We start from the raw sequence: 115,343 nt of genomic DNA, 5'->3' as shown, positions 1-115,343 counted from the left end.
CTACGGCATCGCCGTAAGCAGACGAGCAAATACATGAATTTACCCGTCTAAGTGAATTAGCAAATGTTATTTGAAGAAAGATTTAAGCCAAAAGTTCTTTGATAGAATGCCTGCTCGATGCTTTGCCTGGAAGTTGGTTAGCTTTAAAATATAGGTTTCACCGAAATCAGCATGTTCTGCAATGTTTGCATACTGGTGATTCGCAGAAACATCCGATTGGACCTCTTTCCACATATGATCCATTGCGTTTAACTCAGGGCATTGCTTCGGTAACCATATCAATTTGATATTCAGTTCTTCGGCTAAGGTTTGGCTTTTGGGTCTGATCGTTAAGGTAAAGGACAGCACCAACTACGCCACCGTGTAAGCACACGAGCAGCAGCATGTTGCCCGGGGATCATAAATTCTAAATCCATAGTCCTGCTGGTTGCCCTCACCCTTGACCTCGTTGTCGTTTTCCTTTCCATTGAACCCATAACGATATGAACCTGAGACAGTTGATGGCCGGGGCATTTTCATTCCGAAGGAATGGTTGTCAACTTCCTTGGAAGCCTTGTCCAGCTTGATCTTTCAAAGAGCGCTGCATTTTTCTTTTCTACTCAAATTGGCTGTTTTCCGTTATTTTTCCAAGCCTTTTTCGCTTGCTTTAGGACCTAAATAAATTTATGGCTAAGTAAGCATTCGACGATCCACGTCTTGCCCTGAGCCTCGTTTCGGAATAGTTTTGCCCTAAATGATTCCCATGCAAACGACCCACCAGGCAACCATGTATGCTCTTCTGGACCAGAAACAGCCCGACTAAAGTGTCCGCGAGTTTTGCAAAGCCAATGGCATTAAAGAGGCCTCTTACTACTACTGGCTGAAAAAACGCAAGGAGCCAACTCCTCAACCGGAGCAATCCTTCATCCCCATTGAGGTGTCCGGATCTGCAAACACCTTACTGGCTTCGGTGCAGTTGCCGGGCGGAGCGTTGATCTCCATCTATCATCCCGAGGCCTCTACCTATGTTTCAGCCCTACTCTGACCACTATGCTTGCCCTTCACGATAACCGCAGGTATTTTCTCTACCAGCCGCCGGCTGATGGACATAGTATCACCCATCAAGCCGCCTGGCAACATGCTGCTGCTCGTGTGCTTACAAGAATCAAGAATCAAAGGGTTGGGGATGGCTTTTCTGAAATGTACTCCCGCAGTTCATGCAATTTGAGTTTTTTATTTAGTTTTTCTCAACTCCTTAGGCTTGGTGATGGACCCAACCGCATACATAGTGGCGTACTTACTTACGCGCGCATTCTTTCTATTGATACGCTGCCTGGGAGATGAAGGAGTTTTGGTTAATGGAGAGTCGGCAGCCTCCATCTCCTTCAGCGTTTCAAACAGGGCGTTGCATAGCGCCGTGAGTTTCGTCTTATAATAATTGAGTTCTTTAGCCATGATCAATATTTTTAAAGGATAAATTTGTTTCATGGGGACCTGGGGCAGGACAGCTAGTTGGAAAAATTGGTTCTTTTCCGGGGTAAGGTTCGAGAAATTATCTCGGCCTTTTCTTCCAGGATGTATTCGCTGATGGAACTTGTTTTTCTTCCGTATGTTACCTGAAGTCTGAAATGACCTGGGCAGGGTAATCAAAAAACTATATTGCCGGTTTAGAAAAAATGACGGATTTTCTGGAACCAAATGGTTCTTCTAATGAATGAACCAAAATTACATTGTAAAGATAGTGTGCGTTTTTCTTACAAAAATCATTTTGTGTTAACTTTTTTTACATAATCCCGTACCTTGTTGTAATATTTTTTCCCCAATGGCTAAGGTGTTATCTGATATTGATACGTTACTGGAGAGTATTAAAGTTCTAACCGGCCTTACCCAGGAACAAATAGCCCAAAGGATAGGCTATACCCGCCCTTACATGAGCCAGGCAAAGAAGTCCGGGAGCGAAAAGCTGTTCAATTTGCTTCGCCGTGAATTTGCCAAAGAGCTGGAGCATCATATTCAAATCCCGGAAGCACCGTACTCGGTAAAAAGAGGAAACCAACTCAATATACCTGGTCCCGGTGGCCAGGGAATCCTTTATGTTCCCATTGCTGCACAGGCAACCTATTCCAGGGCCTTTTCCGATCCCGGATACCTGGATCAATTGGAACGGGTGCACTGGCCGGGATTTCCCTACCAGGGGGAACATTACCGGATTTTCGAGGTTTCCGACACCGATATGGATCCAACCTTCAGGGAGGGGGCGTTCCTTGTTACGGAATACGTAGCGCCCGCATTCTGGGAAGGGATAGCGGATTTTTATGTCTATGTGCTTGTTACCGATGATCAGGTCCTTTTAAAACGCGTGTACAAAAAAAGCCCGGAAGAGTGGGTGCTGATAAGTGATAACGCGGAATTCCATCCGCAGACTGTCTTTCCGGCAAACCATCTGAAAGAGCTGTGGCTGGTGAAAAGAAAAATGGAGTGGGAAGTTGTTCTTCCGAAAAAGTTTGACATAAGTGTATGACCAGTAAAGGGGAATATGCTTTGACCCTCCCCGGGTTAAAGCCTGACCAGCGGCCGACCGGAAATCCAGCTCCCCAGGGCCAAAGAGCAGTCAAGGCAGAAAGTAGAACCCTGAACCGGGTTATGGGACCTGAGTTGGAGGGCTTTTTATATGCTCCTTCTAAATTGTTGCCGTTTCCACTGCTTTCGAATTATTAAGACCCTGGTGTGCGTCGGGCCTCCCTTCTGCTAAAATGAAGGGGACTTTTGGACAATCTGCTCCCGGTAAATATCCTTGACCTTTTTTGCGTACCGCTCTGTCATGAGCGTGGAACTGTGGCCGTACAATTCCCGGAGTGCCTCCAGATCAATGCCGGCAAGGATCTTGTCGTTTGCGCCCGTATGTTTCAGGGCGTACTGGTGTTTGTCAATGCCCAGTTTATCCATGACGATCCGCTTCCACAGCCTGGTGACCGTATCCCGTTTGATTTGCGTGGGAGAGGGCAGGAAATAGTCTGTCCGCATGGTGCCGCTGATCCCGGTTTTGTAACCGGTCCCCCTCATGGGCTTGCCGTACCTGGGCTGGGAGCCGGCACCCCGGTTTCCGCTCCCTGAAGTGAACGGGGAGCCGAAAACATAATAGTCCGACGGGTATAGCTCCAGTTTCAATTCGCGCAGGAATAATTGCAAATGGTTGTTTATGGGGACCTTCCGGATGGTTTTGGTCTTTGAGTTTTCCGCCTCAAGGTCCGGCAGGATGGTGATTAGGCCCTCCTCCAGGTTCACCGACCGGATCTTGAGGGCCAGCACTTCTTTGGGGCGGATCCCCGTGTGGTAGATCACCATCAGGTAGACGAAGAACCGGTAATGGTGGATGAACAAGAAATCGCGGAGTATTTCCTTTTCTTCCTCGGTCAGGGGCACGTACTTCTCGGTTTCGGTAACCGGAAGGGGTTTGATACGATGGGCCGGGTTGAACCGGGTGGCTTCGAAGTCGTCCAGGTGGGAGAGGACCCCGGAGAGGTAGCCCCGGTGTTTGTTATAGGCTTTGTTCGACCACTTCCGTTCTTTTTTGATCTGCTCCAGCATCATCCGGATATGGGGGCGTTCGATTTCCACGACAGGCCGCTCCGAAAGGCCCAGGGTGGTGGCGGCTTCCTGTACGAACTTGACCGTGCAGCCGTAATCCTGCCGGGTCTTTCCGGAGACAGAAGCATGCTTCAAGGCAAAGTCCAGGGCTTGGTTGAAGGGCATCTGGCGGAATTCCTCTTCCGGGCTGGGCTTTTGCACCTGCTCAAAGGGATGCCAGCCGGACTGCAGCTGCTGTTGCCAAAACTTTTTGAGGGCATTGCCTTCCCGGAGCCGTGATTGTTTATCCTTATAAAAGTTGATGCCGCCGCGGAATTGCTTGCGTTTGATTTCCCCGGTGTCGAGGTTGGTAATGGAAAAGTGGATGAACCAGTTTTTTTCGAGGTTGAAATGGTAGTGGCAGAGGGCCACTTCGGAGTAGGAGATTTGAGGGTTCATAGCGCGGGCGTGTTTGAGTTTGTGTTTGAGGTACCACGCCGACGCTATGCAACTCCTTGAAAATCAATGATCTTTTTAAAAGATGCGGAGAGAGAGGGATTCGAACCCCCGGACCTGTTACAGTCAACGGTTTTCAAGACCGCCGCATTCGACCGCTCTGCCATCTCTCCGCGGCAAATATAGGGGCAACATTTGACTCAGCAAATTTTTTAAAGAAAAGTAGGTTCCTTTTTTAAAAATTTTCCCCTCCGACATTCCGGCCAGTTCCACAGTTAACCAACTGCTACAGCCCGTATACCTGCAACACCACCCGGAAATACTATTTCGGTTTATTCTTTTCCCTAAAAACTAAAAATTGATCCGTCAATAATTTTAAACCACCAGGTGCAGTCTTTTGCTGTTTCATCATCCTAAATAAACCATCCTTCCGTATTTCCTTCCTGTATATTTAGGGGAGAAATCAACCGGACAACAGCCTATGTGGGAACTTATCTTGGACAACATCGCCCGGGCCGGAGTGCCTCTGAGCGAAGCGGAAAGCGGGGTGCTGCAGTCGCTGTTCACCCACAAAAAATACCGCAGGAACCAGTACCTCCTGCAGCAGGGCGAGGTGGCGCGCTACGAGACCTTTGTGCTGAAAGGGCTCACCCGCACCTACGAACTGGACGACAAGGGACAAGAGCACGTACTTTTTTTCGGTCCCGAGGACTGGTGGGTGGGCGACCTGTACAGCTTTTTATCAGGCGCGCCTGCCACCTGCAACATCGACTGCCTGGAGGATACCGAGGTGCTGCAGATCTCCAAAGGAAGCCTGGACCGCCTGTATGCCGAAGTGCCGCAGATGAACCTGTATTTCCGCCTGAAGCTGCAAAACGCCTTTATCGCCCTTAGCCGGCGCATCTCTTCCAGCCTGAGCAAGCCGGCGGTGCAACGCTACCAGGAGTTCCTGGAGCAATATCCCCGGCTCGAACAGCGAATCCCCAACCACCAGATCGCTTCCTTCCTGGGCATCACGCCCCAAAGCCTCAGCCGGCTGCGCAGCCGCCACTAAAAACCGTTAACATAGGTGAATGGATTTTCTTATCAAAGGTGATTGGAAAAGGGCTTTTCGGAAGTGCATTTTTGCAATAGAAACCGGCACGCATCCAAAAGGAACGTGCCTTTGTTCACCGCTAAAATCGTTTAACATGAAACAGATTCTTTTTTCAACCTCCAGGAGCTGGTCGCCTGTGATTATACGTGTTTTATTGGGCCTGGTGCTGGGCGCACACGGGGCGCAAAAGCTCTTTGGCCTGTTCGGCGGCTATGGCTTTGAAGGCACCATGAATTTTTTTACCGGCACGGTAGGACTTCCCCCGATCGTGGGGCTTATGGTCATCGTCATCGAATTCTTCGGTTCCCTGTCCCTGTTAGCGGGGCTGGCAACACGCCTGTGGAGCGCTTCGATGGTGTTCCTGTTTTTAGGCATCGTATTCACCTCGCACCTCCAGAACGGCTTTTTCATGAACTGGTTCGGCAACCAGAAAGGAGAAGGCTACGAGTTCTTTATCCTGGCCATCGGCATGGCGGCATCGCTGGTGCTTTCCGGGGCCGGTGCATTTTCGGCGGACCGGCTCCTCTTTTCTGTCCGCGAACGCAAACCGGATCGGCCCTTCGGCGCCCGTACCGCCACGGCCTGAGGTGAAGAGGTGGAGTGAAAAAAGGTTCACGACCGCAGGGCCGCCTTGCAACGGGCGGCCCTAATACGTTGCCAGGTGGGTATCACGCTTTGCAAATTGCTTAAGCCGAACAGAATCCTAAACGAGCATTTCGATAATACCCATAAATAGTCCACGCCTGCTTTATGCTCTGGAAGGTATTTTTGATGGAGGTGCATTACCACCCGCTTGCAGCTAATAACAATACGGTATTTTCCGCGTTGTTTTGATAACTTTTGAAATAGTGGAAATTTTAGAATTTAAAGAAATAATTAGCTTGCAGAAAAAACCAGAGCAACAGCCTGACAGGAACCACAGGTCATATCTGTTGCCCTGAATACGGACAAAAAATTTTCATTTCCTCCATTCGTTTATTTAACAACTGTTTCTTTTTTCTTTTCAGGTTCACTGCGATCGTAGGAGAATTGGATGCCTGCCGTGCCGCCCGTTTCAATAAACAATTGCATAAATCCCTGAACTGTTTGAAATCTCGCCCAATCACGCTGCAACTCGCAAAAGAGCTGGGCCACACTGGTAAGTTTTGCTCCGGCTCGTTCCATCCGCCTAAGGGCGGCATCATGAGCTGCTAATGATGTCCCGCCAACAGCATCCACTACCGGGTAAACCTCATAGCCTTCTTTCAGCGCATCCAGTGTTGGAAAAGAAAGACAGGCTTCTGTCCATAGTGCCGTCATAATGAGCTTTTTTCTTTCAGTGGCTTTTACCGCTTCTAAAAACTCCTTATCCTCCCAGGCATTAATAGTTGTACGATCATAAGAAGCAACGCCTGCCAGTTCTTTCCTGAGTTGGGGAATGGTTTCAACGTTTAATCCTGTTGTTACATTCACAGTGGAAAGCACAATGGGTAAACCATACAGTTTTGCCATCTTGGCTACACCAACAATGTTGTTGACCATTAATTGCCTGTCCATTGAGGCAATGGAATTTACCTGTACCGGCTGGTAGTCAATAATAATTAATACCGCATTTTCAGGTGTCAGCAAGTGATCTTGTTTCTGATCACGGATGGGTAAGCTCGCCATAATTCCTCCTTTTGCATTAAATTATTAAAAAGTGAAAGGGTGACTATTGATGAGGGCTGTATGCTTTCACGAAGTATGATTTTTTGGAAACAAACAGGCAACCACGTGTGGTAAATCGACACCTGGGCTTGCAGGTTCGTTTACGAAAATTACTAAAAATAGGGAAATGACTTCCCGGAGCTGGAGCATGAGCTGAAGAGGTAGGGCTGGTCAGAACCCATAAGCGTGTGGCTGGAAATGACTGCCGCAGGGATTAAACCCTTCGCGGAAGAAAAAGGAAATAGGAAAGCCCCGGGGATCAGGGGCCCGGTTCAGCGCTGCCTGGATCAAGCGGTACACCGGTTCCACTACCACCTCGACCGACAGGGCAACCGCCCTGGGGGTCGACCCTTCCTCGTCCGGGCACCCCTAAAGGCAGGCACGTACAGCACCGGCTTTGACGCTTCCACCCTGAAGAATGGGGTTTTTGGTTACCGGCTTACCCTTCGGATATTAAAGACAGCAAGTATATATTGTTGGTACAAAAGGAGGACAAAGGATGGGCAAGCCACCAAAATAATTTAGCAGAAAAAATGATGAACAAGCACTACATTGGTCGTTTTGTACTGGCCACGGAAAAAGACATTCAGGCTCATCCCCAATATGCGGATGTGAATGTTTACCGCTATGTGGTTAAAATGAACTTTGGTTCTGGAGGTACCTATGTTCGAACTTATAGCGGCCCTGCAGATGCAGGCCATGGCCCGTCGTGGGTAACCTATTCAGACCAGGTAATTTATGACAGAAAAGAAAACAAAACGCTACCCGCTACCGGATTGGTAGGACACAACTTTGCCCAAGGTATGATGTACTTCGCAAAAGCTGCTCGTAAGATTTAATGTGGTTTTGTATTGGTTGCTGTGTATTTAGGTGACCAGTTCACTGATGGCAATGCTGCCAATGGGGACGTTATCCGGATACAGGCGGATCTCCTCCTTTCAAGGGGGCCGAAATCCGATATCCGAAATTGCCTTAACTGAATGACCCGGCAAAAAACGGCATTACTCCCTAATCACCGGCAGGGCGCCCAGCAGCCGCTGTTTGGCCAGGTCGTACAGCGCCAGCCAGAAGGTTCCCCGTCAGCACGATCTCTTTGCCCAGGACGCCGCAGAACTTTTCCTCGAACACCTTGCGGCCGGCGGCATTGTACAGCGAAACCCCATAGGTCTTGGCCGTATTCAGCCCTTAGATGGTCAGCCGGTCCCGCACCGGAACGGGGTAGGCAAGGATTTCCTGTCCCGGGTAATCCGGGTCGCTCAGCCCGTCGCCGGGCGACTTGCTGACCCTGATGCTGTCCAGGGCGAAGGGAGCAGTGGCACAGCCGGCGCCGGTGCGCATCCATCCGCTTAAAGGCTACGTTGTCACTCTGGTTCAAGCTCTTTTCCCCGATCACCGCTTTCCGGTCCGTTTCACTGTTGTTATGGTTCAGAACAGGGGAGCGGGCACTGTCCTGGCTGATCTCAGCCCCTTCCAGGACGACGCTGGTCCAGCCGGTCAATTGCTGCTGCACGGGCTTTACGGGACTGGGAATTTTTTTGCGGTCGGCTTCAAAGTTGCCGTTCTTTACAAAATTGTTGCCGGCGGCTACCTTGGAACTTTCCAGGGGTCTTTCCCCGCAGCCGGAGGGGCAAATGCCCTTTTAGCATATTACCCCTAATTTTGGGAATGGATATTTTTGGGTGCCCCTTTTTCGCAGGTTTTATTTTCATCAAAAAGTGAGCAGTTGCCAATGAGCTTTATTCCCACAGAGAACCACGAGGGAGGCATATCCCCCGGTGATTTTCGATTTGACAATGCCGCCTTTAAAGCATTTTTTCAAAAACACTACCGCCCTCTTTGCCTTTACTGCAGGTTAAAGTACAGCTTTGACATCTATATGGCGGAGGATATCGTCACCACCGGCTTTGTCCGGCTGTGGGAAACGCGCCAAACCCTCGCCGCCGAAATATCCCCGAAAGCTTACCTGTATAAAATCGTCGATAACCTGAGCCTGAATACGCTGCGGCACGAAAAGGTACGGCAACAGCATGCCGATTACCTGCTGAAAACCTCCCCCGGGGAAACGGCTCCGGACAGTTTTGAAAGCATCGATTTAAAACAGCTGCGCTCCGCCATTGATGCGGCCCTGTCCGAACTGCCGGAGCAAATGCGCCGGGTATTTCAACTCCGAAGGGACGAGGGCCTGAAATATGCCGAAATCGCCAGCCGGCTCAATATTTCCGTAAAAACCGTGGATACCCAACTGCGACGAGCCCTGGCCAAATTAAAGGAACACCTCTCCGAATACCTCGGTTTCTATTTTATTGTACTGATCCCCAACTGGTTGTAAAAAAGTTAAAAAATATTTTTTTTCCGTGTACGGAAAAATCCTCCCTTACGTGTATCAATAATAAGCGCATGGAAAACAACCCTCAATATGACGAGCTTCTGGTCCGGTACCTCTTCAAGGAGGCGACCGGGGAGGAGCAGGTACGTGTAGAAAACTGGCTCCATGCAAGTGAGGAGAACCGGCGGTACTTCGAACGCCTGGAAAAGGCCTGGCAACTGGCGCAGGCCCGGAAAGACCTGGATTATTTATTGACCGGGGTGGACCTGGAAGACCGGTGGAATCGTTTTGAACAACGGGTAGCCGCGAAAGAGGAAACCCCGGCCATTCCCCTGCCGGAACACCAGCCGATGGCAGCGGAAAACCCCGAAGAAGAAAAGCCCCGGAAATCAGGAGTTTACCGGGTACTGGTTGCCGCAGCCATTGCCGCTTCGGTACTGCTGGTCATTGGTTTGGGCTGGACCTTCTTTGCCGGCAGGAAACCGGAAGCCCCCATTGCCCGGGATGCGGGAAAAAGGATCGATAGTGTTGCCTACGTTACCCGGCACGAGGTGAATACGGAAGGAAGGGATAAAAGGATCCGGTTAGCGGACGGCTCCCTGGTGGTCCTGGGCGCCAGAAGTGAAATCACCTACCGGGAACCTTTCGGCAACCAGCGGGAACTACTACTTGCGGGCAAAGCCTTTTTCCAGGTAGCGAAGGATAGGGCAAGGCCGTTTACCGTCCGAAGCGGGGAGATCGCCACTACGGCATTGGGCACGGAGTTTACCGTATCGGCCTATAAAGGATCCGGCCGGGTGGTGGTGCGCTTATTTGAAGGAAAAGTGGTGGTCAGGGCGGCCCATAAGGCAAACAAACGGATGCCGCAGGATGTTTACCTGTCTCCGGGCCAGGAGTTTGTATATGGCGGTCCAACTGCCCGGGTGCATGCCTTCAGGGTAAACAGCAATGCCGCGCACCGGCAGCTCATGACAGAAGAACCCTCTGAAAGCCCTTCGCTCCCGCAGCAAACGAAGGGAACCTGGTTCCAGTTCAACAACCGGCCGGTAAACGAAATACTGGACCAGCTGGCGGAAATTTACAAGGTCAAAATTATTTATCATCCAAAAGAGGTGCAGGATCTCTACTTTATCGGCAAATACAATAGTTCGGACTCGGTGGAAATGATCCTGAACCGGATAGGCTTCCTTAATAACCTAACGATCACCAGAAACGATTCCGCTTTCGTTATCAGCAGGCAATAATCAGCAACCATAAATCTTTGCATCCCCAACTGGCGGATGACTACCCCGCCACGGGCGGGTAGAAGGACTTTTATTGTTCATTAAAAACAGCAAGCCATATGAGTTTTAAGCCTCTCCGTTTTCGGCCGGTCATCCTGGCCCCTTTCTTCCTGTTCCCGCTGCTGCAGCCCCACACTGCCACCGCGCAGGAGGCCGGCAGCATCGTCAAAGGGTTCGTGCACAGCGATAACAATCGCCCCCTCAGCGGCGTATCGGTCATTATCCGCAACAGCAAAACCAATTTCACCACGGGAACCACTACCGACAGCACCGGTGTCTTCACCTTTTCACGGGTGCCGGCCGGCGGTGCTTACAGCTTTTCCTTTTCCATGGTGGACTACGAACCGCAAACCATGTCGGGTTATACCATCAAAGGGGCAACCACCCTGTCCCTGGACGTAGAACTGAAGGCTGTGACCCGGTCCATGAACGAGGTGGTGGTCATCGGTTACGGAACCACTTCCCGGAAGAACCTGACGACCTCGGTGGCCAAGGTGGACCCCAAAACCGTTCCCCAGGCGGCTAATAATTCAGTTGCACAATTATTATTTGGAAGAGCAGCCGGTATGACCGCCGCTCAAAACAGTGCGGAACCGGGCGGTGCGATCAGTGTATCCATTCGCGGCCGCGGCAACCCCCTGGTGGTGGTGGATGGCGTCATCCTGCCTTTTTCAGGGCTGGAGCCGGGCAGCGGCAACCGCTCGATGGATGCCAACGTAAGCCGGGGCGGCTTTGCCGGCATTAACCCGAACGACATCGAATCCATTGAATTCCTCAAAGATGCCAGCGCTTCCATTTATGGGGTAAATGCCGCCAATGGGGTGATGCTGATCACGACAAAGAAAGGAAAAGGCGGCCGGGCTAATGTAAGTTATGAAGGCAGCCGTTCCCTGGTAAAGAACAGGGAGTATTTTGAACCCCTGACGGCAAGCGGGTACATGACGTACTACAACCAGCTGACGCTGGACAAATTCCTCCTCGATAAAAAAATGGCGCCCTTTGGCCCGAACCCGGCAGACCTGACGGAGTACAACAATGGTACGTCAAAGCCGTATACGCAGGAGCAAATTAAAAATGCGGGCAGGGGTACGGACTGGTTAAGCTATGTATTAAAAGACGGAAGCATCGATAATCACAATGTGAGCATCAGTGGTTCTTCCGATAAGGTCAACTATTACTTTTCCGGCGGCTTTTTCGACCAGAAGGGCACCATTGAAAATTCCGGCCTGAGAAGGTATACGGGCCGTATGAACCTGACGTTCAACCTGACCAAGTTCCTGTCGCTGAATGCGAACGTCAACGCGGGCAGAAATAATTATTTGAATTCGCAGTCCGGCGGACAAGGGGGCGGAGCAGGACAACAGGGCTTCGGCGCCTTGCAGGCTGCCCTGGCTTATCCGGCAACACTTCCCGTTTATGATCCCGCCACCGGCAAGTACAGCCAGTTTCGCATGACCGGCAACCCGCTCTCCCTGTTAAACATCAGGGATAAAACCACCAACAGCAGCTTGTTTACCAGCTTCGCTGCGGACTTTAAGATCATCCCCAACATGCTCAGCGCACGTTTGCTTTATGGAAATAATACGGAAACCGCGGATCGTGACTTTTTCATTCCTTCCAGCACCTTCTTCGACCAGTTAAACCGGTCGAGAGGATCCGTTACCAATTCTAAAAGACAGAACCAAACGATAGAAGCTACGGTTAACTTCAAGAAGAAGTTCGGAGAGGTTGTTTCTATAGATGCGGTAGCCGGTACGGGCCAATATCCGAATGATTACTATTCCTTTAGCGCCTCCGGCGCCGATATGCTGGATGCTATCGGTACCGATGCCCTGGGTTCTTCTTCTTTAAGCTCCCAAACCGTTTTTTCCCAACGGTCGGCGGATAAATTAAGGTCGTACTTTTCCAGGGCCTCCTTCGATTTCCTGGACCGGTATATCCTTTCCTTATCCGTACGGCACGACGGCTACAGCCAGTTCTTCCCCCAAAACAAGTATGCGTCCTTCCCGGCCGCATCCCTGGCATGGAAAGTTACCAACGAGCGCTTCCTGCAAAAACTGAAGTTTCTGAATTTTTTGAAGGTCAGGGCAAGTGTCGGCGTAACAGGAAACGCCAGCGGCTTTGCATACGGGAGCTTTAGTCCCGAGTACAGTATTGTCACGTTCAATAATGGCGGCACCGCTTATACCCCCTATTATTTAACGGCATTGGACAACCCCAACCTCCGGTGGCCTAAGACCATTAACAAAAACATTGGTCTTGATTTTGGTTTGCTGAATGACCGTATCAACGGCTCGTTTGATTTGTTCCGCGATGATCTCACACGTTTTGTCGTCTATCAAACAACTTCTCAGCTGTCGCTGATACCTACCGCCCCGATCAATACAGGGCACCAGGTCCGGAAGGGTTGGGAACTGAACCTGAATACCAACAACGTCAAGTCGGGCAACTTTCAATGGACCAGCCTGATCAACCTTACACACAACAATTTGCGTTGGAAGGATAGGTATGCCAACACCAACCTCAATAGCTGGCAAAGCGAAACAGACCTGGTAAGTTCTTATTATGTTTTTAAAACGGATGGCATTTTAAAGGCGGGACAAACCGCTCCGGCCTGGCAGCCCGCTGCCGGCAACGTTCCCGGTTTCCCCACGTTTGCGGACCGGAATGGCGATAAGAAACTGGATACCAATGATGTTGTCCGGATCGATCCTGCAGTGAAACTGGCTATTGGCTTTGGAAACACCTTCCGCTATAAGCATTTCGATCTGGCGGTCCTGTTTTATGGCCAGTTTGGCGGCCTGGGAACGAACCCGAATGCATTATGGAGCAGCCCGGTGGACTTCCTGGCAGGTTTGCAAAGCGGTATCAAACAGTTAAGTGAGGTTTGGACTACCTCCAACCCGAATGGGACACGCCCGGGAGTGGCCTATAATGAAGGGGCTTTAGGACTGCGTACGGGAACCGATATCGGTTTATTGAAAACAGATTTTGTCCGCTGCCGCAACATTACGCTTGGTTACAATATCAGCTCGGGTACTTTTACCAAATACGTGCGTAACCTTCGTGTATATGCCGATGCGCAAAACCCATTCCTTTTTACAAAATATCCCATTTCCGACCCTGAATTAACGGCGCCGACCGTAAAGGGCGGGCCTGCTCCTTATCCCATGGCACGTGTGTTTTCATTGGGTGTTAGAACTAATTTTTAATTTCTAAATAACGAAGGCATTACTATATGAAAAAGTTGAACTACTTAATGATGCTGCTTGCGGCCGGAATGGTGGCCGGCAGCTGTAAAAAAGGTCTGGAAGCAACTTCCTATGGACAGTTGTCTCCCCTGAATTTTCCGGGTTCGGAGGGGGAATACGAATTATATGCCCTGGAAGCCTACAAACCCTTTGGTTCCAAATGGGGATATGCCGATCCTTCGGGCGCCTACCAGTATTTATTCCACGGGGTGGAGTACAGCAACATCCAGTTAAATGATGCTACTTCCGACCTGTTCGCTCCCTTCCCGGAATGGGGAGGATTTTGGGATCTGCTGAGCAAGGGCGACTTTCTTTACCTGAAAAACCAGGACAGAAGCGCTCATTTTGAAAAAGTGCGATTTGTCACCCGCCTGACCAAAATGATCGACGACCTGGAAAAGGCAACTATCAGTGAAGGGAAGAAAAAGCAATTGGTGGGAGAGGTGCGCATGGCCCGGGGCTGGCTCATGTACTACCTGCTTACCTTGTATGGACCCGTTCCCGTAATCCTGGATCCTGCAAAAATTGGGACATCGGAAGAAGATAACCTGGCGCGCCCGGAAAGAACCGTTTTTGTAAATGCCATTACGGGGGATTTACGCTATGCCGCCGATAACCTGGTAAAAACGCCTGCTGAATATGGAAGGTTTAATAAAGGGCTGGCCCTGGCAGTCTTAATGCGGACCTACCTGTTCGAGAAAGAATATGCAAAGGCGGAGCAGGCAGGCAGAGAAATAGTAACGCTGGGGTACAGCCTGAATGGCAGTTACAAAGACCTCTTCAGGGAAGCCACGGAGAAGAATAATGAGACCATCTGGGCCGTTTCGGTGGATCCTGCGGCCGATGGGACCGAACCAAAGCCCAACTTCAATGCCTGGGCCTTCTATACCTTTCCCAACGATTATGCAGCAGGAACGCTAACCGGTGCTGAAAGAAAGGGCGGATGGGCATGGCCGGGCGCTCTGCTGGCCACCTGGAAGTTCTACGACAGCTTTGATCCCTCCGATAAAAGAAGGGAGTTGCTGCTGGCCACTTACCCGGCAACCTGGGGCGGAACCTACACCCGTGCCAATATGAGGGGGCCGGTAGTCAATAAGTATCCCGACGATGCTCCCCAGGCCTTCCAGGGCAATGACCTGCCCCAGGTGCGTTATGCCGACGTGTTGCTGATGTTGGCCGAGGCGATCAATGGCCAAAATGGCCCGACCGATGAAGCCAAAGGCTTTGTGAACGAGGTAAGAAAACGTGCCGGTTTAGGTGATCTTTCTGCCGCTAACACGGCGAACAAGCAAGCCTTTGCCGATGCTCTTCTCCGGGAAAGAGGATGGGAATTGTATTTCGAAGGATTTAGAAGAGTGGACCTGATGCGTTTTGGCAAGTGGAACGAGTACCTGCAGGCGGCCGGTAAAACACCCAACCCTGCCCGTGCCCATGGCTACCTGCCCCTTCCGCAATATGCCCTGAATGCGGCGAAGGGAAGCTTGTCCCAGACCCCGGGATACGAATAATGTCTCCCCGGCTCCGTCTGCTTCCTAAGAGAACGGACGGAGCCTGGTTCCCGCACACAAACCTGTTCACCCAAGCCTAATAAAAGCAGATACATGTTTCGGATAATCTTCATCAGTTTTTTATTCCTTACTTTTTCCGCCGGCGCCCAGGTAAAGGCTCCGTCCAGGCGGGTGTACCTCGATAAGAACGGGGTGATCCGGTGGAAGGACAACCGGCAGGAGGTGGCCTTGTTTGGCGCCAATTATTGCCTGCCCTCCGCCTCTGATTACAGGGCTGCCGGTTACGTGACCCATGACCGGAAGCAACTGGTTGACCAGGATATGGCGCATTTTGCCCGGATGGGCTGGGACGGCCTGCGCCTGTGCCTTTGGGGCGATTTTGAAAATACGGATGGGGAGGGCAACCTTCGGAACAATGATCACCTGGACCTGATGGACTATTTAATGGCCAAAGCGAAACAACGGGGTATTTATTTCCTGCTGAGCCCTATTGTCACCTACAGCTCGCTCTGGCCGGATGCCATGGGCGATACGGCCAGCATCGACGGTATTTCCAAAAAGTACAAAAAGTCGGAACTGGGCACGAACCCAAAGGCCATTGCCGCCCAGCAAAATTACCTCGGGCAGTTATTGAACCATGTCAATCCCTACACCCAAACCGCGTGGAAGGATGAACCGGCGATCCTGTTCATCGAGTTGATCAATGAGCCCTGGCACCACAGCAAGGACGTGCAGGGCTCCATCCGCTATATCAATGCCCTGGTGGAGGCCGTCCGAAGCACCGGTTGCCAAAAGATCCTGTTCCATAATGTCAGCCAGGATTTTGACATGGCCGCTGCCATGCAGCAATCCAAAGTCCAGGGCGCTACCTTTGCCTGGTACCCCTCCGGCTTAAATGCCGGCAGGACACTGCCGGGCAATTACCTGCCGGTGGTGGATGATTATTCCCTTATGGGGAAGCCGGAACTTTCCAAAATGGCAAAGATCGTCTATGAGTTTGACCATCCCGACCAGCTGACGGGCTATATGTTTCCGGCCATGGTACGCACCTTTCGTTCGGTCGGCGCCCAGTTCGCCACTATGTTTTCCTACGATATGCTGGCAACAGCACCCTACAACCTGGGCTGGCAGACCCATTTCTTCAATATGGTGTATACGCCCGTCAAAGCGGTCAGCGGGATCATTGCCGCGGAGGTGATGAAGCAGCTTCCGCGCGGGAAGCATTACGGAACCTATCCCGCCAACACGACTTTTGGTCCCTTCCGCATCAGCTATGAGGAGAACCTGAGCGAGATGGTCACCGCCGATAAGTTCCTGTATGCAAACAGCACCAAAACGGCCCCGCCAAACAGGGCGGCGCTGAAGAAAATCATAGGCTATGGGTCTTCCCCGGTGGTGGCCTACCAGGGGAAAGGCCTCTACTTCCTGGACAAAGTAAAGGAGGGCACCTGGCGCCTGGAAGTGTACCCGGACGCGGTACTGGTGGATGATCCCTTTAAAATGCCCAGCCCCGGCAAGGTGGTTTCCCGGGCCATCAGCCGCAACTGGCCCATGGAGGTCCTCCTGCCTGACCTGGGAAGCGCATTTTCCGTTGTGCCCTTGAATGCGGGGAATACCTATGCCACCGGGGCCCGGGAAGGGAAGTTCAGTATTCAGCCTGGCGTCTATATCCTATCGGCAGATCCGCACTTTCAAAAGGAAGCGTTGCCCCGGCAACTCGGTTACCTGGGTATCGATGAATTTATCGCGCCCAAGGACCAGGCGCTGCCCCTGCAGGTAGTGGTGCATCCCCAGCAGGAGTATCCATTGGGAAAACCCCTGCTGGTCCAGGCGGAAGTGTATGGCCCGAAAGATCCTGAGTCCGTTACTTTATTTGTGAAGCAGGCAGGGCCACGTTTTGTTTCGGTACCCATGAAACAGGACGGGGGATATACCTATACGGCCGCATTGCCGGCCGAAAAGGTCCGGGAAGGATGGCTAGAATACTGCATCGTTGTGAAGGGGGAGGGGCAAACCTTCAATTTCCCTTCCGGCATTCAAAAAAGTCCGTACGACTGGGATTATTACGGAAGTGAAAACTGGAAGGCCAGGGTGGTCGGGCCCATCATTCCCTTACGTTTACTCCATCCGGCCGAAGATGAAAAAGGGCTTGCCGTAACAAGAATGGATCATGACTTCCGGTTTAACGTTTTCAAACTACTCCCGGCCTCTCATACCGGTGAAGCGGCCTTTCGGCTGGAAATGCCTTGGAATGACCCCTCCGTCGAGGATTATACGGTGTCCGTTCCGGTAAAGGATAAAATTTCCGGGCGAAAGGAAGACTTGTCTGCCGCCCAGTCGCTGGTGCTGGAGGTAAAGGGTGTCAGCCGGAAGCACGAAGCCTATATTACGCTGGTGGAAAGCGATGGAACGAGCTGGAGCCGGAAAATAAGCCTGGATCCGGACTGGAAGGCCCTGCAGGTTCCGCTCCGTGAATTGCAGCGCTCCAGGGGCGCCATGCTGCCCCTGGGGTATCCCGGCAGGTTTCGATACTGGTTTGAACCGGCCGCCAACCGGGGCGGCCCGGGCGACAGGGTCAGAATGGAAGCGGTGGAGTGGCTGCAGCTTTCCCTCCGGCCAACTGCCGGGAAAAGTCCGGCAGCCGGTTCCAACTCCTGGATAGAGATCACTGCTGCAACCGTAATGTTTCATAAATAAGCCGATCCAACTGAACGATCAAACCAGTAATCATTTTAATACACGCTGCCATGAACCTCAGTATATTCTATAAACATCCATTGTTTGCCCTCGGGGTACTGCTTTCCGGCCTGAATGCCCACGGTCAATCGGCAAATGAGCGGCACGTTTTTGACATCAACGCGGATGTCCCGGAAAAAAAGATATATTCCGGCCATTTAAAGCTGGGCGGAAGCAACCCGAAAGGGGAGAAGATCGCCGTGAATAACTATTACATCTCGATCAACAATAAACCTGTTATTCCTGTAACGGGTGAATTTCATTACGCCAGGTATCCGCACCAGTATTGGGAGGAGTCCCTCCGGAAAATGAAGGCCGGAGGCATTACGGTTGTTCCCACTTATATTTTCTGGAACCTGCATGAGGAGGAGGAAGGAACGTTCGTGTGGACCGGCGACAAGGATCTGCGGAAGTTTATTGAACTGTGCAAAAAAAATAACCTGTATGCCCTGGTGCGCATCGGCCCCTTTGCCCATGGTGAAATCCGCAATGGGGGGCTGCCCGACTGGTTGCTGGGCAAGCCGCTGAATGTTCGCATGAATGATCCTTATGCGCTTCCATTCCTGGTGTCCCCCGGAGGCGGCTTTTGAAGCCGCGGACCGGGCGGGCTGGCCGGCATGCCGGTGAATGATTACCAGAACGTTTCCGATCCCCGGATCCAGCAGTGGGAGGTTGCCGCTACACAAGGCAGCCTCTTTTCTTTTAGTACCCTTGCCTTTTAAGTATATGTCCTGTTCAAATTTTGATCCTGCTGCTTAACTTGTTGTAAATCAAGTGTAAATATTTGTTGGGGGCGAATATTTTATACTATTTGCTCATTAATTGATGGTCTTTTAAGTTTCAAAGGAAGAAGTTTGCAACACAGCCCGGGGGGAATAAACCTTTAAAAATGTGTTCGCTATTAATTATGAAGCATGAATAAACTGATTTTTCTTTCCGTTCTTTTATGCGGTTTCCTGGCGGTATCCGCACAGAAACCCATCCCTGTAAAACCCCGCATTTTGATCAGCACGGATATTGGCGGCACGGATCCCGACGACAATCAATCCATGATACACTTATTAATGTATAACGAATTGTTTGACATAGAAGGGCTGGTTTCATCGCCGTCTTTTGGAGAGGGAAATAAAGAGGAAATACTCCGTGCAATAGACCTTTATGAAAAAGACCTGCCCCAACTGAAAGAACATAAGCAGGGATTTGCAACCCCTGAATATTTACGTTCGGTGGTCAAACAGGGACGACGGGGCGGTGCGCCGTTCAAGGGCTATTCCACGGCAACGGAAGGCTCGGACTGGATGATTCAATGTGCCCGGAAAAAAAGCGACAGGCCTCTGTGGATATTGATCTGGGGGGGACTGGACGACCTGGCACAGGCATTACATGATCAGCCTGGAATTCAAAAGAACATTAAAGTGTTTTGGATTGGCGGACCCAATAAAAAGTGGAGTGCAAACAGCTACGCCTACATCGCCGAAAACTTCCCGAACCTTTGGTTTATAGAATCCAATGCGTCCTACTATGGATTTTTCTCCAATAACGTTCCCGATAGCCTCAATAATAAAAATTATTACAGGAACTATATTAACGAAGCCGGCTATTTAGGGAAGGATTTTAAAAATAACCGGTATAAGGGCAATGTCAAAATGGGCGACACGCCGTCCCTGCTCTATATGATGGATGGCGATCCCGACAATCCTATGCGGGAAAATTGGGGCGGCAGTTATGTAAAGTTCCAGCAAAGTCCGAGACGGGTATTCAGCCGCAATGCCACCACCAGCGATACGGCAACCGTATTTTCGATTATGGAATTTAAGTTTAAAGGCCCTGACGTCAGGATCCCCCGGGATTCGGCCTGCCTTACCATGTCGGTGAAGTCGGAAATCGGAGAACAGAAATGGGATGGCTTTTATCTGGGAAACGGTAATTATGTGGTCAGATACTGCCCCAAACGTACGGAGACGTTGACCTACAAGGTAACTTCCGGCATAAAAGGGTTCCAGGAGCAAAGCGGCGCTTTTGTAGTAGATAATATCTGGCCGGGGAAACACCGTAAAACCAACTATAAATTAGGTTCCAACTGGTACACGGACCGGCAAAACCCCGAGCTGTACGATGATATCTGGCAAGGAGGTAAAACGGTGCTGAAATGGCGGAACGATGTGCTGCTGGACTGGGCCAAACGCTGGAACTGGCTTCGGTAACGAAATCGGGCCCCAACAAGCGTATGCGGCAGGGCTCCTGTTTTATTTTGGGTCCCTCTCCCCAAAAAACAGGTCCTCCGGGCATTTTGGGTTCCGCGAAATAAATTGTTCTGTAATCTGTTACAGAAAAAGCTTTAAATCTTAACTTTAACCCCTTAAAGGCAGGAATGGTTTCATAAGCCCTTGGTAATGAACGCTCCTCCTGAATGCTATGCTTTAAACCGATTGCTTATATGAGAATTTTTGACCAACTCTTTGCCAAACCCCGAACTGCGTTTCCTTACAACCTCTTAACAAACAGGCCTCCAGGGCGTCTTTAATACTCCTCCAACAAATGCGGAAGATGCGATGATTCGGCTAAAACCGGGTAGTCCCGCCTCGGGCAATCCGGCAACAGCCTTGCGCACTCATTTCGGGTAACCTCCGGGAGGGGGGCCGCTGCATGATCTGACGTGCGGTGATACCCATACCTGCCAGCCGGCAACGATTGCGTAAATAAATCCACCCTCCACCAGCATGCCCTGCTTAAAAAATGTGTAGTATCACAATCGATTGCAGTAATTGTTAAATTTTAGAATTTTCAATTTAAAGTAAAGCCATATGATGAAAATGCTATGGACAACCTCAATTGTCCTTTTCAGTCTGCATGCCTCAGCGCAGACAAAAAAAATATCCGGTAAAGTCCTGGATGATGACAAGGCCCCGCTTGCTGGCGTAACCGTTGCTGTGGCAAATGCAAGTTTGAAGGTGCGGACCGATTCAGCAGGTAAGTTTTCCATCAATGTTGCTGACGGAAACAATGTAAAGCTTATTTTCTCCTACTCCGGTTATACCTCGCAAACCATCCAGGCGACGGAAGGAATGGTGGTTCCCCTGGTAAAAAATTTTGTTTCGGGTGAAGACGTTGTGGTGATCGGGTATGGGTCGGCCAAGGCCATAAAGGACCTTACCGGCTCCGTATCCTCCGTTTCGGGACAGACCCTGGCACGTGTTCCCGTTTCTTCGGTAGCGGAGGCTTTGCAGGGTAAAGCCGCCGGTGTACAGGTAACCATGGCGGATGGCGCACCGGGTGCGGAAGTGAACATTCGTATCCGTGGCGGTACCTCCGTAACACAAAGCAACGCTCCGCTTTTTATCGTGGACGGGTTTCCCGTGGATAATATCAATGATATACCTCCCACAGATATCCTGAATATCGACATCCTCAAGGATGCTTCCCTGACCGCCATTTACGGCGCCCGCGGCGGCAACGGGGTGGTGGTGGTCACTACCAAGCGTGCCCAGGGCGGCAAGTTGAACGTTAATTTCAACCATAACACGCAATTCAGGACCCTTGCCCGCAAAATACAGCTGATGACCCCCTATGAATTCGTAAAGGTTCAATATGAATCCGTAGTGGGCAGTAATTCCGACCGCCAGAAATTCCGCGGCAACTTCGGGAACCCGGCCGATTTCGATTTATATAAACGATTCGAGGGAAATGATTGGCAGAATGAGATCCTGGGCGGCACGCCTATGAGCCAGATGTACAATCTTACCCTGAACGGCGGGACACAGACCTTGAAGTTCAATACCAGTATCACCCACAACGAAGATAAAGGCGTACTTATCGGATCGGGGGTTTCGCGGACAAACGTGAATACAAAATTGAGCGCGGATCTCTCCAAGAAAGTGAAGATACTGATCAATCCCCGCTTTACCTATCGCCAGGACAGGGGCGCAGGTGCCGATGCCGTGGGCAGCGGCGGTATCATCAATGTGCTGCGTTACCGGCCTACCAATGGTCTTCGCGAATTTTCACATATTCCTGTGGAGGACATCAATCCGGACGATGAACGCTATTTTGAATATACCAATCCGAAGGGCGACATCAATCAAAACTACCTGAGGGGGAACCGCTACGAATTTACCAACCAGGCTTCCATTGACTGGACGATTATGCCCGGAGTCACCTTCCGTTCATTGGGTACCCAGTACATGGGATTCAACTATACCGACCGCTTTTGGGGTGATTTGACGCAAACAGCGGTCGCCAATAACCGCCTGCCTGTTGCCGAGCTTTCCACCCAGCGCCGGAACCGGTATGGATGGACCAACACCCTGGAATACAAGGGAGCAATAGACAAGCATAACTATTCTTTCCTGGCAGGACAGGAGCTGAACAGCAGCGTACAGTTCACCACCACCAACAGTTCCCGTTATTTTCCCAAAGCGGTAGAGCCGAAAAGGGCGATCCGGAACCTGGGCCTGGGCACTCCCTGGAGAGCTACCTCCTCCATCAGTTCTCCGGAAAGGTTGTCCTCGTACTTCGCACAGGCAAACTATAATTTCGAGCGCAAGTATTTGCTTTCCCTTACCTACCGGGCCGACGGCTCTACAAAGTTTGCACCTGAAAAGCGCTGGGGGCACTTCCCGGCCATTTCAGGCGGCTGGGTGCTGACGAACGAAGATTTCATGGCGGGTCAAAAGATGTTTTCGCAGCTTAAATTACGGGCCGCGCTGGGTAAATCCGGCAATAACCGCATTACGGACGATATGTGGCGCTACCAGTATGAAATCAATACTTCGGGCGGACCCGGCTGGGGAGAAGCCAGTGAAACCGGCTTCGAGTATTATGTAAACACAGGCGGCACGACACTTCCGAATCCTGATATTAAATGGGAAACCACGCTCACCCGTAACCTGGCTTTCGATATCGGTATGTTCAAAGATCGCCTGACCATAACCCCTGAAATCTACCAGAATACCACCACCGACCTGCTGTACATCAGCAATATTCCCACTACCACGGGATACCAGCAACAGATGCAGAACATCGGGCAGGTAACCAACCGGGGCTTCGACCTTACGGTAAATGCCCAGATTATCAAAAAGCAGAACGCTTTCTTTAATACCACGTTTACCCTCGGCATCAACAAAACACGTATCGACAAGCTGAATGGTACCGAGACGGAGCTTTGGATGACCTCTCCCCGCTGGAAGTCTTCCGAAAGTGACTACATGCTCCGGGTGGGCGGCCAGTTGGGACTTATCTATGGATATGTATATGACGGCATTTACCGGTTCGATGAATTTGACCTGCAGGGCCTCAACTGGGTGGCAAAACCCGGAACGGTAAATAATAACGCCCTTTTCGGTACGCAGCCGGGCCGGCCTAAATTCAAAAACTTTGTGGATGATAAGGACGAAAACAATGTGGTAAATGACCTGGACAAAGTAGTTATAGGCAATACCAACCCGAAATTCAGCGGCGGATTCAACCTGGCCGGCGGCTGGGGTAATTTCGATATGTCGGCCAACCTGTTTTTCATGTATGGATTTGACGTCAACAACGCCACCCGTTATACCCTGTCTTCCTTCATCAGCAATGCCAACAACTACTTCAATGTGCTTCCCGAATTCAATGCCAGTAACCGTTGGCGCTATGCGGATGATGCCACCGGCGACCGGATGCTGAGCGATGCCCGTTATACGGCGCTGTACCAGGAGGTCAATGCCAATGCGACGATCTTCAACCCGGTTGATATCGGCAAGAACGTAACCCACTCGTACTTTATCGAAGATGGATCCTTCCTGCGTTTGCAGGACCTTACCCTGGGCTACAGGCTGCCGAAAACAACGACCGACCGCATGAAAATCAGCAGCCTGCGGGTGTTCGCCAGTGGTTACAACCTGTTCTTATTGACGAAATACACGGGATATGATCCGGAAGTAGATGTGCAAACCGGACTGACCCCCGGCGTGGACTATAACCGCTATCCGCGCAGCCGGAATTTCGTGGCAGGTTTTAATATCACTTTCTAATCTCACTATTTACTCATTACAGTACAAATTATATTTAAGATGAGAAAAAGTTTTATTATTCTCAGCACCCTATTAATATCCTTTTCTTCCTGTAAAAAGGGCTTCCTGGACGTTAGCTCCGATTCGAAATACGAATCCGATTATGTCTTCGGAAACAAAGATGAGATCAACCGCGTGTTGACTTCCGTATATGCCTCTATGATGAGCAACGATACGTATGGCAATGCCTATTTCAGCACCTTTGCCTTAAACAATGATGTCGAGTTCACCGCCTTCTCCGCGGAATTAACGAACGTAAACGGGGAAGATTTCCGGGCTTTTGACGGCGCACCCCATGCTCCTTCCATCCTGCGGTTCTGGAACAAGCAATATGAAGGCATTGAGCGCGCCAATATTTTCATCAAGGGCATCCAGAACAGCCCTGTTTTTAATAAGGATGACAAGGATCTTACGCAGCAGCTGGGTGAAGCCAGAGTGTTAAGGGCTATGTTTTACCATGACCTGGTGGTCATGTTTGGCGACGTCCCCTTTAACACCAAACCGGCTATGGACCTGGGATCGAATTTTGTGATCCCCGTTACCAACCGCAACGAGATCCTCCGTTTCCTGATTGACGATCTGAAAGAGGCGGCGGCCGGTATGAAATATGCCAATGAGATGCCCTACGGCGTAGAGCGGGCCTCCAAGGAATTTTGCTTTGGCATGATCGCCCGCATGGCCCTGACCAGGGGTGGATACGCTTTGTACCCGGAAGGTGGCGGCAAAGGCACCATGAAACGGATGCCGGACTACAAGGAATATTACACCATTGCCATGCAGTATGCCGATTCGGCTATTTCCTCCGGAAAGCATAACCTCGGTAAATCCTATAGAAATGTATTCATCGATGAGACCAACAACGTGGTCAGCAACAATGATGATCCCATTTTCGAGATCCCGTTCCTGAGGAATTCGAGCGGCAACGTCGGTTACGTTACCGGCGGGGCCGTCAGCGGCACCGATGGGACCACCAACCACGTTTGGGGTACTATCAACGGCGGCATGCGGCTGAATGCTTTTTACCATTATACCTTCGACCGCAGTGATATCCGGAAGGACTATACCGTTGGTTTCTGGAACTATAGCGCCGATGGCCAGCCGCAGGTGCTGGTGGACTACAGCCTGTACAATAATAAATGGTCGAAACTATGGGCCGATCCCGGAAAGGCTTTAGGAAATCAAAGTACCGGAAGCACGGGTATCAACCTGCCCTACATGCGTTATGCCGATATCCTGCTGATGTATGCGGAGGCCGTGAACGAGGTGGAAGATGGTGTAGGCGGGGCCCATGGCGCCAAGGCGATCGAGGCGTTCAGGCAGGTACGCAGAAGAGCGTTTGCAACTGCAGACCATCCGCAAAAAGTGGAAAGCTATATCAACACGGTAAAAGCCTCCAGGGAATCGTTTTTTAACGCCATAGTGGAGGAGCGTAAGTGGGAATTTGGCGGTGAAAACATTCGCTGGAAAGACCTGGTGCGGTGGAATCTTTATTCTAAAGTAGCGTACAATGCGTTTAAGGAATACCTGATTGTAGCTTCCATAGCCGGGAGCGACTACATGGACGGGTCCGACAAATACCAGAATCTTCCTGTTAACAAGTATTACAAACGTGTTCCCAATCCGGGCAATAAAGACATTTATCCGAACAACACGCTGCCCATCATTCAATTTTACAATCCATGGGAATCCGCGGTGCATCCGGGTACCGGATGGGAGATGGCCACTTTATACAACTGGTACAACGTAGATCTTTCCATTCCCAATAACCAGATCCTTTATTCCTGGCGTGGTTTTGTCAAAGGCGGGCCCGCCGCCAACTGGGAAGGAATGGATCCGAATAACCTGCCCCCGGTGCGTTATATACTGCCGTTCCCCAACCAGGCTATTTTAATGAGCAACGGCGCCTATAAGAACCAATATGGCTACAATTAATAGTGTATTAAAACATTGAAACATGAAAACTAGAATTTTAATACTGAACATACTTTTGGCGGGCGTTCTGGCGATGGGCCTCAATGCCTGTAAAAAAAACCTCATAGAAGAGCCCAACGACGAAGAACAAAACCGGATGTTTATGGCGATGTTCCGTCAGCAGGCTAATACCGGCATCTCCGGCGATCCGAAGGCCAGCCGGGTAATCAATACCAATGATATGTACCTGGTATGGAACGGCATCGATGGTGCCGCCGGCTATCACCTCAAAATGAAGGTGCAATCCGGTTCCTGGGATAACCCGGCGGATATTCTCTGGGACACTATTGTAGGGCCCGAGGTGCTGAAAATTGTAAAGCCGGACCTGCAGTATTCCACCAAGCATAACTTTGCCATTCAAACCCTGTCGCCCAAGGGTGAGGGCTACCATTCCAAATGGTATGGAGTGGGCGATTCTGGTCATAACGATGAACGCGCGGAATGGGAAACGGGAGAGCGCAGGGGCGTTCCCGATGTGGTGTCTGTCTCCAATGTAACGGAAACCAGCATGCGGGTGTGGTTTGACCTGACCGTATATAATAAGGATACCACCGTTTTGAACCCCGGCTTTCAATATGCGAATGACCGGTTTATCATCGATCAGATCCTGGTCCAGCCGGCTTCCGTGAACCGGGATCTGCCTTCGCAAACGATCAAGCTGACCGAAGCCGACCTGGCCAACGGATACGTAGACGTTACCGGTTTAAGCTCCAATGCCTTATATGTGGTGAACGGGCTGAACAATAAGGTTGCGCGCTATTGGGACCGGTTGTACAATACCAGCATGGTGCGTATGAGGGGCCAGGTAGGCGCCCCGATCCTGGTCAAGCATTCCGTGGACACCGCTTCCTGGGCGAAGCAATATGATGCGTCCCGCCTGGATACGATCCTGAATAATTTCCTGTTTGATAATACCAAGGCCGAAGGAACGGTATTCCTGCTGGAATCGGGCAAAAAATACTATTTAGCCTCCGGGGTGGTTTTAGCAAAAGGGTTGACCTTAAAATCCAGCATTCCGGGTCAAAAGGCCATCGTTTATATGGGACTTGGCTATAATGCCACCAATACAGGTAGCAATGCCAATAACTTCCAGCTCGGACGCCCGGCTATGGCCGGCGAAATCGGCAGTATAACCGTGGGTGATGTGATCTTCGACGATATCAGCTTCGAAGTGCCGCTTGCAGTGAACTTCTTCAATCAATCCGTAACGGGTAAGGCCATTAACGGTAACTATTTTATCAACCAGCACTCTGCTTCCATGCCGTTCACCTGCTCCAAGTTGGAGGCACGCAACTGTAATTTCCAGGGTATGGTACGGAGCTGGTTCCGGACGCAGGGTACCAACCGACAGGTAATTGAAAATATCATTGTCGATAACTGCCTTTTTCATGATGACGGGATGTATGACGTCAATGGCCGCGGCTATCCGTTCATCACGGGAGACGCCAAGTCGGAAAGAACGAACATCTTCAATAACGTGGTTATTAAGAATAACTCCTTCATCGGGATCAGCTGGGACCAGCTTTTGCGTGAAAATGCGAATTTAGCCTGGGCGCCCAGTGTGGTTTGGCGCGTAACTATTGAGAACAATACCTTCCTGAATGCGTTTTCCGTATCCAACGGCCGCTTCCTCATCCAGCACCAGAATCCCCCGGCCAACAGCAAATACACGATCAAGAAGAACCTCTTTATCTCTGTGAAAGCGGCCGGTGACGAAAGGCAATTCTTTCAAAGCGGGATGGATTTCAGGACCTATCGTCCGGGTTTGAGTTTCGACATAGCCGATAACTATGCCACCTCGGCGAAATCGGCCAACAATGCCGTTACCTACTATTCGTCCGCGGAGATCTTTAACAACCAGCCGTTCAGCCATAACAGCAGGGGCGCCGGGTTTAACGGCGGAACCTTGAATGTCGGTGGCTTGGAAGCCACAAAAGTAATCACCGGTCCCACACCCATTGCCCCGGAAAACCTGATGGTCGACCCCTATCCGAAAGGCAAAAAAATAGGTGCCAACTGGGATGTGAACGCGCATCTGTACAACGTGAACGGCCTGCGCTTCAAGAATACCCCGGAAGTGCTCAACCATCCCATTTATACCAAGGGTATTGGCGATCCCCGCTGGAGGTAATGCTCATGCGATAAGGAACGAAGGCCTTGATAATCATTTTGATTATCAAGGCCTTTTTATTTCAGGCGTGGTTCCCTGGAAAGGTTAGACCCGCTGGCTGCGTTTATAGCGCAATACCACGGGCGACAGCATTTGAAGGGCCACCGACAAGATGATCAGCGAAAGTCCGGCATAGAAGGAGGTATGCAGCACCTGGCTTTCGTTTAGGAACAGGATGGCCAGGATGATGCTGTACACCGGCTCCAGGTTCATGCACAGATTGACCGTAAAGGCGGAAAGCTTTTTCAACGCCTCGGCGATCAGCGCATTCATGCCCACGGTACACACCAGGGCCAGCACCAACAGGTAACCCGCATCCGCAGCGGTGGGTATAAAGCGCGCACCGGGAAACAGGTTTAGGTAAAAGGGCAGGAAGATGCCGATGCCCACGGTTGCTCCCAGCATCTGGAAATAATTCAACATGCCGGTATCATATTGCTTCACCAGCACCTCATTCGTCAGGAAATAAAACGAGGCAAAAAGCGAAGAAACGATGCCCAGCAGAATGCCCAGTCGGAAGGACGTGTCAAAATGAAAGATGAGCCCGACACCCGCCACTGTAACCAGGCTGAGGAGCAATTCAAAAAAGGACAGCTTTTTCCGTCCCAGCATCGGGCCCAGGATGGCGGTAAAGAAGGCGGTCAGGCAATAGCAGACCACCCCCACACTGACGTTGGCGTACTTGATGCTGCCGTAAAAAAAGATCCAGTGCAAAGCGGGAAGTAGACCGGAGCAGGCCAGGCGCAAGCGCTCCCTTCCGGTATATTGCAGCAACCGGCCGGTTGTTTTTAGTCCCGCCCACAACAGCAAAAAGGAAAGACAAACACGGAACCAAACCAGGACCACTTCATTCAGGGAAATCAATTTGCCGAAAATTCCGGTCAGCCCGGCTAATAAAACAGATAGATGCAGGAGAAGAAATGACTTTTTCATCTCGGAAATTCAAGTTTTTAAGAAAAGGAAACAGGGGAGAAGCATCAATAAGGGCGTGCCGGTACAAACCATATACACCCATCAACGGGACGTATACGGCATCTATGTGGCCGGGCCGCTCTGCTTAGACAGCAGCGGGAGGGGGGAGTGGGTTATTGATTCCGGGGATGATCATGGGGCGCAAAAATAGACCTTTCAGGCCGGATTTTACGGCTCCGCTTTTGTTAACCTTTTTGTAAGGGCCGGTATATCGGGTACATCCCGGGATCCTGCGGGGAATGCAGGGGCGCGGGTTATAAATGTTTTTTGAGGTAGCTAAGGAATACCGGCCAGTCGGAAGGGATGGTGCCGTGGCCGCCGGCATGCAAATAATAGCCCAGGGTATTGAATAGGGTGGTGGCGCCGGCCGGGGGCATTTCGGTGGTGCCCGGGCCCTTTTTTCCAAACAGCCGGTAGACCGGTTCGGCTGCCGCCGCGGCCAGCAGCTCTCCCTTCGGGTCCGACCAGTAGTCGGTATCGCCGGTCTGCAGCAGCAGGGGGCGGGGCGCCATCAGGGCCACCAGCATATGGGCGTCTACCGGCGCCAGTTGGGGATGGGAAGCATATTGGTGCCGGTTGGGCGCAAACTGGTAATAGTAGCGCGAGGTGTCCGTCATGTGGTTGATGCTCTCGCCGTAATTGCGCCGGCTGAGGGCGGCGCCTCCTTCGCCCGAGCAGCTGGCGATCACCAGCTTGAACCGGGGGTCGTGCGCTCCCGCCCACAGCACGGTCTTTCCCAGCCGCGACGTGCCCTGGAGGGCTACGCGCCCCGCATCCACCTGCCGGTCGGTCTCCAGGTAATCCATGGCGCGGCTCAGGCCCCAGGCCCAGGCGGAAATAGCCCCCCATTCATCGGGTCCCGGCCGCTCCTGTCCCGGCTTCAGGTAATGGCCCCGGATGCCGTAACGATACCCGTCCTTAAAGTCGGGTTCGATATCGCCGTAATACACCATGGCCACGCCGATGCCGTTCGCCAGAAAGGTGTCCACGTTCATCTTCCCAAAGGACCGGGAGGCGGCCGCCGGGATTTTCTTGCCCTCCCGCGTCCACACCTCGCCGGCCTTCACGCCGGGGTCCTCCACGGAAGTGCTGTTGGCGGAAAAATTAAGGAGCAGCAGGACCGGGGAAGGCTTTTTTGCCGTTGCCGGCAGGTACAGCAGCAGGTCCATCTTATGCTGCGTCGTGTCCTGGGTAAAATACACCGTCACCTGCTTGCGGAGGGCTTTTCCCCCGAAAGCCGGGGTGCCGGTATCGAATACGCGAAAGCGCAGGTCCGCGGGCCGGGGCGGCATTTTGCCGAACTGCTGCTCTTCAAACAGTTTTACCAGCTCCGGCCGGCGCACCGTGTTCCAGGTCCGGGCATCGGTTACCTTTTTTCCACCAGGCAACAGGAGCGGGTCCGGAAGGGTATAGGTCTCTACCAGGGCTTCGTCGTAGTTGACGGGAAAACCGGCTACGGTATCCGCGCCTTTTTTCTGCGCCCGGGCAGTAAAGGGGGTAAGGGCCTGGAGGAGCGAGAGCGCAAAGGCAAGTAAGGGCAAGGAAACGTTTGTCATAGCTGTAGGGACTAAAATACAAATATCCGCGAAAAGGCCCTGCCGTTTCCCGCAGGCTTTTTAAACCGAATTTACTAGCCTCCCGTTGCCGCCCCTTACGCTCAACAAAAGTCCCCTGTGGAAACAGGAGACCGATGAATGACTAATAGAACAGATTTGTAAACCTACTGGTTGAATCTGAAGGAATTTTGAATGGGACATCGTTCCGGGCACCACCTGCCGGGCTTTCCCGCCCAAATCCGGCGGGCGGTTGCTTCCTGCTCCGAGGGGCGCCATCACCAGAATGTTAAAACTCAATGTTTAAACAGTAAATTGTTTGGCCAAATGCCGGATCGTCTTATTTTTGTGGTCTCATAAGCAGTTAGTTTTGGTTGCGACCCCTGTTTCTACAGGGGTTTATCTTTTTTAGGCCCTTACCCGGTAACAACTGCACCTGGTTGCGGATATACTCCCAGGAGTGCCGCCCCTGAAAGGGGCCGCCTTCTGTTCCCCTTGAACACCTCCCTTTTACCTGCACTTATGGAACCTGCATCCATTGGTTCACCTGTAAATCATTGGTTATGAAAAAAGGTATACGCCTCTTTCCGCACCCGCTGCTGGTGCTTTTTTGGCTGCTTCCCGCCCTGGGCTACGGCCAGTTGAGCCGCAGCTGGGTAAAGCGGTACAGCACGACCAGCAACCTTTCCGTCGACCGGCCCAGGGCCCTGGCGGTGGATGCCTCCGGGAATGTGTTCCTTACGGGGGAAAGCGAAAAGGACTATTTCACCCTGAAGTACGGGCCGGACGGCAGCGTCAAATGGACGCGGTATTACGACGGTCCCTTCCGCGACGAGGACCGGGCCGAAGCCATTGCCGTGGATGGTTCGGGCAACGTGTACGTAACCGGCAAGGCGGCTTATGGCAATGACAATGACGCCCTGGCCACTATCAAATACGACAAGGACGGCGCCCAGAAATGGGTGGCGGTCTATAACGGTCCCGGCGACGATGACGGCACCGAACGGGCCAATGCGCTGGCCGTGGACCGGGCGGGCAACGTGTACGTGGCCGGGAAAACCCATGACCGCGACGACCGGGCCGTGCTGACGGTGATCCGGTACAACACCAGCGGCGTACAGCAATGGGTGGACGCCTCCCTTTCCGGCGAGGCGGAGGACATCGCCCTGGACGCCACGGGCAACGTAATTGTGACCGGGCGCTGCTATACGGATGCGGGCAATGCCTTTGTCACCACCCAGTACAGCGCGGCGGGAACCGTGCTCTGGCGAAAGACCTATAGCGGTCCCGTGGAGGGCGGCGGCGGCGCGGAGGCCCTGGCCGTGGACGGTTCGGGCAACGTGTACGTGACGGGCGCCAGCTTTAACGGCAATACCGGGGAGGGGGGCACCTCTTACGATTATGCCACGATCAAATACAGTGCTTCCGGCCATCAGCTCTGGGCGGCGCGGTACAACAATGCCGACAATGGCTGGGACAACCCCACCGACCTGGCCGTGGACGGCGCGGGCAACGTATGGGTGACGGGGAGCGCTACCGTGAAGTATACGGGCAACGGGCAGCAGGCGTGGGTAGCGGCGGAGGGCGGTACCCGCCTCCTGGTGGACGGGGCCGGGAACGCCTTGCTCATCGACCAGCGGCCGGAGGATTTCCGGACCGTAAAATACAGCCCGGCCGGGGTGCAGCTGTGGGCCAAAACGTTTAACGGGGGCGGGGTGGACCACGCCTGCGCCCTGGCACTGGACCCCTGGGGCAACCTGCTGGTGACCGGCGAAAGCCAGGGCTCGCTGGAGGATTACCTCACCATCAAGTACGACAAAAACGGTACGGCCCAATGGACCAAACGGTATGCCGCCGTCACCGCCCGGGTGGCCGATATCCCTTCCGCCCAGGTGACGGACGGGGCCGGCAACGTGTATGTCACCGGCCAGGCGGCCCATGATTACAGCACCATAAAGTTCAACAGGGACGGCAGCCGGGCCTGGGTAAAGAACTACAACGGCCCGGGGAACGGCGACGACCGGGCAACGGCCGTGGCCGTGGACGGCCAGGGTAATGTATATGTGACCGGGGAAAGCCCGGGCAGCGGCACCGGCGATGACTTTGCCACGGTCAAGTACGACAAAAGCGGGGCGGTCAAGTGGACCCGGCGCTACAACGGGCCCGCCAGCGACGGGGACCAGGCCCAGGCCCTGGCGGTGGACGGCCAGGGCAACGTGTACGTTACCGGTCGCAGCTACGGCGGGGTGGTGGCTTCTTACGACCTGGTGACCATTAAATACAACCGCGACGGGGTGCAGCAATGGCTGGCCCTGTACAACAACGGGGGCACGCCCTATGGCTTCGATGTCCCCACCGCCCTGGCCGTGGACGGGGCGGGCAATGTGTTCGTTACCGGCCACAGCACCTCCGGTACCGACGGTTCGGCCATCATCACCCTCAAGTACAGTGCGTCCGGCAGGCAGCTATGGGCCGGGCGTTATCAACAGGCGGCCGGCATTTCTGCGGAGCCCGAGGCCCTGGTGCTGGACCGGGAAGGAAATGCCTGCGTGGCCGGCCAATCCGGGAACCAGTACCTTACGCTGAAATACAGCCCGGGCGGACAGCTGCTGTGGGCGGCCGATGGTCCCCGGGGTGCCGCCCATGCCCTGGCGGTGGACGACCGCGGCCAGGTGCACGTGACCGGGACCGATACGGAAACGGAAAATTACCATACCGTCCAATACAACAAGGACGGCGTGCTGCAATGGGCGGCCCAGTACAACGGCCCCGGCGACGGGCCCGATAATGCCTATGCCCTGGCCCTGGACGCGGGGGGCAACGTTTACGTGACCGGCCAAAGCTGGACGGCCGCGGGGGACCGGGGCAACCTGGACTTCGCTACCGTCAAATACAACGCCGCCGGGGTAGCCCAGTGGACCGACCGGCTGAACGGCACGGGCAATGATTATGATGCCGGGCTGGCCGTAGCGGTGGACGGGACCGGGGCGGTGCTGGTAACCGGCAAGAGCTGGGGCAACGGCACGGAAGCGGATTACCTCACCGTCAAATATACGCCCGCCGCTGCCTCCCTTACCGGCCGTGCAACGGTCCCTGCCGAAAGGAGCACGGCAGGAGCGGCCCGCCTGACCGTGACGCCGGCGCCCAACCCGGCTACGACAACCGTGCGCCTCCGCTGCGAGCTGCCTGCCGGCGGACAGCTTTCCATCCGCCTGTACGATATCCAGGGCCGGGAGGTGGGGATAGCGATTCGGGAAACGGTAACCGGGGGCGCCTGGAGCCGGGAGCTGGAGGTTTCCCGGCTGGAAAAAGGGATGTATTCCTACAAAGTGGTCCTGGATGGGGGCCACAGGGCCTGGCAATTTAGCGGCTGGCTAACGGTAATCCGGTAGGCGGCGTCCGGTGATGGGGGCTATACAGGAAAAAGACGACAAACAACTGGTGTGGTTTGCCGTCTTGGCTATGGAGACACATTGGAACAGGCGGAAGGCACAGGGTTTTGGCCGCATTGTTTTGGAATGTTTGCGGCGGTGGCGCCGGTGGCATTCTTTACAAACATTATCCGGGTCAAGGACCGGAAGGGAAACAAAGGGATATAAAAATTTTTGAAGTTGATATTCGCTACAGCATAAAAAAACGCCTGTAAGCCGGGAGCTTACAGGCGTTTTTTGGTAAAAGAATTTCCTAGGCCATCTGCGGTTGCTTGGCCGTGGGGACGGCCGTTTTGCCGGCCGTATGGCCTTTGACGGCATAAAACAGGATATACAGGTAGGAGGGCAGCATGCACAGCAGGAAGGACAGGTGGTTGGAAAAAATGCCCTTGTCCTTCAGGGTCGTGTACAGCAGGGGCAGCAGGGCGCCGCCGGCGATGCCCATGATCAGCAGGGCGGAACCGGTCTTGGTAAATCGGCCCAGGCCGCTGATGGCCAGCGGGAAAATGGCGGGCCACATCAGGGCATTGGCCAATCCCAGCAGGGCAATAAAGGTGATGGCGGTATACCCCTCGCTCAGGAACACTCCCAGGCTGAACAGCACGCCCAGCACGGCGGAAATGGCCAGCGCCGTTTGCTGCGACAGGTAGCGGGGAATGGTGAAAATGCCCCCCACATAGCCCGCCAGCATGGCTACCAGCGTAAAGGAGGTAAAGTACCGCGTTTCCTCGAGCGGCATGCCCAGTTCCCTGCCATATGCCCCGATGGCGTCGCCCGCCATTACTTCCACACCCACGTACAAAAACAGGCAGAGCACGCCCAGCACCAGGTGGGGGAACTGGAGGATGCTGGTTTTGCCGGCGCCGGAAGCCTTGGCGGTTTCTTCTTTTTCCATTTCTATTTCCGGCAGGGAGGAGCGCTTGATCATCAGGGCCAGCAGCACCAACACCACCGCCATCACCATATAAGGCGGGATCACCCGGGTGGCCAGTTGCTGCAGCAGCGCTTCCCTGGCCTCCGGGCCGGCAGCCGCTGCCAGCTGCTCCTGTAGCGTGCTGGCGCCTTTCAGCACCAGCGCCCCCAGCACGATCGGGCTGATAATGCCCGCGATCTTATTGCAGATGCCCATGATGCTGATGCGGCGGGCGGCGCTTTCAATCGGTCCCAGGATGCTGATGTAGGGATTGCTGGCCGTTTGCAGCAGCGCCAGGCCGGTGCCCTGGACGAACAGGCCGGTCAGGAACAGGCCGAAGCTGCGGGCATTGGCGGCCGGGATAAAGATCAGCGAGCCGATGGCCATGACCACCAGCCCCAGGGCCATGCCGTTCTTAAAACCGGTTTTTTTCAAAATAACTGAAGAGGGCAGCGCCAGGAAAAAATAGGCCATGTAAAAGGCGAAGGTTACGAAAAACGCCTGGATGTCGTTCTCCAGCTGGCAGGCCAGTTTGAGAAAAGGGATCAGCGTTCCGTTCAGCCAGGTGACAAAACCAAACACGAAAAAGAGTATGCCGATAATGACAATCGAATAAAGTTGGTTTTTGGGGGATGCGTTCATATCAGGGGACTTGTTTCACCACAAGGTAATGATTGCTTTTGTTTTGCGGCACTTAATGCCGGGCTTAATAAAAAGGGCCCGGAAGGGCGTTCCGGACTACCGCCGTTTGCCTTATATTGCGCACACTATGGTAAAGCTCGACGACAACCTGTTGAAGAAATATGCCCAGGTAATGGTGCAATATGCATTGAATAACGGAAAGGGAATGAACAAAGGCGATACGGTTTTCCTGGTAGGGCAGGAGTGCGCCAAAGACCTGTTCGTGGCGATTGCCCGGGAGGTTTATGCCGCCGGGGGCAACCTGATCTCCCACTACCAGCCGGATAATGTGCGGGACACCAGCCTGCCCCGCTACCTGCTGGAAAACGGCTCCGACGAGCAGATCCGCTTTTTTGCCCAGCCCTACTGGAAAGGAATCGTGGAGGCCACCGATCACATCCTGTTCATTATTTCGGAGCCGGACGTGCATTACCTCGAAGGGCTGCCCGCCTCGAAGATCAGCCTGATGAACAGCGCCCGGGCGCCCTATATGAAGATGCGGGAGCGCAAGGAGCAGGAAGGTAAGCTGTCGTGGTCGCTTTGCCTGTACGGCACGCCCTCGATGGCGGCAGAAGCCGGCCTGAGCCTGGAGGAGTACTGGGAACAGATTATTGAAGCCTGCTACCTGCGGGAAGACGACCCGGTAGCGAAATGGCGGTCGGTGCAGCAGGAGATCGAAGCCATCAAGGATAAGCTGGATGCCCTCGAAATAGAAACCCTGCACTTAAAAGGTGCGGACGTGGACCTGCAGGTGCGGATCGGCGCCCACCGCAAGTGGCTGAGCGGGGGCGGCAAGAACATTCCCTCCTTCGAGATCTTCACTTCGCCGGACTGGAGGGGCACCAACGGCACCATCCGGTTCAACCAGCCCCTGTATTATTCCGGCAAACGCATTGCCGGTGTTTCCCTGACGTTTGCGGACGGCCTGGTGGTTGCCTCCTCGGCTACGGAGAACGAAGAGGCGCTGAAGGAAATGATCGCCCAGGAAAATGCCGACAAGGTGGGGGAGTTTTCGCTGACGGACCGGCGCCATTCGCGGATCACGAAATTCATGGCCACGACCCTGTTCGATGAAAATATGGGCGGCGCCCACGGCAACACCCACATCGCCCTGGGAAATGCCTACAAGGATACGTTCACCGGCGACATGGCCCTGGTAAAGGACGAAGAGTGGGCCGAGATGGGCTACAACAGCTGCCCAAGGGTGCATACCGATATCATCAGCACCAGCAACCGCACCGTTACGGCCCGCCTGCGCAATGGCGGGGAAAAGGTTATTTACCGCGACGGTCAGTTTCTGCTGGACTAGTGCGCCAAAAGCTTTGGCGGAAGAAAGGAAAAATTTTTTCTTTCTTCCGCTGAAAAAGTTTGGAATATTCCCGGAAAAAATCCTTTTATTTGCACCCCTTTCGGAGAGATGCCAGAGCGGTCGAATGGGACGGTCTCGAAAACCGTTGTACGGGCAACTGTACCGAGGGTTCGAATCCCTCTCTCTCCGCCCAGATTGATGCAACGATAAAAGCCGGTAAAATGTATGTTTTACCGGCTTTTTTCGTTTTTTGTGCTTTCGACAATAAAAGGAAAACTATGGCCTCCTACGTACTTCATTTCCCCCAGATCGACCGTACAAAAATTTTGGAAGTGGGCGGAAAGGGCGCCCATTTGGGCGAACTGTCCCGGATAGAGGGCGTACGGGTGCCGGAAGGTTTTTGCGTGACGACCGAAGCATACAAAAAAGTAACGGGACAGAACCTCGAGCTGAAGGACTTGCTGGAGGAATTAAAACATTTGCAGCCCGGTGAACGGGAAAAGATCGGCGCCCTGAGTGCCCGCATCCGCAAAGAAATTGCAAACACCCCCATTCCGCGGGAAATCGAAGTCGCCATTGCAGGAGCGCATGAACTGCTGGGTGCGGATGAAGCCTATGCCGTTCGGTCCAGCGCTACGGCGGAAGACCTGCCGGGCGCCTCCTTTGCAGGCCAGCAGGATACTTATCTGAACGTTACCGGTAAAAAAGAAATCCTGCAGCATATCAGCCAATGCTGGGCCTCTCTCTTTACGGACCGGGCGGTCATTTACCGCCAGCAGAACGGGTTTGATCACAGCCAGATAGCCCTGTCCGTAATCATTCAACGGATGGTTTTCCCGAAAACTTCCGGGATCCTGTTTACGGCGGACCCGGTTACGGGTAACCGAAAAATAATTTCTATCGATGCCGGTTTCGGACTGGGGGAGGCCCTGGTTTCGGGGCGGGTGAATGCCGATCATTTCAAGGTGCGGAACGGCCAGGTGGTGGAAAAGAAAATCGCCGCCAAGAAGCTGGCCATCTATGCGGTAAAAGAAGGCGGTACCAGGGAACAGGCCCTGCCGCCCGAAGGGCAACAGTTGCCGGCGCTGACGGACGAACAGGCCGTGGAGCTGGAACAACTGGGCAGAACCATCGAGGCGCATTTCGGTGGCCCCCAGGACATTGAATGGTGCCTTGCGGGGGATAACTATTTCATTCTTCAAAGCCGGCCCATCACGACCCTGTTCCCGGTTCCGGAAGTCCCTGATCAGCAAAATCACGTGTACCTGTCGGTGGGCCACCAGCAGATGATGACCGACGCCATCAAGCCCCTGGGCATTTCCTTTTTCCAAAAAATCACGCTCCGGCCCATGGCTACCGCCGGCGGAAGGTTGTTTGTCGATATCACCCAACAACTGGCTTCCCCTGCCGGCAGAAAAACGATCCTGGAGCTGATGGCCCAGCACGAGCCGCTCATGAAGGATGCCCTGCTGACCCTGACGGAGCGGGAAGATTTTATCCCGTCATTGCCCGATGCACCGGATGAACTGGCCCACCTGAAAATCCATAAAGGGCCGGAAGCTTCCGCCGCCCCCGGGTATGATCCCTCCCCCGTGGAAGCGCTGATCAGCAGCAGCCGGGAATCCATAGCGGCCTTACGCCGGCAGATCGGCTCGAAATCAGGACCGGAGCTGTTTGATTTTATCCAGGAGGACGTAGGGGAATTAAAAAAGCTCCTATTTGACCCGAACAGCCTGGGATTGATCATGGCGGCTATTCATGCTTCCACCTGGATCAATGAAAAAATAGAAGAGTGGCTGGGGGAGGCGCACGTTGCCGATACGCTGTCCCAATCGGTGCCCCACAACATTACCTCGCAAATGGGCCTCGACCTGCTCCAGGTAGCCGATGTGCTGCGTCCGTACGGGGCCGTCATCCGGTTCCTGGAACAGGTTAAAGATGAAAATTTTCTGGAGGAACTGGATCGGCTGGAGGGCGGTAAGAGCGCCCGGGAGGCGATCCAGGCCTACCTGGACCAATACGGCATGCGCGGTGTCGGGGAGATCGATATTTCCCGAACCCGCTGGAGCGAAAAGCCCTCGACCCTGGTCCCGCTGATCCTCAGCAACATCAAAAACTTCGAGCCGGGGGCCGGCCAACGCAAATTCGAACAGGGGCGGCAGGAAGCCCTGGCGAAAGAACAGGAGCTGCTGCACCGGTTGCGGCAGTTGCCGGACGGGCAACAAAAGGCCGCGGAGGCACAGCAAAAGATCCGCCTGATCCGGGAATTCATCGGTTACAGGGAATATCCCAAGTACGCCCTGATGAACCGCTACTTCGAATACAAAAAGGCCCTTTGGAAAGAAGCCGAACGGCTGGTGCAGGCAGGTGTTCTCCAGGAGAAAGAGGAGCTATTCTATTTGAGTTTTGAAGAACTCCACGAGGCCGTACGCACCGGTACACTGGAGCCGCAGATCATCCGCCAACGGAAAGACGACTATAAACTCTTTGAAAAGCTGACGCCGCCCCGGGTACTCACCTCGGATGGCGAGATCATTACAGGTGCCTACAAACGGGAAAACCTCCCGGCGGCGGCGCTTCCGGGGCTGCCGGTTTCTGCCGGCACCATTGAGGGACGGGCCCGTGTGCTCCTGCACATGGAGGACGCCCACCTGGAAGCCGGCGATATACTGGTAACCGCTTTTACCGACCCCAGCTGGACGCCTTTGTTTGTCTCCATCAAAGGCCTGGTTACCGAAGTGGGCGGACTGATGACGCACGGCGCCGTGATCGCCCGGGAATACGGCCTGCCGGCCGTTGTCGGCGTGGAGGGGGCCACAAAGCTCATCAAAGACGGCCAGCGTATCCGGGTGAATGGAACCGAGGGATATGTAGAAATACTTTAAGGAAAAACACCCTCCCGCTTTACGGAAAACCCCGGTGGACGCTCTATCCGCCGGGGTTTGCTGTTGAGGGACGTGCCACTTTCGGCCCTTCTTTTGCTCTCCTTATTTCCGGAGCATACGGCCCGGCCCGCCAGTAGCAATGACGGTTGAACCGGGTAGATACCTTCACGAGCCGCTCCTTCCTGATCCCCGCTGAATCCCTTTCCTGCTCCATGACGACGGCCTTGTTTTCTTCACGCTAAAACGCATGACCATGACGAAATCTATACGCTTGTACCTGCTACCTGCTGACCTTACGTTGCGGTGGGCACCCTGATTCCCGCCGGCCGGGTGACCCTATTGGCCCGGCACTCCCTTTATCCTTTCAAGAACCTGCTCCGCTGCATACCCGCCGGCGTTCGTTGGCGCCTGGAAACCCCTTGTTCCTTTTCTTAAACTGTATGCGATGAAGCTTGGTATGCCCCAAAGGCTGTGCTGGTTACTGGCAGGTTTTGTTTGTCTTTTCCCCGCCCTGAGCCGGGCGCAGCTCCGGCAGGAGTGGGAGCGACGCTACAATGCCACGGTCGACTTTTCCCAGGACGGCGCCAACGCCCTGGCCCTGGACGCCGCTGGTAACGTGCTGGTCACCGGCGGCATGGGCGGCAGCGAAAGCGGGATGGACGTGGTGGTCCTAAAGCGCAGCCGGGAAGGCAGGCTGCTGTGGCGAAAACGATACAACGGGCCCGCTAACGGCAACGACCAGGGTACTTCCATCACCACCGACACCCGCGGCAACGTGTACGTGGCCGGTATCAGCGACGGCGGTGCCAACGCCGATATCCTTACCCTTAAATATTCCCCTGGAGGAACGCTCCTTTGGGCCGCCCGCTACAACGGCCCGGCCAACCACCACGACTATGCCTATGCCATCGGCCTCGATGCCCCGGGCAATGTGTACGTGGCCGGCGAAAGCCGTCCCGATAACTTTACTTCCGATTTTGCCACCCTGAAGTACGATGCCGGCGGCGCCCTGCTTTGGGCGGCCCTGTACGACGGACCGGGAGCCGACGTGGACCGGGCCAACGCCCTGGCCGTGGATGCCCGGGGTAATGTGTACGTCACCGGCATCAGCGAGGGCGTTTCCAGCGCCTCCGATTACGCCACCCTCAAATACAGCCCGGAAGGGGGGCTGCTATGGAGGGCCCGCTACAACGGCACCGCCAACAGTTTTGACCATGCCAACGCCCTGGCGGTGGATGGGGCGGGCAACGTCTACGTTACCGGGTACAGCCGCGGGGCAGGCACCTTCGCCGACTTTGCCACCGTAAAATACGGCCCGGCCGGAACCGAACACTGGGTGGCCCGCTTCAATGGCCCGGAAAGCGACTTCGACGAGGCCACGGCCCTGGCCCTGGACGCCGGGGGAGCGGTGTACGTAACGGGGCTGAGCCGCGACCATAATAACATAGCCGAATACGTGACCCTGAAATACCTCCCGGACGGGCGTCCGGCCTGGACGGCCCGCTACAATAGCGCCGCCCGGGGCTTTCGCTTCAACATCCCCTCGGCCCTGGCACTGGACGCCTGGGGAAATGTATCCGTGACCGGGGTCAGCGGGGTAGACCAAGACTTGTTTTCCGGCGATTATGCCACCGTTCAATACAATTCCTCGGGCGTGCTGCAGTGGGAGGCCCGCTACAACGGCACCGCCAACTGGTGGGATGCGCCCTATGCCCTGGCCGTGGACGGCAAGGGCAATGTGCTGGTTTCCGGGGAAAGCTGGGGCAGTGATACCGGCCCGGACCTCCTCACCCTGAAATACAACGCCCGGGGCGGCGAAGAATGGGCCAAACGGGAAGGCGGCAGCGGCAACGGCGAGGAAAAAGCCGTGGCCCTGGCGCTGGACCCCTGGGGCAACCTGCTGGTGGCCGGCGCCGGCTGCCGCCAGCAGGACGTGGACGGCCAGCCGGTGTACGACATGCTGTTGGTGAAATACCGGCCCGACGGCAGCCGCAGCTGGGAACGCCGCTACGACGGGCCGGCCGGCGGCGCCGACGAGGCCACGGCCCTGGCCACCGATGCCGGCGGCAACGTGTATGTGGCCGGCACCAGCCTGGGACAGGGCAGCGCTACGGACTATGCCCTCGTAAAGTACGGGGCCGACGGTACCCGCAGATGGGTGGCGCGCTACAACGGCGGGGCAAACGGCTTCGATGGCGCCACCGCCCTGGCTGCCGCACCCGGGGGCGGCGTGGTGGTCACCGGCTACAGCTGCACCGCCGGCAGCGATTATGATTATGTCACCATCCAGTACGACCGCAACGGGAAACAACGGTGGCTGGCCCGCTACGGCGGCCCGGGCGGCAGCTACGACGAAGCCGCCGCCGTCGCCGTGGACGGCCGCGGCAACGTGTACGTGACCGGCACCAGCTATGGCGGCTCCGACTACGACTTTGCCACCGTCAAATACAACAGCGAGGGCGTGCTGCAATGGGTGGCCCGCTTCGATGGCGGCGCCCGCTTCGATGCCGCCGCCGCCCTGGTACTGGACGCCGCGGGCAATGTATACGTCACGGGCACCACCTTCGACAGCGACCATACCGGCGACTACGCCACGGTCAAATACGATACCGGCGGCCGCCAGCTGTGGGCCGTGCGCTACAACGGCCCGGGCAACGGGCAGGACGAGGCCACGGCCCTGGCCGTCGATGGCGCCGGGAATGTCTACGTTACGGGCTCGAGCTGGGCCCCGGAAACTTTTGACGACTACGCCACCCTCAAATACGACGCCGCCGGCCGGCTGGTGTGGGCGGCCCGCTACAACGGTTGGGGCAACGAATGGGACGGCGCCCGCGCCCTGGCCGTGGACGGGCAGGGGCGGGTGTATGTCACGGGCCGCAGCCATAACGGGCGGGATGCCGACTTTGCCACCGTGCTCTACGATGCCGGGGGCACCGAGCTCTGGAGGGGCCGTGCCGACGGCGCCGGCCATGGTCACGACGATGCCCATAGCCTGGCACTCGACGCGAAGGGCCAGGTGTACATCACCGGCGAAAGCATCGGCAAGGGCTGCGGCAGCGACTTCCTGACAATAAAATACCGCCCCGCCTTACGGGGCAGCTCCTGTCCGTACTGGTAACCTGGAAACGAAAGAACCCATTTTATTACCTAAAAAGTCAGCTAATGAAAAAAACGCAACTCCTGAACCTGAAGTGGATGATGGCTGTCCTGGTGCTGGCGCCCGCCTGGGTGTTCGGTCAGGTCCACGCCGAATGGGCGAAGCGGCTCAACGCGACCACCCGGCTGTCCGCGGACCGCGCCAACGCCCTGGTGCTGGACGGGGAGGGCAACGTGTACGTGACCGGGGGCAGCGGTGGCCATTACGGCACCGTGAAATACACGAAGTCCGGTTTGAAAAGATGGCAAAGCCAGTACAGCGGGCGGGGAAACTCTACCGAGGAAGCTACCGCCCTGGCGGTAGACCGACTGGGCAACGTGTATGTGACGGGCTGGAGCGCCACGGTCAAGTACGACAGGAACGGCGCCCAGCTGTGGACCGCTACCGACGGCCCCTTTGCGGAAGCCATCGCGGTGGACGCCTCGGGCAACGTGTACGTGGCCGGCACCGACGCTACCGTCAAGTACGACGGGCAGGGGGTGAAGATCTGGGAAGCGAAATTCAACGGCACGGCCGCCGCCATCGCCCTCGACCGGGCGGGCAACGTGTACGTGACCGGCCGCACGCTGGCCAATGGTCCCGGCGCCAATACCGAGGATATAGCCACCCTAAAGTACGATGCCACGGGGGTGCTGGTGTGGTCGGCCATCCATAACGGCTCCGTCTTCGAAGGCGCCACGGCCCTGGCGCTCGACACCTCCGGCAACGTATACGTCACCGGCAGCGGGGGCAACAAGAGCGCCGAAGAAAATTTTACCACCCTGAAATACACGGCCAAAGGCCAGCGCTCCTGGGTGGCGGTGGCCAAGGCGCCGGGTAAAGGCCAGGCCAACGGCCTGGCCCTGGACGCTGCGGGCAATGTGTATGTAACCGGGGGCATGGGCGGGTCCTTCGTTACCCTGAAGTACGACGGCAAAGGAGTGCAGCAATGGTCGCGTTCCTATGCCGGCGGCGTGGCGGCCGATATCGCGGTGGACGCTGCGGCCAATGTGTACATTACGGGGGAGAACGGCGGCGATTACGCCACCCTGAAATACAACAGCGCCGGCCTGCAGCTGTGGGTGAAGAAATACAACGGCACCGCCGGCCAGGCCGACCGGCCCTACTGCCTGGCGGTGGGCCGCGACGGCAGTGTGTACGTTACCGGGGAAAGCGTGGAGACCGGCACGTTATCCGACTTTACCACCATCAAGTACAGCAAGGACGGATCGGAAAAATGGGTGCGGAAAAATAATGGTATCCGCAACGGCGACGACCGGGCCTACGACCTGGCCCTCGACGCCAAAGGGGCCGTGCTGGTGGCCGGCCAGGCCCTGGGAAGCGGTGGCAGCCTGGATCTGGCCACCATCAAGCTGGCTCCCGACGGCAGCGTGGCCTGGAGCGGCCTGTACAACGGTTCGGCCAACGGCGACGACCAGGCCGTGGCCGTGGCCGCCGATGCCCAGGGCAATGTATACGTGACCGGCCAGAGCGACGGCCTGGAAACGGCTGGCGACTTCGTTACCTTGAAATATGATACCAGGGGATCGGTGAAATGGGTAAAGCGCTACAACGGCAGCGGCAATGACATTGACCGGCCGGCCGACCTGGCCGTGGATGCCCTGGGCAATGTTTATGTTACGGGCACCGCCACGGGCGATTCGTCGCTGGGCGATTTTGCTACCGTGAAATACGACAAGACCGGCGCCCAGCTGTGGGTAGCCGTTTACGACAACGGCGGCTACGACGAGGCTGCGGCCCTGGCGGTGGACGCCGCGGGCAACGTGTACGTCACCGGCTCCAGCCCCGGCACCGGCACCAGCAGGGACTTTGCGACCCTGAAATATTCAAAGGACGGGGTGCGGCAGTGGGTGGCCCGCTACAACGGCCCCGCCGGCAGCGACGACCGGGCGGTGGGCCTGGCCCTGGACGCGGGCGGTAACGTACTGGTGACGGGACTGAGCCGGGGCATTTCCTCCGGCTTCGATTACGCCACCGTCAAATACAGCCCCGCGGGCACCCGGATATGGGAAGCCCGCTACAATGGCCCTGCCTGGGGCTGGGACCAGCCGGTGGCCGTGGCGGCCGACGGGGCGGGCAACGTGTATGTGGCCGGCTACAGCAGCAACGGCGGCACGGCCGTAACGGGCTGGGACCTGGTGACCCTCAAGTACAGTGCCGCCGGCGCCGAACTCTGGGAGAAGCGCTACAACAGCCCGGCCAACCGCGAGGAAAAGGCCCGCTCCCTGGCCGTGGACGCTGCCGGCAACGTGTATGTGACCGGCTTCTGCTACACCAACTACACCTCCCGCCTCGACTACATCACCCTCCAATATACCCCGCAGGGCGACCAGGCCTGGGTACACACCTACAACGGGGCGGGCAGCGCCGACGACGAGGCCCATGCCCTGGTGCTGGATCAGAACGGCAGCCTGTATGTAACCGGCCAGAGCGTGGGGCAGGGCACCGATTACGACATGGTGACGATCAAATATTCGCCAACGCCCGAAGCGCCGGTGACCGCCCTGCCGCCAGCGGAAGAAAGCGAAGGGCGCGCCGCCTTGCTTCCGGAGGACCTCCGCCTGGCGCTTTACCCCAACCCGGTGGCGACTAGCGCCCGGGTCCGCTACGAGCTGCCGGCCGCCGGCCGGCTGTCCATCCGGCTGTACGACCTGCTGGGCAGGGAAGTGCGCCTGCTGCACGATGCCGCGGCGCCGGCCGGTGCGGGCCAGGCGGTCGTGGATGCCTCGGGGCTGCAGAAAGGGGTTTATTACTATCGCGTACGGCTGCAAAACGGGCAGCAGGTATGGCAGCAAACAGGTAAGCTGACGGTGACCCGGTAAGCCGGGAGCGGAAGCCCCGATGGAGCGGGTGCTCCAGGGACCCCTGTGCGGGTACCCCGGAGCACCCGCTTGCCGTTGGCAACAACCGGGCCAGCCGTTTTTGTTGCAGCCCCACAGCAACCGGGCCTGGTATGGTTTTTTAATGCCGATGGTGGTGGGAGAGAGGAGCGTCCTCCGGCTGCGGTTTCCGCACGGAGAATCCCAATAAAATGAGGGTAAAATGTAGGTTCCGCTAGGTAAAATCCCGAACCTCCGGTCGGCGTACGGCCCCCCTCTTTTCCCGCGTATTTTTCCTAACCGAAAGCCCTTCCGGACTTGCCATATGGCATTATTTTTTTATTGATGAAGTTGAACCATTCAACGCTTAACCCGGCCTTCCTGGAAACACTCCCTGGCTAATTTTGCTCCCGCATCGCCTTCGAAAACAACGCATACCCTTTGCTGAAAGACTACCCGGTCTTCCTGACCCATATGATTGTCATATACGTTTAAAACAGGTTACACTCATGCATGGGGAATAGTCTTCCGTCCTGCAGCCGTATGGTAATTCCAGAAACCCGACCCGGCCTGATGGTCCTCCGCACCGGCATTACCCTACTGGCGTATTGATCCTTTTGCCCGCCGGCTTTCTGTTTTTCAGAAAAACGGCTGTGCTGTACCGTTATAGGGCAGCCCGGATCTTCCCTGCCCGGTGACGAACGGCCCACTGGAAATTCGATTGGCCTATCCAACTTATACAAAAACCAATGAAAAAAACCTTTACCCTGGTTTTCCTGTGCCTGTTCTTTCTTCCCGCCTTTGCGTCTCATATAGTCGGAGGAGAAATGACCTATACCTATACGGGGCCTGGAGCAGGGACCGCCCTCCGCTACCGGATCACCCTGCGCCTCTACCGCGACGAGCGCTGCACCGACTGCGCGCCCATGCCGGGCAGTGTGTTTATCGGCATTTTCAACAACGATACCCGCCTGCAGGTGCCGGCCAACGCCCTCACGCTTTACCACGACGTGCCGAAGGCCACCGAAAGCCTGCTGCCCATTACCGGCTACCCGGCCTGCATTGCCAACCCCCCGCAGGTGAAATTCCAAGAGGCGACCTATACCTTTTTCGTGGACCTGCCCGAGAACCAGGAAGGCTATACCGCGGCTTACCAGACCTGCTGCCGCATTGCCCCGCTGGCCAACGTGGTCAACGTGATCGGCCAGGGCGGCGGCACCGGTTCTACCTACGCCTGCCAGGTGCCGGGTAAAAAAATGCTGAACACCGGCTACAACAGCAGCCCGCAGTTTGCCACCGGCCTGTCCATCCTCTGCAAGGGCCGGCCCTTTACCCTCGACTTCAGTGCCCAGGATCCCGACGCCACCGATTCGCTGGTATATTATTTCTGCGACGCCTACGACCGCGGCATTGCCCGCGGTGCCAACAACCAAAACCCCGGTCCGCCTTCCGGCAGCACGCCGCCTCAATACGAAACGGTGCGCTACCACAATGGCTTTACCGGCACCTCGCCTCTGGGGGCCGGGGTGACCATCGATGAGGCTACCGGGATCATTTCCGGTATCGCCCCCGCCAACGGCCGCTACGTCATCTGCGTGGGCATCAACGAATACCGCCACGGTAAGCTGATCGGCTACCACCGCAAGGACTTTATCGTCACCATCGACGACTGCGATTTTGCCGGCGCCCGCCTGCCCGAAGCCCTGGTCCACTGCGACGGCAGGGAGGTGACGCTCCAGAACCAGCACCTGTCGGCCCAGAACCGCACCTACTACTGGGATGCGGGCCCGGCGGGCACCAGCCAGCAGCCCGTGCCGACCTTTAGGTTCCCCGATACCGGCACCTATACCGTGAAGCTGGTGGTGAACCGGGGCGAGGACTGTCGGGACAGTACCACCACCCAGGTAAAGCTGTATCCCGGATTTACGGCCCAGTTCGAGGTGGCCGCCGCCTGCGCCGGCCAGCCCACCCTTTTTACCGATGCCTCCAAGACCGCTTTCGGCGAGATCAATTACTGGTCGTGGGATTTCGGCGAAGGCAATTCCCCGGCCATGGGCGGCGGCAGGAAAAATGCGGTCCATACCTATAACGCCCAGGGAACCTACAAGGCGCGCCTGGTGGCCGGCACCTCCAAGGGATGCCGCGATACCGTCTACCGCGAAGTGGCCGTTGCCGGAAAGCCCCCCCTGCGGGTGCAGTTCACCGATACCCTGATCGCCAAAGGGGAAAGCGTGCAGCTCACCGCCTACGGCATCGGCCTGTTCCGCTGGACCCCGCAGACCTACCTGGAAAACGGCCATACCGCCACCCCGGTGGTCAGCCCGCAACAGACCACCACTTACCTGGTGCAGCTCAACGACAAGGGCTGCCTCAACACCGCAACGGTACTGGTGAAGGTCATAACCGGCGCGCGGATCGACGTGCCGAATGCCTTCACGCCCAACAAGGACGGCCGGAACGACCTGTTCCGCCCCATAACGGAAGGCTTAGCCCAGCTCGAATACTTCCGGGTCTTCAACCGCTGGGGACAGCTGGTGTACCAGACCACCACCCTTGGCGACGGCTGGAACGGCTCCTTCAAGGGCAGGGAGCAACCCAACGATACCTACGTCTGGTCCGTTAAAGCCACAGACCTCAACGGGAAGCAGCATTTTCAGAAAGGAACGGTCGTGCTCATAAGATAAGTTTACGGGTTTACGAGTTGAGTTCCTGAGAAGTTCCTGAGTTCCTGAGTTAGGCGTTTCTACCGGCTTCTTCTTTTCAGCGCTGCGACAACCCAGGAACTCAGGAACTTCTCAGGAACTTAACCCGTAAACTCGTAAACTTGCAAACTCGTAAACTCCTAACATGTTTCAACGGTTGCTGCCACTCGCCCTGGGGAGCCTTTTGCTCGGTTCCCTCCATGCCCAGCCCACTTCCAGGAAGGCGGGCCGCCAGATCCTTCTGACCAATAATTCCGCTATAGCCCTGCACCAGAAGCCCGTTTCGCTCAAAAGGGCCCAGCTGGGCGCCTTGCCCGCCGGCAAGCTGTATCCGCTGGTGCTGACGGTAAAGGGCGATACGCTGGCCAGCCAGCTGGACGATCGCAACGGCGACGGCCGCTGGGACGAGCTGTTCTTCGTGGCTTCCCTTCCGGCAAAAAGCAGCCTGGCCTGTTCGCTGAAATGGACGGCCCGGCCGCCACAGTATGTGGCCCAAACCAGCGTCCGCTTCGGCATGCGCCGCAGCGATACCCAGAGACTGAAACCCGCTACGCGGGAAACGGTCTTTCCCCGCGACATGCCCAAAACCATGGGCTTCCAGCGCTACCAGACCGATGGTCCCTCCTGGGAGAACGACAAGGTCGGATTTCGCCATTACCTCGATGGCCGCAATTCAAAGGATGTTTTCGGAAAGCGGATTTCGGCCATTTCACCGGAAAACGTGGGCATCAATGCCGCCGGCGCCGTGGAGGACAACTACCACGTGATGGAACCCTGGGGCCGTGACATCCTGGCCGTGGGCAATTCCATCGGTATCGGCGGGGTGGCCCTGGGCAAGGGCGACAGCCTTTATCGCCTGGGCGTGATCATGAACGATACGCTGAACAACGTGGAACGGACCGACTTCCGCATCGTGACGGAAGGACCGGTACGCTCGATGCTCCAATTCGACTACCACAACTGGAAGCCGGCAGGCCGGCCCTACCAGGTGAAGGAAACCGTCAGCATCTGGCCCGGCATGTACGCCTATCAGAATACCGTGAGCGTGTCGGGGACGACAGGAGCGGAAGAGCTGCTGATCGGCCTGGTCAACATCAACGCCGTCCACCAGCCCCAAGTCGTTCCGCTGAACAAGGACTGGGTGGCGCTGGTATCGCACGAGAAGCATTCCTACAACAAGGAGTGGTGGCTGGGACTGGCCCTGATCCTGCCTGCCGACCTTTATAAGGGCTATAAGGATGCGCCCAAACAGGGTCAGCTGTCCCATACCTTTTTGGCGCGGCTAAAGATCACCGGCCGGCCGGTGACTTACTATGCCATTGCGGGCTGGGAGCTGAGCGATGAAGGCTTTAAAGATCCCGCCTATTTTAAAAAATACGTAGAAGACCTGGGGCGGCAGATTGCTGCGCCCCTGAAGGTTTCGGTACGTTAGTACCCGTTATGAACCCTTTTGAAACCATGAAAATGACGCGTAACAAACTCTTTTTGACCGCCTGTGCGGCCCTGCTGCTGCAGGTATTGCCGGCGCAGGCGCAGATCGGCCGGCGGTTCCCCTCGGAACGCAAAGTGGTGAAGGACCCCGTGACCGGGACGATGCTGACCTTTTTGACCAGCACACCCACCGGCGACGCCAAGATCTACCAGACCCATAACCAATGGACCTCCGACGGCCAGTGGCTGATCTTCCGTTCCGGCCGGGTGCCGGGCGAAGCCCTGGCGGTCAACGAAAAAACGGGCGAGCTGGTGCAGGTGACCGAAGGCGGCTACACCGGCATGCTCAACGTGGCCCGCAATTCCATGAAGTTGTATTTCATGCGTGATACGGGCAGCCGGCGGATGCGCGGCAACCTGGATTCCACCCGCCGGCAACGCGACACTGCCGCCCGCCGGATGGCGCCTGCCCAACCGCTGCAGATCGTGGAGGTGGACCTGGCCCGCGTACTGGCCGACAGCAAAAGCGGCAAGATGAAGCCGGCCTCCGCCTACCAGCGCGTTTGCGGTACTACTTCACCCGAGCTGGGTGCCGGCGGCGACATGGCCCTGGACGGCGATGAGCAGTGGGCCTACTTTCGTGTGGGCCGCGAGGAAGCGGCCCGCCACCTGCCTGCCGGCACGAAGCTCGAAAGCAATTTCGGTCCCCGCAACATGGGCGCCGGCCCCTCGGGCATCGCCGGCATGAACATAAAAACCGGTGAAATTAAATACGTGGTTTCGGTCCCCTTCCAGATCGGCCATATCCAGACCAACCCCTGGGTGCCCGGCGAGATCGTATTCTGCTGGGAAACCGGCGGCAAGTCGCCCCAGCGTACCTGGACGGTCCGCTCCGACGGCTCGGGCCTGCGGCCGCTCTACCCCGAATCGGAATACGAATGGGTGACCCATGAAGCCGTCATTACGAAAGATGAAGTGGCCTTTGCGCTGATGGGGCACCGGAAGATCCCGGGCACCGGCGGTACAGCCGCCCCCGGTACGGGCGTACAGGGCGCCAATCCCGGCCAGGAAGCCGCCTGGGGTCCTTCGGGCACCCGCGAAAAGCCCACCGGCCTGGGGATCGTGAACCTCCGCACCCGCGAAGTGACCATTGCCGGCCAGACGCCTTCCGGCAGCGGCCTGTGGCACGTGAGCGGTTCCCCCGACGGGCGCTGGGCGGTGGGCGATGACTTCTCCCGCAGCATCTACCTCATCGACCGTCATACCCGCGAAATGATCCTGCTGTCCACCGGCCATAAGGAAACGGCGGGTGACCATCCCCATCCGACCATGAGCCCCGACGGCACCCGCATCCAGATCCAGTCGGCCATGCTGTCGGCCGACAACAAATCCATGAACATCTGCATCATCCCGGTGCCGGAATCCTGGCTGCAGCGTCGCTATGACCCTAAGTAAGAGGAGATTGTAAAAAGAAAAAGGGAGAGCGGCCCGGAATCAGCGGCCTTTCTCCCTTTTTCTTTGTTGTGGGAAGGGCGGGGCGTTTCTGTTCAAATCCTATAACCTCAACAGTATCAGCCGCTTAAAAAAAGATTAAATCAGGCCCTTGAAGGGCTGCCGGTGGCTGTTACTGCTGACTGAAGTATTAAATTTGAGCTAAGGTTTCTTTACAGGCTTTTCTTTCTTTTTCTTCCGGACGATCGACAAAGGCAATTGCCTGCATCCATTTGGTTTTACAGCCTCCTTTTAGGTAGCAACAACAGACACGGACAACCGGTATGATTCCGGCGCCCTCCGTATGCCCCTTCCCCCGCACCCTTCTTAACCTGTATCCCCTCCTCCTGTACCCTCCTGACAAGATCGAAATATCCATTAAAAACCATCAGAGTATGAAAAGATCCCTGTTCTTTTTTCTCTGCTCCTTGTTGCTGTCCTCCATGCTCTCCGCCCAGGTAACCCTTGTTCCTTACAAGGATTTCTGGAAGTACCTGGACAACGGTTCGGACCAGGGTACCGGCTGGCGCCAGCCGGCTTACAGCGAGGACGGCTGGAAAACCGGCCCCGGGAAATTCGGCTACGGCATGGACGGCCTGGCCACCACCCTGGGATATGGCTCCAATAAAGACCGCCGCTACACCACCTATTACTTCCGCAAAACCATCACGATCGCCAATCCCGAACTGTACAGCAGTTTTACCGCGGCCCTCAGCTTCGACGACGGCATCGTGTTGTACGTGAACGGCAACGAAGTTTTTCGCAACAACATGCCGGCGGGCACCGTCGCCTACACCACTTTCGCATCCTCCTCCGCCAGCCTCTCCAAAACGGCGGTTCTCCCTGTCGGCGCCTTTATCGCCGGCACCAATGTGCTGGCCGTGGAAGTGCACCAGAATTCCCTGACTTCCTCGGATGTGGGTTTCGACCTGCGGCTGCAGGCGACCCCCGACGCCACGGCGCCCAAGGTGCTCAGTTCCAACCGCCTACTGCCCGCCGCCACCAGGACCAATGGAACGGCGGTGACCTTTCGCGTCACTTATGCCGAAAAGGTGAAGGGCGTGGATGCGGCCGACTTTACCGTTACCGCTACCAGCGGTACGCCGGGCGGGGCGGTAACGGCCGTAACGCCTGCCGGCACCGACGGCGCCACCTATGACGTCACCGTCAGCAACGTCACCGGTACAGGTACGTTCCGCCTCGACCACAAAGCCTCGGGAACCGGCATCACCGATATGGTGGGCAATGTCCTCAGCACGGGTTTCACGGCGGGGCAAACCTATACCATCGACCGTGCGGCCCCTTCAGTGGTCAGCATCAACCGGCTAACGCCTTCCTCCGCCACCACCAATGCGGGCCAGCTGGTGTACCGGGCCACTTTTTCCGAAGCGGTCACCAATGTTACCGCCGGCGCTTTCACCGTCCTGACGGGGAACGGTACCCTGACCGGTAACCTGGCGGGTGTGGCCGCTTCCGGCACGGCGGGCACCGCTTTCGACCTTTATATTACCCCCGTTGTGGGCAACGGGCAATTGCGGCTGGACCTGATCACCGGCAGCGGCATTACCGATATCGCCGGCAATGCCCTGGCAGCGGGCTATACAGCCGGCCAGGTTTATACCGTCGACCAGCAGGTGCCTTACGTTTCGGGCATCAGCCGCCTGTCACCCCTGGCCGAAGTGACCAATGGTTCCAGCGTCACCTACCGGGTGGTCTTTTCCGAAAAAGTGTCGTCGGTGGGCGTATCCGACTTCAGCGTGGTGGCTGTTTCCGGGAATGTGAAGGGTACCATCGCCTCCGGCGATGTGGATGCCGTGGGCACAGGGGGCACCGAGTACGATGTGAAAGTGTCTTCCATCACGGGCAGCGGCCAGCTGCGCATCGACCTGAAAGCTACCGGCACGGGAATAACCGATGCGGCCAAAAACGCCTGCGGCGGCTATACCGCCGGGCCGGCCTTTACCATCGACAAAACCCCGCCCCAAATGCTCTCCATTGTGCGCCTGGACCCTGCCTCTTCCCTCACGAATGCCGCCTCCGTCCTATACCGGGCCACCTTCAGCGAGCCGGTCAGCGGCGTGGATGCCGCCGACTTCCTCCTGACCACCGTCAGCGGCACCGCCAAAGGCGTGCTGGCCCCGGATGCCGTTACGGCTGCCGGCGGGGCCGTCTATGAGCTGCGGGTCAGCAGCCTCAGCGGCAACGGCGACCTGCGCCTTGATTTAAAAAGCAGCGGCACCGGCATCACGGACGTGGTGGCCTACCCCCTGGCGGCGGGCTTTACCGGCGGCCAGACCTACCGGCTCGACCGGGTGGCGCCGGTGATCCAAAGCATTCTCCGGCAGGCGCCGCTCCAGGAAACCACGCCGGCCGCTACGGTCACCTGGCGGGTGGTCTTTTCCGAGGGCGTCACCGGCCTGGACCTTTCCGATTTCCAACTGGCGGTGCTGAGCGGCACCCCCAGCGGTGAACTGGCCACCCTTGCCGGCACCGACAGCGCCGGCACTACCTGGGAGGTCGCCGCTACCGGCCTTACCACCCATGCCACCCTGCGGCTCGAACCCGCTCCGGGGGCCCTGTTCACCGACGGGGCCGGCAATCCTTACAGCGGGGGCTTTACCGGCGGGGAAACCTACCGGGTGGACCCGCCGCCCATGATCCTGTCCATCAACCGCCAACTGCCCCTGGAAGAAGCCACCACCGGCTATGCCGTTACCTGGCGCCTGACCTTTTCGGAGCCGGTGACCGGCCTGGATACGGCCGACCTGCAGCTGGTGCTGCTGGGCGGCCAGCCGGGAGGGGTGCTGTTGCCCGGCGGTATCGTGCCTGTGAACGGGGGCGCCGCTTATGACGTCACCGTCAGCGGCATCAGCCGGGCCGCCCAGCTGCGGCTGGATCTGAAAAGCAGCGGCACCGGCATCGCCGATGCCGGCGGTTATCCCCTGGCCGGCGGGTTCAGTGCCGGGCAAAGCTTTTCGGTGGCCCCGCTGCTGAAAGCGCTGCGGATTAGCCGGCTATCGCCCCTGTCGGGCCCAACCGGCGCCGAGGAAGCCACCTTCCGCGTCCTTTTCCCGGAAAAGGTCCGGGGCGTAGACGCGACCGACTTTTATACCACCACCCTCAGCGGTGATGTCCGGGGCACCCTGTCCGTGCTGGGCAACGACCCCCTGGCCTCCCGGCCCCTGCCGGTGGTAACGGCCGCCGGCACCGACAGCACCACCTTCGACGTGACCGTGCGGGCCATTGCCGGCAACGGCCTGTTGCGCCTCGACCTGAAAGATACCGGCACGGGCATCCGCGACGTGGACGGCCAGGAGCTGTCGGGCGGCTTTACCGCCGGCGATACCCTCGCCTTCCAGCAAAACAGCGTGCAGCGCTTTGCTTCCGTGACCGACCTGGCGCCCATACCCGTGACCGCCAATACCGGCGACAAGCCCCAGTCCAAAGCCTGGTTTTACGAGGGCAAATGGTGGTGCGTGCTGGCCACTTCCGGCGGCACGAAAATCTTCCGCCTCGACGGCACCGCCTGGACCGAGGTACTGATGCTGTCCACCGCCCAGGACACCCATGCCGATTGCCGGGTGGCGGGCAACCTGACCCATATCCTCCTGTTCCGGCGCAACTCCGCCTTTTCCTACCTGTATTCGGTGGAATACGATGCCGTGCTTGGCCGCTACAAGCTCTGGACCCAGCGGACCACCCGGGTGAACCTGCCCTTTGACCTGGGCGCCGAATCGGCGACCCTGGCCCTCGACGGTACGGGCCGCATGTGGGTCGCTTCGGCTTCCTACACCGACGTGAACGTACGCTGGAGCGACGCCCCTTACACCACATGGAGCGATACGATCCGCATCGCCGAAGGCATTACCGACGACGACATCTGCGCCCTCACGCCGATGCCGGGCCGGGTAGGGGTGCTCTGGTCCAACCAGCTCAGCCAGCGCTTCGGCTTTAAAACCCATGCCGACGGGGCCGATCCCCGCCTTTGGTCGGAGGACGAAGCCCCCGGCTCGGCGGCGGCCCAAAGCCGGGGTAACGGCTATTCCGACGACCACCTCAACATTGTGCTGGCGAGCGACGGCGCCCTTTACTGTGCCGTAAAAACTTCCTACGACTCCCCCGGCTACCCGAAACTATCCCTGCTGGTGCGCGCTCCCGGCGGCGGCTGGGGCTTTTACCCGGTTTCCTCCATCGAGGGCACCCGGGGCATCGCCGTGCTGAACGAAAGCGCCGGCCGGCTAAAAATTGTTTACGGTTCCAAAGAGGAGGGAGGCGACATTATTTACCGGGAGACCGCCCTGCCCAACATCGCCTTTGGCCCGCCCCGCACCCTCATCAGCGGCCGGTTCCTCTTCAACGAGGCATCCAGCACCCACCAGCCCACCCGCGGCGAAGTGGTGATCCTGGCCACCAACCAGAGCACCAGCCCGCGGCTGGCCGTCAGCGTGCTGGCGATCGACAGCGCGGGCCTGGCACCGCTACCGGCAGCCCCGCCTGTCGTTTCCGGCCTGGTGTACCGGCCGGAGGCGGAAGGGGCGAAAACCCTGGAGGCTGCGCTGTCGGTTTTTCCAAACCCGGCTTCCGGCCCTTCCGCCCTGCGCTTTCAGCTGGACCGGCCGGCCGATTACCGCCTGTTGCTGTTCAACAGCCAGGGGACGCTGGTGGCGGAGCTGAAAAAGGGCCATGCCCCGGCCGGCGGGCTGCAGACGGTTCCTTTTGATGCCGGCATCCTGCCCGGCGGGCTGTACCTGCTGCGGTTGCAGACGGCCATAGGCAGCAAAACCCTGCCCTTCATCGTAGAAAAATAGGTTGGCAAATTCAGAGAAAACAAGGCGCCGGTTCCCCGGTGCCTTCTTCTTTTTCCGGGCTGTGGGCAATGCCTTTTGGCAAAGGATTCAGCTCTTTTGGCCTTTATATAAAAAAAAGAGACATTTCAGTCTCGAAAACAAAAAAAAGAACCAATTTTCCGCCCGTAATCAACAAGCATATGAATAATTTTTCTTTACAAGGCAAGGTGATCGTAGTGACCGGCGGCACCGGTATCCTGGGCGAAGCGTTCGTGAATGGCATCGTGGAAGCCGGCGGGGCCGTGGGCATTTTAGGACGGAAGCGGGACGTGGCCGAACAGCGGGCGGCAGCCGTGCGGCAGAAAGGCGGCAGGGCCGTGGCGCTGGTGGCCGATGTGATGGATGAAGAGCAGTTGAAGGCGGCCCGCGAAGCGGTGCTGGCCGAATTCGGACGGATCGATGGCCTGGTCAATGGTGCCGGCGGCAACATGCCCGAAGGCATCCTCAACCCGGATGCGGATGTATTTAACCTGAACCTGGCCGGTATGAAGCGGGTGATGGACCTGAACCTCTGGGGCACCATCGTTCCAACCCAGGTGTTTGGTGAAGCTATGGCAAAGGGCGGCGGCGGCAGCATCGTCAATATTTCGTCCATGAGCTCGCAGCTCGTGGTCACCAAGGTGCTGGGCTACAGCATGGGCAAGGCGGCCGTGGATTGCTACAATAAATGGTTTGCCGTGGAAACGGCCCGCCGGCACGGCGACAAGATCCGGATGAATGCCATTGCTCCCGGCTTTTTCCTGACCGAGCAAAACCGCACCCTGCTCACCAACGAGGACGGCAGCTATACCGACCGGGGCAACAGCGTGATCCGGCAGACGCCCTTCAATCGCTTTGGCCAGCCCGATGAGCTGATCGGCGCCCTGGTGTGGCTGCTGAGCGATGCCTCCCGGTTTGTAACCGGCGCCAACATCAACGTAGACGGCGGCTTTTCGGTTTTCAGCGGCGTTTAGCGCGCTTCGCTTTGGGAAAATATTTTTTCGGACGGGTTGCTGGGAACGGCAACCCGTTTTTTATTTTGCACCGGCCTGGTGGCAGTAAATTTCAATCTTCTGGAAAATAACCGGAAATAAAAGTAACTTAGATACATCCCCGAATCCTGGATGACGCTCTTTCCTCCCCTAGCTAAGCTGCCCCACCCCTTAGAAACAGCCCGTTTCCATCATTTTCCAACACCTAAATGCCCCATCCATGCAACCCAAAACAATGCTCAGCATGCTGCTGCTGTCCGCCTCCTGTTGGCTGAACGCCCAAAATGTAGACATCCCTGCCGTATTTACCGCCGCAGAAAAGCAATCCAACCTGATGGCGAATGAAGTGGCCAAAAAACGAAGCAGCAAACCCGAGCTCGTTTCGCCGCGCACGCTGAAGGACGGCAGCCTCGTATGCGTGGCTTCGAAAGACTGGACCAGCGGCTTCTTCCCCGGCCAGCTCTGGTTCCTGTACGAGCACACCGGCAGCAGCTCCTGGAAAGACCTGGCGCGTACCTACACCGCCCGCATCGAAAAAGAAAAGCTCAACGGCACCACCCACGACATGGGCTTTAAGATCAACAACAGCTTCGGCAACGGCTACCGCCTCACGCAGGACCCCAGGTACCGCGACATCATCATCCAGGCCGCCAAAACCCTGTCCACCCGCTTTAACCCGGTGGTCGGCGCCATCAAATCCTGGGACGACAAGGAACGATGGGACTACCCCGTTATCATCGACAACATGATGAACCTCGAACTCCTCTTTCATGCCACGGAGCTGACGGGCGATTCCTCTTTTTACCGGATCGCCGTCACCCACGCCAACACCACGCTGAAGCACCATTTCCGGGCCGACAACAGCTCCTTCCATGTAGTGGACTTTGATGTGTCTACCGGCCAGGTAACCCAAAAGACCACCCACCAGGGCGCCTTCGACGGGTCGGCCTGGTCGCGCGGGCAGGCCTGGGGCTTGTACGGCTTTACGATGTGCTACCGCTTTACCCGCAACAGCGTTTACCTGCGCCAGGCCGAAAAGATTGCCACCTTTATCCTGACCCATCCCAACCTGCCCGGCGACGGCATTCCTTACTGGGACTTCAACGCCCCCAAAATTCCCAATGAGCCCCGCGACGTTTCGGCCGCTGCCATTACCACTTCGGCCCTGTACGAGCTGAGCCTGTACAGCCAGGGCGTCTACGACTTCCGGTCGGCCGCCCACAGGCTCCTGGAAAACCTGACCAAGTCGTACCGCTCGGCGGCGGGCAAAAACAAGGGATTCCTGCTGCTGCACGGCACCGGCAACAAGCCCTCCGGCAGCGAAGTGGACGTGCCCCTGATCTATGCCGATTATTATTTTATCGAGTCCCTGATGCGGGCGAAAAAATTAAAGCAGAACCAACCCTTCTTCTACGTGCCGGTCTAGGCGATTTCGGATGTCGGATTTCGGATTTCGGATCCCCTTCATTGAAGAAAGACTCCTTCTGCTATCAAGGATTCCGAAATCCGAAATCCGACATCCGAAATACCAATGGGTGTAAAATCGCAAAAGAAGGGGGGAAATTCGTAGGCGGCAGATGGCCTGGGGGAATTCCTGTATCTTGATACAGGTTTTCTTATTAGGTTTGCAGGCTTGACCCATCGGGTATAAAACCTTGCTTGTAACTTCCATATGCGCATAATTTTCCCAATTCTTGGCTGCCTGCTGCTGTTGCTGCATTCCCCCATCCTGTACGCCTTTGACGGTCCCATTACCCGGCAACTGGGCATCGAACAGGGTTTGTCGAACAACTCCGTCCGGTGCATCTACCAGGACCATAACGGTTTTATGTGGTTCGGCACCTACGACGGCCTGAACCGCTACGACGGCTACCAGTTCCAGGTGTTTCGCAATAAACTGAACGACACCACTTCGCTGCCCCATAATTATATTTATTCCATCCACGAAGATGCCCGGCACAACCTATGGGTGGGCACCGGCCGCGGCCTGGGCATTTACAACAACCTTACGGCCCGCTTCCTGCCGGCCTGGTACCTGCGGGCGGATAACCACCAAAAGGCCAGGATCACCGTCAATGTCTCCAATATCGCTTCCGACGCGGCGGGCAATGTATATATCGGCACCAACGGCTACGGGCTGATGGTGCGCCCCAAAGGAAAGGAAGTGGCGGAGCAACTGCTCATCAACAAAGGCGGGACGATCACCTTCGACTACAACGTCCAGGCCATCCGGGTGGACCGACACCAGCGCATCTGGCTGTTTATCGCCCGGGTAGGGCTGTGCCGGTACGACCCCGCCCGCAAACAGATCCGGGTGGTCAATAACCGCCTGCAGGGCGCCCAATGCATGGCCGACGATGGCGAAAGCCTCTGGATCGGCACCAACAGCGGCCTGTTCCAATATTCTATCCCCGCCGACTCGCTGGTGCGTTCGTATAAGGAAGGGCCCGGCGAGCTGTCCTCGGCCAACGTGGCCAGTCTGTGCCCCGACCGCCAGGGCCAGTTATGGATCGGCACCGAAGCCGGCGGCATCAATGTCCTCGACCCCCGGACCGGCAGATTTTCCTACCTGCTGCCCGGCGAAACCAGCAACTCCCTTTCCAGCGAATCGGTTTTTTCGATCGTCGAAGACAAGGAAGGCCGGAAGTGGATGGGCACCCTGAAGGGCGGCATCAACATTATCGATGCCCAAAAGCCGCCCTTCCGCACCATCAGCCACGACCCCCTCAACACTAACAGCCTCATCAACAATTTCGTTTCTTCCTTTTACGAGGACGCCCAGGGCAACCTCTACATCGGTACCGACGGCGGCGGAATGAGCATCTGGAACCGAAAGGAAAACACGTTTTCCAACTTCCGCCACCAGGGGGGCAATCCCGCCTCCCTCAGCCACAACATGGTGGACTGCATCCGGCAGGACTACCTGGGCAACATCTGGATCGCTACCTATGGCGGCGGCATCAACCGGTTCCAACCGTCCTCCCGTTCTTTTCGTAACTACCGCTGCGTGGACGGGGCCACGGGCGAGGAGAACAAAAACGTTTGGCTGGTGTACGAAGACCGCGACAAAGTGCTGTGGGCCACTACCTTTATCCAGGGCCGGCTGTACCGCTTCAACCGCGAGGCGGACCGGTTTGAAACCTTCGACGCGGAGCTGAACGACCTCATTGCCCTGACCGAAGACCGCAGCGGCCAGCTCTGGGGCGGCAACTCCTATCAGCTGATTCTCATTGACAAACAAACCAAAAAGCACCGGTACTTTTCGACGGAAAAGCCCGTCCGGGCACTGCACGAGGACCGGAAGGGCAACTTCTGGGTAGGCACCGAAGGCGGGGGACTGCTCCTCTTCGACCGCCGCCAGGGAAAGATCGTGCGCCGGTTTTCCGCAGACGACGGTCTGTGCAACAACTCGGTGCTGAACATCCTCGAAGACGGGCGGGGCCACCTGTGGCTCAGCACCTTCAACGGCCTGTCCGAGTTCGACCCGGTGGCCAGGACGTTTAAAAATTATTACCAGTACGACGGCCTGCAGAGCAACCAGTTCCTCTACAACGCGGCCCTGCGCCTGCGTTCCGGTGAGCTGGCCTTTGGCGGCATCCGGGGCTTCAACCTGTTTTTTCCCGAACGGGTCCAGGCCCGCAGCAACCAGCCGCCGGTGCTGCTGACCGGCCTGCGCATCAACAACCAGCCGGTAACCACCGGTACCCCCTACATCACGGCTACCGAGGGCGACCGCATCGAGGCGGTCCGTATCCCGTTCAGCCAGGCCGTGCTGTCGTTTGATGTGGCCGCCCTGGAATATTCTGCCCCCGGCCGGATAAGGTATGCCTACTTCCTGGAAGGCTGGGACAAAGGCTGGAACTATTCGGGCAGCCTGCGCACCGCCAACTACACCCACCTGCGCGAAGGCGCTTACGTGCTGCACGTGAAGGCCACCACGGCCGCCGGCAGCTGGAACCCCCGCGAACTGCGCCTGAAAATTACCGTGTTGCCGCCCTGGTACCGCAGCTGGTGGGCTTATACGTTGTACCTGTTGCTGGTGGCGGGCGCCATCAGCCTGTACCAGCGCTACCGTATCCGGCAGGCCCGCCTGCGCTACGAAGTGCGCATTGCCCGCCTCAACGCCGAGAACGAGCGCACCGAGAAGGAAAAGAGCCTGGCCGAGCTGGAGCTGGAAAAAGCCGAACGGGAACGGGGCGCCGCGGAACTGGCCCGCGAAAAAGCCGAAAAGGAAAAGGAACGGGCCGAGCGCGAAAAGGCCCAGGCCGAATACGAAAAGACCCAGGCCCAGTACCAGGCGGAAAAAGCCGAACGCGAAACCGAAAAGGTGATCAACGAACGCGAAAAAGAGATCAACGAAAAGCGGCTGTCGTTCTTTACCCACATCTCCCACGAGTTCCGCACGCCATTGACCCTGATCATTAACCCGGTCAAGGACCTGCTGCAGAAAGGAGAGGGCAGGGCCCAGGGCGACCAGGCCGGTCTGAATACCGTTTACCGCAATGCCCGCCGCCTGATCAGCCTGGTGGACCAGTTGCTGCTGTTTCGCAAGGCGGAAGCCGGCGCCGACAAGCTGAAGATCACCCGCCTGAATTTTTCCGCCCTCTGCCGCGAGGTCTACCTGGCCTTTGCCCAGCAGGCAAGGGTGCTGGAGATCGACTACCGCTTTGACGGCCCCGAAGAGCCCCTGGAGCTGTACGGCGACCGCGAGAAACTGGAGATCGTCCTGTACAACCTGTTGTCCAACGCCCTGAAATACACCCCAAAGGGCGGCAGCGTTGCGCTGTCTGTTTTCCCGGCAGAAGAAACAGTGGAGGTGCGGGTGGCCGATACCGGCTACGGCATTCCCAAAGCAGTGGGCGACAAGCTGTTCGAGCGTTTTTACCAGGTCCGCGAACAGGGTATCCCCACGAAATCCGGTTTCGGCATCGGCCTGTACCTGGCCCGGCATTTCGTGGAAAGTCACAAGGGCAACCTTACCTACGACAGCGAGCCGGGCAGGGGCACGGCCTTTTCCATCCGCCTGCTGAAAGGCACGGACCATTTTGCCGGCGAACCCATTTTCGAAGAAGCCGCCGAGGAGCCCGCACTGGTGAAGGAGCTATTGGAAGACCGGTCATTGGTGAAAAAAGAAAAAGCGCCCCGCGAAGGCAAGACCGAACTGGAGTCGCTGGTGAACGAGAACCAGTCGCTGCTGGTAGTGGACGACGACGACCAGATCCGCCAGTACATCATCCAGATCTTCGGTCCGGCCTTTACTATCTATGAAGCCAGCAATGCCGAAGAGGGGCTGAAGCTGGCCGGCCAGTACGTACCCGACATCATCATCAGCGACGTGAACATGCAGGGCATGAGCGGCATTGACCTGTGCCGGTCCATCAAGGAAGACGCCTCCCTGAGCCATATCCCCGTGATCCTGCTCACCGGCAGCTCGTCGGCCGAAACACGGCTGGAGGGCGTGGAAGGCGGGGCCGACGACTACATCACCAAGCCATTTGAGCGCGAGCTGCTGGTAGCCCGGGTGGCCAACATCCTGAAAAGCCGCACCACCCTTCAAAAGTATTTCTTCAATGAAGTGACGCTGCAGAAGAACCCGCTGAAGATCTCCGCCGAATACAAGGAGTTCCTCGACGCCTGTATCGCCATCGTGGAAGAGCACCTCGACGACCCCAACTTCAGCATCAAGATGCTGGCTACCGAGATCGGGATGAGCCACTCCAACCTGTACAAGAAGGTCAAATCCATATCGGGCCAGTCAGTGAATGCGTTTATCCGCTTTATCCGCCTGCGCAAGGCGGCCGGACTGCTGATCAATACCAACAGCAACGTCAATGAAACGGCGGCCCAGGTAGGCTTCAACGATACGAAGTACTTCAGGGAACAGTTCTCTAAACTCTTCGGCATGAACCCTTCGGAATACATCAAAAAGTACCGGAAGCTCTTTGGTAAATCCTTCAACCTGAACGAGGAGGGCTACCGGGCAGACAGTTGATTTCGGATTTTGGATTTCGGATCCCCTTGATAGCAGAAGGAGTCTTTCAGTAATCAAGAGGATCCGAAATCCGACATCCGACATCCGAAATTCCTGATCTCTCCTTCTTTTTTACCATTCTTTCCCCGGTGGGAGGAAGGACAGACAAGTAATATTGTCGTTCCTAACACCCCTGGACCATGAAAAGAATTTTATCCCTGATAATGCTGCTGGCGCTGGTGCCCGCAGCCTGCCTGGCCAGTACGAACCGGGCTGCCCAAAAACCGTTGACCGACTCGCTTCGTTCCCGGAAGGCCTTTGTACCCGGCGCCCTCTGGTACGATACCCGCGGAGAGGTGATCAACGCCCATGGCGGCGGCCTGCTGTACGACGGCAAACGGTATTACTGGTACGGCGAAAAGCGGGGGCGCTCCGCCTCGGAAGGCGTGAACGTGTACTCCTCCAAAGACCTGTACAACTGGACCTTTGAGGGCCTGGCCCTGGCGCCGGCCACCGACACGGCCAGCGATATTGCCCGGGGCTGCCTGATGGAACGGCCCAAGGTGATCTACAACAAAAAGACCCGTAAATACGTGCTCTGGTTCCACCTGGAGCTGCGGGGCAAAGGTTACAGCGCCGCCCGGGCGGCCGTGGCGGTCAGTGACAGGCCCACGGGCCCGTTTACCTTTGTGCGCAGCTTCCGCCCCAACGGCAATATGTCGCGCGATATGACCCTGTTCGTGGACGATGACGGTTCGGCTTATCACCTCTATTCCTCCAACGAGAACTACGACCTGCGGATCTGTAAGCTCACGGACGACTACCAGGCGCCCACCAGCCAGGACGTTATGCTGTTCAGCAAACACCGCGAAGCTCCGGCCCTGATGAAGCACCGGGGCACCTACTACCTGGTCACCAGCGGCTGCACCGGCTGGGATCCCAACGCGGCCAGCCTGCATACCGCCACCTCGCCCTGGGGACCCTGGACCCTGAAGGGCGACCCCATGAAAGGCCCCGGCGCCGGGCTGACCTTCGGGGGACAGTCCACCCATATCCAGCCCGTCATGGGCAAAAAAGACGCCTTCCTGTTTATGGCCGACAAATGGAATCCCCGCGACCTGAGGGACAGCCGGTACCTCTGGCTGCCCGTACAGTTCCGCGACGGCCTCCCCCAAATCGAATGGCAGGACCAATGGGACCTGGGTTTCTTTGGCGGGAAAAAATAGGGGGCCGGCAACCGGCAGCGGGTGCGGATGTATGCAGTTTTCCTTGCATACTATTTGCGGCAGTTTCATTCTTATGAGTACACCATCCCTTAAGCCCTGCATCCTGTTGCTGCTCTTATGCTGCTTTGTGGGGACCATCAACGCCCAGCGGAATATTTTAAGCGGTTACCTCGTGGACAGTTTAACGCAGTTACCCATTACCGGGGGCACCCTACACAATGCGCAGACCGGTCAGAAGGTGCGTACCGGCCTGGACGGTTATTTCCGCCTGGGGGTAAAACCCGATGACCTGATCTATGCCCTGGCGCCGAACTATCATTTCGATACGCTGCACTATTCCGTCCTGTTCCAGGATACGGTAAAGATTCACCTGGCGCCATCCGAAAAAATGCTGGAAGGCGTCACCGTGTCGGCTTATCGGCAATACCAGATGGACAGCCTGCAGCGGCGCGCCGCCTTTGAAGAGGCCAGGGGCAGTTCGCCCAGCCTGGTGAAACACGACCCCTCCCTGGGTTTCGGCGTGGCGCTTAACCTGGACCGGGTTTTTAAAAAGAAGTCGAAGAATAAAGTACGTGCGGAAAAGAGCTTTAACCGCATGGAAGAGGAGGCCTATATCGATTTCCGCTGTCCGCCCCAGATGGTGACGCTGTATACCGGCCTGAAGGGTGAACCCCTGGCGGAGTTCATGAACCGCTACCGGCCCTCCTATGACTGGCTGCGGGAGCATACCACCCGCGAACAAATGATCGCTTATCTCAATGAAAGCATGAAAGCCTGGAAGGCATCGCCTTCGGCCGGAAGTACGAAATAGGAAAACTCCCGGCCCGCGCAAGCGGGGGCCGGGGTGAGGTTTACGGATGCACCCGCTTTAGTTTCAGGTTGGCCACCGGCGACACGATGAGGGGGAACTTCTCCACGATCACGTTGCTGGTATCGAGGCCAAATCCTTTTTCTTCCGACAGGCTTATTTTCTTCAGCCAGAAGTGGCCCTTCATCAGCAGGCGCTCCCAGACCGGCAGGTCGTTGTCCTGGCTGAGGTACTTGCCCATCACCACGAAGGAAAAATCACCCACCACGTTGCCGCGTTCGAGGCTCTCGTAGCGGCTGATGATGTTCACCTCGCGGTTGGCCACCAGGTCTTCCACCACCTTGCGGAACATCAGGTTGATGCGCGGCTGCACCCGAAAGCCCAGGCGAAACTCCACCCGGATGATATCGTTGGGAATAATGTGCTCCACCGTGTATTCCGTGGTGTAGGGATCATCCAGCGTATCCACGTGCACGAACCAGTAAATGTCGGCCCGCTTGGGTTTGCGGTTGAGGATGGAGTAGATGATCTTGTGTTCAATTTCTTTGGGGTTGTCGGCACTGGTGAGGTACACCAGGTGGGTGGCGTATTTGGGCACCGAACGGTCGTTGCTCAGCTCCTGGATCATGGGGATGTAGTGTTCCAGGCGCACGAATTCCACGTAGCGGTTCTTCACCTTACGGGCGGCAAACCAGATGTACATCACCAAAAACAGGCCGCCGCCTACCAGCAGGGCCACGTAACCGCCGTGGGGGAACTTTTCCATGTTGGCGCCCAGGAAGCTCAGCTCAATGGTCAGGTAGACCGCCAGGTACAGGTAGATGAGGGCCGGCTTCACACGACGCAGCACCAAAAAATTGGCAAACAGGATAGAGGTGGCGATCATGCAGAGCGTGATGGCCAGGCCGTAGGCCGCTTCCATGTTGGCGGCTTTTTTAAAATGCAGCACGATGCCGATACAGCCGGCAAACAGCATCATGTTGATGGCGGGAATATAGAGTTGGCCGCGGGCTTCGGTGGGATATACGATCCGCAGCTTGGGCCAGAGGTTCAGGCGCATGGCCTCACTGATGAGGGTAAAAGAGCCCGAGATCAGGGCCTGCGAAGCGATGATGGCCGCCGCCGTGGCGATGGCGATGCCGAAATAGAGGAACCATCCCGGCATGACGCCGTAAAAAGGGTTGAAGCCGGACGAGATCAGGTGGGCGCTGATGGTTTGGCCTTTGTAGTGGCTCAGCAGCCAGGCACCCTGTCCCAGGTAGTTGAAGATCAGGCAGGTCTTGACGAAGATCCAGGAGTAGCGGATATTGAGTTTGCCGCAGTGGCCCAGGTCGGAATAGAGCGCTTCGGCCCCCGTGGTACACAGGAAGACGCCGCCCAGGATGTAGAAGCCTTTGGGATACGTGAGCAGCAGCTTGATGCCGTAATAGGGACTGAGTGCTTTGAACACGTGCAGGTCGTCGGCAAAGTGGATGGCCCCCAGGGTGGCCAGCATCAGGAACCAGAGGGTCATGATGGGACCGAAAAAGCGGCCGATAAAGGCCGTGCCGAACTGCTGGATAAAGAACAGGGCGGAGATGATGGCAATGACGATGTACATGATGGTCTGCTGGCTGATGTCGGCCATGGCCGGCACCTGCTTTAAACCTTCGATGGCGGAGGTAACGGAGATGGGCGGGGTGATCATGCCGTCGGCCAGCAGGGCGGCCCCCCCGATCATGGCGGGGATCACCAGCCATTTGCGGCGCCGGCGTACCAGGGCAAAAAGGGAAAAGATGCCGCCTTCCCCCCGGTTGTCGGCCTGCAGGGTCAGCACCACGTACTTGATGGTGGTTTGCAGCGTCAGGGTCCAGAAGATGAGCGACAAGGCGCCGACCACCAGGTCTTCGGTGATGGTTTTTCCGCTGGTGATGGCGTTGAGCACATAGAGGGGCGAGGTACCGATGTCGCCGTAAATAATTCCCAGGGCAATCAATAAACCCGCTACAGAAACGCGCTTGAGAAAATGAGCTTCCATAAAATATTAAATTTGGCTGGATCAGCCGCGGTAAAGGTAAGGGGCCGCCTTCTTTTTTTATCAGGCCTTTCGCGGCCCCTGCCTTTATTGTCGCCGGAAGTCATTTTTCCAACCGGTAGATACCCTTAATTTCCGGGTTGCCGGGTTATACCAGCGCGGGTTCTTTTGTGTGCACCTTGCGCGAAGCGGCATAGAGCTCGTACCAGTCCTGCCGGTCCAGCTGCAGGCGGAAGGAAGCGGCGATGTTGCGGATCCGCTGTTCGCTGCGGGTGCCGATCAGCGGCAGGGCGCCGAGTTTGGTCAGCCAGGCCACGGCCACGGATTCGATGTCGGCCCCGTATTTCGGAGCGATCTCCTGGAGTTTGCGGCGCACCTGCACCGACTGTTCGTCCGTGCCTTCGGCTATTTTGCCGTTGGCCAGCGGGGCGGAGGCCAGCGGGCGCATGTAGCGTTGGCGGATGTAGTCCACCTGGCCGTTGTCGAGGGCCGAGGTGTTCAGCAGGTTCAGCTCGATATGGTTGGTCACGATGGGCACGTTCAGGTACGATGCCAGCAGCTGGTGCTGGAAGACCGAGAAGTTGGCCACCCCGATATTTTTGATTTTTCCCGATTCCCGCAGCTTTTCCAGCGCCAGGGCCGTTTCCTCGAGGTGGGCGATGGGGTCGAAATGGTGCAGCAGGAAGATGTCGATATAGTCGGTGCGCAGGCGACGCAGCGAGGTGTCCACGCTTTTTAAAATGTGCTGGGCCGACAGGTCGTAATGCTTCACACGTACGTTGGGTTGCCAGGGGTAGGGGTGGAGCAGGCCGCACTTGGTGAACAGCACCACGTCCTCCCGCTTGAAGGAGCGGCGCTTCAGGGCTTTGCCAAACAGTTCCTCGCACTGGTAGTGGCCGTAGACGTCGGCATGGTCAAAGGTGTTGATATCCAGTTCCAGGCAGAGGTTGATGATCCGTTCCATATTGGCGGAAGAATTGTCGGCGTCGTCGTACCACCGGTAAAAGCCGTAAACCGCCGGCGACACTTTGGGCCCGGCATCACTTAAAAAGATTTTTTCCATTACAATGCTGTTGGTTAAACAATAAGGTTCCTCCCGGTGGGCCGGCGTGCATCATCTGCCTGCCACCTGCCCGGTAATAGTCTACTAAAATAGTGGACAAATATAGTTCCAATCCTTCAAACTACAAACGCCCGGGGCATCTTTTCCCCGCAACGGACAGGGCCGCATAAAAAAATCCCCTCCGGGGAGGGGATCAAAGGGTTCAGGCCGTACGGTTCAGCGCAGTTAGCTGGGAAGCCTGAGTTTTCCAGGGAAACGGGTAAAATGGATACGGTAATAAATTGATTGCCCCACAAAGATAGGGTGGGCGGGAAGGGGGCCGGGGCCGGAATCGACGGAACCCTTAATAAAGGCGTTGGGACCTTATGGGTTGCCGTGAAAACCGCTCTCCGGTTTCGCCACGGCGAAATTGGCGGAGCGGTTTTACGCCGGGCGGAACAAAAAAATGAAGAAATATTTTGTTGGATGCACCAAATGCTTTTACATTTGTCTACCAAATCAGTGGACTAATATCCTGAACCCCTAAAGCCTGTTGTAACCGCCGGCAGGACGTATTCTTTCATCCTTAAAGTTTTCGATTATGCCTTTGCGTACTCCCGGCCCGTCGATGGCCGCAGCGGTTCCCTGTTCGTTCCGGTCCTGCGTCCCCGCCCGTTATTGCTGTAGTTAAGCCAGCGCATTTCCCAAAACCTTTTTTAATTTCCCCGGTTACGGCCGGCAGGGTAGTGCCCCTTTGCGCCCCTGCTTCGGTTACCCGTTGCCGAAAGCCATTCTTTTACCCTAAAACAAGCACTATGACCCTTTCCGACGGCGTCCTGATCCTGAAAAAGATTATCGTGGGCGTGATTCTCGTGCTGGTCCCGGCTCTCCTGCTTTGGGGCGGCCTGCAGCTGACCATCAAATTATTAAGCCCGCAGCCACAAAACTCTTCCCTCACTCACTGGACCGACAAATAAACCCTTATGGAAAAAGAACTCCGGAAAAAGATCGCCCGAAACGCGGCCCTCAGCCTGTTCATTTATGCCCTGCCGCTGCTGCTGATGTTCCTCAGCTTTTACCTGACCGGCCAGCGGCCCTGGATCAAGGCAGGCAAGCCCGCCGCTGCAACCACCCAAAACCACCAACGCTAATTCCTCTTCCCCTCAAAAAAAACGGATCATGATCAACTTCATTGAAGCAATTTTCCGCAACCTCAATGGCTGGGGCCTTACCGCCCTCACCTTCATTCTCGGTATCCTTGAATTTTCCCTGGGCCTGTACGGCAAGAAGTGGAGCCGCAACGAGCGCTTCCTGGACATTGCCTGCTACACCCTGCCCAAGCTGGTGGTAGGCCCGGTGGTGGCGTATTACGGGCTGAAGATATTGCCGCAGCTGCTGCCCGGCGCCAAAAACCAGTTCGACTGGATTCCCTTTATCTGGGGCGCCCTCATCATCGCCATCTACGACGACCTGACCCAGTACTGGTACCACCGCCTGCACCACCAGGTGCCCTGGCTGTGGCGCTTCCACCGCACCCACCACTCGGCTCCTTATATGGGCATGGCCATGGCCAGCCGGCAGAACATTATCTACACCCTGTTCTTTTCCCAGACCTACCTGACCACCCTGCTGGTATACCTGGGCCTGGGTTACCCGGCCCTGTTCGTGAAAGGCATCAAATCGCTGATCACCAAGCTGGCACACTCCAGCATTCCCTGGGACCGGCCTTTTTACCAATACAAGTGGCTGCATCCCATAGCCTGGGTACTGGAACGGACCATTTCCACGCCGGCCACGCACCATGCCCACCATGCCGATACCGCCGATGACGGGGTGGGCTTTTATAAAGGAAATTTCGGCAACATGTTCTTTATCTGGGATATCATTTTCGATACCGCCCTCATCAGCCGCAAATATCCCCAATCCTACGGCATCAGCCATTATGAAGGCGACCAATGGTACGCCCAGCTGCTGTGGCCCCTGCTGAAATCAAAAGTTCCCGGCAGCGAACTCTCGGCCGGCGGACCGGCAGTCAGGGAAGACGAAGCGCCCCTGCGGGCACCCGAAGCCGACCCGACCGTCAAAGCCCCAAAGGAACGACCCCAGGTAGTAGCGGAACCAGCTGCATTTTAATCTGCAATAGGGTATTCAGTAACCCGCATCACAGACCTGGCACAATATTCATTAACAGATCCCTCTCACAAAAAACATCATGAAAACCCATACAATAACAACCGAAGATTCCATCAAGAAGTTTTTCGCCTACATCCATAAGCGCTATAAAAGGCCGTTCCTGCCCGAGGACGACCTCTCGCAGATGACGGACGCCCAGGGCAAACTGCTCTTTACGCCGGGTGAAGCCGCCTACCTCGATGACGTCATGCTCTACTGCTTTGTTTTCTGCTTCGACCATTCCCTCGACATCCATAAGATCGCCGCTGAAGTGCAGGCGCAGCCCGTATACTAAGAGCCCTGGGGCAATCCCCAATAATCACCGCGAAAACTGCGGAAAAACAAAAGGGATGCTGTAATTTCGGATGCCGGTCCCGCCCGGGCGCGGACGGCATCCGGAACTTTGGACAAGCCCATCTCTTTTTCCCAAAAATGTTCTTATGCTGATACCTGACCGCCTTTCGAGCCTGATCCTGTTTACTTCCCTGACGGCCACCCCGTTTTTTTCCGTGCCCTCCGAGCAAACCACGCTCGAAGGCGTGGTCACCTATAAAGCCTCGGGAAAGCCAGCCGCAAATGTGTACCTGTACACGGTAAAGGGCGAGGAGGAGGCCCTCACTAACGAGCGGGGCGAATTCCGGTTCTCTACCGGACAGAAACTGCCTGTAACGGTATACGTGCAGCAGGACGAAACGCTAAAACTAAAGCTGATCGTAGCTAATTCCGGCCGGAAATTAACCATCCAGTTGTAGGTCCCGGCCGGTAGCGCCTTTGACCCGCAAGCGGGTCAGTTAATGGGGAGGCAGCGGGCTATTTATTCGGGCTGGAATTGGGCGCTCTCGGACAGCGTGTAGGGCCTGCCCTCGAAAAAAATGGTAAAGTAGTTAATAAGGTCGACGTTGGAAATACCCGTGGTGTTATAGGTAAAGTTGCCGTTGAGCGCATTGAGCGTATACATTTCGTAATACGATTTTAGCATCAGCCTGTTGTTGAAAAAAATCATCTGGTCCACATGTTTTATCCAAGAGATTTCTCGGTTCCATACCTGCTGGCCGGTCTTGCCATCCACGGCAACGACGTTAATCCCGTCATTGAGACCGGTGTTCCTGCAGGTATAAATCAGCCCGTTTCCGAAAGCCGGAAGTGCATGGCTGGCGATGGAGAAGCCCACATTGCTGCTCCAGACCAGGAATCCATTGACGGGATTTAGGGCGCAAAGGCCCAAGCCTTCTGCAAAAACCAGGATATTCCCTTCGTAATACACCGGCGACATGGTCAGCGAAGGCGTCGACAGGTTCTGTTGCCAGAGCAAGGTGCCGCTGGCCTGGGAAAAGGCCATGATCTTGCCGCCGGCAGTAAGGATCACCGCCTCCTTCACTAATAAGGGGCGGTTACAAATCATGTTCAGGTTTTCTACCTTCCACAGGAGCGTGCCGTCAAGGTCATAAGCGTAAAAAGTGCCGGCGCTGTAGGTGGAGCCAAAAAAAACGCGGTTACCCGCAATGACGGGACGGGTATAAAAATGCGGCGTAAGGGGGTAAGTGCGTAGGGGCTGCCCGGTTTTGCTGTCCACGGCGGTATAGCTGTCCTGCTTCCGTGCGTAAAGGATCCCTTGGTGGTAAGAAAGCAGGCTGGAAATCCCTGCCCCGGGGCGGCTCCACAGCAGCTTTCCGGTGGAGGCCTCCATAGCCCTTATTTCATCCTGGCTATTGAGGGCAAAGACCGTATCGTTACTGATGATCGGACCTGAGCCGCTGGCCGCATATACTTTGGGAAAGCTCCATACTTTCGCCCCCGTATATGCTTCAAAACATTTCAGGCTGCCTTCGTTGCTGGAAATAAGAACGTAGCCTCTTGCCGTACGCAGGGAAAAGGGGGCGGAGGCCGTGTCGCCGCGTTGGGTATACGCCATTACTTTGCCCGTATAGACGCTGTCCGGCGATAGCCGGTACAGGGTGTCGATCGTCCGTACCAGGCCGGAGTCCAGCTTGCGGTTGTTCAGTAGAATCGCATACTTTACCGTATCGGCATTGTTGCGGTTTTCGGCTGGTGACCATTGGAGGATAACCGTTCCCGGGGAGCGGTCCAGGACGGTAACGGAAAAGGAGGAAAGCGCGTATTTCTTTTGTTCGGTTCCGGAGGAGGTTTCCGATTCGCTATTACCTTTGGAGCAGGAAAGGAAAGAAATAATAATAAGGACCCCACAAAGTACGGTATTTCTCATGATGCGTTTTGGTTGCCTGCAGGAAAACGTTGTCCTGCACGTGGCGATAAAGATATCTCTTTTTCCTTATGTCTCTAACATATATGGATTGCCTGGTTCTTTTCGCTAGGCGCCTTCCGCCCCAAACTTTATCAGATTCCTAAGGAAAGGATAAAAACGGGCCCTGTATCTTTACGGGATGGATTATTTCAAGCCGCTGCGCGACTTGCTGCAACAGGAGAAAGAGGAAGACCGCCGGTCCTACCGCGAAATGATGGAAAACGTGCCCGTGCCCGAACGACGGGAAGCCGGCATGACCTGGTACCCCATCGCTATCCGGGATACGGAAATCACCCGGGGCGACTACCTGGTGGTGGAAGTGGAACGCACCACCCACCAGGATATCCTTCACCAGTTGCGCTTCGGCATGTCCGCCGCCCTTTTTTCCAACCACGATCCCAAAACCGACCGCCTCGAGGGCACCATCACCCATATCAACACCCACCGCCTCAAAATTACCCTGCGTACCGACGAACTGCCCGAATGGGCGCGCAACGGCAAGCTGGGGATCGATGCCGTTTTTGACGACAACAGTTATTCCGAAATGGAAACCGCCCTCAAAGAGGCCGCCCTGCGCGCCGAGAAAAGGGGGGAAGGCGACCTGGTACGGATCCTCACCGGCTCCAAAAAGCCTACTTTTTATACCGGAACGGCCCCTCTTTCGCTGCCCGCGCTGAACCCCGTACAGCAGGCCGCCGTCCAAAAAATTATCAGCGCCAACGAGCTGGCCATCGTCCACGGCCCTCCGGGCACCGGCAAGACCACCACCCTGGTGCAGGCCATCAAGGCCCTGGCCCCTGAAGGGCAGGTGCTGGTGGTAGCGCCCAGTAACGCGGCCGTGGACCTGCTCAGCGAGCGGCTGTCCGAGCAAGGCCTGAACGTGGTGCGGGTGGGCAACCCGGCCCGGGTGTCCGAACGCCTTTCGGCCCTGACCCTCGACAGCAAAATGGCCGCCCATCCCGCCATGAAGGAAATCAAGCGCCTGAAAAAGCAGGCCTCCGAATTCCGCGACATGGCCCATAAATACAAAAGAAATTTCGGTAAGGCCGAACGCGAGCAGCGCAAGGCCCTCTTTGCCGAAGCCCGCAGCATAGCCGCCCAGGTGGAGCAGAACGAACAATACATCACCAGCGACCTGCTGTCGAAAGCCCAGGTGATCACCGCCACCCTGGTGGGCGCTAATCATTATACCGTGCGCCACCTGAAGTACACTACCGTGGTGATCGACGAGGCGGGCCAGGCCCTGGAGCCCGCCTGCTGGATCCCCGTGCTGAAAGCCAAAAAAGTGGTGCTGGCCGGCGACCACTGCCAGCTGCCCCCCACCGTCAAATCGGAGGATGCGGCCCGCGGAGGCCTGAGCACCACGTTGTTGGAAAAATGCGTGGCCCTGCACCCCGAGGCCGTCGTGCTGCTGGAAGAGCAGTACCGCATGCACGAGGCCATCATGAGCTATTCTTCTTCGGTGTTTTACGACAACCAGCTGAAGGCCCATCCCTCGGTGGGGCAGCGCCTGCTGTTTGCCGGCGACTCCCCCCTGGAATTTATCGATACCGCCGGCTGCGGTTTCGAGGAAAAGACCGAAGGCACCAGCATCAGCAATGCCGAGGAAGCCGCCTTTTTGGGCCGCCACCTGGCCGCCCTGGTGCAGCAGCTCGAGGAAGCGCCCGGTGAAAAAACCTTGCCCGACATAGCGGTGATCTCGCCCTACAAGCACCAGGTGGAAGTGCTGAAGGAGCAGCTGCGCGACGCGCCCTTCGTGCAGCGGTGGGGCGACAAGCTTTCCGTCAACACCATCGACAGCTTCCAGGGCCAGGAACGCGACATCGTGTACATCAGCATGACCCGCAGCAACAGCGACAGCGTGATCGGCTTTTTGTCCGACATCCGCCGGATGAACGTGGCCATGACGCGTGCTAAGAAAAAGCTGGTGGTGGTAGGGGACAGCGCCACCCTGTCGCAGCTGCCCTTTTACGAAGGCTTTATCGCCTACGCCCAGGAACGCGACGCCTACCGCAGCGCCTGGGAGTTCGTGGAAATGTAAAATGTAAAATAGAGAATGTAAAATGTAAAATAAAGGCAGAACGCCGCCCTTGATTTACAAATGCATTCATCCATATTTTACATTTTAAATTTTACATTCAACATTTTACATTTTTTACTGCGCTATGAGTTTTTTAGAAGTGTCTGGGGTTTCCCGGCAGGAAGAAGGAGTATATACGCTCCATGATGTCAGCTTCAGGCTGGAGGAGTTTCAGAAGCTGGCCATTGCCGGCGCTACCGGCTCGGGCAAAAGCACCCTGCTGAAGATCGTTGCCGGGCTGGTGCAGCCCGCTGCAGGCGACGTCTATTTTACCGGCCTGCGGGTGCCGGGGCCGGAAGAAAAGCTGATCCCCGGCTTTCGCAGCATCGCCTACCTGTCGCAGCATTTCGAGCTGCGCAACAACTACCGGGTGGAGGAACTGCTGGAGATGTCGAACCGCCTGCCGGAAGGAGAGGCCCATAGGGTATACGAGATCTGCCGGATCGGTCACCTGCTGAAACGCTGGACCCACCAGCTGTCGGGGGGCGAGCGCCAGCGCATTTCCCTGGCCCGCCTGCTGGTATCCGCTCCGCGGCTGCTGCTGCTCGACGAACCTTATTCCAACCTCGATGCCATCCATACCGGGCTGCTCCAGTCGGTGATCGAAGACATCGGCGACCGCCTGAAGATCACCTGCCTGATGGTGTCGCACGATCCGGCCGATATCCTTTCCTGGGCCGACCGGATCCTGGTGCTGCAGGAGGGACGGCTGATCCAGCAGGGCGCCCCGGCCGACGTGTACCGCCAGCCGGTGAATGAACATGCCGCCGCTCTTTTTGGCAAATACAGCTCCATTCCTTCGGGGCTGGCACAGGCCTTTTCGGCCCTGCCCGGGGCAGGAGGCAGCGCCCTGGGCCGCTTTGCCCGCCCGGCCCATTTTACCCTGGTGCCCGATGCCGGCCGGGGCCTGGCCGGTGAAGTGAAAAAAGTAAGCTTTATGGGCAGCTATGACGAAGTGGAAATCAGCATTTCCGGAACGCCCATCATTGTAAACCACGCCAACGGCGCCCTGCGCAAGGGGGATACGGTTTTTGTGTCGCCTGCCTAAGGCAACATTGGTCAATAGTCATTGGTCAATGGTCCCTGACCCTGCCTTTTGAAAAAGTGGGGAATGTAAGCTCAACAATTGGGTAGATTTTTTTACAGGTCCAGCACCAGCTGGAAGGTTTGGGCGGGGCCGTCGTACGACAGCCGGCAGTGCCGCAATACCTCCACGCCAATCACCACGTCGGCGGGGTAATGAGGGTCGAGCAGGGTGCCGGCCCGGATGCCCTCGATGACCAGGCCGTTGCCGAAGCCCAGGTCCATCAGGTATTCCTTCAGCAGCAGTTTGCCGAAGACCGGGTGCCGGTAATCGGCCTCCCGCAGCTCCTCCAGCCCTAATTTAAAGGCGATTTCCTCCCGGACAAGGCAGTGTGCCGCCCCGGTATCCAGGATCGCCCGGGCATCGGCCGACAGCCCCTTTTTCTGATGCCGCACCTGCAGCTCCAGGAAGGGAAACCCGAATTCATCGAAGCCGCCTGCAATCACCTGTTCCATGTTTACCCGTTTTGTCAAATATAGGAAACACCCCGCCGGCCCGCTCCAGGTGGCCCGTAACCCATGAAAAAATAAAAAATGTATATTCTACACTTTTCCCCAAAAATTTTTGGAATGGTTTTAGAAAAAGAGATACCATAACCAACGGACCCTGAGCGATCCTCAATCCACCCGGAACAATTTCCGAAACCGAATTGATAAACGTTAAAAAAGAAATTATGCCCCAGACTGCCATGGAAAATGTAAAAACCAAAAAAGTTTTGATCATTGAAGACGAAGGCGATATGTGCCTGCTGCTGAACATCCTGCTCAACGGCAAGGAAATGGAACTCGATCATGTGAAAAGCCTGGCCGCGGCCGAGGAATACCTGAAAAAGGAGCAACCCTCCGTCGTATTGCTCGATAACAAGCTGCCTGACGGCTTCGGCGTTGATTTTATCGCCTTCATCAAAAAGAATTATCCTGCCGTAAAGATCATCATGATCTCGGGCTTCGACGGCTCCGTCCAGGACGTGGCCATCGAAAATGGAGCCGAACTGTTCTTAAACAAGCCGTTTACCAAGGACCAGTTGTACACCTCCATCAAGTCCCTGCTCAATTAAGAGTCCCTTCCGGCAGGCAAAAAAAAATAATATACAGGCAAAGGGTTGAAGACAGCAGTTTCTTCAACCCTTTTTTTCGTTGGCTGTTTGTACGCTACGTTCCTTATTTTCCCGGGGGTGGCGGTTCGCTTTTTTCCCGGATCAGGGCATCCGCTTCCTGCTGATCCCTGGCATCGGGCAGGTCTTCAATGTTCCCTGCTTCGCGCAGGTACTTTTCCGCTTGTTCCTCCAGCAGCTGGCTGGCGCCGGAGGGCGGGAGCCCTTCCTCCCGCGGTGGCGGGTTGCTGCTGTTTCCCGAAGGGGCCGGAGGCTGTTGATCCGGCAGGGCCGCTTTATTTTCCTGTTCCATATCGTTGCTTTTTTATAAACGGGAACAGGCGCCCGGTGGGGTGCCTGTTCTACGGGCTATTTTTTTCAGGCTTCGTTCGGGTTATCCCCTTCGGCTTCCTCGCCGGCAACGGTCAGCAGCAGCAAGGATTCCTCCGTTGCCTGCAGGCTGTACTTGATTCCGGCATTCACCACGGCCATCCCGCCATTCAGCAGCCGCACCTCGTCGCCATTAACGGCCAGGCGCACACTGCCTTCCAGCACCTGCACATTCCATAAATGCTCGGGGCGTTGGGTATGGATCTCGGCCCCGGGATGCATGGCTACCAGCACCACGGTCAGCAGCCTGTTCTTAAAAACGGTAATGGCGGTATGGTCGCGTTCCTTCCAGTTTTTTTCGTTCCGGATCTGTTCGATAAATTGGGGTAGGTCGATGGGCACAAAGGGCGCGTTGAGGGTACGTTCGCCTTCCGGGCGGTTGCGGGTATCATCCTGTCTTTTTACTTCCATGGTCCTTGTTTTCTTCAGGGGCAACGAATAACATGCCGGAAAGGCCCCGGATTTCCTTATTATTGCCGTCCCCGGCAGCCGTTCGGCAATCGGCCCGGCCCATCACCATGAGATCCCGATTGAACGAAGCCTCCCGGCGCACCGCCCACTACCGTTATTTTACCGTGTACAAGCCCTACATGATGCTCTGCCAGTTCACCGCCGAGCAGGCCGGCGACGTTACCCTGAAAGACCTGGATTATCCCTTCCCCCCGGACGTGTATCCCGTAGGGCGGCTCGATAAGGACAGTGAAGGACTGCTGCTGCTCACCAACGATAACCAACTGAAAACAAAATACCTGAAACCGCAGACGGAGACGCCAAAAACCTACTATGCCCAGCTGGAAGGGGAGATCAGCCCGCAGGCGGTGGGGCAGTTGAGCAAAGGCGTGACGATCAACGTGGGCGGCAGCGCTTATACCACCCTGCCGGCCCGGGTTCGCCGCATCGACCCGCCGGGCCACCTGCCGGAACGTAACCCGCCCATCCGCTACCGGAAAGAAAAGCCTACTTCCTGGATCGAGATCACCATCGTGGAGGGCAAGAACCGCCAGATCCGGAAGATGACGGCCCAGGTGGGCTTTCCCACGCTGCGGCTGGTACGGGTAGCCATCGGTACCCTGAAGCTCACCCGCCTGGCGCCCGGCCAGGTAGAAGAAGTGGGCAAACCCTGGAACCTCTAACCGGTTTCGACCGATTGGAAGGCAGGGTTGCCCATTGTCTATTGTCCAATTTCCAATGACGGTTATTAGTGGCGCCCGTCCTTCTTGTCCTGGTCGTGGCCGATGATGGCGCCGGCCCCGGCACCTGCGGCGCCGCCGATGATGGCACCCTTCGTCCGGTTCTTTTTATTGATCACGGCCCCGGCTCCGGCCCCCACCACGCCGCCGATCACGGCGCCTTTGGCGGTTTTGCTCCAGCCTTTTTTGCGTTCCGCGGTGTTGGCCGATTCGGAAGAAATGGATTCGGAAGCAGTATTGTCATTGCCGGAACTGCTGCGGACGGCAGTGGAAGCCGCCGCCTGGTGCCGGGCCGGCTTCGGCTTGGCTGCCAGCGGGCGGTTGGCACGGGTAATGGAATCCTGTACTTTTTGCAGGGAATCTTTTTCCTGCTGGGCTTTAAAGGCCTGGAAGGCTGCCAGCCCGGCGGTATCAGTTGTTACCGTGTCGGCGGCCGCCTGCGGGGTCTCCGGGTTGCTGTGGCAGGAGGCCACCACCAGGGCGGCAGCTCCTATGGCCAGAAATATGTTCTTCATAGTCTCTCTTTTTAGTGATTAAAAACGGGTGTTGTCCCTGCCCAAAAGCAATTACTAGTCCAAATTGGAGCCCTCCGGGGCAACTTCTTTTCCACCAGCAGGGGATAATGGCCCTTTTCAGAGGGAAAATAGCCCTTTTTTCCTACGTGCGGCAAACTATTTGCTTGCGAAAACTATTTTACAGCAACCCCCTTCGCTACAGAGGGACTGTATTTACTATTAACCCTTAAATTCAGAACCATTATGGCAAAAGCAGTAAAAAAGGCAGCGCCGAAGAAGGCGGCCAAAAAAGCCGCGCCCTCAAAAGCAAGCGTTAAAAAGGCTGCTCCCAAAAAGGCAGCGGTGAAAAAAGCGGCCCCCAAAAAGGCAGCGCCTAAAAAAGCGGCTCCGAAGAAAGCGGTTGCAAAAGCCGCCCCCAAGGCCGCCAAAAAAGCGGCGCCGAAAAAAGCCGCCCGTAAAACGGCCAGAAGGGTCAACACCGCTTTAATGACCCCGGTAACCGTTAGCGCCGTCCTGGCCCGCGTGGTGGGAGAAAAGCCCATGCCGCGTACGGAGATCGTCAGCAAGATGTGGGACTATATCCGGAAAAAAGGCCTCCAGGACCAGGCCAACCGGCGCATGATCAATGCCGATGACACCCTGCGCGAGATCTTCGGAGGCAAAAACCAGATCTCCATGTTCGAGCTGGCGAAGATCCTCAACCAGCACGTGCAGAAATAAAGGATACAGGACCCCGGGGCAGGAGGGAAGCTCCTGCGCTGCCCAGGAATGCCCGTTGTGCCTTCTCCCGAAAAGGCGCAGTAAACCGCTGCGGCCTTTTTCTTTTCCCCAAGGTTTTTGAATCCCGTTGACCCCGCGAACCGGTTTTTTTCTTACCTTAAAGGTTGGTTCCAACCTGAAAAACCACGCTAACCTGTACTTTGTGGACCGGGTGCCCGTAAGGCCGCTAACCTTTAAACCGGTAACCATGACCCTCCCGCTTCTCCAGGTAAACAGCGCATCCGGCAGGCCTTCCCGCCTGCGGAGGCACTTCCTCCCTTCCCGCATTCCCGGTCCCGGGCAGCAGGCGGCCCTTCCGCAGCTCCCCTTCCCTTCATCACTAAAACCTGATTATATGAAAAAAATCGTGATTGCCTTCCTCACGTTCTTTCTGGTAAATGCGGGCATCAGGGGCAATGCCCAGGAAACCAAGGTAAAAGCAAAACCGGGCGAAAAAGAAGTAAAAGTAAAAGGAGAGACCGAAAAGCTTCCCAAATTAAGGGGCGAAACGGAATTGAAGAGCGAACCGGGCAAGATCAAGGCCAAGGGCCAGTTGAAGGGCGAGGGCGCCCATGCCGCCAAAGCCGCCTTCAGCCTCGATCTGGTACGGCAGGAAGTGCTCTCCCGGAGCAAGGCCTATGCGGAAGATTTCAGCCGCGCCGACTCCGTGGCGATGCTCCGCTACTACCACAGCGAAGCCCGCGTCTACCCGCCCAACATGGCCTCGGGTGAAGCCAGCACCATCGGCCATATCGCCGTGGCCATGCCCCAGATGGGATCCAACAAACTGACCCTGAATCCCCTTGAAACCGTGGGCGGTCCCGAACTGGTGGTGGAAACGGGTACCTACCAGCTGACCGGTACCGGCGGACAGGTGACCGACAACGGCAAGTACATGAACGTATGGAAACTGGAAAAGGGTCAATGGAAGATCTACCGCGAAATGTGGAACAGCGACCTGGCCCTGCCGGGCACCATGGGCGAAGGACAGGTGACCCCGGGCGTACAACAGCAGGGTAACATGGACCAGCCGATGATCCACCCGCAAAAAGAAAACCTGCAGCCGGGTCAGCAACCCATGAAGAAAAACCCGCCTTCGGGTGGCAATAAGTAAAATAGAAAGCGCCGGGCAACTGCCCCACCTTTACTATCCTCCAAAGGGCTCCCAAAAGGGGCCCTTTAACTTTTCCGCTCCTCCAGTTTTTCTCTTTGTACATTGGCGCCAAAACCGATGATGGAGATCTTAGCCCTGAGCAGCTCGCGTGCCGGCAACGGCGCTTACCTGGAAACCGCCGCCCCCCTGGTGGAAGAAGTCCTCGGGGCGACCGATGGCCCGGTGGCCTTTATCCCCTTTGCCGCAGCGGACCGGGAGTACACCCGGTATGCCGACCGGGTGCGGGAGGCCCTGCCTTCCCTGGCGGCACGGATACAGGTAGTTTCAGAAAACGAGGCCGAAGGCGCGCTGCAACAGGCGGCGGCCATTCTGGTGGGCGGCGGCAATACCTTCAAGCTGCTGCACGACCTGTACCGCCTGCAGCTGCTGGACGCTATCCGCCAAAAGGTGGCGCAGGGCTGCCCCTATATTGGCTGGAGCGCAGGCGCCAACCTGGCCGGGCGCAGCATCGCCACCACCAACGACATGCCCATCATCCAGCCCCCCAGCTTTACCTCCCTGGGCTTTTTCCCCTTCCAGATCAATCCGCACTACCTGAACCTGAAGACCGAAGGATTCCACGGCGAAACCCGCGACATGCGCCTGGAGGAGTTCCTGTTGCTGAACCCCGGCATACCCGTGGTAGGCCTGCCCGAAGGCACGGCATTGCGGCTGCAGCACGGGCGACTCTGGTATGCGGGCGGGGTTTGTGCCGCCCTGTTTCAAAGCGGGGCCGCCGCAAAACCTCTGCGCCGCGACATACTACCGGGGGAGGACCTGTCGTTTTTGCTTCTTTAACCAATTACCAGCTTTTCCGGCTTTTTTTTTGCTAATGGCCCTACAGACTATGAAAAATATTATTGCCGCCCTCCTTCTGACCGTTGCCGTATCCGGCTGCAGCACCATTTCCGGGATCTTTAAGAAAAAAACACCGCACGAAGAATACGCCGACAAACTGGACCGGACCGACCTGGAGGAAACCCCGGCGGGTCGCCAGTGGAAGGCCGCTTCCAAGGCCGCCCTGCTCGATCCCCTGGCGGTGGAACTTCCTTACCGGCATAACGGCTATTTCGGGCCCGACAAGTCCCGTGCCCTCGGCCTGAAGTTCCAGGCCCGCCCCGGCGAGCGCCTGACGTTTACCGTTTCGCGGAAAGCCTACGCCCCCTTTACCCTGTTTGCCGACCTGTTCCGGCTGAAGGGAACCGAATCCTCCCTGGTATTTTCGGCCGATACGGCGGCTTCGCTGTTCAGCGTAGACATAGCCGAAGCAGGCACGTACCTGCTGCGCCTGCAGCCGCAGCTGCTGCGCTCGGGCGCGTACAGCCTGTCCATTGCGGTAGGGCCCTCCCTGGCCTTCCCCGTTTCGGGCAACAAGGCCAAAACCGGCTCGTTCTGGGGCGCGAGGCGCGGCGGCGGCAAACGGAGCCACGAGGGCATCGACATTTTTGCCCCGCGGCTGACACCCTGCCCGGCCATTGCCGATGGCGTCATTACCGGCGTCAAGGAAGGCGGCCTGGGCGGCAAGGTGGTTTGGCTGAAGATCCCCGAAAAAAATATCTTTCTCTACTATGCCCACCTCGACAAGCAGCTGGTGCGCGAAGGACAGCAGGTGAAGAAAGGCGAGATCGTAGGCCTGGTTGGCAATACCGGGAATGCCCGGACCACGCCCTCGCACCTGCATTTCGGCGTCTATACCCCTGCCGGCCCTATCGATCCGTTTCCGTTCGTGAACCCGGCGGTAAAAACCGCGCCCAATGTGCCGGAGCGGGACCTGTCCCACTATTTACGCCTGACGAAGGTCACCGGCGGCGCCAGCACCGTGGCCAAGGTAAATACCCTGCTGGTGCCGGTGGCGGTAACGGCTGCCGGCTATATTGCCGAACTGCCCGACGGCAAGATGATCCGCGTGCCCTTTGCCTCGGTACAAACCCTGCCCCAGCCGGTAACCACCAACATCGCCCTGGGCGCCGGCGAAGAGGAGGGCCGCAACAAGCGCCGCCGGCGGTAAAATTTTGCGGCCCTGCCGCCGCTCCGTCGCTCCGGTTGGCACTATATTTTCGGAAGTACCGCTATAAATCAATTGTTATGGCAGAAATCACCAGGAAAAACCAGGACCGTGGAGGCGGCAATCCCGGCAACCTTACCGGGCAGGGCAGCGGACAGCAAACCTCCGGCCAGCGCGGTGAAAAGCTGGTAAAGAAGGAAGACACACCCGGCTACGGCAGCAATGCCCCTAAAAAAGAAAAGGGCACGCATGGCGGTAACCGTTAGCCGGCAGGAGCCCGTGAATTTTTCATTTAAAAAAATTGGTTATGGCACAAAACAATCCCAGGAATCCCTCGAAAAAGCAGGTGAGCGATACGACGCAGCAAACCGAAAATAAAAACCGCAGGGGCGATACCGACCGCACCTCCAGCGAAGGCCGTAAAACCGCCTCGGGTGGCAGTAAGGATACCAACAACCGCGGTCACCAGAAGGGCGCCTGATAACACCCTCATTTGGAAAGAAACACCCTGGAACCTTTTGAGAAAAGCCCTGATGGGATCAGGACCCTTAAAACATTCCAGGGTGTTTTATTTCCGGTCCCTAACTCGTCAGCTCGTGAACCCGCGAACTGGTAAACTCCTTCACCTTCGCCACGATACGGGCGGCGCTGATACCGGCGGCTTCCAGCAACTGGTCCTTCGTTCCCGACTGCGAGATCTCCTTCACCGCCATTTTTACCACCTGGGCCCCTTCTCCCGCCAGGGCAGACGCCACGAAATCGCCCAGTCCCCCATGCTCGAAATGATCTTCTACCGTGATCAGCAGCTTTTTTTCCGTTTCCTGCAGGCAGCGCTTCAGGGTCTCCTCGTCCAGGGGATGGATGGAATAACAATCCACGACGCGGATGGCGATCTGCTCTTTTTCCAGTGCTTCGGCGGCCTTCAGGGCTTCAAATACCGTGATGCCCGAAGCGGCCACCGTCAGCAGGTCGCCGGCCGACTGCCGCAGCACCTTCGAGCCGCCGATCGGGAAGGTGTCTTCCGGCCCGTACAACAGGGGGGTCTTCGGGCGCAGGGTGCGCATATAGGTGATTCCCGTGTGGGCGGCCATCTGTCCTACCAGCTTCACGGTGGAGGCGGCATCGGCGGGCTGCAGCACCACGCTGCCGGGCAGGGCGCCGAACAGGGCGATGTCTTCCAGCCCCATTTGCGAGGGACCGTCTTCGCCGATGGAAACGCCCACGTGCGAGCCGATGAACTTGATGTTGGCTTCCGATACCCGGGCCATGCGGATTTGGTCGGCAGCCCGGGTAAGGAAGGCGGCGAAGGTGGCCACAAAGGGCACCTTGCCCAGCCTGGAGAGGCCGGCCGCCACCGAGACCATGTTCTGCTCGGCTATATAGCATTCCACAAAGCGGGCGGGGAAGTTATTCTTAAAGTTCTCGGTGAAGGTGGAGTTCTTTACATCGGCGTCGAGGGTATAAAGGTCTTTGTTCTTTTCTCCCAGCTGCACCAGCGCCTGCCCGAATACCTCGCGGGTGGCGTACTCTTTTCCTTTTTCAAAAGCGCCTTCCAGGTCGGTCTGGCAGCCCGGGCATTCGGCCAGCAGGCTGGCGGCCGGGGGCTTCAGGTGGAAGCGCAGGCTGTCGTCGACCGGGCCCAGCTCGGCCAGGGCTTTTTCCAGCTCTTCGCGGCTGAGGGCCTTGCCGTGCCAACCGCCTTTATTCTCGATAAAGGAAACGCCTTTGCCTTTAAAGGTTTTGGCCACGATAACGGTGGGCTTGCCATTGTCGTTCTTGGTGGCCCAGTCGAGCGCCTCGTCGATCGGGCGCAGGTCGTGGCCGTCGAGGGAGATCACTTCAAAGCCGAAGGCCGAGAAGCGGCGGACGTACTGGTCCACCTGGTGGCCGAACATGGTGTCGCTGCTCTGGGCCAGGCGGTTGATGTCGAGGAGGGCCACCAGGTTGTCGAGACCTTCATGGGCGGCGAAATTGGCGGCTTCCCATACCTGGCCTTCGGCCAGTTCGCCATCGCCGGTGAGCACGAAGGTTTTAAAGGGCAGTCCCTGGCGCTTGGCCACCAGGGCCAGGCCGGCGCCGACCGACAGGCCCTGGCCCAGGGAGCCGGTGGCGGCTTCGGCAAAGGGAAATTTGGGGGTAGGGTGGCCTTCGAAGCGGCTGCCGAACCGGCGGAGGGTTTTCAGTTCTTCCGGCGGGTAGGCGCCGGCCAGGCTGTACAGGGCGTACAGCAGGGGGGCGGCATGGCCTTTGGACAGCACCAGCCGGTCGTTGTACAGGTTCAGGGGATTGGAAAGGTCGCAGGTAAAATGCCGGTCAAACAGCACGGTTGCCAGGTCTGCTGCCGACAGGCAGGAGGTAGGGTGGCCCGAGCCGGCTTCGGTGGTGGAGAGGAGGCACCACTTCCGCAGCAGACGGGCTTTCTGCTCGAGATCCTTGAGTTGTTCCATGAGCTTGATTCTTTTCAGGTAAATGGTTAGGGGGGCCTTGTGCCTTGTTCCGGGTATGGCTGCTAAATTGATGCCACGGCCGTTCCCCATACCGGGCGGATTCGTTTTTTACCCGCGAACTGCGTATATTACTGATGAACAATAAACTATCGTTTATGGACCGAAAAAATCAAGCAGGCAGCCGGCTCGCCGGCGCCCATTCCGAAAAGGCCGCGGGCCGTCAGCAGCGTACGGGGGAAAGCGCCTTCCTGGGCCGTGATAAGGCCACCGGCCGCGAAACCCTGGGTGACGACTACTGGGAACGTATTGCCGAAGACCCCGCGTCGGGATATAAAAATGCGGACGAGGAAGTGGATGAGGAACAGGACCTGGATGCCGTCCGGAGTCAGCCGAAACGTCGTACCGGCAAAAGGGGGTAATCAGCCCCGGAGCTGGCTGCTTTGCGTCATCCCCGAAGACGCGTTCGTATACTTCCGCACCTCCGGCGCCACCTTCGTTCCCAGCAATTCGATCGCTTTTAAAACCTTATCGTGCGGCATGGCGCCCAGGCTCATTTGCGCCAGGAAGCGGGTATGGCCGAACAGGTCGTACTGGTGCAGGATCTTGTCCACTACCTGCTGCGGGCTGCCCACCAGCAGGGCCCCGTGCGGCCCCAGGGCGGCCTCGAACTGGCCCCGGCTGACCGGCGGCCAGCCGCGCTCCCTGCCCAGGCGGGTCATCACCTCGGCATACGAAGGAAAGAATTCATCCGCCGCCTGCTGCGAAGTTTCGGCCAGGTAGGTGTGGGAATTGATGCCGATTTGGAGGCGGGCAAGGTCGTGTCCCGCCCTTTCATAATGGTCGCGGTACAGGCGGGCATAAGGGGCGAAGCGGGCCGGCATGCCGCCGATGATGGCCAGGGCCACCGGCAGGCCGTACTGCGCCGCCCGCACCACCGATTCGGGGGTGCCGCCCACCGCCACCCAAAGCGGCAGTTGCGGCTGGAAGGGGCGGGGATAAACGCCCAGGTCGTTGATGACCCGGGTGAGTTTGCCTTTCCAGCTGATCCGCTCACTTTCGTTCAGGCGCACCAGCAGTTCCAGCTTTTCGGCAAACAGCTCGTCATAATCATTCAGGTTATAGCCGAAAAGCGGGAAGGATTCCACAAACGAGCCCCGCCCCGCCATGATCTCGGCCCGGCCGCCCGACAGCAGGTCCAGCGTGGCAAAGGACTGGAACACCCGCACCGGGTCGTCGGAGCTGAGCACGGAAACGGCGCTCGACAGGCGAATACGGGTGGTTCGCCCGGCGGCGGCGGCCAGCACCACGGCCGGGGCCGAAACGGCGTAGTCGGGCCGGTGGTGCTCGCCCACGGCAAACACGTCGAGGCCGGCCTGCTCGGCCAGCCCGGCTTCTTCCATCAGGTTGCGGAGGCGCTGGTAGGGCGAAAGGGTTTGTCCCGTTTCGGGGTCGGGGGCGATGTCTGCAAAGGTGTAGATGCCTATTTCCATGGTAAACAATCGTTAGGGGCCATAGCATATAGGTCATAAAAACCGGGCCTGTTCCCCGCCGGCCTCCGGAGGGTGACCACAAAAAGAACCCCGCCTCGGCGGGGTCTTCTTTTTTGCGGAAATCGTTGGGCCGGTTGGGTGTCAGGGCCGCCACAGGCGGATGCCAGGGGGTGCTTTCCGGTCCAGGAACGTATACTGCGGGCCAACGGTGGGCGGAGGCGAAGAGCAGGGCAGGCTGGTGCAGGAGCCCAGGCGGTCGCCGGGGTGAGCCGACAGGTGGGCAGCGGCTTCGGCCGGGGTAACGGAAACTGTCCGCTTCAGGCTGGTGCCCGGCTGCTGGTGGCAAAGATATACCCGCCCGCTGCCGGAGGCTGCATCGCGGATGTCCACCACGCAGATCTGGATGCGGCAGGTGGTGGCGCACCCAAAGGCATTGGCGACCCGGACCGTGAAGGTGTACACGCCCCCGCTGCGGGGGGTAAATACCGGTTGGGCGGCCGTAGCGCTGCTGAGGCCCGTTGCCGGCGTCCAGGAATAGGTAAACGGCGCTGCGCCCGACACCACAGGGCTTAGCGTGACGCTCTGGGGCCCGTAGCCCAGGTAGATATTCGTGGGCACGCCGCCGGTATAGGTGTTGTTGGCCGGCAGGACCCGGATGCCGGTGCAGGCCGGGGTGCTGCCGGTTACGGTCACCGTGGCATCGCAGCTGGCGGTCTTGCCGTCGTTGGCGGTCACGGTCAGCCGCACTTTATGGTTCCCCACCTGGCTGCAGGTAAAGCTGGCCGGCGTCACGCTCATCGAGCGGATGCCGCAGGTGGCGCTGCTGCCGCCATCCACATCGGCCGCCTTGAGGGTGGCCAAGCCCCGAACCAGGTTTAAGCGGACGTTTTTGCAGACCGCCCGCACGGTGCAGACACAGGCGGTACGGTAGTCGTTGTTGCGGCCCGGCGCCTGTCCTTCCGGGATCTGGCCCACGATGATGGGAGAGAGGTTGTAACCCCTCAGGGTAAAGAGGCCGGTCACCACGTAGTCGAAGCCCTCCAGCGCCCGGTTGAGGCCCAGGGTGGCCGGGTCGACGGTAAAGCAATACGAGGTACCGGAAGAGAGCGCAGGGCTGGACAGGGCGGCGCCCACCTGTTTCCCTCCCTGGTAGACCGCCAGCTTCAGCACCAGGGTGCCGCTGACCGTGCCGGCGCGGGGCAGGGCATAATTCAAGCAGATTTTTCCTTTGCCGCAGGCCGAGGTGGCGCCCCTGTCGAGGGTAAGGGAATAGCGGCAACCGATGGTACAGGCGGTGCAGAAGTTGTCGAGGTAGGTATAGCCGAAGTGGCCGCTCTGCCCGCAGTCTTTGTTGGTAAACACCAGGGTCACTTTCTTGCCGATATGGGCCGAGAGGTTCACCTGGGCCTGCGTCCAGTTCTTGTAGGCGATGGAGTCGCGGGGGATGGAAGCGAAGAAGGGGTCGTCCGCATCCGATACGGCCTTGTTCGAGCCGTTGCCCAGGTCGCATATGCCCTGCAGTTCCTGGCCGGTGGCGCAGTCAAAGGCCCGCACGCTGAAGGCGGGCTGGTCGGCCGGGGTGTGGCCGGGGTCCTGGAACACCAGGGCATACTGGAAGGCAAACACCGTCTGGGCGGCGGTAACGGTAAAGGTTTTGGCGATCATTTCCGTGCCCGCCCCGTTGGCCCGGTTGCCCAGCCGCAAGGAATACTTCCCGCCGCCCGGGGCCACCTGGGAAATGGCGGGCACTACCGGGTCCTTACCCGCTGTGACTAGGGTCTGGTGGGCAAAGGAAAAATCAATAGGTCCGGGGATAAAGCCTTCGGTCATAGCGGTCGGTTTGGGCTCGCCGGAAAACCAGGTGCCGAAGGCGCCCCGCCACCGGGTGGGTTCAATGGTGCCGCTTTCAAAGTCGCCGTTGGCACAGGCCACGTGGGTGGCTTTGCAATCCAAAATAGAGGCAGCGGCCGCCGCCGCCTGTTGCCGGTTCGCGGGCGGGGAGAGGTGCCGGTGGCGGCGGGCAAAGCTGTCGAAGGACAATTCCTGCGGACGGGCGGCCTGGTAGCGCTGCCGCAGCCACTCCCGGGCTTCCGGGGAGTGTTCCTGGCCGTGAGCCGGGGGAGCCGCAAGCTGAAAAAGCCAGAACAGGAAGAAGGAAAGAAAAGGAAAGGATAAAGTTTCACATTTCATGGTGCATGGTTTAATGAAAGAGAGGAACGGGCATAAGGGGACGGGACGATGCGGCCGGGAGCCTACTGGCCCCATCGTTCGTATACGCCTGCCGGCCTCCTCCACTGTCAGGAAGCTGCAGGCAGGCCTACAAATCTGGCGGATTCATACAACCTGGTTTAAAACATGCGTAAAAAGGAACCTGGTTTCAGCAGAGGAAATGGAAGCGGAAAGTAGATTCGGAGGTCGGACGGGATTACGAACATAACACTTATCCTGCACCCAATAAGCGGCCCCGGCCTTTGCGGCCCTGGTTCATTTGGCTGCCGGGTCCTCGGTCATCAGTTCGCGGCTGAAGGGCCGGATGATGAGGCGGGTGGAAACGTTGTTGGACACATATTTCCCGATCCAGGTCATAAATACAAACAGGCGGTTTTTGAAACCGGCCAGCGAGAACAGGTGCACCACAGACCAGATGAGCCAGGCAAAAAATCCCCCGAACTTTAATTTTCCCAGGTCGGCCACGGCCTTGTTCCGGCCGATGGTTGCCAGGGAACCTTTGTCTTTGTACACGAAGGGCGTTGCCGGCCGGCCGGCCATCAGGGCCATCAGGTTCGTGGCCAGGTGCTGCCCCTGCTGGATGGCCACCTGGGCCACGCCGGGATGCCCCTGGGGATAATCGGCAGAAATGGCGGCGGCCACGTCGCCAATGGCAAAAATGTTTTGAAAGCCTTTCACCCGGTTAATCTCGTCCGTATCAATGCGCCTGTTTTTCTGGAGCCGGTCCTCGGGCAACCCCTGGGGCACATCGCCCAGCACGCCGGCGGCCCAGAGTACGTTCCTCGTTTTCATTTCGGTGCCGTTGTTGATCTGCAGGCTGATGCCGTCGTATGAGCTGACCCGGACCCCGTTGTACAGGATGACGCCCATTTTTTCCAGGTACGCCTTTGCTTTTGCCGACGCTTCCTCCGACATCACCCCCAGTACCCTCGGTTTGCTTTCGATCAGGTATACACTCATGAGGTTTTTATCCAGGCCGGGGTAATCTTTTTCCAAAATATGGTTCCGGAACTCGGCCAGGGCGCCCGCCAGTTCCACCCCTGTCGGTCCGCCCCCCACGATCACGAACCGCATCCAGTCGTCCTTGATCTCCGGATCTTTTTCGGTCAGGGCTTTTTCCATGTTCTGCAGGATCATGCTGCGGAGGTTCAGGGCCTGCGGGACGGTTTTCATGTCCATGGCGAAGTGCTCCAGTTGCGGGCTGCCGAAAAAATTGGTGGTGGCGCCTGTTGCCAATACGAGGTAATCATAGGCGATCTCGCCGATGGTGGTATCTATGGTATTCTTTTCGGGGTTTACCCGCTGTACTTCCGCCACATGGAAAACGAAGTTTTTCTGCCCCTGGAACAGGCGCCGCAGCGGAAAGGCGATGGTGTCGGCGCCCAGGGTGCCGGTAGCCACCTGGTAGAGCAGGGGCTGGAAGGTGTGGTAATTGTGCCGGTCCAACAGTACAATATCCACCGGGGCATTCCTTAATTTTTTCGCCAGGTTGATTCCTGCAAACCCGCCGCCAACGATCACAATAACCGGTCTGGACTTTTGCCGTTCATTTCCCATTGCTTTGCTTTTATCGGTTTACCTGCCCTATGGTCCTGTAACCGGGGCCAACGTTACTGACAGTCCTATCAAACATCAGTCCTATCTGTTGTGCAGGGTAAGAACGGGCAAGGGAGCCCAAAAAAAGGTCGCAGACCCCCCCGAAAAATTTCAGGGGAAACCTGCGACAAAACAAAGGGTTGATGACAATATTATTTTAGCAATGTCCCAGCAACCAGTAGATCAGGATAAACACTACGATGGTTCCCAGACAGCCGCCGCCGAATTTATACGCGCCATAGCCTGCAATTAATGTTCTAAGCCAGTTTTGCATAACATGAATTTGCTACCAACCGTCAAAAAACTATGCCATAAAAACCGCAGGGGCGAACGCTGCGTTACTTCGCCGAATCGGTTGCCGGCTTTTTCTTCTTCAGCAGGCCGTTAAGGGCGCCCTTGATGGTTTCGGTAGCCTTTTGCTTCGTGGCTTCCACGGCGCCGCCGGTGGTGGAGGTGGTGGAATCCTTGGGGCCGAATACCCTTTTGGCCACCTCGTTCTTCAGGTCGTTGGTCACCTGGTTGCGAACGGCTACCAGGGAGTCCTTCACCCTGTTTTTGGCACTGTCCACCTTCTGCTGCACGAACACGGCCGCCTGGTCCTTCAGTTCTTTGCCCACGTCGCCTGCCGCCTGTTTCAGGTCGGCCTTGACCACCGGGTTGGTCAGCGTGCCGCCCATGCGCACATTGAAGTCGATCACGTCCGACACGGTCACCGGAATACCTTTCTGGTTGGCCTTGGCCGCCAGGCTGTTGACCAGGGCGTTGCCGCCTTCGCCCATATAGCGGCGGGGAACCTTCATGCCGATGATGTAGTCGATCGACTTGTCAAAACCGTGGGTGCCGCCGATCTGCATAGTGATATCCTTCACCTTCACGTCAAAGGGCTTCATCAGCACCTTGCCGTTGGCGAATTCAAACTGGCTTTTAATATCCTTGAGGCTGATGTTCTGCAGCTCTTGAACATTGAGGGTGGCGGCCAGTTTTTCCAGCGGGTAGAATTTGCTGAGCACTCCCTGCAGGATGAACAGGTTGCCGTTACCGGTCAGCGTGCCCAGGTCGGGCATCATGTCGCCGCCCAGGTTGCCAGTCAGGCTCAGCTGCGATGACAGCTTTCCGGCCAGGAACTGGCCCACCGGCATCAGTTTCTGCACCGTGTTATACGCCATAAAGGCTTTTTGCACGTTCACGTCCTTGATGTTGTAGCTGAGGGCGACCGCCGGTTTCTTTTTGTTGTCCTTCGTGCTGTACGAGCCGTTGAAGGTGATGACGCCGTCGAGTGCTTCGGTCTGCACGTCCTGCAGGTACACCGTTTCGTTCTTCAGCTGCAGGGTGCCCTTCACGTTGTTGTAGGTCACCTTGTCGTATTGCACTGCCCCGGCCCTGGCCTGGAGGGAGAGGTTCATGTTGCCGGGTACCAGGAAGGGGTCGGCGGGTGCGCTGCCGGTGGCCGTGGTGGTGGTGTCGGTGCCCATCCACTCGTTCAGGTTCACCTTGTCGGCTGCCAGGTTCATGCTGCCGGACAGGGCTTCGTTGTTCAGCGCATAGCCGATCAGGTTGTCCAGCACGCCGCTGGCCGTGAGGTTGGTGCCCTTGAAGCGGCCGGCAAAGGAGTTCAGCGTCACGTTTTTAGGGGTAAACTGCAGCAGGGCGTTTTGTACCGTTACGCCTTCGGGATACTCCTTCGACACGTATTTGGTTTGTTGCAGGCGCACGGAGCCGGCGGTGTTCAGGCTGCCGTAATCCTTTTTGTCGATGGCGGCCTTGCTGCCGCTGAAGGTCAGGTCGGCATCCAGCAGGCCGCTGAGGGCGGTGCCGGGCTCCAAGTCCACGAACTGCCTGACGTTGTCCAGCGTCAGCCGGCCTTTGGCCTTGCCGCTGAAGTCAATCGTGGAAACCGGGTTGCGCAGCAGCAGGGTAAAGTCCACGGGGTCCTTGCCCACCTGCACATGGCCCGAAGAAACGTTCACCACCGTGCCGTCGGCGGTACCGCCGGTATTTTGCAGGTCCACCTTAAAGGTGCCGTTTTGGATGGGTTGGGGAAAATCCTTCGAGGAGTAATACAGGTTGCGGATGTCCAGGAAACCGCCGGCCTGGAAGGGTCCTTTTTGCTGTTGCAGGGCCGAGAGGGCGCCCTTGACAAAGAGGTCGGCCCAGACCGAACCGGCCAGCTTGGTGTTGCCTTCCAGCTTGACGAACTTGCTCACTTCCGCCAGGTTCAGCTTTCCTTTCACCACGGCATCGATATAGCGGGTGGTTTCGGGATTTTTGAAAATAAAGCGGAAATCGAAGGGTTCGGCGCCCATCTCCAGGTGGCCTTTGGTTACGTCCACGATGGTGTGGTCGGTAACGCCGTCGGGGTTGGACACTACCGCCGCGATCTGGATATTTTTTACCGGCTGCGGCAGGTCGGGGTATTGGAAGAAGCCGTCCTTCACGTCCAGGGCCACGTTGTAGGCCGGGATCGCCTGCGGGCCGTAGGTGCCTTTTACAAAGCCCTTGAAGGCTGCCTTGCCGCTGGTTTTCAGCTTATCGAAATCATTTTTGTAAATGGCGGGCACCAGCGACAGGATGTCCTTGAAGTCGTTGGTGGGGGCATCGAAGCTGATGTCCATATTATAGGTGCTGTCATTCACCAGCTGCAGGAAGCCGTTGGCGCCCAGCTTCAGGTTATTGATGCCCAGGTCGGCCTTTTTGAAGGCATAGGTGGACGTTTTGTTGTTCACTTCGATATCGGCGTCGATGGTGGTGGCGGCACCGGCCAGGTAGGGGATGTTGGCATTGGTGAAGGTGACCCCGCCCGCCCTGGTGCTGGTAGAAAGCGTAAAGAGATCCTGCGTAAAAGCGCCTTTTCCCTCATGATCCAGTCCGCTGATCTCGGCCTTCATGCCGGCGCTTTCATCGTTGTAAAAAATGTAGCCGTCGGAGATGGCGTATTTCTCGAGGTCCAGGGCGAAAGCCGAAGCCGTATCGCTGCCGGCGGTGGGGGTGGTATCGGCCTTGGCAATGTCCCAGTTGGCCTTGCCGTCCTTGTTCACCAGGGCATGGATCCGGGGCGACTCCAGGAAGACCCCGTGGATCTTCATGTTGTTGCCCGAGATCAGGCTGGTCAGGCCCACCGTGGCATCCAGGGTTTTGGCGCTTACCAGCGTATCGCCGCGGAATTCACCCACACCTACCACCGACAGGTCTTCCAGTCCCAGGCTTACCTTGGGGAAGTGGCGGAAGAGCGACAAGCTGAGGTCGCTGAAATCTACGCGGGCCTCCACGTTCTTATTGATCTCGGTCTTCACCACCTGGAGGATCTTATCTTTAAAAAGCAGGGGAAGGGCAAATGCCAGCAGCAGCAATACTGCCACGATTATGCCCAGGATTTTTGCAACTTTTTTCATGATAAAGTTTGTATAGGTAAGATAGGTTCCTTTACAGAAGTTTACAAGTTTACGAGTCCCTTACAGGCGCCAGCAACTCGTAAACTCGTAAACATGTAAACTCGTAAACTCCTGACTTATTTGGCTATTTCAATCTTCACTTTCTTGTTCTTAATCTTCTGGTCACGGATAAGCGTAAGCGCATGGCTGGCTTTGGACCGGCGAACGGCTACAAAGGAAAAAAAGTCCTTGACGTCGATGAGGCCGATATCGTCTTTTTTCAGTTGTCCTTTGTTGGACAGGAAGCCCACGATGTCCACCTTGTTCACCTTGTCTTTTTTACCGGCCGCAATGAACAGCGTGGTCCATTTGGGCTTTTCGGGCAGTTCCACCGTTTCGGGCAGGGTGATGGTGTCCACTTCTTCCTGGATGTAAGGGGGCAGGCTTTCTTCCGGGCCCAGGATCAGGATGGCGGTGCCGCTGGCTTCCATGCGGGCCGTGCGGCCGTTGCGGTGCAGGAACGACGCCTCGGTATGCGGCAGGTGGAAGTGGATGATATAGCGGATGTGGGGGATGTCCAGGCCGCGGGCAGCCAGGTCGGTGGTCACCAGCACGTTGGCCGTGCCGTTGCGGAACTTCGACAGGGCGCTGTCGCGCTGCTGCTGTTCCATGGCGCCGTGGTAGAATTCGTTGCGGATTCCTTTTTCGGTCAGCAGGGTGCTGGTGCGTTCCACCGACTCGCGGTGGTTGCAGAAAACGATCAGCGGGCGGTTGCCCAGGTGGCAGATGAGGCGGAACAGGGTTTCCACCTTGTCCTTTTCATCAGATAATACCTGTTTCAATTCCAGGGCAGGCTTGACGTCGCCTTCGGCGGGCAGGAAGTCCAGGCGCACCGGGTCGGTAAGGCCCAGGAAGTCGGGGATCTCCACCGCTTCGGTGGCGGAGGTGAGGATACGTTTTTTTACGGAAGGCAGGGCCCGGACGATCTGTTCCATTTCTTCCAGAAAGCCCAGTTCGAGCGATTTGTCGAATTCGTCCAGCACCAGGGTTTCGATGGTGTCCACGGAAATGTTTTGGCGGCGGATGTGGTCGGCCAGGCGGCCCGGCGTACCCACGACGAGGGCAGGGGCTTCCACCAGGTTATTTTCCTCGATCTCGCGTTTGTGGCCGCCGTAGCAGCAGGTAATTTTCAGGCCGGTGCCCATGGAGCGGAACACTTGTTCGATCTGCAGGGCCAGCTCGCGGGAGGGAACGATGATCAGGGCGCCGGTCTTTTTGCCGCGGGGGGGCAGTCCCTGCAGCAGGGGCAGCAGGAAGGCCAGGGTCTTGCCCGTGCCTGTGGCCGACAGCAGGACCGTGTCCCGCCCGCTTTCGGCGGCCTGCAGGGAGGCCTGCTGCATGTCGTTGAGGGCGTCGATGTTTAATTTTTCCAGTATCGTTTCCAGCGATGGTAAGTTGTGTTGCATAAAATAGACGGGCCGGCATTTATTGGTCTTGCACCATTTTTTTTGCGCCGAACCGGCAAATATAAAGCCGGAAGGAGGCTTCTCTTCTCCTGAATTGCCAAAATCCTCCTAAAACAAGGTGAAAGCAGGCGCTACCTCCGTATTTTTAAAGCCAAAACCCAACTACCTACAATGAAGAAAACAAGTCTTGCCTGTGCGCTCCTGGCGGGAGCCTTAACGTTCAGCGTTTCCCTCCACGCCCAGGCCCCAAGCGGTCCCCCGGCCGAAAAAGCCCCCGCTGTAATGAGCGCCGAAGCCCGCGCCAAATCGGACGCCGACGCGGAAAAGAAAGCAGGCGAATGGGTCACTTCCCTGCAACTGAAGGATGCCGCCAAGGAACAGCGCCTGCAGGGGCTGATCGCCACCCACCTGAAAACCGTCCGCGACTGGCACAACGAGCACCCCTACACCACCGTGCCTGCCGGCATCAACCCGGCTACCGGCAACCCGCTCAGCAACCTGGACCGCCAGGTGATCGCCAATTCGGCCATGCCCAAGTCGGTACACGAAAACCTGATGGCCGGCCTGCGCAAGGACCTCAGCGAAGAGCAGGTGGAAGCCATCCTGGACAAATACACCATCGGCAAGGTGGCCTTTACCCTGAACGGCTACCGCTCTATCGTCACCGACCTGACGCCCCAGGAAGAAGCCGTTATTCTGAAAAACCTGAAGCAGGCCCGCGAGCAGGCCATCGACTTCAAGAACATGGAGCAGATCTCGGCCATCTTCGAAATTTACAAAACGAAGAACGAGCAATACATCAACACCACCGGCCGCAGCTGGAAGCAGCTTTTTAAAGCCTATACCGATGCCGCCAAGGCCAAGAAAAAGGCCGCCGCCGAGGGAACGATCGTAAGCCCCGGAGCTCACCCCCAAAAAGTAAAATAAAGTGGCGCTCTCCCATAATTGATCCCTAAAACAGAAAAGCCTTTTCCAACCGGAAAAGGCTTTTCTGTTTTTACTGGGTGCTTTAGACCAGTTCAGGTTCTTTTACTTCAACTGTTTGTTTGGTATTCACCATTTTGATCACCTTCAGCTTGTGCAGCATCTTGATGATGGGGTAGCAAAGGTCGAATTCGCCCTTCTTCGCCGCGAAGTTGCTGCGGGAAGGATGCACGTGGTGGTTGTTGTGATAACCCTCGCCGAACATCAGGATGTCGAGCTTGAACAGGTTCTTGGAGGTATTGTCGGTCTCGAAGTTCACTTCGCCGTACTTATGGGCATACCAGTTGATGATCACGCCGTGCAGGGGACCCATGACGCCGTGGATGGGGATCAGCAGCAGGAACCAGAGCGAAGGGGCGAAGGTTACATAAAACCATACGTACAGGGCGACCCAGAAGACGCGGGACACCCAGCCGTTGGCGAATTTGTCGAATCCCTTCCAGTCGGGAACGTTTTTGGTGAACCGCGCATCCACGGGATAGGTGCCGTGGAAGATGCCGGAATAAACGTCCTTGGTACGGATCATCATGGCCATGATATTCTTGTCGTAAGCCGGGGAGTGCGGGTCATCCGGGGTGTCGGTATAGGCGTGGTGCACACGGTGCATAACGCCGTAAGCCCGGGGGCTCAGGTAGGAGGAACCCTGGGTGATCCAGGTAACCACGAAGAAGAAACGCTCCCAGAAGCGGCTCATGGTAAAGGCGCCGTGTGCGGAATAACGGTGCAGGAAAAACGTTTGCGAAAACAGCGACAGGTACCAGTGCAGCACGAAAAAGATAAGAATTGCTACCACGAGAATTTAAATTTATTTAACAATTAAAAAATAAGCCAGGTTATTATGGGGCCTTCCGGGAGGGAAAAAAGGGGAGGAGCTGTTGCCGGCATCCTGTGTTCCACCATTTCCTGCCGCCTTTGCAGGTCCGCATCTTGATAATTTGGAATGCGAAAGTAGGCCAAAAGTTCCAGAGTTTGGACGTACGCCCCGCCGGCACCTTTTGTTCCGCATTGAAATGCATAGTACTTTGCGGGCCATGGCCAGCATTCTGATTCTTTTTGCCCACCCCGTTTTGGAAAAGTCACGGGTGCACAAAACCCTGTTAAAACAACTTAAGGGGGTGCCGGGCATCACCCTCAACGACCTCTACGAGCATTATCCCGATTTCGATATCGACGTTCCCCGCGAACAGGAGCTGCTGCTGCGGCACGACATCATCGTGTGGCAGCACCCCCTTTACTGGTACAGCTCGCCGGCCCTGCTGAAGCAGTGGCAGGACCTGGTACTGGAACACGGCTGGGCGTATGGCAGCAAGGGCCGGCAGCTTGAGGGGAAAAAGCTCTTCAGTGTGCTTTCTTCCGGCGGCAGCATGGAAGCCTACGGGCCCGGCGGCACCAACCGCTACAGCCTCCAGGACCTGCTGCACCCCTTCGAACAAACGGCCCGCCTGTGCCGCATGACCTACTGGCCGCCCTTCTGGGTAGCCTCCACCCACAAAATGGAACAGCCCCAGATCGACGCCAGCGCCCATCAATACCTCCAGGTGCTGACCGCCCTCCGCGACGGCCTGGTGCAGGAGGAGGAGCTCCTGCATATGAACTGCCTGAACCAGCTGTTCCCTATCGAGAAGAACCGGGCTGGCCTCGGGGTGCAGGGCCATTGATCAATAAATATTCGTCCTTCGGCATTGGCCAGGAGGCAATTGTCAGCGGGCGGTTACTGCCTGCATATTACCGTCATTCGTTCAAAAGTTTTTATGGACCAACATTCTTTTCAATTTCAGGCGATGGTGTTTTTGGGCGCCGCCGTCCTTTTTGTGCCGGTAGCCAAGAAGCTCGGGCTGGGATCCGTCCTGGGCTACCTGCTGGCCGGCACCATCATCGGCCCTTATGTGCTGGGGTTTGTAGGCGAGGAAGGCCAGGACATCATGCATTTCGCCGAATTCGGCGTGGTGATGATGCTGTTCCTGATCGGCCTGGAGCTGGAGCCCCGCCTGCTGTGGCGCCTACGCAAGTCCATTGCCGGCCTGGGCGCCCTGCAGGTGGCGGTCAGTACGGCCGTTATCGGGGGCGCCGCCTACTTTTGGGGCTTCCCCTGGCAGCAGGCCCTGGTGCTGGGCATGGTGCTCTCCCTTTCCTCCACCGCCATTGTGATGCAAACCTTGTCCGAGAAAGGACTGATGAAAACAGAAGCGGGCCAGAGTGCTTTTTCGGTGCTGCTGTTCCAGGACATCGCCGTCATTCCCATGCTGGCCGTCTTTCCCCTGCTGGCTACCGCCCCTGCCGCCACCGCCGGTGCTGGCGGCCATGACGGGGCCGACTGGGTCAGCGGGCAGCCGGCCTGGCTGCAAACGGTGATCGTACTCTGCTCGGTGGCCGGGATCATCCTGGCCGGGCGCCTCCTGATGAAGCCCCTGCTGCGCATGGTAGCCAATACCGGCATCCGGGAAATGTTCACTGCATTTGCCCTGCTGATCGTGGTGGCCATTGCCGTGCTCATGACCAAGGTGGGATTAAGCCCCGCCCTGGGTACCTTCCTGGCCGGCGTGGTGCTGGCCAACAGTGAATACCGCCACGAGCTCGAAAGCGATATCGAACCCTTTAAAGGGCTGCTGCTCGGCCTGTTTTTCGTGGCCGTCGGCGCTTCCATCGACTTCCACCTCATCGCCGCCCAGCCCCTGAAAGTATTTGGATGGGTGCTGCTGCTGGTGGCCATAAAAAGCGGCGTGTTGCTGCTGCTGGGAAAGCTGTTCCGTATCGGCCCCACGCAAAATTTTATTTTTTCCTTTTCCCTCAGCCAGGTGGGCGAATTTGCCTTCGTGCTGTTTTCCTTTTCCCTGCAAAAGGGCATCCTGCCGCAGGAAACCGTCAGCCTGATGATCGCGGTGGTGGCCACCAGCATGGCCCTGACGCCCCTGGTGACCACGCTGAATGAAAAGCTGATCGTGCCCCGCCTGAGCACCACCAGACCCGCAGAACGGGAAGCCGACTCCATCCACGAAAAGAACCCCGTGATCATTGCCGGCTTCGGCTCCTTCGGCAACACGGTGGGCCGCTTCCTGCGGGCCAACCAGGTGAAGGCTACTTTTCTGGATATCAATTCCGATACGGTGAACGTGCTGCGGCGCATGGGCTTCAAGGTATTCTACGGCGATGCCTCCCGCTACGACCTGCTGAAAGCCGCCGGGGCCGACGAGGCCCGCATCATCATCATCGCCGTGGATTCGGCGGAAAAGCGCCTGGAGATGATCGAAACGGTGAAAAAGCATTTTCCCCACCTGCACATCCTGGTGCGGGCCGCCAACCGCTACGATGCCTACGACCAGATGAATGCCGGCATGCTGCACGTCTTCCGCGAAACGGTGGATACAAGCCTGCGCATGGGCGTGGAAGCCATGACCTTGCTGGGCTGGCGCAAGTACACCGCCAAACGCCTGGCCCGCACCTTCCTGAAGCACGACGAGAACAGCCTGAAAAAGCTGGCCGCCATCCGCAACCAGGACGAATACATCCTGGAAGCCCGCAAATACATCGAGGAAATCGAGCTGATCATCCAGTCGGACCGCGAAGACCGCTTTCTCCAGCCGAACTCGGCCTGGGAGACGGATACGCTTCGGGAGGAGGCGCGTCAATAAAGAGTTTACGGGTTTACAAGTTTACGAGTTCCTTACGGGCGCAAGCAACTCGTAAACCCGTAAACTATTAAATTGCAGTATGAACGAAACAGTGGAAATACCGGTTACGTATAAAGGTGAGGAATTGGTTTTTGAGGCCCGGCTGGTGCCGACCGGCTATACCGTCCAGATAGAAGTGGATGTTTATGGCGATAAGGTGCGGTTCGAGGCCGATGAGGAGCAGAACTACCGGGCCATCCTGGACCCTGAGCAGATCGGGCACAAGAAAATCGATGTGGAGCTGCTCCGGGCCATTGCGGCCATTATTGAGGAAGCGGTGCGCTAACGAAAGCCTGCTGATGTTATGGAAAAGCACCTAAAAGAAAGGTTGTGCCGGATCGTTTTCGGCACCGATACCCGCGGCGGCAAGCTGTTCGACATCGTGCTGCTGTGGATCATTGTGCTGAGTGTCATTGTCGTGATCCTGGAGAGTATGCCGGGCCTGAACCGGCAGTATCAGCAACTGTTTTATATAGTCGAACTTATCTTTACCGGCCTGTTCACGGTCGAGTACCTGCTGCGGGTGCTGGTGTCGCCCCGGCCTTTTAAATATATTTTCAGTTACCTGGGCATCATCGACCTGCTAAGCGTGTTGCCCTTTTACCTTGGGTTGATCGTTCCGGGTTACCACTACTTTATGGTATTGCGGTTGCTGCGGATGTTGCGGGTCTTCCGCATCCTGCGGCTGTTTCGGTTCGTACGCGAGTCGGAATACCTGTTCCAGGCCCTGAAGGCGAGCATGTACAAAGTCATTGTGTTTATCCTCTTTGTCGTTACCCTGGTGATCCTGCTCGGGACCATTATGTATGTAGTGGAGGGGCCTTCCCACGGTTTTACCAGCATCCCCAACAGTATTTACTGGACGATAGTCACCATCACCACGGTGGGTTATGGCGATATTACCCCTGAAACAGGCCTGGGAAAATGGATTGCCTCCCTGATCATGCTCTGCGGCTATGCCATCATTGCGGTGCCCACCGGCATCGTCACGGTGGAGATGGTGCGCCACCGGCCCGGGGGCAAGGTCTGCAACGAATGCCGCCACGACAACCCTTCCGATGCCCGTTATTGCAATTTCTGCGGGCATAAGCTGGAGCAAGAAGTCTAAAGCCTACAGTTCAAAGGGCATCAGGCTTTCTTTTGCAACACATACATACTTGTAGCCGTTACGACCGTTTCCTGCCGGATGATGAACTCTTCCTGGTGCATGCAAAGCGGCAGCAGGCGCTCGATAAAAGGCTTGGCCATCAGCCGCTGCGGCGTGGAAAGGATAATGGTCGTGCCCCTTTGCCAGAAGGAAATCAGCAGGTGGTACAGCCCTTCGAATTCCGAAGGATCGTAATTGATATCGCTGAGCAGCAATACATCGGCGGACAGGTGGGCGGGCAGGTGGTGCCAGTCCAGGACGGCGCACCGAACGTTTGTGAATCCATTCAGCAATACCGACCGTTCCTGTACGGCTACCGCTTCGGGCTGGTAGTCGCTGCAGATGACTGTTGCGGCATAATGAGCCGCCACCAGGGAGGGTAGTCCCAGGCCGGCGGCCAGTTCGAGCACGCTGCGGCCGGTAAGGTAATGGGGATGCTGCCCGATAAAGCGGGCCATGGCCAGGGCTGCCGGCCAGATCTGGGTCCAGTAAGGAAAGGCTGCCAGCGCGTTCGCTTCCTTTTGCTTTCGGTACCGTTCCATGACGGTTTGCGGATCGGGAACGTACAGCTGCACCTGCTTCTGGTCCCACTCGTAATCGATAATCTGGAGCTCCGTATTCACGGTTTATTGAAATTAAAATTTTTGCAAAAGTAGGGAACCCGTAAGCACAAGGTGAAAACAACAGCAAAAACAACGGCCACCGAACTCGTAAACTTGTAAACCCGTAAACCCCTAAACGCTTTTTCAGTGGACAACGGGCAGTTGGTTTTTCCATCCCATCAGCCGGTACACGTAGAAGTTATGGGCGGGAGCGTTGCGACGCAGGATGGAAATGACCTTCACCAGGGAAATGTGGCGGTAATAGCCGGAATAGCGGCGGGCAACATCGTAGGTCTCGTCGGAGGGGACGATGCAATACGCCCTGCTGAGATTTACCTTCGGTTGGCGGCGGGCATTCAGCCACAGGTAGTGGTGCAGGTTGTTGATGGACCCCAGTCCGATGGCGCCGGTGCCCAGGGGCCGGCCGAAATAGTATTCGATATGGGCGCCCCACCATTTGTAGCAGACCAGCGGGGCGCCGGCGGGCATCAGGCCCCTGGCCACCTCGCTGCGGTAAAATTCGCCAAAGCGTTCCCCGGCCTGCCGCCAGCCGTAAACATCCAGCGACAGGTCGCCCTCCCCCAGGGTTTGCGGTTTTTTGCTGCCCCAGGTGCCCGGGAACAGGTGGACCACCAGGGCCCAGCCGGTCAATACAAAGAAAAAGGTGCCGAGGCTCCAGCGGTGCAGCCGGGGCCACCCTTGTTTTTGGGTGGACTCGGCCAGGTGGATGGCCGCCAGCGGCAGCAGGGCCACATATCCCGGACCGCTCCAGTAGATCATCGTATCGCGGTACAGTGAAAGGTACAGCAATATGATCGGCAGGGGCAGGCCGATGAGGGCGAAGAGGAGCAGGTTTTCCCGCAGTTCCAGCCGGCGCCGGCGCCAGTACACCAGCGCCGCCACGATCAGCGCCACGTTAAACGGATTGTTGAAGGCAATCTGGCCGGCCACCTCCCCTAGGAAGCGACCCAGGTCGATGGGGAACTGGCTGGTGATGACCCGTTCACTGTGAAACCGGTAGGTAATGAATTCGTACCGGATGTTCCACAATAAGATAGGGCTGGCGATCAGGACAGTCAGCAGCAGGGCCGCATACAGCCTGGGATTGGTCAGCCAGTTGCGTTTCTTCAGCAGGAGGAAGGCGCCCAGGCCCACCCAGATAAATACGCCATGGACCTTGCTCATGATGCACAGGCCGGCTGCTGTTCCCAGCAGCAGCCAGTTCGTCCAGGGGCGGTCGTCGGTGCAGATGCGGGCCAGCATCCACAGGGAAAAGGTCCAGAAGACCATCTGGGGCGAATCGGGCATGATAAACAGGCCGGCGGTGATGCCGGCATAAAAGGAGGCGTGGTAAAGGCAGGCGGCCAGCCACCCGGCTTTGGGGGAGTGCAGCTCGCTGACGGCTTTGTACAGGAACCAGGAGGATGCCGCACCTCCCAGCACGCTGCCCAGGCGGACCAGTCCTTCATAGTCCTGCCCGTGCAAATTGAAGGTAAACAGCCGCACCCACAGCGCCACCAGGGGCGGGTGGTCGAAATAGTTCCACTGCAGCCACTGGCTGTAAAGCCAGTAATACGCCTCGTCATTGCCCAGTTCCATAGTAAAGGCGATGAGACCCCGCAGAAGGGAAGAAAGGAAGATCACGAAGAAAACCTTCCTGGAATATTGATGACTACCGGTATTGTTCATTCCTATCCGGGCAAAGATGCGGGTTTTTAACTAATTAACCCGGATCCTTACCGAAGGCTGTACCCCATGAACTTGTAGGCGAAACCAATCCCTAAAACTTCTTTAAACTGGGTTCGGGGCCCGGAACGGTCCACGGTTATGCCATCACTTTTATAGGTAGTGACCTTTGTGTTGTCGTCATAGAGCAGTTGGGTGGACAAGCTGGCCGATATGTATTTACTGACTTTCAACACGAGCAGCATTTGCCAATTGACATCGACGTTTTCGGGGCGGTCCAGGAAATTGCTGAAAAGGTCCAGGGAAGTCGCCAGGTTCAGGTCTTCGCTAAGATTTTTAATGAGGGCGGCCTTTACATACCCACCCGCCTCAAGGCGCATGCGTTCTCCGGGGTCCACCCCGAACGCTCCCGCCTGCGAGAGCCGCTTGTCCGTAACAAAAATGAAACGGGTGGTTACGGGCGATAAAAACAGGGAAAAATCCGCGCCAGGACGGTAATCGAAGCCGGGAGCGATGGTCAGGTAGGCAGGGGCAAAAAACCTCGAAATGACCACCGAATCATTCGGGTAGGCATAGCCGGCTGTAAACTGGCTGCGGAAATTGACCAGGGCGGAAATATTCCAGCGGCGACTCACTTCCCATCCATAACGGGAGGTCAGGTCTATCTTGTCATCGCTTTTGATAAAGCGGTTGGCCTTGCCTTGCATGATGAGGCCATACCCCAGGCTGAAGTTGTTGTCCCAGGCCTTTTTCCCTCTTTTATACTGCGAAAAGTAGTTTACAATCGCATTCCCGGACACTGCGTTCTGCCCGCCGGCCGCCCAATTGGTCAGGGATGCCTGGCTGAAGTTCAGCGCCACTAAACCGCCTCTGCGTGCTACCGTATCGTTTTGCCCGTTGCCCCTTAAAACCGACAGGAAGAGCAGCGACAGGAAGATGCATCGTTTCATATGATTCTGTTTTTGTTCCATTACCTGCTTGCAGGGTTACGAAGAATCCGGTGCTTTCAGTCACGGGAAAAAGAGTGCGGAACAGGTTTTCGCGGGAAACATGCTTTCTGTCGGGAAGGAGCGGAAAGCTACGCTTTTTCAAGAAATTCTTCATAGATGGCTTTTGGGGGTACCGGTCGGGATCACCTGCAGGGAGGCTGGAATGGGACGAAAAAAAATCCCGGGGCCCTCCGGCCGCCGGGATTTTATTCAAAAGCATTCACGGTGCTTATCCTTCCGCCACCAGTTCCGCGGCAGGGACTTCCTGGGTCACCTGTTGTTTACGGCCTTCGTAGGCGGTGATGTAGATCTGTTTGAGCTCGCTGATCAGCGGGTAGCGCGGGTTGGCGCCGGTACACTGGTCGTCGAACGCCTGCTCCGACATCTCGTCCAGGGTGGCGTAATACCGTTCCCTGTTGACACCGTATTCCTTGATGGAGCCGGGAATGCCTACCTTGGCTTTCAGCTCGTCGATGGCTTTCACCAGCAGCTCGATCTTTTCGTCGTCGCTGGTGCCGCCCAGTTCCAGGTAATCGGCAATGCGGGTATAGCGCCACTTGGCATTGGGGTATTTGTACTGCGGGAACGCCGCCTGCTTGCGCGGGTTGTCCACCGCGTTGAAGCGGATCACTTCGGAGATCAGCAGCCCGTTGGCTACGCCGTGGGCGATATGGTGGGTGGCGCCCAGCTTATGCGCCAGCGAGTGGCAGACGCCCAGGAAGGCGTTGGCAAACGCCATCCCCGCGATGGTAGCGGCATGGGCCATCTTTTCCCGCGCCTTGATGTTGGTGGCGCCTTCGGTGTATGCCAGCGGCAGGTATTTGAAGATCAGCCGGATGGCTTCCAGGGCCAAACCGTTGGTGTATTCCGAGGCCAGCACCGACACATAGGCTTCCAGCGCATGGGTCAGCGCATCGATGCCCGAAGCGGCGGTGAGGCCGTGCGGCATGCGCATCATCAGCTCGGCGTCCACGATGGCGATATCCGGCGTCAGCTCGTAATCGGCCAGGGGGTACTTGATGCCGGTCTTTTCATCGGTGATCACCGCGAAGGGCGTTACTTCGGAACCCGTACCGGCGGAAGTGGGAATGGCTACGAATAGCGCCTTTTCACCCATTTTGGGGAAGGGGTACACCCGCTTGCGGATGTCCATGAAGCGCATGGCCAGGTCTTCGAACCGCACCTCCGGATGCTCGTACAGCACCCACATGATCTTGGCGGCATCCATAGGCGATCCGCCGCCCAGGGCAATAACCGTATCGGGATTAAAGGAGATCATTTCCTCGGCTCCCTTGCGGGCGCAGGCCAGGGTGGGATCGGGTTCCACGTCCGAGAAAACGCGGATGTCCAGGCCGTTCTCTTCCAGCACTTTGATCACGGGTTCCAGGAAGCCCAGCTCGTTCAGCACCCTGTCGGTGACGATAAAGGCTTTTTTGCGTCCCAGTTCCTTCAGCTCCCTGAGGGCAACGGGCAGGCAGCCGTACTTGAAATAGGTCTTTTCCGGCACCCGGAACCACAGCATGTTTTCCCTGCGGTTGGCCACGCTCTTGATATTGAGCAGGTGTTTCACCCCCACGTTCTCCGAAACGGAGTTGCCGCCCCAGGAACCGCAACCCAGGGTAAGGGAGGGAGAAAGCTTGAAGTTGAAGATGTCGCCGATGGCGCCCTGCGAGGAAGGCATGTTGATGATGGTGCGGCCGGTTTTCATGGAAACGCCAAAAGTTTCCACGCGGGCGGCGCTTTTCACCGGGTCGGTGTAGAGCACCGAGGTATGGCCGAAGCCGCCCAGCTCTACCAGCCGTACCGCCTTTTTGAGGGCTTCGTCAAAGTCCGGGGCATGGTACATGGCCAGGATGGTGCACAGCTTTTCGTGCGAGAACGGTTCTTCCAGCTCCACGCTGTCCACTTCGCCGATCAGCACCTTGGTTTCTTCCGGCACCGATATGCCGGCCAGGGCGGCGATCTTAGCGGCCGGTTGACCCACGATTTGGGAATTCAGGACGCCGTTGACCAGAATGAGCTGGCGGATTTTATCCACCTCGTCGGGCTGGAGAATATAGGCGCCTCTTTCCAGAAATTCCCGGCGTACTTCGTCGTACACTTCATCCACCACGATCACCGACTGTTCGGAGGCGCAGATCATGCCGTTGTCGAAGGTTTTGGAGAGCAGCACCGAGTTGACGGCCATTTTGAGGTGGGCGGTTTCATCGATGATGGCGGGCGTGTTGCCGGCGCCGACGCCAATGGCGGGCTTGCCCGAAGAGTAGGCCGCTTTCACCATACCGGGGCCGCCGGTGGCCAGGATCAGGTCGGCCTTGGCCATCACCACCTGCGACAGCTCCACGGAAGGCTCGTCGATCCAGCCGATGATGCCTTCGGGGGCGCCGGCCGCCACGGCAGCATCGTACACGATGCGGGCGGCGGCTATGGTCGAGTTTTTAGCGCGGGGATGGGGCGAGAAGATAATACCGTTGCGGGTTTTCAGCGCAATGAGCGCCTTAAAGATGGCGGTAGAGGTGGGGTTGGTGGTGGGCACCACGGCAGCCACCACGCCGATGGGCTCCGCTATTTTGGCCAGGCCAAAGGCCTCATCGTTTTCAATGACCCCGCAGGTCTTTTCATTCTTGTACTGGTTGTAAATGTATTCGGAAGCAAAGTGGTTTTTAATGACCTTGTCTTCCACGAGGCCCATGCCGGTTTCGGCTACGGCCATTTTCGCCAGTTGGATACGGGCGTTGTTGGCGGCGATGGCGGCTTGGCGGAAAATTTCGTCCACCTGTTCCTGCGTATAGGTGGCATACTGCTTTTGCGCCTGACGGATCTGGTCGATCTTTTGGTTCAGCGCTTCAACGTTGTTAATGCTCATGATGCGGTAAGAAGGTTTGTGGCCAGGCTGTTGCGCGGCAACGGTCTGTGCCGGTTAGAAAAAAATAAAGGCAGGGATTGAGCTAACGTTAGGGCTTTTCAGGAGTATGGGTTGGTGGCGTAAAGGTACCATTTTTCCCTACCGTGCATCTGATACGGATCAACGTAATGAATGACTCCGGTCAACGGCAGGGCTCGCAAATCATGACCGCCGGCAGGGACTGGGTTTCTTTTTAGTATCTTGCCCGGACGATATGAAAAAGATTTCCATTAGTGAGATAGCCAAAATGGCTGGGGTGGCGCCCTCCACCGTATCGCTGGTGGTGAGCGGCAAGGCCCGCGAACGTCGCATCAGCAAAGAGCTGGAGGCCAAAGTGATGGAGGTGGTGGAGAAGGTGGGCTACAAGCCCAACCAGCTGGCGGTGAGCTTTCGTACCGGCAAGTCCATGACCATCGGGCTGCTGGTGGAGAATATTTCCGGGAACTTTTTCGGCTCGCTGGCCAAAGTGCTGCAGGAAGCCATGGAGCGGTTTGGCTACCAGGTGATCTATTGCAGCACGGATAACGATCCCGAAAAAGGCCGGGCGCTGATCGATATGCTGTCGCAGCGCCTGCTCGACGGCTTTTTGGTAACCCCGACGGTGGGCATGAAGGACGATATCACCGCCCTGGCCGCACAGGGCAAGCCCGTGGTGCTCCTCGACGCCTACTTTCCCGACCTGGACGTGCCTTATGTGCTGACCGATAACTTTTCGGCCATTACCGAAGGCATGGAACACCTGCTGCACAAGGGCTATCAAAACATTGCCTTCGTCACCATCGACCTGCCGCTGAACCATATGCTCGACCGGCTGCAGGCCTACCGGGCGGCGCTGGAGCAGCAGGGGCTGCCGGTGCAGGAAGAAAATATTCTAAAGGTAAAGCACAACTGTACAAAGCCCGAAGGAGCGCAAATCATTGCCGATTTTCTAAAAAGCCGTCCCGGCCTCGATGCCGTATTTTTCGATACCGACTACCTGGGGGTGATGGGCCTGGGCAGCATGAAAAAGCTGGGGCTGAAAATACCGGCCGACCTGGCGGTGATCTGTTTCGACGACCACGACGTTTTTTCCAACTATACCCCGGAAGTGACCGCCATCCGGCAGGACGTGGATAAGATCGGCCAGACGGCCGTCAAGATCCTCATGGGCGAGCTGGGCGCCGGCCCCAAAGTAAAAAAGAACCAGGTGAAGGTAAAGGCGCAACTGATTGAACGAGCTTCGGTGTAAGATGTTAGCCCGGCTCCCGCCTACGGGGGCCGGGCTGAAGCCTTAAAACAACCACCATTCGCAGCGTACGCCCAGGAAAGTGCCCCAGGACTTGTTGCCGGCCTGTTGCAAAAAAGCGGAATAGGCATTGTCGCGGGCCTGCCGGTTGTAATGGGCCACGGAAAAAATGGCCCGGATGTGGGGGCGTGCCCAGGGATCGCGTTCACCTGTGGGAACCAGTGTAGGCGCCACCGTGAATTTCAACATGGAAGCATAGGGGTCGTCGCCGTCGCGGCGCAGGGTATAATGTACTTCGTTCAGCAGGTGGAACCAGTCGGACAGGTACACGAAGCTGCGGAAGCCGGCGGCGATGTCGGTCTTTTTATTAAAAGTGGTCTTGCCGTAATAATCCTTGCCGGTCTGGTAGCCGGCGGCGCCGCGGCTCTTGGTAAACAGGCCGTAGCCGTTCAGGCTGAAGCGCTTCGACAGGTTCAGCAGGAAGTGTTCCACTACCGCTACCGAATAAGCGCCGGTAAATTTGCGGGTCGAAAAATCGGGGGCCCCGTAAGTGATCCAGGTCTTGGTGTCGCCGTTGTCGCCGCCGTTGGCGATGCCGGTGCCGATACGGGCCGACAGGTCCTGGAACGAGCCTTTCTTTACCGTGGAAAGGGGCGTGTGGTGCTTGGCGCCCAGCACCCAGCCGTTGTCGCCGGGGTATTGCGGATCGGAATTTTTCACCACTTTGTGCATGCGGTGGTATTCTCCCATCAGCTTCAGGCTGCCGCCACCGGGCAGGGGCAGGATCTGTTCGCCGATCAGCACCGTGCGCTGGCGCAGCGAACGCGCCGGTGTTCCCGCAGCCGTATTGACAAAGGTGTAGGGCGGCGGGGTGCCGGAAGTATCCATGACAGCGGGAAAAACAGCGGTCAGCGAGGTGTTTTTATAGGATACCCCAAACCCTTCGGAGGAGTGGTCGTCGAAGTAAAAATAGTCGTTGATGTGGATGTCATCGTGGCGCATGTAGCGGGCGCCGGCCCAGGCCGACCATTTGGTGCCGGCAATGTTGCGGGCTTCCACGAAGGCTTCGGGCAGGCTAACGGTCAGCCCGTCGAGCGAGCGGGAGTTGACATTGGCCAGGAACTGGCCGCCGCCGGAATACAGACCCAGGCGGGCCTGGAAAACGATGTCGGTGGTATCCTTATGGGCATTGGCCGGGGTAAAATGCAGGGCGGGCAGCAGGTCTATGTAATCGCCCTGTTCCAGGCGGCCGCCGATGGATCCCTGGCCCCGCAGGTTGAGCGAACGGCCGGTACGGCCTTCCAACGACGGCGAATAGCCGAAGCCCACCCGCCCGGTGGAACCCAGTGAAAATTTTTTGTTGGCGATCACCGGCTGGCAAACCGCCGGTAAGGTGAAGGATAAAAGAATAACGCTAAGCAGCATTGTGAGGAGTACTTTCATGGCAAGTGCATTTAAAACGTTGTTGAAGCGGAAGCGGAGAGCGGGCGGGAAATGTAAAATGTAAAAGGAGGATAAAAGCAGGCAACTGAAGAAAGAGGAGGGGAATATCAGGAGGGAAAAAAATGCCTTGTCCTTATGTTCCCATTTACATTTTACTGTTTTGCAGTTTACGTTTTCCGGGATGTTACGGTTTACATTCCAGGCTTGTTTCCACCAGTCCCCATTGTTTCGCTTTTTCCTGCATAAAGCGGAGGCTGCCGGTGGCCAGGTCTTCGGAATTGTAGCGGGACGTCCGCCAGAGCGAGGTGGGTCCTACCAGTTCGGCCAGTTCGGAGGAAAAGTTTTCCAGCACCAGGCAGCCGTTGAAGCCCCCCTGTGCCAACCCCCGGAACAGGTCGTCCCAGCGCACGTTCCCTTCGCCCAGCATACCCCGGTCGTTTTCGGTCATGTGCAGGTAGCGCAGGCGGTTTCCGGCCTGTACCACGGGATGGTAAAAGCTGTTTTCCTCGATGTTCATATGAAAAGTATCGAGCATCAGGGCCAGGTTGGCGGCACCGGTCGAGCGGACCAGCTCCAGGGTTTCGGCCGCGGAGGTCAACACATAGGTCTCGTAGCGGTTGATGGGTTCCAGCGCTACCGTGATGCCCCGTTGCCCGGCATAGGCGGCCACTTCGGTAAATACCTGCCGCAGGAGGGCTTTTTCATGGGCGGTGCAGGGTTCGCCGCTAAAGGCGCCGATGGCCCCGTACAGCACGCCGCCCAGGAAATTGCCCCCCATTTCGGCCACCTTATCCAGCGCTCCTTTCAGGTGGCGCAGGCCTTTTTCGGGATACAGGGGCAGGTGGCAGTCTTTGGGAAGGATCAGCGAGCAGCGTCCTTCAATACCAGAGCGGTCCAGTTGCTTTTTTACGGTGGCGGCGTCCAGCTCCAGCGAGGAAGGCAGCGAAATTTCCAGCAGGTCGAAGCCGGCGGCGGCGGTTTTCTGAATGGCATATAATCCTCCTTCCGGTGTCCATTTCGGTATCCAAGAAAGAATCGATGCTCCAAATTTTACCATGATAAGAAGAATAAGAAGATGAGTAATGCGGGATGAGTAAAGAGAGGGGAAGGAGGGTCAATGGCCTATTTACGGATGATTATTGGCCATTGACCCTTGACGCTTTACGATTTCACTTTAAAGAGCTTCGTTCCGAACAGGAACACCACTACGTAGCAGATAATGGGCAGGTAATAAGCGGCGGCCACATCGTGGTTGGCTACCAGGCCCATGAGCGGCGGGAAGACGGCGCCGCCCACAACGCCCATCACGATAAAGGAAGAGGCCTGCTGCGTATGCGCTCCCAGGTCCTTGAGGCCGAGGCTGAAGATGGTGGGGAACATGATGCTGAAAAAGAAGTTGATCAGCAGCAGGGCGATAAAGGAAGGCCAGCCCCAGCTCTGCGCCACCACCAGGCAGCTCAGGATGCTGCCGAGGGCAAAGAGCGCCAGCAGTTTGTTGGGGGCGATGTAGCGCATCAACGCCGTACCTACGAACCGGCCGATCATCATCATCACCATGCTCAGGGCAAAATAATAGGCCGAGGTTTCACCGGTAAAGCCCATCTTCTCCACGCCGTAATTGATAAAAAAGGCCCAGGTGCCGCCCTGCGAGGCCACGCAGAAGAACTGTGCCACCACCGCCCAAACGAAGTGCTTATGGGCAAACAGGGATTTCTTTTTGCCGCCTTCCAGGGGCACCACCTGGCCGCCTGCTTCCGCAGCATGATCCTGGGAGGAAAGCTGGGGCACTTTTACCAGTGAAAAGCCCAGTGCCAGCAGCACGATCACACCGCCGATCACCTGGTACAGCAGCTTTACCGAAGAAAGGTCGTGGCTGCCGTCCTGGCCGCCGCGCAGCAGGAAGTAACCGCCGATCAGGGGCCCGATCACCGCACCCAGGCCGTTGAACGACTGGGCAAAGTTCAGCCGCTGGTCACTGAATTTCTGGTGCCCCAGGGCCGCTACAAACGGATGGGCAACGGTTTCCAGGGTAGCCAGGCCGCAGGCCAGTACAAACAGGGCCAGGCGGAAGAAGGTAAAGGAGCCGGCATTGGCGGCAGGCACAAACAGGAAGGCGCCGGCAGCATAGAGCAACAATCCCAGCAGCACGCCCTTTTTATAACCAAACCGTTTCATAAACAACCCGGCCGGGATGCCCATGACGGCATAAGCGCCAAAAATGGAAAACTGCACCAGGCCCGACTCGGACTTGGATACATGCAACACATCCTGGAAGTGCCGGTTGAGCACATCGCCCATGGTGATGGCCAGTCCCCAGAGGAGGAACAGGGAGGTGACGAAAATAAGGGTAACAACAAATTTCTTTTCCGTAAAGGAGGGTTTTTTGCCTTCGGCCACCCGGGTGTTTTCGGGTTGCGAAACGGTCAGGGCGGGTTGGGCAAGGGAGCGAGCGGGGTTCATAGACAAACAATTGAGGAGTGAATAAATAAGCGAAGAGGGAGGAAAAAGGGTGGGGAGGGCAAGAGGCGCCCTGCCGGCCTGTCACAGGCCGGGAGGGGAGTGCTTTGCGAGGGGGGAGGTTTACACTGCCAGGCCGTAACGGGCGGCAGAGGCCTGTTCCTGGAAGGCTACTTCCTGTTCCTTGCGGGTTTTAAAGGCTTCGAGCTGGTCCAGGCTGTAGGCGGGGCAGGCGCCGTGGTGCATGGTCACGTACGCCCCCAAGGCCACGGCATAGCAAAGGGCGGTGTCGGTATAAGCGCCCTGCAGGCGTTTGGCCAGGAAGCCGGCCAGGAAGGCGTCGCCGCTGCCCACCGTATCGGCTACCGGCACCTTGTAGGCCGGGATGTCCAGCCGCAGGTCCTGTGTATAGTAGGAGGCGCCGCTGCTGCCGCGGGTCACCAGCACCTCGGTGATGCCGAACTTGTCCTGCAGCAGCTTCACGCGGTCCGAATCGGTATGGCAGATGTCATGGAACCAGTGGGTGACCATTTCCAGCTCGGCGACATTCAGCTTCAGCAGGTCGGTACGGTACAGCAGCCGTTCAATGTTTTCGGGGGTGTAATTGGGGGCGCGCAGGTTGATGTCGAACACCTTGTAGGAGGCGGTTTCCAGCAGGGAATGAAGGGTTTCGCGGGAGGGGGCGTTGCGGGTGGCCAGGCTGCCGAACACCAGCGCATCGGCCTGTTGCAGCAGGGGCCGGAACTCGGGCCGGTATTCGATATGGTCCCAGGCCACGGGAAACAGGATGTTGTAGGAGACTTCGTGGTGCTCGCCTACCACGGCATGCACCTCGCTGGTGGCATAGGTGGTATCGGTCTGGCAGAAGTCGGCCGAAAGGTTCCAGGAGCGCAGCAGGCCGGTCAGCTTTTCGCCCCGTTCGTCGGCGCCGACACGGCTGATAAGGGTGGTATGGATCCCCAGCTGGTTCAGGTGGTAAGCCACGTTCATGGGGGCGCCACCAGGCTGGGTGGCCGTGGGCAGGATGTCCCATAAGATCTCGCCAAAGCAAACAACGTTAGGTTTCTGAAGCATAAAATAGAGTTGACGGTGAGTGTATGAATCGTTATTGTTGGGTCGGCCCCCGGGGGTGCCTTTGCGTACTTGCTAAATCAAAGCTAGGATGCAAAATTGATTTTGCAAAATCAATTTTGCAAAAAGCAAAAGATTTTTTCCGGGCCCAAATGTTTTCGAAATGTTATTGTTCGGCCTACAGGTTTGCAGAATAAATAACACTTCATACATTTGCTAACGGTGTTATTAAAGTGGCCAGGGTGGTGGGAGCGGAGCTCCTTTTTCTTTCCCCCGGCGCCTAACACCGTTAGAAATCATAACCACAAAATAAACTTTGTATGAACCTGATCGATGCGCTCCAGTGGCGGTATGCCGCCAAACGGATGAATGGCCAGAAAGTAGCTCCCGAGAAAATCCAGAACATCCTCGACGCCGCCCGGCTGGCGCCTTCCTCCATGGGCCTGCAGCCCTATACCATCCTGGTGATCGAGAACGAGGAGCTGCGCAAAAAGCTGCAGCCCGCCGCCTACAACCAGCCCCAGATCGCCGAGGCCTCGCACCTGCTGGTCTTTGCCGCCTGGACCGACGTGACCGAAGCGCAGGTGGAAGCCTATATCCAAAACATTGTCGCCACCCGGGGCGTGTCGGCCGAAAGCCTCGAAGCATTTAAGGGCGCCCTGCTCGGCATCGTGCACCACCGCACCCGCGAGCAGAAAGCCGAATGGGCCGCCCGCCAGGCCTATATCGCCTTTGGTACGGCCATCGCCGCCGCCGCCGTGGAGCAGGTGGACGCCACTCCTATGGAAGGCTTCGATCCCCAGGCCGTGGATGCCCTGCTGCAACTGGAAGAGCAGGGGCTGCGGGCCGTTACCCTGCTGCCCCTGGGCTACCGCGACGCCGAAAACGACTTCCTGGCCCACGCTAAAAAGGTGCGCCGCGATGCCCGCGAACTGATCGTGGAAGTTGCCTGACCACAAAGGGGTACCGGCAACCGCCGGCAGCAGGCAGGCCGGCTTTCCGAAAGGGAAAGCCGGTGCCTGTTCCAGGCGCTTACGGATGACCGTTAACCGGCGGGCATCCCTTACCCGGCGCTCCGCCTATAATTGGCGATTCTCTAACAAAACGGGCGTAAATTTTGCAAACTTCTTATCCTTTAACCGGAAAAAAACAGGAACTATGAGACAACAGAAGGAACTGGCACCTGTCATTGAACCGAAGGATGTGGTCATCGGCGACCCCGCCGCCCCCATAACGATTACCGAGTTCGGTGACTATGAAAGCGAGGCCTGCGCCAAGGCCGCGGGGGTAGTGAATTCGCTGCTGGAAAAGTATGCGGGCAAGGTCAACTTTGTTTTTCGGCACTTCCCGCTCACCCGGATTCACCAGCGGGCCCATAAGGCTGCCGAAGCCGCCATTGCCGCCGCCCAGGAAGGAAAGTTTTTCGAAATGCACCAGGCCCTGTTCGACAACCGCCGCAACCTGGGCGTCATCAGCCTGAAGTCCTATGCCAAGGAAATCGGTGTCACCAACAAGCGCTTCCTGGACGACCTGATCAACGGCACCTACGGCTGGAACGTCCAGGGCG

Annotated in this window: 82 protein-coding genes, 2 tRNA genes and 1 pseudogene (1 of these 85 only partly in view); 54 read left to right on the top strand and 31 right to left on the bottom strand. The window is 57.0% G+C overall.

Annotated elements, in window-relative coordinates; all coding sequences use genetic code 11:
• Window positions 1-66 precede the first annotated feature (66 nt).
• On the bottom strand, window positions 67-348 hold the full coding sequence (locus V9K67_RS27180; protein WP_414696781.1) for a transposase: 282 nt from the start codon (window positions 346-348) through the stop codon (window positions 67-69).
• Between the two features lie 466 nt (window positions 349-814).
• On the opposite strand from V9K67_RS27180, the pseudogene tnpA reads away from it, so the two are divergent.
• Window positions 815-1,024, top strand: a pseudogene (gene tnpA, locus V9K67_RS27175) (IS66 family insertion sequence element accessory protein TnpA); the annotation flags it as partial.
• 188 nt (window positions 1,025-1,212) lie between these two features.
• Here the strand turns inward: tnpA and V9K67_RS17420 are convergent.
• Complete coding sequence (locus V9K67_RS17420) at window positions 1,213-1,434, bottom strand: hypothetical protein (protein WP_336724571.1); 222 nt, start codon at window positions 1,432-1,434, stop codon at window positions 1,213-1,215.
• Window positions 1,435-1,801: 367 nt separating this feature from the next.
• Here V9K67_RS17420 and V9K67_RS17415 point away from each other — a divergent pair, with 367 nt between their 5' ends.
• Window positions 1,802-2,500 carry a S24 family peptidase gene (locus V9K67_RS17415; protein WP_336724569.1) on the top strand — a complete coding sequence of 233 codons (699 nt, stop codon included), beginning with the start codon at window positions 1,802-1,804 and terminating at the stop codon, window positions 2,498-2,500.
• A gap of 227 nt (window positions 2,501-2,727) precedes the next feature.
• Here V9K67_RS17415 and V9K67_RS17410 read toward each other — a convergent pair whose 3' ends face one another.
• Window positions 2,728-4,005 (bottom strand): tyrosine-type recombinase/integrase, encoded by a 1,278-nt coding sequence (locus V9K67_RS17410; protein WP_336724567.1) that lies wholly within the window; start codon window positions 4,003-4,005, stop codon window positions 2,728-2,730.
• An 85-nt stretch (window positions 4,006-4,090) separates the two neighbouring features.
• A tRNA-Ser gene (locus V9K67_RS17405) sits at window positions 4,091-4,175 on the bottom strand.
• A gap of 308 nt (window positions 4,176-4,483) precedes the next feature.
• On the opposite strand from V9K67_RS17405, the gene V9K67_RS17400 reads away from it, so the two are divergent.
• Window positions 4,484-5,056 carry a Crp/Fnr family transcriptional regulator gene (locus V9K67_RS17400; protein WP_336724565.1) on the top strand — a complete coding sequence of 191 codons (573 nt, stop codon included), beginning with the start codon at window positions 4,484-4,486 and terminating at the stop codon, window positions 5,054-5,056.
• A gap of 136 nt (window positions 5,057-5,192) precedes the next feature.
• The gene (locus tag V9K67_RS17395; RefSeq protein WP_336724563.1) at window positions 5,193-5,684 is read left to right on the top strand and encodes a DoxX family protein; all 492 of its coding nucleotides are present in this window, start codon (window positions 5,193-5,195) and stop codon (window positions 5,682-5,684) included.
• A 389-nt stretch (window positions 5,685-6,073) separates the two neighbouring features.
• Here the strand turns inward: V9K67_RS17395 and V9K67_RS17390 are convergent, their stop codons facing one another.
• Complete coding sequence (locus tag V9K67_RS17390; protein WP_336724562.1) at window positions 6,074-6,745, bottom strand: hydrolase; 672 nt, start codon at window positions 6,743-6,745, stop codon at window positions 6,074-6,076.
• Window positions 6,746-7,317: 572 nt separating this feature from the next.
• Between V9K67_RS17390 and V9K67_RS17385 the strand changes: the two genes are divergently transcribed.
• Window positions 7,318-7,623 carry a hypothetical protein gene (locus tag V9K67_RS17385; RefSeq protein WP_336724560.1) on the top strand — a complete coding sequence of 102 codons (306 nt, stop codon included), beginning with the start codon at window positions 7,318-7,320 and terminating at the stop codon, window positions 7,621-7,623.
• A gap of 346 nt (window positions 7,624-7,969) precedes the next feature.
• Here V9K67_RS17385 and V9K67_RS17380 read toward each other — a convergent pair whose 3' ends face one another.
• On the bottom strand, window positions 7,970-8,122 hold the full coding sequence (locus V9K67_RS17380; protein WP_336724558.1) for a hypothetical protein: 153 nt from the start codon (window positions 8,120-8,122) through the stop codon (window positions 7,970-7,972).
• Window positions 8,123-8,513: 391 nt separating this feature from the next.
• Here V9K67_RS17380 and V9K67_RS17375 point away from each other — a divergent pair, with 391 nt between their 5' ends.
• From V9K67_RS17375 to V9K67_RS17330, 10 genes are all read left to right on the top strand, one after another.
• Window positions 8,514-9,113, top strand: a complete 600-nt coding sequence (locus V9K67_RS17375) for an RNA polymerase sigma-70 factor (protein WP_336724555.1) — start codon at window positions 8,514-8,516, stop codon at window positions 9,111-9,113.
• Window positions 9,114-9,181: 68 nt separating this feature from the next.
• Complete coding sequence (locus tag V9K67_RS17370) at window positions 9,182-10,354, top strand: FecR domain-containing protein (RefSeq protein WP_336724553.1); 1,173 nt, start codon at window positions 9,182-9,184, stop codon at window positions 10,352-10,354.
• 98 nt (window positions 10,355-10,452) lie between these two features.
• Entirely contained in the window at window positions 10,453-13,605 is a 3,153-nt protein-coding gene (locus V9K67_RS17365; RefSeq protein ID WP_336724551.1) for a SusC/RagA family TonB-linked outer membrane protein, read from the top strand.
• Between the two features lie 47 nt (window positions 13,606-13,652).
• Entirely contained in the window at window positions 13,653-15,152 is a 1,500-nt protein-coding gene (locus V9K67_RS17360) for a RagB/SusD family nutrient uptake outer membrane protein (protein WP_336724549.1), read from the top strand.
• 93 nt (window positions 15,153-15,245) lie between these two features.
• The gene (locus tag V9K67_RS17355; protein ID WP_336724547.1) at window positions 15,246-17,849 is read left to right on the top strand and encodes a glycoside hydrolase 5 family protein; all 2,604 of its coding nucleotides are present in this window, start codon (window positions 15,246-15,248) and stop codon (window positions 17,847-17,849) included.
• A gap of 50 nt (window positions 17,850-17,899) precedes the next feature.
• The gene (locus V9K67_RS17350; protein WP_336724545.1) at window positions 17,900-18,478 is read left to right on the top strand and encodes a beta-galactosidase; all 579 of its coding nucleotides are present in this window, start codon (window positions 17,900-17,902) and stop codon (window positions 18,476-18,478) included.
• 324 nt (window positions 18,479-18,802) lie between these two features.
• Complete coding sequence (locus V9K67_RS17345) at window positions 18,803-20,092, top strand: nucleoside hydrolase-like domain-containing protein (protein ID WP_336724543.1); 1,290 nt, start codon at window positions 18,803-18,805, stop codon at window positions 20,090-20,092.
• A gap of 600 nt (window positions 20,093-20,692) precedes the next feature.
• Entirely contained in the window at window positions 20,693-23,896 is a 3,204-nt protein-coding gene (locus V9K67_RS17340) for a SusC/RagA family TonB-linked outer membrane protein (RefSeq protein ID WP_336724542.1), read from the top strand.
• Window positions 23,897-23,935: 39 nt separating this feature from the next.
• Complete coding sequence (locus tag V9K67_RS17335) at window positions 23,936-25,867, top strand: RagB/SusD family nutrient uptake outer membrane protein (RefSeq protein ID WP_336724540.1); 1,932 nt, start codon at window positions 23,936-23,938, stop codon at window positions 25,865-25,867.
• A 22-nt stretch (window positions 25,868-25,889) separates the two neighbouring features.
• Window positions 25,890-28,037, top strand: coding sequence for a hypothetical protein (locus tag V9K67_RS17330; protein WP_336724539.1), 2,148 nt, complete (start codon window positions 25,890-25,892; stop codon window positions 28,035-28,037).
• Window positions 28,038-28,121: 84 nt separating this feature from the next.
• On the opposite strand, the gene V9K67_RS17325 is transcribed toward V9K67_RS17330, so the two are convergent.
• Together V9K67_RS17325 and V9K67_RS17320 are read right to left on the bottom strand one after the other, a co-directional pair.
• Window positions 28,122-29,009 carry a DMT family transporter gene (locus V9K67_RS17325; RefSeq protein WP_336724537.1) on the bottom strand — a complete coding sequence of 296 codons (888 nt, stop codon included), beginning with the start codon at window positions 29,007-29,009 and terminating at the stop codon, window positions 28,122-28,124.
• 293 nt (window positions 29,010-29,302) lie between these two features.
• Window positions 29,303-30,604, bottom strand: a complete 1,302-nt coding sequence (locus V9K67_RS17320) for an alpha/beta hydrolase family protein (protein ID WP_336724534.1) — start codon at window positions 30,602-30,604, stop codon at window positions 29,303-29,305.
• A 560-nt stretch (window positions 30,605-31,164) separates the two neighbouring features.
• Here V9K67_RS17320 and V9K67_RS17315 point away from each other — a divergent pair.
• Window positions 31,165-33,993, top strand: coding sequence for an SBBP repeat-containing protein (locus V9K67_RS17315; protein ID WP_336724532.1), 2,829 nt, complete (start codon window positions 31,165-31,167; stop codon window positions 33,991-33,993).
• A gap of 292 nt (window positions 33,994-34,285) precedes the next feature.
• Here the strand turns inward: V9K67_RS17315 and V9K67_RS17310 are convergent, their stop codons facing one another.
• Window positions 34,286-35,587, bottom strand: a complete 1,302-nt coding sequence (locus V9K67_RS17310; RefSeq protein WP_336724531.1) for a sugar MFS transporter — start codon at window positions 35,585-35,587, stop codon at window positions 34,286-34,288.
• 127 nt (window positions 35,588-35,714) lie between these two features.
• Here V9K67_RS17310 and V9K67_RS17305 point away from each other — a divergent pair, with 127 nt between their 5' ends.
• The 14 genes from V9K67_RS17305 (at window position 35,715) to V9K67_RS17240 (ending at window position 65,246) form a co-directional block, all read left to right on the top strand.
• Window positions 35,715-36,935, top strand: coding sequence for an aminopeptidase (locus V9K67_RS17305; RefSeq protein WP_336724530.1), 1,221 nt, complete (start codon window positions 35,715-35,717; stop codon window positions 36,933-36,935).
• Window positions 36,936-37,037: 102 nt separating this feature from the next.
• Window positions 37,038-37,124, top strand: a tRNA-Ser gene (locus V9K67_RS17300).
• A gap of 89 nt (window positions 37,125-37,213) precedes the next feature.
• Complete coding sequence (ppsA, locus tag V9K67_RS17295; RefSeq protein ID WP_336724527.1) at window positions 37,214-39,820, top strand: phosphoenolpyruvate synthase; 2,607 nt, start codon at window positions 37,214-37,216, stop codon at window positions 39,818-39,820.
• 445 nt (window positions 39,821-40,265) lie between these two features.
• Window positions 40,266-42,938, top strand: coding sequence for an SBBP repeat-containing protein (locus V9K67_RS17290; RefSeq protein WP_336724525.1), 2,673 nt, complete (start codon window positions 40,266-40,268; stop codon window positions 42,936-42,938).
• A 44-nt stretch (window positions 42,939-42,982) separates the two neighbouring features.
• A complete protein-coding gene (locus tag V9K67_RS17285) occupies window positions 42,983-45,799 on the top strand; it encodes an SBBP repeat-containing protein (RefSeq protein ID WP_336724523.1) in 2,817 nt (938 codons plus the stop codon).
• A gap of 746 nt (window positions 45,800-46,545) precedes the next feature.
• Complete coding sequence (locus V9K67_RS17280; RefSeq protein ID WP_336724522.1) at window positions 46,546-48,480, top strand: PKD domain-containing protein; 1,935 nt, start codon at window positions 46,546-46,548, stop codon at window positions 48,478-48,480.
• A 163-nt stretch (window positions 48,481-48,643) separates the two neighbouring features.
• Window positions 48,644-49,930, top strand: coding sequence for a DUF4861 domain-containing protein (locus V9K67_RS17275; protein ID WP_336724519.1), 1,287 nt, complete (start codon window positions 48,644-48,646; stop codon window positions 49,928-49,930).
• Window positions 49,931-49,962: 32 nt separating this feature from the next.
• The gene (locus V9K67_RS17270; protein WP_336724518.1) at window positions 49,963-51,384 is read left to right on the top strand and encodes a TolB-like translocation protein; all 1,422 of its coding nucleotides are present in this window, start codon (window positions 49,963-49,965) and stop codon (window positions 51,382-51,384) included.
• A gap of 431 nt (window positions 51,385-51,815) precedes the next feature.
• Window positions 51,816-56,228: a T9SS type A sorting domain-containing protein gene (locus tag V9K67_RS17265; protein WP_336724517.1), complete on the top strand. Its 4,413-nt coding sequence runs from the start codon at window positions 51,816-51,818 to the stop codon at window positions 56,226-56,228.
• A gap of 179 nt (window positions 56,229-56,407) precedes the next feature.
• On the top strand, window positions 56,408-57,220 hold the full coding sequence (locus tag V9K67_RS17260) for an SDR family oxidoreductase (protein ID WP_336724515.1): 813 nt from the start codon (window positions 56,408-56,410) through the stop codon (window positions 57,218-57,220).
• 238 nt (window positions 57,221-57,458) lie between these two features.
• Window positions 57,459-58,664, top strand: a complete 1,206-nt coding sequence (locus tag V9K67_RS17255; RefSeq protein ID WP_336724514.1) for a glycoside hydrolase family 88 protein — start codon at window positions 57,459-57,461, stop codon at window positions 58,662-58,664.
• Between the two features lie 246 nt (window positions 58,665-58,910).
• Window positions 58,911-63,230: a two-component regulator propeller domain-containing protein gene (locus tag V9K67_RS17250; protein WP_336724513.1), complete on the top strand. Its 4,320-nt coding sequence runs from the start codon at window positions 58,911-58,913 to the stop codon at window positions 63,228-63,230.
• A gap of 179 nt (window positions 63,231-63,409) precedes the next feature.
• The gene (locus V9K67_RS17245; protein ID WP_336724511.1) at window positions 63,410-64,435 is read left to right on the top strand and encodes a glycoside hydrolase family 43 protein; all 1,026 of its coding nucleotides are present in this window, start codon (window positions 63,410-63,412) and stop codon (window positions 64,433-64,435) included.
• 73 nt (window positions 64,436-64,508) lie between these two features.
• Window positions 64,509-65,246: a hypothetical protein gene (locus V9K67_RS17240; protein WP_336724508.1), complete on the top strand. Its 738-nt coding sequence runs from the start codon at window positions 64,509-64,511 to the stop codon at window positions 65,244-65,246.
• Between the two features lie 40 nt (window positions 65,247-65,286).
• On the opposite strand, the gene V9K67_RS17235 is transcribed toward V9K67_RS17240, so the two are convergent.
• Window positions 65,287-67,260, bottom strand: a complete 1,974-nt coding sequence (locus tag V9K67_RS17235; protein WP_336724507.1) for a KUP/HAK/KT family potassium transporter — start codon at window positions 67,258-67,260, stop codon at window positions 65,287-65,289.
• A 145-nt stretch (window positions 67,261-67,405) separates the two neighbouring features.
• Window positions 67,406-68,320 (bottom strand): aldo/keto reductase, encoded by a 915-nt coding sequence (locus V9K67_RS17230; RefSeq protein ID WP_336724505.1) that lies wholly within the window; start codon window positions 68,318-68,320, stop codon window positions 67,406-67,408.
• 794 nt (window positions 68,321-69,114) lie between these two features.
• On the opposite strand from V9K67_RS17230, the gene V9K67_RS17225 reads away from it, so the two are divergent.
• The 5 genes from V9K67_RS17225 (at window position 69,115) to V9K67_RS17205 (ending at window position 71,223) form a co-directional block, all read left to right on the top strand.
• Complete coding sequence (locus V9K67_RS17225) at window positions 69,115-69,276, top strand: hypothetical protein (protein WP_336724502.1); 162 nt, start codon at window positions 69,115-69,117, stop codon at window positions 69,274-69,276.
• Window positions 69,277-69,282: 6 nt separating this feature from the next.
• The gene (locus V9K67_RS17220) at window positions 69,283-69,450 is read left to right on the top strand and encodes a hypothetical protein (RefSeq protein WP_336724500.1); all 168 of its coding nucleotides are present in this window, start codon (window positions 69,283-69,285) and stop codon (window positions 69,448-69,450) included.
• A 28-nt stretch (window positions 69,451-69,478) separates the two neighbouring features.
• Window positions 69,479-70,432 carry a sterol desaturase family protein gene (locus V9K67_RS17215; protein ID WP_336724498.1) on the top strand — a complete coding sequence of 318 codons (954 nt, stop codon included), beginning with the start codon at window positions 69,479-69,481 and terminating at the stop codon, window positions 70,430-70,432.
• 79 nt (window positions 70,433-70,511) lie between these two features.
• The gene (locus tag V9K67_RS17210; protein WP_336724496.1) at window positions 70,512-70,766 is read left to right on the top strand and encodes a hypothetical protein; all 255 of its coding nucleotides are present in this window, start codon (window positions 70,512-70,514) and stop codon (window positions 70,764-70,766) included.
• Window positions 70,767-70,911: 145 nt separating this feature from the next.
• Window positions 70,912-71,223, top strand: a complete 312-nt coding sequence (locus V9K67_RS17205) for a hypothetical protein (RefSeq protein WP_336724494.1) — start codon at window positions 70,912-70,914, stop codon at window positions 71,221-71,223.
• 62 nt (window positions 71,224-71,285) lie between these two features.
• Here V9K67_RS17205 and V9K67_RS17200 read toward each other — a convergent pair whose 3' ends face one another.
• Window positions 71,286-72,695, bottom strand: a complete 1,410-nt coding sequence (locus tag V9K67_RS17200) for a PQQ-binding-like beta-propeller repeat protein (protein ID WP_336724492.1) — start codon at window positions 72,693-72,695, stop codon at window positions 71,286-71,288.
• A gap of 178 nt (window positions 72,696-72,873) precedes the next feature.
• On the opposite strand from V9K67_RS17200, the gene V9K67_RS17195 reads away from it, so the two are divergent.
• On the top strand, window positions 72,874-74,775 hold the full coding sequence (locus V9K67_RS17195) for an AAA domain-containing protein (RefSeq protein ID WP_336724490.1): 1,902 nt from the start codon (window positions 72,874-72,876) through the stop codon (window positions 74,773-74,775).
• A 124-nt stretch (window positions 74,776-74,899) separates the two neighbouring features.
• A complete protein-coding gene (locus V9K67_RS17190) occupies window positions 74,900-75,862 on the top strand; it encodes an ABC transporter ATP-binding protein (protein WP_336724489.1) in 963 nt (320 codons plus the stop codon).
• Between the two features lie 92 nt (window positions 75,863-75,954).
• On the opposite strand, the gene V9K67_RS17185 is transcribed toward V9K67_RS17190, so the two are convergent.
• Window positions 75,955-76,353 carry a pepsin/retropepsin-like aspartic protease family protein gene (locus V9K67_RS17185; protein WP_336724486.1) on the bottom strand — a complete coding sequence of 133 codons (399 nt, stop codon included), beginning with the start codon at window positions 76,351-76,353 and terminating at the stop codon, window positions 75,955-75,957.
• Between the two features lie 218 nt (window positions 76,354-76,571).
• Between V9K67_RS17185 and V9K67_RS17180 the strand changes: the two genes are divergently transcribed.
• Complete coding sequence (locus V9K67_RS17180) at window positions 76,572-76,955, top strand: response regulator (protein WP_336724484.1); 384 nt, start codon at window positions 76,572-76,574, stop codon at window positions 76,953-76,955.
• 103 nt (window positions 76,956-77,058) lie between these two features.
• Here V9K67_RS17180 and V9K67_RS17175 read toward each other — a convergent pair whose 3' ends face one another.
• Together V9K67_RS17175 and V9K67_RS17170 are read right to left on the bottom strand one after the other, a co-directional pair.
• On the bottom strand, window positions 77,059-77,304 hold the full coding sequence (locus V9K67_RS17175; RefSeq protein WP_336724482.1) for a hypothetical protein: 246 nt from the start codon (window positions 77,302-77,304) through the stop codon (window positions 77,059-77,061).
• A gap of 65 nt (window positions 77,305-77,369) precedes the next feature.
• Window positions 77,370-77,792: a cupin domain-containing protein gene (locus V9K67_RS17170; protein WP_336724480.1), complete on the bottom strand. Its 423-nt coding sequence runs from the start codon at window positions 77,790-77,792 to the stop codon at window positions 77,370-77,372.
• A gap of 107 nt (window positions 77,793-77,899) precedes the next feature.
• Between V9K67_RS17170 and V9K67_RS17165 the strand changes: the two genes are divergently transcribed.
• A complete protein-coding gene (locus V9K67_RS17165; protein WP_336724478.1) occupies window positions 77,900-78,514 on the top strand; it encodes a pseudouridine synthase in 615 nt (204 codons plus the stop codon).
• 65 nt (window positions 78,515-78,579) lie between these two features.
• Here the strand turns inward: V9K67_RS17165 and V9K67_RS17160 are convergent, their stop codons facing one another.
• Window positions 78,580-79,086, bottom strand: coding sequence for a YMGG-like glycine zipper-containing protein (locus V9K67_RS17160; protein WP_336724476.1), 507 nt, complete (start codon window positions 79,084-79,086; stop codon window positions 78,580-78,582).
• A 243-nt stretch (window positions 79,087-79,329) separates the two neighbouring features.
• Here V9K67_RS17160 and V9K67_RS17155 point away from each other — a divergent pair, with 243 nt between their 5' ends.
• From V9K67_RS17155 to V9K67_RS17130, 6 genes are all read left to right on the top strand, one after another.
• Complete coding sequence (locus V9K67_RS17155; protein WP_336724474.1) at window positions 79,330-79,806, top strand: SWIB/MDM2 domain-containing protein; 477 nt, start codon at window positions 79,330-79,332, stop codon at window positions 79,804-79,806.
• 394 nt (window positions 79,807-80,200) lie between these two features.
• On the top strand, window positions 80,201-80,959 hold the full coding sequence (locus V9K67_RS17150; protein ID WP_336724471.1) for a nuclear transport factor 2 family protein: 759 nt from the start codon (window positions 80,201-80,203) through the stop codon (window positions 80,957-80,959).
• Between the two features lie 117 nt (window positions 80,960-81,076).
• Window positions 81,077-81,796: a dipeptidase PepE gene (gene pepE, locus V9K67_RS17145; protein WP_336724469.1), complete on the top strand. Its 720-nt coding sequence runs from the start codon at window positions 81,077-81,079 to the stop codon at window positions 81,794-81,796.
• A 49-nt stretch (window positions 81,797-81,845) separates the two neighbouring features.
• Window positions 81,846-83,006, top strand: a complete 1,161-nt coding sequence (locus tag V9K67_RS17140) for a M23 family metallopeptidase (protein ID WP_336724467.1) — start codon at window positions 81,846-81,848, stop codon at window positions 83,004-83,006.
• Between the two features lie 77 nt (window positions 83,007-83,083).
• Window positions 83,084-83,269 carry a hypothetical protein gene (locus V9K67_RS17135; RefSeq protein WP_336724465.1) on the top strand — a complete coding sequence of 62 codons (186 nt, stop codon included), beginning with the start codon at window positions 83,084-83,086 and terminating at the stop codon, window positions 83,267-83,269.
• Between the two features lie 41 nt (window positions 83,270-83,310).
• The gene (locus V9K67_RS17130) at window positions 83,311-83,484 is read left to right on the top strand and encodes a hypothetical protein (protein WP_336724463.1); all 174 of its coding nucleotides are present in this window, start codon (window positions 83,311-83,313) and stop codon (window positions 83,482-83,484) included.
• A 100-nt stretch (window positions 83,485-83,584) separates the two neighbouring features.
• Here V9K67_RS17130 and V9K67_RS17125 read toward each other — a convergent pair whose 3' ends face one another.
• Window positions 83,585-85,468, bottom strand: a complete 1,884-nt coding sequence (locus V9K67_RS17125; protein WP_414696780.1) for a transketolase — start codon at window positions 85,466-85,468, stop codon at window positions 83,585-83,587.
• Window positions 85,469-85,605: 137 nt separating this feature from the next.
• Between V9K67_RS17125 and V9K67_RS17120 the strand changes: the two genes are divergently transcribed.
• Window positions 85,606-85,869 (top strand): hypothetical protein, encoded by a 264-nt coding sequence (locus tag V9K67_RS17120; protein WP_336724459.1) that lies wholly within the window; start codon window positions 85,606-85,608, stop codon window positions 85,867-85,869.
• Here the strand turns inward: V9K67_RS17120 and V9K67_RS17115 are convergent, their stop codons facing one another.
• The 5 genes from V9K67_RS17115 to V9K67_RS17095 form a co-directional block, all read right to left on the bottom strand.
• Window positions 85,870-86,940: an LLM class flavin-dependent oxidoreductase gene (locus tag V9K67_RS17115; protein WP_336724457.1), complete on the bottom strand. Its 1,071-nt coding sequence runs from the start codon at window positions 86,938-86,940 to the stop codon at window positions 85,870-85,872.
• Between the two features lie 141 nt (window positions 86,941-87,081).
• Entirely contained in the window at window positions 87,082-89,130 is a 2,049-nt protein-coding gene (locus V9K67_RS17110) for a hypothetical protein (RefSeq protein ID WP_336724455.1), read from the bottom strand.
• Window positions 89,131-89,424: 294 nt separating this feature from the next.
• The gene (locus V9K67_RS17105) at window positions 89,425-90,726 is read right to left on the bottom strand and encodes an NAD(P)/FAD-dependent oxidoreductase (protein WP_336724453.1); all 1,302 of its coding nucleotides are present in this window, start codon (window positions 90,724-90,726) and stop codon (window positions 89,425-89,427) included.
• Window positions 90,727-91,103: 377 nt separating this feature from the next.
• Window positions 91,104-94,154 carry an AsmA family protein gene (locus V9K67_RS17100; protein ID WP_336724452.1) on the bottom strand — a complete coding sequence of 1,017 codons (3,051 nt, stop codon included), beginning with the start codon at window positions 94,152-94,154 and terminating at the stop codon, window positions 91,104-91,106.
• 116 nt (window positions 94,155-94,270) lie between these two features.
• Window positions 94,271-95,599: a DEAD/DEAH box helicase gene (locus tag V9K67_RS17095; protein WP_336724450.1), complete on the bottom strand. Its 1,329-nt coding sequence runs from the start codon at window positions 95,597-95,599 to the stop codon at window positions 94,271-94,273.
• Between the two features lie 171 nt (window positions 95,600-95,770).
• On the opposite strand from V9K67_RS17095, the gene V9K67_RS17090 reads away from it, so the two are divergent.
• Window positions 95,771-96,526, top strand: coding sequence for a DUF3826 domain-containing protein (locus V9K67_RS17090; RefSeq protein ID WP_336724448.1), 756 nt, complete (start codon window positions 95,771-95,773; stop codon window positions 96,524-96,526).
• 82 nt (window positions 96,527-96,608) lie between these two features.
• Here V9K67_RS17090 and V9K67_RS17085 read toward each other — a convergent pair whose 3' ends face one another.
• Window positions 96,609-97,376 carry an acyl-CoA desaturase gene (locus tag V9K67_RS17085; RefSeq protein ID WP_336724447.1) on the bottom strand — a complete coding sequence of 256 codons (768 nt, stop codon included), beginning with the start codon at window positions 97,374-97,376 and terminating at the stop codon, window positions 96,609-96,611.
• Window positions 97,377-97,614: 238 nt separating this feature from the next.
• Between V9K67_RS17085 and kefF the strand changes: the two genes are divergently transcribed.
• The 4 genes from kefF to V9K67_RS17065 all read left to right on the top strand — a co-directional run bounded on the left by kefF (window position 97,615) and on the right by V9K67_RS17065 (window position 101,359).
• Complete coding sequence (gene kefF, locus V9K67_RS17080) at window positions 97,615-98,241, top strand: glutathione-regulated potassium-efflux system oxidoreductase KefF (protein ID WP_336724445.1); 627 nt, start codon at window positions 97,615-97,617, stop codon at window positions 98,239-98,241.
• Window positions 98,242-98,334: 93 nt separating this feature from the next.
• Window positions 98,335-100,212 (top strand): monovalent cation:proton antiporter-2 (CPA2) family protein, encoded by a 1,878-nt coding sequence (locus V9K67_RS17075; RefSeq protein WP_336724443.1) that lies wholly within the window; start codon window positions 98,335-98,337, stop codon window positions 100,210-100,212.
• A 79-nt stretch (window positions 100,213-100,291) separates the two neighbouring features.
• Window positions 100,292-100,537 (top strand): hypothetical protein, encoded by a 246-nt coding sequence (locus V9K67_RS17070; RefSeq protein WP_336724441.1) that lies wholly within the window; start codon window positions 100,292-100,294, stop codon window positions 100,535-100,537.
• A gap of 18 nt (window positions 100,538-100,555) precedes the next feature.
• Entirely contained in the window at window positions 100,556-101,359 is an 804-nt protein-coding gene (locus tag V9K67_RS17065; protein WP_336724438.1) for an ion transporter, read from the top strand.
• 20 nt (window positions 101,360-101,379) lie between these two features.
• Here the strand turns inward: V9K67_RS17065 and V9K67_RS17060 are convergent, their stop codons facing one another.
• From V9K67_RS17060 to adhE, 4 genes are all read right to left on the bottom strand, one after another.
• The gene (locus tag V9K67_RS17060; RefSeq protein WP_336724436.1) at window positions 101,380-102,021 is read right to left on the bottom strand and encodes a class I SAM-dependent methyltransferase; all 642 of its coding nucleotides are present in this window, start codon (window positions 102,019-102,021) and stop codon (window positions 101,380-101,382) included.
• 123 nt (window positions 102,022-102,144) lie between these two features.
• The gene (locus tag V9K67_RS17055; protein ID WP_336724434.1) at window positions 102,145-103,599 is read right to left on the bottom strand and encodes an ArnT family glycosyltransferase; all 1,455 of its coding nucleotides are present in this window, start codon (window positions 103,597-103,599) and stop codon (window positions 102,145-102,147) included.
• A 137-nt stretch (window positions 103,600-103,736) separates the two neighbouring features.
• Window positions 103,737-104,636, bottom strand: coding sequence for a DUF3078 domain-containing protein (locus tag V9K67_RS17050; protein ID WP_336724432.1), 900 nt, complete (start codon window positions 104,634-104,636; stop codon window positions 103,737-103,739).
• 268 nt (window positions 104,637-104,904) lie between these two features.
• Complete coding sequence (adhE, locus tag V9K67_RS17045) at window positions 104,905-107,541, bottom strand: bifunctional acetaldehyde-CoA/alcohol dehydrogenase (protein ID WP_336724431.1); 2,637 nt, start codon at window positions 107,539-107,541, stop codon at window positions 104,905-104,907.
• Between the two features lie 253 nt (window positions 107,542-107,794).
• On the opposite strand from adhE, the gene V9K67_RS17040 reads away from it, so the two are divergent.
• Window positions 107,795-108,808 carry a LacI family DNA-binding transcriptional regulator gene (locus V9K67_RS17040; protein ID WP_336724429.1) on the top strand — a complete coding sequence of 338 codons (1,014 nt, stop codon included), beginning with the start codon at window positions 107,795-107,797 and terminating at the stop codon, window positions 108,806-108,808.
• A 42-nt stretch (window positions 108,809-108,850) separates the two neighbouring features.
• On the opposite strand, the gene V9K67_RS17035 is transcribed toward V9K67_RS17040, so the two are convergent.
• The 4 genes from V9K67_RS17035 to V9K67_RS17020 form a co-directional block, all read right to left on the bottom strand.
• Window positions 108,851-110,248 (bottom strand): carbohydrate porin, encoded by a 1,398-nt coding sequence (locus tag V9K67_RS17035; protein ID WP_336724427.1) that lies wholly within the window; start codon window positions 110,246-110,248, stop codon window positions 108,851-108,853.
• Between the two features lie 184 nt (window positions 110,249-110,432).
• Window positions 110,433-111,305 (bottom strand): sugar phosphate isomerase/epimerase family protein, encoded by an 873-nt coding sequence (locus V9K67_RS17030; protein ID WP_336724426.1) that lies wholly within the window; start codon window positions 111,303-111,305, stop codon window positions 110,433-110,435.
• 104 nt (window positions 111,306-111,409) lie between these two features.
• The gene (gene fucP / locus V9K67_RS17025; protein ID WP_336724424.1) at window positions 111,410-112,708 is read right to left on the bottom strand and encodes an L-fucose:H+ symporter permease; all 1,299 of its coding nucleotides are present in this window, start codon (window positions 112,706-112,708) and stop codon (window positions 111,410-111,412) included.
• Between the two features lie 120 nt (window positions 112,709-112,828).
• Complete coding sequence (locus V9K67_RS17020; protein ID WP_336724423.1) at window positions 112,829-113,779, bottom strand: carbohydrate kinase family protein; 951 nt, start codon at window positions 113,777-113,779, stop codon at window positions 112,829-112,831.
• A 317-nt stretch (window positions 113,780-114,096) separates the two neighbouring features.
• On the opposite strand from V9K67_RS17020, the gene V9K67_RS17015 reads away from it, so the two are divergent.
• Both V9K67_RS17015 and V9K67_RS17010 read left to right on the top strand, forming a co-directional pair.
• Complete coding sequence (locus V9K67_RS17015) at window positions 114,097-114,729, top strand: NAD(P)H-dependent oxidoreductase (RefSeq protein ID WP_336724422.1); 633 nt, start codon at window positions 114,097-114,099, stop codon at window positions 114,727-114,729.
• A 205-nt stretch (window positions 114,730-114,934) separates the two neighbouring features.
• A protein-coding gene (locus V9K67_RS17010; protein WP_336724421.1) for a DsbA family protein crosses the window boundary here: on the top strand, window positions 114,935-115,343 show its 5' portion. 167 nt of this gene lie beyond the right edge of the window; 409 of the gene's 576 nt are visible here — the first part of the coding sequence; it begins with the start codon at window positions 114,935-114,937; its stop codon lies beyond the right edge, outside the window.

The organism is Huijunlia imazamoxiresistens, assembly GCF_037132455.1.
Lineage (GTDB): Bacteria > Bacteroidota > Bacteroidia > Chitinophagales > Chitinophagaceae > Flavisolibacter > Flavisolibacter imazamoxiresistens.
This window is presented reverse-complemented; position numbering and strand designations above follow the sequence as displayed.

What these genes read in the sequence shown, in the direction of transcription:
- V9K67_RS17420 (WP_336724571.1), bottom strand. Translation starts at nt 1,434, where the DNA reads ATGGCTAAAGAACTCAATTATTATAAGACGAAACTCACGGCGCTATGC.
- V9K67_RS17415 (WP_336724569.1), top strand. Translation starts at nt 1,802, where the DNA reads ATGGCTAAGGTGTTATCTGATATTGATACGTTACTGGAGAGTATTAAA.
- V9K67_RS17410 (WP_336724567.1), bottom strand. Translation starts at nt 4,005, where the DNA reads ATGAACCCTCAAATCTCCTACTCCGAAGTGGCCCTCTGCCACTACCAT.
- V9K67_RS17400 (WP_336724565.1), top strand. Translation starts at nt 4,484, where the DNA reads ATGTGGGAACTTATCTTGGACAACATCGCCCGGGCCGGAGTGCCTCTG.
- V9K67_RS17395 (WP_336724563.1), top strand. Translation starts at nt 5,193, where the DNA reads ATGAAACAGATTCTTTTTTCAACCTCCAGGAGCTGGTCGCCTGTGATT.
- V9K67_RS17390 (WP_336724562.1), bottom strand. Translation starts at nt 6,745, where the DNA reads ATGGCGAGCTTACCCATCCGTGATCAGAAACAAGATCACTTGCTGACA.
- V9K67_RS17385 (WP_336724560.1), top strand. Translation starts at nt 7,318, where the DNA reads ATGATGAACAAGCACTACATTGGTCGTTTTGTACTGGCCACGGAAAAA.
- V9K67_RS17380 (WP_336724558.1), bottom strand. Translation starts at nt 8,122, where the DNA reads ATGCGCACCGGCGCCGGCTGTGCCACTGCTCCCTTCGCCCTGGACAGC.
- V9K67_RS17375 (WP_336724555.1), top strand. Translation starts at nt 8,514, where the DNA reads ATGAGCTTTATTCCCACAGAGAACCACGAGGGAGGCATATCCCCCGGT.
- V9K67_RS17370 (WP_336724553.1), top strand. Translation starts at nt 9,182, where the DNA reads ATGGAAAACAACCCTCAATATGACGAGCTTCTGGTCCGGTACCTCTTC.
- V9K67_RS17365 (WP_336724551.1), top strand. Translation starts at nt 10,453, where the DNA reads ATGAGTTTTAAGCCTCTCCGTTTTCGGCCGGTCATCCTGGCCCCTTTC.
- V9K67_RS17360 (WP_336724549.1), top strand. Translation starts at nt 13,653, where the DNA reads ATGATGCTGCTTGCGGCCGGAATGGTGGCCGGCAGCTGTAAAAAAGGT.
- V9K67_RS17355 (WP_336724547.1), top strand. Translation starts at nt 15,246, where the DNA reads ATGTTTCGGATAATCTTCATCAGTTTTTTATTCCTTACTTTTTCCGCC.
- V9K67_RS17350 (WP_336724545.1), top strand. Translation starts at nt 17,900, where the DNA reads ATGAACCTCAGTATATTCTATAAACATCCATTGTTTGCCCTCGGGGTA.
- V9K67_RS17345 (WP_336724543.1), top strand. Translation starts at nt 18,803, where the DNA reads ATGAATAAACTGATTTTTCTTTCCGTTCTTTTATGCGGTTTCCTGGCG.
- V9K67_RS17340 (WP_336724542.1), top strand. Translation starts at nt 20,693, where the DNA reads ATGATGAAAATGCTATGGACAACCTCAATTGTCCTTTTCAGTCTGCAT.
- V9K67_RS17335 (WP_336724540.1), top strand. Translation starts at nt 23,936, where the DNA reads ATGAGAAAAAGTTTTATTATTCTCAGCACCCTATTAATATCCTTTTCT.
- V9K67_RS17330 (WP_336724539.1), top strand. Translation starts at nt 25,890, where the DNA reads ATGAAAACTAGAATTTTAATACTGAACATACTTTTGGCGGGCGTTCTG.
- V9K67_RS17325 (WP_336724537.1), bottom strand. Translation starts at nt 29,009, where the DNA reads ATGAAAAAGTCATTTCTTCTCCTGCATCTATCTGTTTTATTAGCCGGG.
- V9K67_RS17320 (WP_336724534.1), bottom strand. Translation starts at nt 30,604, where the DNA reads ATGACAAACGTTTCCTTGCCCTTACTTGCCTTTGCGCTCTCGCTCCTC.
- V9K67_RS17315 (WP_336724532.1), top strand. Translation starts at nt 31,165, where the DNA reads ATGAAAAAAGGTATACGCCTCTTTCCGCACCCGCTGCTGGTGCTTTTT.
- V9K67_RS17310 (WP_336724531.1), bottom strand. Translation starts at nt 35,587, where the DNA reads ATGAACGCATCCCCCAAAAACCAACTTTATTCGATTGTCATTATCGGC.
- V9K67_RS17305 (WP_336724530.1), top strand. Translation starts at nt 35,715, where the DNA reads ATGGTAAAGCTCGACGACAACCTGTTGAAGAAATATGCCCAGGTAATG.
- ppsA (WP_336724527.1), top strand. Translation starts at nt 37,214, where the DNA reads ATGGCCTCCTACGTACTTCATTTCCCCCAGATCGACCGTACAAAAATT.
- V9K67_RS17290 (WP_336724525.1), top strand. Translation starts at nt 40,266, where the DNA reads ATGAAGCTTGGTATGCCCCAAAGGCTGTGCTGGTTACTGGCAGGTTTT.
- V9K67_RS17285 (WP_336724523.1), top strand. Translation starts at nt 42,983, where the DNA reads ATGAAAAAAACGCAACTCCTGAACCTGAAGTGGATGATGGCTGTCCTG.
- V9K67_RS17280 (WP_336724522.1), top strand. Translation starts at nt 46,546, where the DNA reads ATGAAAAAAACCTTTACCCTGGTTTTCCTGTGCCTGTTCTTTCTTCCC.
- V9K67_RS17275 (WP_336724519.1), top strand. Translation starts at nt 48,644, where the DNA reads ATGTTTCAACGGTTGCTGCCACTCGCCCTGGGGAGCCTTTTGCTCGGT.
- V9K67_RS17270 (WP_336724518.1), top strand. Translation starts at nt 49,963, where the DNA reads ATGACGCGTAACAAACTCTTTTTGACCGCCTGTGCGGCCCTGCTGCTG.
- V9K67_RS17265 (WP_336724517.1), top strand. Translation starts at nt 51,816, where the DNA reads ATGAAAAGATCCCTGTTCTTTTTTCTCTGCTCCTTGTTGCTGTCCTCC.
- V9K67_RS17260 (WP_336724515.1), top strand. Translation starts at nt 56,408, where the DNA reads ATGAATAATTTTTCTTTACAAGGCAAGGTGATCGTAGTGACCGGCGGC.
- V9K67_RS17255 (WP_336724514.1), top strand. Translation starts at nt 57,459, where the DNA reads ATGCAACCCAAAACAATGCTCAGCATGCTGCTGCTGTCCGCCTCCTGT.
- V9K67_RS17250 (WP_336724513.1), top strand. Translation starts at nt 58,911, where the DNA reads ATGCGCATAATTTTCCCAATTCTTGGCTGCCTGCTGCTGTTGCTGCAT.
- V9K67_RS17245 (WP_336724511.1), top strand. Translation starts at nt 63,410, where the DNA reads ATGAAAAGAATTTTATCCCTGATAATGCTGCTGGCGCTGGTGCCCGCA.
- V9K67_RS17240 (WP_336724508.1), top strand. Translation starts at nt 64,509, where the DNA reads ATGAGTACACCATCCCTTAAGCCCTGCATCCTGTTGCTGCTCTTATGC.
- V9K67_RS17235 (WP_336724507.1), bottom strand. Translation starts at nt 67,260, where the DNA reads ATGGAAGCTCATTTTCTCAAGCGCGTTTCTGTAGCGGGTTTATTGATT.
- V9K67_RS17230 (WP_336724505.1), bottom strand. Translation starts at nt 68,320, where the DNA reads ATGGAAAAAATCTTTTTAAGTGATGCCGGGCCCAAAGTGTCGCCGGCG.
- V9K67_RS17225 (WP_336724502.1), top strand. Translation starts at nt 69,115, where the DNA reads ATGACCCTTTCCGACGGCGTCCTGATCCTGAAAAAGATTATCGTGGGC.
- V9K67_RS17220 (WP_336724500.1), top strand. Translation starts at nt 69,283, where the DNA reads ATGGAAAAAGAACTCCGGAAAAAGATCGCCCGAAACGCGGCCCTCAGC.
- V9K67_RS17215 (WP_336724498.1), top strand. Translation starts at nt 69,479, where the DNA reads ATGATCAACTTCATTGAAGCAATTTTCCGCAACCTCAATGGCTGGGGC.
- V9K67_RS17210 (WP_336724496.1), top strand. Translation starts at nt 70,512, where the DNA reads ATGAAAACCCATACAATAACAACCGAAGATTCCATCAAGAAGTTTTTC.
- V9K67_RS17205 (WP_336724494.1), top strand. Translation starts at nt 70,912, where the DNA reads ATGCTGATACCTGACCGCCTTTCGAGCCTGATCCTGTTTACTTCCCTG.
- V9K67_RS17200 (WP_336724492.1), bottom strand. Translation starts at nt 72,695, where the DNA reads ATGAGAAATACCGTACTTTGTGGGGTCCTTATTATTATTTCTTTCCTT.
- V9K67_RS17195 (WP_336724490.1), top strand. Translation starts at nt 72,874, where the DNA reads ATGGATTATTTCAAGCCGCTGCGCGACTTGCTGCAACAGGAGAAAGAG.
- V9K67_RS17190 (WP_336724489.1), top strand. Translation starts at nt 74,900, where the DNA reads ATGAGTTTTTTAGAAGTGTCTGGGGTTTCCCGGCAGGAAGAAGGAGTA.
- V9K67_RS17185 (WP_336724486.1), bottom strand. Translation starts at nt 76,353, where the DNA reads ATGGAACAGGTGATTGCAGGCGGCTTCGATGAATTCGGGTTTCCCTTC.
- V9K67_RS17180 (WP_336724484.1), top strand. Translation starts at nt 76,572, where the DNA reads ATGCCCCAGACTGCCATGGAAAATGTAAAAACCAAAAAAGTTTTGATC.
- V9K67_RS17175 (WP_336724482.1), bottom strand. Translation starts at nt 77,304, where the DNA reads ATGGAACAGGAAAATAAAGCGGCCCTGCCGGATCAACAGCCTCCGGCC.
- V9K67_RS17170 (WP_336724480.1), bottom strand. Translation starts at nt 77,792, where the DNA reads ATGGAAGTAAAAAGACAGGATGATACCCGCAACCGCCCGGAAGGCGAA.
- V9K67_RS17165 (WP_336724478.1), top strand. Translation starts at nt 77,900, where the DNA reads ATGAGATCCCGATTGAACGAAGCCTCCCGGCGCACCGCCCACTACCGT.
- V9K67_RS17160 (WP_336724476.1), bottom strand. Translation starts at nt 79,086, where the DNA reads ATGAAGAACATATTTCTGGCCATAGGAGCTGCCGCCCTGGTGGTGGCC.
- V9K67_RS17155 (WP_336724474.1), top strand. Translation starts at nt 79,330, where the DNA reads ATGGCAAAAGCAGTAAAAAAGGCAGCGCCGAAGAAGGCGGCCAAAAAA.
- V9K67_RS17150 (WP_336724471.1), top strand. Translation starts at nt 80,201, where the DNA reads ATGAAAAAAATCGTGATTGCCTTCCTCACGTTCTTTCTGGTAAATGCG.
- pepE (WP_336724469.1), top strand. Translation starts at nt 81,077, where the DNA reads ATGATGGAGATCTTAGCCCTGAGCAGCTCGCGTGCCGGCAACGGCGCT.
- V9K67_RS17140 (WP_336724467.1), top strand. Translation starts at nt 81,846, where the DNA reads ATGAAAAATATTATTGCCGCCCTCCTTCTGACCGTTGCCGTATCCGGC.
- V9K67_RS17135 (WP_336724465.1), top strand. Translation starts at nt 83,084, where the DNA reads ATGGCAGAAATCACCAGGAAAAACCAGGACCGTGGAGGCGGCAATCCC.
- V9K67_RS17130 (WP_336724463.1), top strand. Translation starts at nt 83,311, where the DNA reads ATGGCACAAAACAATCCCAGGAATCCCTCGAAAAAGCAGGTGAGCGAT.
- V9K67_RS17120 (WP_336724459.1), top strand. Translation starts at nt 85,606, where the DNA reads ATGGACCGAAAAAATCAAGCAGGCAGCCGGCTCGCCGGCGCCCATTCC.
- V9K67_RS17115 (WP_336724457.1), bottom strand. Translation starts at nt 86,940, where the DNA reads ATGGAAATAGGCATCTACACCTTTGCAGACATCGCCCCCGACCCCGAA.
- V9K67_RS17110 (WP_336724455.1), bottom strand. Translation starts at nt 89,130, where the DNA reads ATGAAATGTGAAACTTTATCCTTTCCTTTTCTTTCCTTCTTCCTGTTC.
- V9K67_RS17105 (WP_336724453.1), bottom strand. Translation starts at nt 90,726, where the DNA reads ATGGGAAATGAACGGCAAAAGTCCAGACCGGTTATTGTGATCGTTGGC.
- V9K67_RS17100 (WP_336724452.1), bottom strand. Translation starts at nt 94,154, where the DNA reads ATGAAAAAAGTTGCAAAAATCCTGGGCATAATCGTGGCAGTATTGCTG.
- V9K67_RS17095 (WP_336724450.1), bottom strand. Translation starts at nt 95,599, where the DNA reads ATGCAACACAACTTACCATCGCTGGAAACGATACTGGAAAAATTAAAC.
- V9K67_RS17090 (WP_336724448.1), top strand. Translation starts at nt 95,771, where the DNA reads ATGAAGAAAACAAGTCTTGCCTGTGCGCTCCTGGCGGGAGCCTTAACG.
- kefF (WP_336724445.1), top strand. Translation starts at nt 97,615, where the DNA reads ATGGCCAGCATTCTGATTCTTTTTGCCCACCCCGTTTTGGAAAAGTCA.
- V9K67_RS17075 (WP_336724443.1), top strand. Translation starts at nt 98,335, where the DNA reads ATGGACCAACATTCTTTTCAATTTCAGGCGATGGTGTTTTTGGGCGCC.
- V9K67_RS17070 (WP_336724441.1), top strand. Translation starts at nt 100,292, where the DNA reads ATGAACGAAACAGTGGAAATACCGGTTACGTATAAAGGTGAGGAATTG.
- V9K67_RS17065 (WP_336724438.1), top strand. Translation starts at nt 100,556, where the DNA reads ATGGAAAAGCACCTAAAAGAAAGGTTGTGCCGGATCGTTTTCGGCACC.
- V9K67_RS17055 (WP_336724434.1), bottom strand. Translation starts at nt 103,599, where the DNA reads ATGGAACTGGGCAATGACGAGGCGTATTACTGGCTTTACAGCCAGTGG.
- V9K67_RS17050 (WP_336724432.1), bottom strand. Translation starts at nt 104,636, where the DNA reads ATGAAACGATGCATCTTCCTGTCGCTGCTCTTCCTGTCGGTTTTAAGG.
- adhE (WP_336724431.1), bottom strand. Translation starts at nt 107,541, where the DNA reads ATGAGCATTAACAACGTTGAAGCGCTGAACCAAAAGATCGACCAGATC.
- V9K67_RS17040 (WP_336724429.1), top strand. Translation starts at nt 107,795, where the DNA reads ATGAAAAAGATTTCCATTAGTGAGATAGCCAAAATGGCTGGGGTGGCG.
- V9K67_RS17035 (WP_336724427.1), bottom strand. Translation starts at nt 110,248, where the DNA reads ATGAAAGTACTCCTCACAATGCTGCTTAGCGTTATTCTTTTATCCTTC.
- V9K67_RS17030 (WP_336724426.1), bottom strand. Translation starts at nt 111,305, where the DNA reads ATGGTAAAATTTGGAGCATCGATTCTTTCTTGGATACCGAAATGGACA.
- fucP (WP_336724424.1), bottom strand. Translation starts at nt 112,708, where the DNA reads ATGAACCCCGCTCGCTCCCTTGCCCAACCCGCCCTGACCGTTTCGCAA.
- V9K67_RS17020 (WP_336724423.1), bottom strand. Translation starts at nt 113,779, where the DNA reads ATGCTTCAGAAACCTAACGTTGTTTGCTTTGGCGAGATCTTATGGGAC.
- V9K67_RS17015 (WP_336724422.1), top strand. Translation starts at nt 114,097, where the DNA reads ATGAACCTGATCGATGCGCTCCAGTGGCGGTATGCCGCCAAACGGATG.